The 96,314-nt window shown below is 32.0% G+C and carries 79 protein-coding genes, 3 tRNA genes and 1 riboswitch; of the genes, 68 read left to right on the forward strand and 14 right to left on the reverse strand.

Going from position 1 to position 96,314, the window contains the following annotated elements:
• Positions 1-125 precede the first annotated feature (125 nt).
• On the reverse strand, positions 126-2,630 hold the full coding sequence (locus tag ASC41_RS02545; RefSeq protein ID WP_055435082.1) for a beta strand repeat-containing protein: 2,505 nt from the start codon (positions 2,628-2,630) through the stop codon (positions 126-128).
• A gap of 170 nt (positions 2,631-2,800) precedes the next feature.
• Here ASC41_RS02545 and ASC41_RS02550 point away from each other — a divergent pair.
• Positions 2,801-2,873, forward strand: a tRNA-Gly gene (locus ASC41_RS02550).
• A gap of 156 nt (positions 2,874-3,029) precedes the next feature.
• Here the strand turns inward: ASC41_RS02550 and pepE are convergent.
• The gene (gene pepE, locus ASC41_RS02555; protein WP_055435083.1) at positions 3,030-3,737 is read right to left on the reverse strand and encodes a dipeptidase PepE; all 708 of its coding nucleotides are present in this window, start codon (positions 3,735-3,737) and stop codon (positions 3,030-3,032) included.
• Between the two features lie 141 nt (positions 3,738-3,878).
• On the opposite strand from pepE, the gene ASC41_RS02560 reads away from it, so the two are divergent.
• The 6 genes from ASC41_RS02560 to ASC41_RS02585 all read left to right on the forward strand — a co-directional run bounded on the left by ASC41_RS02560 (position 3,879) and on the right by ASC41_RS02585 (position 12,117).
• Positions 3,879-4,682: a hypothetical protein gene (locus ASC41_RS02560; protein WP_055435084.1), complete on the forward strand. Its 804-nt coding sequence runs from the start codon at positions 3,879-3,881 to the stop codon at positions 4,680-4,682.
• Positions 4,666-5,457, forward strand: coding sequence for a peptidase associated/transthyretin-like domain-containing protein (locus ASC41_RS02565; RefSeq protein WP_055435085.1), 792 nt, complete (start codon positions 4,666-4,668; stop codon positions 5,455-5,457). The genes ASC41_RS02560 and ASC41_RS02565 overlap by 17 nt, the downstream gene beginning before the upstream one ends.
• A 60-nt stretch (positions 5,458-5,517) precedes the next feature.
• The gene (locus tag ASC41_RS02570) at positions 5,518-6,018 is read left to right on the forward strand and encodes a DUF6702 family protein (protein WP_055435086.1); all 501 of its coding nucleotides are present in this window, start codon (positions 5,518-5,520) and stop codon (positions 6,016-6,018) included.
• Positions 6,019-6,082: 64 nt separating this feature from the next.
• Positions 6,083-8,383: a M1 family metallopeptidase gene (locus ASC41_RS02575; protein ID WP_055435087.1), complete on the forward strand. Its 2,301-nt coding sequence runs from the start codon at positions 6,083-6,085 to the stop codon at positions 8,381-8,383.
• Between the two features lie 247 nt (positions 8,384-8,630).
• Positions 8,631-11,036: a sodium-translocating pyrophosphatase gene (locus tag ASC41_RS02580; protein WP_055435088.1), complete on the forward strand. Its 2,406-nt coding sequence runs from the start codon at positions 8,631-8,633 to the stop codon at positions 11,034-11,036.
• A gap of 73 nt (positions 11,037-11,109) precedes the next feature.
• Positions 11,110-12,117, forward strand: a complete 1,008-nt coding sequence (locus ASC41_RS02585) for an App1 family protein (RefSeq protein WP_055435089.1) — start codon at positions 11,110-11,112, stop codon at positions 12,115-12,117.
• Between the two features lie 328 nt (positions 12,118-12,445).
• Here ASC41_RS02585 and ASC41_RS02590 read toward each other — a convergent pair whose 3' ends face one another.
• Both ASC41_RS02590 and ASC41_RS02595 read right to left on the reverse strand, forming a co-directional pair.
• Entirely contained in the window at positions 12,446-13,060 is a 615-nt protein-coding gene (locus ASC41_RS02590) for a deoxynucleoside kinase (protein WP_055435090.1), read from the reverse strand.
• A gap of 1 nt (position 13,061) precedes the next feature.
• Entirely contained in the window at positions 13,062-13,841 is a 780-nt protein-coding gene (locus tag ASC41_RS02595) for a hypothetical protein (RefSeq protein ID WP_055435091.1), read from the reverse strand.
• A gap of 183 nt (positions 13,842-14,024) precedes the next feature.
• Between ASC41_RS02595 and ASC41_RS02600 the strand changes: the two genes are divergently transcribed.
• The 3 genes from ASC41_RS02600 to ASC41_RS02610 all read left to right on the forward strand — a co-directional run bounded on the left by ASC41_RS02600 (position 14,025) and on the right by ASC41_RS02610 (position 18,000).
• Positions 14,025-14,987, forward strand: a complete 963-nt coding sequence (locus ASC41_RS02600) for a GLPGLI family protein (protein WP_055435092.1) — start codon at positions 14,025-14,027, stop codon at positions 14,985-14,987.
• Positions 14,988-15,103: 116 nt separating this feature from the next.
• Positions 15,104-17,815 carry a carboxypeptidase regulatory-like domain-containing protein gene (locus ASC41_RS02605; protein WP_055435093.1) on the forward strand — a complete coding sequence of 904 codons (2,712 nt, stop codon included), beginning with the start codon at positions 15,104-15,106 and terminating at the stop codon, positions 17,813-17,815.
• A 103-nt stretch (positions 17,816-17,918) separates the two neighbouring features.
• Positions 17,919-18,000, forward strand: a tRNA-Tyr gene (locus ASC41_RS02610).
• Between the two features lie 166 nt (positions 18,001-18,166).
• On the opposite strand, the gene metK is transcribed toward ASC41_RS02610, so the two are convergent.
• Complete coding sequence (gene metK / locus ASC41_RS02615; RefSeq protein ID WP_055435094.1) at positions 18,167-19,423, reverse strand: methionine adenosyltransferase; 1,257 nt, start codon at positions 19,421-19,423, stop codon at positions 18,167-18,169.
• 437 nt (positions 19,424-19,860) lie between these two features.
• A riboswitch (SAM riboswitch) is annotated at positions 19,861-19,982 on the forward strand.
• Between the two features lie 118 nt (positions 19,983-20,100).
• On the opposite strand from metK, the gene ASC41_RS02620 reads away from it, so the two are divergent.
• The 24 genes from ASC41_RS02620 to ASC41_RS16765 all read left to right on the forward strand — a co-directional run bounded on the left by ASC41_RS02620 (position 20,101) and on the right by ASC41_RS16765 (position 46,109).
• A complete protein-coding gene (locus tag ASC41_RS02620) occupies positions 20,101-21,393 on the forward strand; it encodes an O-acetylhomoserine aminocarboxypropyltransferase/cysteine synthase family protein (protein ID WP_055435095.1) in 1,293 nt (430 codons plus the stop codon).
• Between the two features lie 28 nt (positions 21,394-21,421).
• Positions 21,422-21,874, forward strand: a complete 453-nt coding sequence (locus ASC41_RS02625; RefSeq protein WP_055435096.1) for an OsmC family protein — start codon at positions 21,422-21,424, stop codon at positions 21,872-21,874.
• Complete coding sequence (gene thrA, locus ASC41_RS02630) at positions 21,874-25,269, forward strand: bifunctional aspartate kinase/homoserine dehydrogenase I (protein WP_055435097.1); 3,396 nt, start codon at positions 21,874-21,876, stop codon at positions 25,267-25,269. The genes ASC41_RS02625 and thrA overlap by 1 nt, the downstream gene beginning before the upstream one ends.
• A gap of 59 nt (positions 25,270-25,328) precedes the next feature.
• Positions 25,329-26,504 carry a trans-sulfuration enzyme family protein gene (locus tag ASC41_RS02635; protein WP_055435098.1) on the forward strand — a complete coding sequence of 392 codons (1,176 nt, stop codon included), beginning with the start codon at positions 25,329-25,331 and terminating at the stop codon, positions 26,502-26,504.
• A 10-nt stretch (positions 26,505-26,514) separates the two neighbouring features.
• The gene (locus tag ASC41_RS02640; RefSeq protein ID WP_055435099.1) at positions 26,515-26,805 is read left to right on the forward strand and encodes a rhodanese-like domain-containing protein; all 291 of its coding nucleotides are present in this window, start codon (positions 26,515-26,517) and stop codon (positions 26,803-26,805) included.
• 84 nt (positions 26,806-26,889) lie between these two features.
• Positions 26,890-27,909 (forward strand): homocysteine S-methyltransferase family protein, encoded by a 1,020-nt coding sequence (locus ASC41_RS02645; RefSeq protein WP_055435100.1) that lies wholly within the window; start codon positions 26,890-26,892, stop codon positions 27,907-27,909.
• Positions 27,910-27,920: 11 nt separating this feature from the next.
• Complete coding sequence (locus ASC41_RS02650; protein ID WP_055435101.1) at positions 27,921-28,202, forward strand: antibiotic biosynthesis monooxygenase family protein; 282 nt, start codon at positions 27,921-27,923, stop codon at positions 28,200-28,202.
• A 134-nt stretch (positions 28,203-28,336) separates the two neighbouring features.
• Positions 28,337-31,036 (forward strand): methionine synthase, encoded by a 2,700-nt coding sequence (gene metH / locus ASC41_RS02655; RefSeq protein ID WP_055435102.1) that lies wholly within the window; start codon positions 28,337-28,339, stop codon positions 31,034-31,036.
• Positions 31,037-31,333: 297 nt separating this feature from the next.
• Positions 31,334-32,290, forward strand: coding sequence for a methylenetetrahydrofolate reductase [NAD(P)H] (gene metF, locus ASC41_RS02660; RefSeq protein WP_055435103.1), 957 nt, complete (start codon positions 31,334-31,336; stop codon positions 32,288-32,290).
• Between the two features lie 26 nt (positions 32,291-32,316).
• A complete protein-coding gene (locus ASC41_RS02665; RefSeq protein ID WP_055435104.1) occupies positions 32,317-32,727 on the forward strand; it encodes an RrF2 family transcriptional regulator in 411 nt (136 codons plus the stop codon).
• A 124-nt stretch (positions 32,728-32,851) separates the two neighbouring features.
• On the forward strand, positions 32,852-33,103 hold the full coding sequence (locus tag ASC41_RS02670; protein WP_055435105.1) for a DUF2061 domain-containing protein: 252 nt from the start codon (positions 32,852-32,854) through the stop codon (positions 33,101-33,103).
• Positions 33,103-33,717 (forward strand): phosphoadenosine phosphosulfate reductase domain-containing protein, encoded by a 615-nt coding sequence (locus ASC41_RS02675; RefSeq protein ID WP_055435106.1) that lies wholly within the window; start codon positions 33,103-33,105, stop codon positions 33,715-33,717. The genes ASC41_RS02670 and ASC41_RS02675 overlap by 1 nt, the downstream gene beginning before the upstream one ends.
• Positions 33,718-33,727: 10 nt before the next feature.
• Entirely contained in the window at positions 33,728-34,630 is a 903-nt protein-coding gene (cysD, locus tag ASC41_RS02680; RefSeq protein ID WP_055435157.1) for a sulfate adenylyltransferase subunit CysD, read from the forward strand.
• Between the two features lie 97 nt (positions 34,631-34,727).
• The gene (locus tag ASC41_RS02685) at positions 34,728-35,975 is read left to right on the forward strand and encodes a sulfate adenylyltransferase subunit 1 (RefSeq protein WP_055435107.1); all 1,248 of its coding nucleotides are present in this window, start codon (positions 34,728-34,730) and stop codon (positions 35,973-35,975) included.
• An 83-nt stretch (positions 35,976-36,058) separates the two neighbouring features.
• Positions 36,059-38,149, forward strand: coding sequence for a HEPN domain-containing protein (locus ASC41_RS02690; RefSeq protein ID WP_055435108.1), 2,091 nt, complete (start codon positions 36,059-36,061; stop codon positions 38,147-38,149).
• A 20-nt stretch (positions 38,150-38,169) separates the two neighbouring features.
• Positions 38,170-38,952 carry a uroporphyrinogen-III C-methyltransferase gene (gene cobA / locus ASC41_RS02695; protein WP_055435109.1) on the forward strand — a complete coding sequence of 261 codons (783 nt, stop codon included), beginning with the start codon at positions 38,170-38,172 and terminating at the stop codon, positions 38,950-38,952.
• Between the two features lie 5 nt (positions 38,953-38,957).
• A complete protein-coding gene (locus ASC41_RS02700) occupies positions 38,958-39,545 on the forward strand; it encodes a precorrin-2 dehydrogenase/sirohydrochlorin ferrochelatase family protein (protein ID WP_055435110.1) in 588 nt (195 codons plus the stop codon).
• Positions 39,542-40,591, forward strand: a complete 1,050-nt coding sequence (locus tag ASC41_RS02705) for an NAD(P)/FAD-dependent oxidoreductase (protein WP_055435111.1) — start codon at positions 39,542-39,544, stop codon at positions 40,589-40,591. Before ASC41_RS02700 ends, ASC41_RS02705 begins: the two co-directional genes overlap by 4 nt.
• A 78-nt stretch (positions 40,592-40,669) precedes the next feature.
• Positions 40,670-41,407, forward strand: coding sequence for a serine O-acetyltransferase EpsC (gene epsC, locus ASC41_RS02710; RefSeq protein ID WP_055435112.1), 738 nt, complete (start codon positions 40,670-40,672; stop codon positions 41,405-41,407).
• Positions 41,408-41,410: 3 nt separating this feature from the next.
• On the forward strand, positions 41,411-42,289 hold the full coding sequence (gene cysM / locus ASC41_RS02715) for a cysteine synthase CysM (RefSeq protein ID WP_055435113.1): 879 nt from the start codon (positions 41,411-41,413) through the stop codon (positions 42,287-42,289).
• A 53-nt stretch (positions 42,290-42,342) separates the two neighbouring features.
• Positions 42,343-43,437, forward strand: a complete 1,095-nt coding sequence (locus ASC41_RS02720) for an acyloxyacyl hydrolase (protein ID WP_055435114.1) — start codon at positions 42,343-42,345, stop codon at positions 43,435-43,437.
• Position 43,438: 1 nt separating this feature from the next.
• Complete coding sequence (locus ASC41_RS02725) at positions 43,439-44,182, forward strand: head GIN domain-containing protein (RefSeq protein WP_055435115.1); 744 nt, start codon at positions 43,439-43,441, stop codon at positions 44,180-44,182.
• 361 nt (positions 44,183-44,543) lie between these two features.
• Positions 44,544-45,668 (forward strand): helix-turn-helix domain-containing protein, encoded by a 1,125-nt coding sequence (locus ASC41_RS02730; protein WP_055435116.1) that lies wholly within the window; start codon positions 44,544-44,546, stop codon positions 45,666-45,668.
• 234 nt (positions 45,669-45,902) lie between these two features.
• A complete protein-coding gene (locus ASC41_RS16765; RefSeq protein WP_152971402.1) occupies positions 45,903-46,109 on the forward strand; it encodes a hypothetical protein in 207 nt (68 codons plus the stop codon).
• Positions 46,110-46,273: 164 nt separating this feature from the next.
• On the opposite strand, the gene gldA is transcribed toward ASC41_RS16765, so the two are convergent.
• Positions 46,274-47,167: a gliding motility-associated ABC transporter ATP-binding subunit GldA gene (gene gldA, locus ASC41_RS02735; protein WP_055435117.1), complete on the reverse strand. Its 894-nt coding sequence runs from the start codon at positions 47,165-47,167 to the stop codon at positions 46,274-46,276.
• Positions 47,168-47,495: 328 nt separating this feature from the next.
• On the opposite strand from gldA, the gene ASC41_RS02740 reads away from it, so the two are divergent.
• The 18 genes from ASC41_RS02740 (at position 47,496) to ASC41_RS02825 (ending at position 67,294) form a co-directional block, all read left to right on the forward strand.
• Positions 47,496-48,323: a prephenate dehydratase gene (locus tag ASC41_RS02740; protein WP_055435118.1), complete on the forward strand. Its 828-nt coding sequence runs from the start codon at positions 47,496-47,498 to the stop codon at positions 48,321-48,323.
• Positions 48,320-49,462, forward strand: coding sequence for a pyridoxal phosphate-dependent aminotransferase (locus ASC41_RS02745; RefSeq protein ID WP_420835920.1), 1,143 nt, complete (start codon positions 48,320-48,322; stop codon positions 49,460-49,462). The genes ASC41_RS02740 and ASC41_RS02745 overlap by 4 nt, the downstream gene beginning before the upstream one ends.
• Positions 49,462-50,313, forward strand: coding sequence for a prephenate dehydrogenase (locus ASC41_RS02750; RefSeq protein ID WP_152971403.1), 852 nt, complete (start codon positions 49,462-49,464; stop codon positions 50,311-50,313). The genes ASC41_RS02745 and ASC41_RS02750 overlap by 1 nt, the downstream gene beginning before the upstream one ends.
• Positions 50,314-50,388: 75 nt before the next feature.
• Positions 50,389-51,474 (forward strand): bifunctional 3-deoxy-7-phosphoheptulonate synthase/chorismate mutase type II, encoded by a 1,086-nt coding sequence (locus tag ASC41_RS02755; protein ID WP_055435121.1) that lies wholly within the window; start codon positions 50,389-50,391, stop codon positions 51,472-51,474.
• Between the two features lie 97 nt (positions 51,475-51,571).
• Positions 51,572-52,924 (forward strand): M48 family metalloprotease, encoded by a 1,353-nt coding sequence (locus ASC41_RS02760; protein ID WP_055435122.1) that lies wholly within the window; start codon positions 51,572-51,574, stop codon positions 52,922-52,924.
• A 5-nt stretch (positions 52,925-52,929) separates the two neighbouring features.
• A complete protein-coding gene (locus ASC41_RS02765; RefSeq protein ID WP_055435123.1) occupies positions 52,930-54,471 on the forward strand; it encodes a DUF6770 family protein in 1,542 nt (513 codons plus the stop codon).
• Positions 54,472-54,634: 163 nt separating this feature from the next.
• A complete protein-coding gene (locus ASC41_RS02770) occupies positions 54,635-55,135 on the forward strand; it encodes a T9SS type A sorting domain-containing protein (protein ID WP_055435124.1) in 501 nt (166 codons plus the stop codon).
• A gap of 44 nt (positions 55,136-55,179) precedes the next feature.
• Complete coding sequence (gene rsgA, locus ASC41_RS02775) at positions 55,180-56,130, forward strand: ribosome small subunit-dependent GTPase A (RefSeq protein WP_055435125.1); 951 nt, start codon at positions 55,180-55,182, stop codon at positions 56,128-56,130.
• A 75-nt stretch (positions 56,131-56,205) separates the two neighbouring features.
• Positions 56,206-56,658, forward strand: a complete 453-nt coding sequence (gene dtd, locus ASC41_RS02780; RefSeq protein WP_055435126.1) for a D-aminoacyl-tRNA deacylase — start codon at positions 56,206-56,208, stop codon at positions 56,656-56,658.
• A gap of 68 nt (positions 56,659-56,726) precedes the next feature.
• On the forward strand, positions 56,727-58,622 hold the full coding sequence (locus tag ASC41_RS02785) for a DUF3857 domain-containing protein (RefSeq protein ID WP_083477124.1): 1,896 nt from the start codon (positions 56,727-56,729) through the stop codon (positions 58,620-58,622).
• 4 nt (positions 58,623-58,626) lie between these two features.
• Positions 58,627-60,666, forward strand: a complete 2,040-nt coding sequence (locus ASC41_RS02790; protein WP_055435127.1) for a DUF3857 domain-containing protein — start codon at positions 58,627-58,629, stop codon at positions 60,664-60,666.
• 6 nt (positions 60,667-60,672) lie between these two features.
• Positions 60,673-61,191 carry a metal-dependent hydrolase gene (locus ASC41_RS02795; protein ID WP_055435128.1) on the forward strand — a complete coding sequence of 173 codons (519 nt, stop codon included), beginning with the start codon at positions 60,673-60,675 and terminating at the stop codon, positions 61,189-61,191.
• A gap of 32 nt (positions 61,192-61,223) precedes the next feature.
• Positions 61,224-61,550, forward strand: a complete 327-nt coding sequence (locus ASC41_RS02800) for a nucleotide pyrophosphohydrolase (RefSeq protein WP_055435129.1) — start codon at positions 61,224-61,226, stop codon at positions 61,548-61,550.
• An 88-nt stretch (positions 61,551-61,638) separates the two neighbouring features.
• The gene (locus ASC41_RS02805) at positions 61,639-62,874 is read left to right on the forward strand and encodes a 3-phosphoshikimate 1-carboxyvinyltransferase (RefSeq protein WP_055435130.1); all 1,236 of its coding nucleotides are present in this window, start codon (positions 61,639-61,641) and stop codon (positions 62,872-62,874) included.
• Between the two features lie 89 nt (positions 62,875-62,963).
• Entirely contained in the window at positions 62,964-64,013 is a 1,050-nt protein-coding gene (queA, locus tag ASC41_RS02810) for a tRNA preQ1(34) S-adenosylmethionine ribosyltransferase-isomerase QueA (RefSeq protein WP_055435159.1), read from the forward strand.
• Positions 64,014-64,242: 229 nt separating this feature from the next.
• Positions 64,243-64,584 (forward strand): ribose-5-phosphate isomerase, encoded by a 342-nt coding sequence (locus ASC41_RS02815; RefSeq protein WP_055435131.1) that lies wholly within the window; start codon positions 64,243-64,245, stop codon positions 64,582-64,584.
• Between the two features lie 177 nt (positions 64,585-64,761).
• Positions 64,762-65,562 carry a helix-turn-helix domain-containing protein gene (locus tag ASC41_RS02820; protein ID WP_055435132.1) on the forward strand — a complete coding sequence of 267 codons (801 nt, stop codon included), beginning with the start codon at positions 64,762-64,764 and terminating at the stop codon, positions 65,560-65,562.
• Between the two features lie 70 nt (positions 65,563-65,632).
• On the forward strand, positions 65,633-67,294 hold the full coding sequence (locus ASC41_RS02825; protein WP_055435133.1) for a serine hydrolase domain-containing protein: 1,662 nt from the start codon (positions 65,633-65,635) through the stop codon (positions 67,292-67,294).
• 252 nt (positions 67,295-67,546) lie between these two features.
• On the opposite strand, the gene groL is transcribed toward ASC41_RS02825, so the two are convergent.
• The 7 genes from groL to miaB form a co-directional block, all read right to left on the reverse strand.
• The gene (gene groL, locus ASC41_RS02830) at positions 67,547-69,178 is read right to left on the reverse strand and encodes a chaperonin GroEL (protein WP_055435134.1); all 1,632 of its coding nucleotides are present in this window, start codon (positions 69,176-69,178) and stop codon (positions 67,547-67,549) included.
• Positions 69,179-69,296: 118 nt separating this feature from the next.
• Complete coding sequence (locus ASC41_RS02835) at positions 69,297-69,575, reverse strand: co-chaperone GroES (RefSeq protein WP_055435135.1); 279 nt, start codon at positions 69,573-69,575, stop codon at positions 69,297-69,299.
• Positions 69,576-69,757: 182 nt separating this feature from the next.
• Entirely contained in the window at positions 69,758-70,108 is a 351-nt protein-coding gene (gene secG, locus ASC41_RS02840) for a preprotein translocase subunit SecG (RefSeq protein ID WP_055435136.1), read from the reverse strand.
• Positions 70,108-71,046, reverse strand: coding sequence for a hypothetical protein (locus ASC41_RS02845; RefSeq protein ID WP_055435137.1), 939 nt, complete (start codon positions 71,044-71,046; stop codon positions 70,108-70,110). The genes secG and ASC41_RS02845 overlap by 1 nt, the downstream gene beginning before the upstream one ends.
• Complete coding sequence (locus ASC41_RS02850; protein ID WP_055435138.1) at positions 71,047-71,553, reverse strand: LptE family protein; 507 nt, start codon at positions 71,551-71,553, stop codon at positions 71,047-71,049. It lies immediately after the preceding gene.
• A 59-nt stretch (positions 71,554-71,612) separates the two neighbouring features.
• Positions 71,613-72,869 carry a sigma 54-interacting transcriptional regulator gene (locus ASC41_RS02855; protein ID WP_055435139.1) on the reverse strand — a complete coding sequence of 419 codons (1,257 nt, stop codon included), beginning with the start codon at positions 72,867-72,869 and terminating at the stop codon, positions 71,613-71,615.
• A gap of 32 nt (positions 72,870-72,901) precedes the next feature.
• Positions 72,902-74,344, reverse strand: a complete 1,443-nt coding sequence (miaB, locus tag ASC41_RS02860; protein WP_055435140.1) for a tRNA (N6-isopentenyl adenosine(37)-C2)-methylthiotransferase MiaB — start codon at positions 74,342-74,344, stop codon at positions 72,902-72,904.
• A 133-nt stretch (positions 74,345-74,477) separates the two neighbouring features.
• Between miaB and ASC41_RS02865 the strand changes: the two genes are divergently transcribed.
• The 8 genes from ASC41_RS02865 to ASC41_RS02900 all read left to right on the forward strand — a co-directional run bounded on the left by ASC41_RS02865 (position 74,478) and on the right by ASC41_RS02900 (position 85,046).
• Positions 74,478-75,251 (forward strand): hypothetical protein, encoded by a 774-nt coding sequence (locus ASC41_RS02865; protein ID WP_055435141.1) that lies wholly within the window; start codon positions 74,478-74,480, stop codon positions 75,249-75,251.
• Between the two features lie 117 nt (positions 75,252-75,368).
• Positions 75,369-77,912, forward strand: a complete 2,544-nt coding sequence (gene topA / locus ASC41_RS02870) for a type I DNA topoisomerase (RefSeq protein ID WP_055435142.1) — start codon at positions 75,369-75,371, stop codon at positions 77,910-77,912.
• 3 nt (positions 77,913-77,915) lie between these two features.
• A complete protein-coding gene (locus ASC41_RS02875) occupies positions 77,916-79,082 on the forward strand; it encodes a formimidoylglutamase (protein WP_055435143.1) in 1,167 nt (388 codons plus the stop codon).
• A 167-nt stretch (positions 79,083-79,249) separates the two neighbouring features.
• The gene (gene porK, locus ASC41_RS02880; RefSeq protein ID WP_055435144.1) at positions 79,250-80,611 is read left to right on the forward strand and encodes a T9SS ring complex lipoprotein PorK/GldK; all 1,362 of its coding nucleotides are present in this window, start codon (positions 79,250-79,252) and stop codon (positions 80,609-80,611) included.
• Between the two features lie 58 nt (positions 80,612-80,669).
• Positions 80,670-81,308: a type IX secretion system motor protein PorL/GldL gene (gene porL / locus ASC41_RS02885; protein ID WP_055435145.1), complete on the forward strand. Its 639-nt coding sequence runs from the start codon at positions 80,670-80,672 to the stop codon at positions 81,306-81,308.
• 47 nt (positions 81,309-81,355) lie between these two features.
• Complete coding sequence (porM, locus tag ASC41_RS02890) at positions 81,356-82,918, forward strand: type IX secretion system motor protein PorM/GldM (protein WP_055435146.1); 1,563 nt, start codon at positions 81,356-81,358, stop codon at positions 82,916-82,918.
• A 42-nt stretch (positions 82,919-82,960) separates the two neighbouring features.
• On the forward strand, positions 82,961-83,860 hold the full coding sequence (porN, locus tag ASC41_RS02895; RefSeq protein ID WP_055435147.1) for a type IX secretion system ring subunit PorN/GldN: 900 nt from the start codon (positions 82,961-82,963) through the stop codon (positions 83,858-83,860).
• Between the two features lie 142 nt (positions 83,861-84,002).
• The gene (locus ASC41_RS02900) at positions 84,003-85,046 is read left to right on the forward strand and encodes an NAD(P)/FAD-dependent oxidoreductase (RefSeq protein ID WP_055435148.1); all 1,044 of its coding nucleotides are present in this window, start codon (positions 84,003-84,005) and stop codon (positions 85,044-85,046) included.
• A gap of 6 nt (positions 85,047-85,052) precedes the next feature.
• On the opposite strand, the gene ASC41_RS02905 is transcribed toward ASC41_RS02900, so the two are convergent.
• A complete protein-coding gene (locus tag ASC41_RS02905; RefSeq protein WP_055435149.1) occupies positions 85,053-85,445 on the reverse strand; it encodes a DUF983 domain-containing protein in 393 nt (130 codons plus the stop codon).
• Between the two features lie 86 nt (positions 85,446-85,531).
• On the opposite strand from ASC41_RS02905, the gene ASC41_RS02910 reads away from it, so the two are divergent.
• From ASC41_RS02910 to ASC41_RS02945, 8 genes are all read left to right on the forward strand, one after another.
• On the forward strand, positions 85,532-87,439 hold the full coding sequence (locus tag ASC41_RS02910; protein ID WP_055435150.1) for an ABC-F family ATP-binding cassette domain-containing protein: 1,908 nt from the start codon (positions 85,532-85,534) through the stop codon (positions 87,437-87,439).
• A 79-nt stretch (positions 87,440-87,518) separates the two neighbouring features.
• On the forward strand, positions 87,519-88,652 hold the full coding sequence (locus ASC41_RS02915; protein WP_055435151.1) for an efflux RND transporter periplasmic adaptor subunit: 1,134 nt from the start codon (positions 87,519-87,521) through the stop codon (positions 88,650-88,652).
• 2 nt (positions 88,653-88,654) lie between these two features.
• On the forward strand, positions 88,655-91,852 hold the full coding sequence (locus ASC41_RS02920) for an efflux RND transporter permease subunit (RefSeq protein WP_055435152.1): 3,198 nt from the start codon (positions 88,655-88,657) through the stop codon (positions 91,850-91,852).
• The gene (locus ASC41_RS02925) at positions 91,842-93,161 is read left to right on the forward strand and encodes a TolC family protein (protein ID WP_055435153.1); all 1,320 of its coding nucleotides are present in this window, start codon (positions 91,842-91,844) and stop codon (positions 93,159-93,161) included. Before ASC41_RS02920 ends, ASC41_RS02925 begins: the two co-directional genes overlap by 11 nt.
• A 154-nt stretch (positions 93,162-93,315) precedes the next feature.
• On the forward strand, positions 93,316-94,134 hold the full coding sequence (locus ASC41_RS02930; protein WP_055435154.1) for a Two component regulator three Y domain protein: 819 nt from the start codon (positions 93,316-93,318) through the stop codon (positions 94,132-94,134).
• A gap of 82 nt (positions 94,135-94,216) precedes the next feature.
• Positions 94,217-94,396: a CPXCG motif-containing cysteine-rich protein gene (locus ASC41_RS02935; protein ID WP_055435155.1), complete on the forward strand. Its 180-nt coding sequence runs from the start codon at positions 94,217-94,219 to the stop codon at positions 94,394-94,396.
• A 122-nt stretch (positions 94,397-94,518) separates the two neighbouring features.
• Positions 94,519-94,591 (forward strand) — tRNA-Met (locus ASC41_RS02940).
• 344 nt (positions 94,592-94,935) lie between these two features.
• A complete protein-coding gene (locus ASC41_RS02945; RefSeq protein ID WP_055435156.1) occupies positions 94,936-96,270 on the forward strand; it encodes a sugar MFS transporter in 1,335 nt (444 codons plus the stop codon).
• Positions 96,271-96,314 lie beyond the last annotated feature (44 nt).

Genomic DNA, 96,314 nt, shown 5'->3' on the forward strand with positions numbered 1-96,314 from the left:
GTTTCTAAAGCATCAATATCATCAGCATTCTCTGTGATTTGAGTTTGAATAGCAGTATCATCAAAAGGAGTTACGCTTAAATTGATATTGTTATCAGCATCCTGTAACTACAGTTACAGAACTGTCTACGAACGAACGCTACTGTTTGTAATTTCGTTAGATGCATCTGTATCTTCATCAGCAGTAATATGATCTGCTATTGCAGTTTCATTGTTTGTAATTGCTGTGTTTTGAGTTGCTTGCTCCGCTTCTAAAGCAGCGATGTCTGTTTCGTTAGTTGTAATATTCGTTGTATTACCAGCTATCGCAGTATTTTGAGTTGTTTGTTCTGTTTCTAAAGCATCAATATCATCAGCATTCTCTGTGATTTGAGTTTGAATAGCAGTATCATCAAAAGGAGTTACGCTTAAATTGATATTGTTATCAGCATCTGTAACTACAGTTACAGAACTGTCTGAAGAAGCTACTGTTTGAATTTCGTTAGATGCATCTGTATCTTCATCAGCAGTAATATGATCTGCTATTGCAGTTTCATTATTTGTTATTGCTGTGTTTTGTGTTGCTTGCTCCGTTTCTAAAGCAGCGATGTCTGTTTCGTTAGTTGTAATATTCGTTGTATTACCAGCTATCGCAGTATTTTGAGTTGTTTGTTCTGTTTCTAAAGCATCAATATCATCAGCATTCTCTGTGATTTGAGTTTGAATAGCAGTATCATCAAAAGGAGTTACGCTTAAATTGATGTTATTGTTCGCGTCTGTAGTTACGTTTACAGAACTGTCTGAAGAAGCTACTGTTTGAATTTCGTTAGATGCATCTGTATCTTCATCAGCAGTAATATGATCTGCTATTGCAGTTTCATTGTTTGTAATTGCTGTGTTTTGAGTTGCTTGCTCCGTTTCTAAAGCAGCGATGTCTGTTTCGTTAGTTGTAATATTCGTTGTATTACCAGCTATCGCAGTATTTTGAGTTGTTTGTTCTGTTTCTAAAGCATCAATATCATCAGCATTCTCTGTGATTTGAGTTTGAATAGCAGTATCATCAAAAGGAGTTACGCTTAAATTGATATTGTTATCAGCATCTGTAACTACAGTTACAGAACTGTCTGAAGAAGCTACTGTTTGAATTTCGTTAGATGCATCTGTATCTTCATCAGCAGTAATATGATCTGCTATTGCAGTTTCATTATTTGTTATTGCTGTGTTTTGTGTTGCTTGCTCCGTTTCTAAAGCATCAATATCATCAGCATTCTCTGTGATTTGAGTTTGAATAGCAGTATCATCAAAAGGAGTTACGCTTAAATTGATGTTATTGTTAGCGTCTGTAGTTACGTTTACAGAACTGTCTGAAGAAGCTACTGTTTGAATTTCGTTAGTTGCGTCTGTATCTTCATCAGCAGTAATATGATCTGCTATTGCAGTTTCATTATTTGTTATTGCTGTGTTTTGTGTTGCTTGCTCCGTTTCTAAAGCAGCGATGTCTGTTGCGTTAGTTGTAATATTCGTTGTATTACCAGCTATCGCAGTATTTTGAGTTGTTTGTTCTGTTTCTAAAGCATCAATATCATCAGCATTTTCTGTGATTTGAGTTTGAATAGCAGTATCATCAAAAGGAGTTACGCTTAAATTGATGTTATTGTTCGCGTCTGTAGTTACGTTTACAGAACTGTCTGAAGAAGCTACTGTTTGAATTTCGTTAGATGCATCTGTATCTTCATCAGCAGTAATATGATCTGCTATTGCAGTTTCATTGTTTGTAATTGCTGTGTTTTGAGTTGCTTGCTCCGTTTCTAAAGCAGCGATGTCTGTTTCGTTAGTTGTAATATTCGTTGTATTACCAGCTATCGCAGTATTTTGAGTTGTTTGTTCTGTTTCTAAAGCATCAATATCATCAGCATTCTCTGTGATTTGAGTTTGAATAGCAGTATCATCAAAAGGAGTTACGCTTAAATTGATATTGTTATCAGCATCTGTAACTACAGTTACAGAACTGTCTGAAGAAGCTACTGTTTGAATTTCGTTAGATGCATCTGTATCTTCATCAGCAGTAATATGATCTGCTATTGCAGTTTCATTGTTTGTAATTGCTGTGTTTTGAGTTACTTGCTCCGTTTCTAAAGCAGCGATGTCTGTTGAGTTAGTAGCAACTTCTACAGATTCATCTAGTGTTGATAAATCGGTAGTTATAGTTCCTCCAGCATCAGTTGTTTCAAGGCTTGTTCCGTTAAGGATTACTGCAGTGTTAAGTTCGTTAGTGTTGTCTGAATCCGAATCGTTTAATGAGATAATAGTGTTGTTACCAGCTTCGTCAACATACGTAAAAGTGCCATCATTGTTTAATGTTATTGATGTTATAGTTTCATTTGCCATTACATCTACACATAGGCTATTCCATGTATTGTTATTGTATTGGAAAAGGCAATCTTCATCTGTGTTATAAGCAATGGCTCCTTCTAGAGGAGTGATGGCGTTCATTTGGGCAGAAGTTATTCTTGTAACAACTAGGGTTTTTGTTGTACTCTCTAATTCTAGGATAGAATTTTGATCTATAGTTTGTGGGTTTTCACCTATTTTAACTTGTGCGAATATACTTGTGCTAAGTAAGAGAGTAAATATCAGTAGGAACTTTTTCATTTATAAAGCTTTTTCCTCAAATATAATTTTGATTAGCTTTATTCTTACTGTAAAAGCCTGACAGTAGACAGGTTATCGATTAAGTGTGAATATATTCGATGAAATGCGTAAAAAAAATCAAGAATTATAATTGTTATTCCTAAATAAATACTATTTTTGCCATCGGAAATGCGAGAGTAGCTCAGTTGGTAGAGCGTCAGCCTTCCAAGCTGAATGTCGCCAGTTCGAACCTGGTCTCTCGCTCAAAAGCTTCATCTAATCGATGAAGCTTTTTTTTGTGCTTTGTTTTTAATGAATAAATAATTTAGTCGTTTTTCTTTTTGATTGAAAAAGGAATGCCTTCTAGAGTGGTTTCGGTAAGATATACTTGTAAAGAAGAAATGTTTGGAGGTTACTTCTTTATTTAAAATTATTTAAAGAAGTATTTGTTTCAATCTCGTAAGGTTCCTTTTCGTATTCGAAAATTCTAGCTTTCAAACTTCCTTTTAAAACAATATCCTTGCCTTTAATTTCTAGATAGCTTCCTTCTCGCAGTCCAATTACTGGTTGTGTGTTAAATTGGTGGAACTCTTTAATACGTGTTTCTCGAGTTTCTCCCATATGTTTACTTCCAATTATCGGGTCTAAGTAATGCGGATTGATATTAAAAGGTACAAAACCTAAGGTTTTAAAGCTTGGTGGATAAACAATTGGCATATCGTTAGTTGTATTCATGGTAAGTCCACAAATATTACTTCCCGCGCTTGTTCCTAAGTAAGGTGTTCCGTTATTAATAGCTTCTTTGATAGCGTTTAGGCATTTGTTTCTATAGAGTTCGCTAACTAAAACAAAAGTATTCCCACCACCAACATAAATACCTTTTGCTTGTTTTATTGCTTCAATTGGATCTTTGAATTCATGAATGCCTTTTACTTTTTTACCTATACTTTTAAAAGGCTTTTTAATTTTTTCAGTATATTCATTATGAGAAATTCCACCAGGTCTAGCGTAAGGAATAAAAAGTATGTCATCCGAGTCTTTAAAATGAATTTTTAATTCATCTAAAAGATAGTCTAATGGTTTTCCTCCAAAAACGGTTGATGTACTGGCAATAATTATACTTCTCATTATAGTTTATTTGTTGTAAATTTATATGACACTAATTTAACGATAAAATATAAAGAGTTCTCTTTTTAACAAAAGTTTAAAACTCTTTTAAAATTTAATTAAGAAATGAAAACCGTTATTTACATAACTAAACCAAGCCATATGAAACCATTATTATTTCTACTATTTTTTTCTTTAGCAACAGTGTCTATGTTCGCTCAAGATATTTCGCGAATTGAAGTTAAAGGTAAAATAATTGTAGATGTAGACGATGTCGAGAACATTACTGTCTATAATACAACTTCAAATAAAGGAACGGTTACAGATTCTATAGGGAATTTTGTAATTAAGGTTGCTTTAAATGATGAGATTCGTGTGTCTTCTGTTCAATTAATTCCTTTTACAACAAAAATAACAGAGCCAGTTATAGATACTAAAGTTTTAAAAATATATTTAAAAGAATATGTAAATACACTTGACGAAGTGGTTTTATTGCCATACGATTTAACAGGTGATCTTGCCACAGATGCCAAAAATGCTAAAGTATCTGATGCTATTGTTTTTGAATTTGGAAGTTTCGAGAATTTTGAAATGCCAGACGATTACCATTCTAAGGTAGATAATATAGCTATAGGAACTCAAAACGATCGTCAGCGATTTCAGGCAGACGGTATGGCAATTATAGGTTTGTTAAGTAATTGGATTTTTAAAAATAAGAATAAGAAAGCTAAGACAGATCCAAGATTGGAAACTCCAGTTTCTAGTGTTTCTTACGCCTTTAGCCCTTCATATTTTATAGAAAATTATAATATTCCAGGAGATAGAGTACAAGGTTTTATTGGTTTTATAGAAGAGTCTCATTTCGATGATACACTTTTAGAGCCTAAAAATGAATTAAAATTAATTGAATACTTATTTGAAAAAAGCAAAGTATTCTTAGCGACTAAAGATGACGGTAAAGAATAATATTTTTTATCTGATATTTTTAATTTCTTGTTTTAGTTTTTCTCAAAACACAATTTTAGTAGGTACTGTTGCAGGAGAAGAAAGTATTGATGGTATTCATGTTATAAATCGTTCTCAAAAAAAATATGCAACTACAAGCGATAAAGGTGAATTTATAATAGATGCAATTGTAAATGATACAGTCGTTTTTACATCGGTACAGTACAAATCTTTAATGCATATTGTAACAGTAGACAATATTACAAACAAAACGCTTAATGTTAACCTAGAGACTCAGGTGAACCAATTACCCGAAGCGTTAATAGGCTTCACGCTAACAGGAGATTTAAATAAAGATGTTTTAAATTCTGATGCGAAAAGATCAATAGATTTCTACGATGTTGGAATACCTGGTTATAAAGGAAAAAGGAAAACCAAAAGCCAGCGGTTATTAGCAGAAGCAGGAGAGTTTAAACCTGTAATGTTATTGGGGATTCTTGGCGGTTCAATCCCTTTAAATCCAATTTTAAATGGAATTTCAGGAAGGACTAAAGAACTTAAAAAGCGTGTTGACATTGAAAATAATACAAAATTAATGAATGCTTTAAAAAACAGATTGTCTGAAGTTTTTTTTAAAGAGAATGAATTAAAAGAAGAACTTAGAGCAGAGTTTTTTTATTTCTGTGCAGAGGATGATGCTTTCGAAAATAGATGTGCTTCTAATGATTTAGAAGCTTTAATTTTTTTGAAAGAAAAGTATGTTGTTTATAAAGAAAACCTTGCTTTAAAAGAATAACTAAAAACTTGGAATACTTTTTGTCTACTTTAAGTAATTTAGCAATCGAAATATATACACATGAAAATTTTTAAATCAATTTTAGTTTTAGCTCTAGTTGTATCATTAGCCTTTACTAGTGCACATAAATATTATGTAAGTATTACTAAAATTGAATACGTAAAAGAGCAGCAATCTGTACAGATTATTACAAGAATTTTTATAGACGATTTCGAGAGACTTCTTAAAGAGAGATTCGACGATAAAATAGTTTTAGATGTAAATACAGATGAAACACAAATAGATAGCTACATTAAAAAATATTTACTTTCTAGAATAAAAATAGATATTAACGGAGAGCAATCTGTTATAAAATTTATTGGTAAAGAATACGATGGAGATGTAGTGCAATGTTATTTAGAAATAGAAAAAGTAGTTAGCATTAAATCTTTTAGTATTAAAAATAGTGTGTTATATGATTTGTTTAGCGATCAAAAAAATATCGTGAGAACACATATAAATGGTAAGGATAAATCTTTTATTTTAATCCCTGAAAACGATAAAGGAATGTTAAACTTCTGAAAAAAGGAATGTTTAAATCTTAAAATTTGTTAAATTCATCCTCTATTCTGAAAATAACAAAAAAATGAACAATTTAAAGTACTTGGTGCTATCTGCACTTTTTGTTACTGTTGGCGTGTTTGCTCAGCAAGATCAAGAAAAAAAAGAGCCTCAACAAGGGCACGTTAATCAAAACAAATTCAAGCAACTTTACGAGGAGTTTTCTACTCCCAACATGTATCGTGCTGCATCTGGAGCTCCTGGTGTTGCTTATTATCAGCAACAGGCAGATTACAAGATGGATCTAGAATTAGACGATGTTAATGCTAAATTATCTGGTTTCGAAACGATTACTTATACTAATAATTCACCAGATGTACTTAAATATCTTTGGGTGCAATTAGATCAAAACATGAGAGCTAAAGATTCTAAAACGCCTTTAATTGAAGGTAGTGGAGTTAGACCTGCAGCTCAAATTTCTTCTTACGCTAACGATTACATGAGTGATGGTTTCGATGGTGGTTTTAATATAGAAGAAGTAAAAGGAACAAATGGTAAGCCTTTACAGCACATGATTAATCGTACAATGATGCGTGTAGATATGCCTAAGCCATTAGCTTCTGGAGAAAAATTTTCATTTTCAATTAAGTGGTGGTATAACATTAATGATCACGTTAATGGAAGAGGTCGTTCTGGGTACGAGTATTTTCCAGAAGACGATAATAGAGCGTATGTAATGGCACAATTCTATCCTAGAATGGCTGTTTATAATGATGTAGAAGGATGGCAAAACTCTCAGTTTTGGGGACGTGACGAATTTGCGTTACCATTCGGAAACTTTGAAGTGAATATAACAGTACCTGCAGATCATATTTTAGATGGTACAGGAAAGTTAACAAATAGAAAAGATGTATTTTCTAAAGATATGATGAAGCGTTACGAGAAAGCGAAGAAATCATACGATGAGCCAGTTGTAGTTGTTACTCAAGATGAAGTAGTTGAAAAACTAAAAACTAAATCTTCAAAAACAAAAACTTGGAAATTATATGCAGAGAACGTTAGAGATTTCGGTTTTGCAACTTCAAGACGTTACATTTGGGACATGATGTCTGTAAAAATTGGAAACAAAGATGTCATGGCTGTTTCTATGTATGGAAAAGAAGGAAACCCGTTATGGGAAGATTGGTCTACTAAGGCAGTTGCAAGTACATTAAAATCTTACTCACGTATGACTTTCGATTATCCTTATCATAAAGCTATTTCAGTACATGCTAAACAGCAAGGTATGGAATATCCAATGATTTGCTGGAATTATGGTCGTCCAGATAAAGATGGAAACTATAGTGATCGTGTTAAATTTGGAATGATGTCTGTAATTATTCATGAGGTTGGACATAACTTCTTCCCAATGATTGTAAACAGTGATGAGCGCCAGTGGACATGGATGGACGAAGGTTTAAATACTTTTGTGCAGTATGTTGCAGAGCAAGATTTTGGAAAATGGTACCCAGGAGCTTTATCTGAAGGGCAATCGGCATATCCTTCACGTCGTGGACCAGCAGCAAATATTACAAGATATATGGGAGGAGATCAAGATTTTATTGCTCCTATCATGACAAAAGGTTTAAATACTTACCAATTTGGAAACAATGCTTACGGTAAGCCAGGAACAGCATTAAATATTCTTCGTGAAACAGTAATGGGACCAGAATTGTTCGATTATGCATTTAGAGAATATGCGCAACGTTGGATGTTTAAACACCCAACACCAGAAGATTTTTTCCGTACTATGGAAGATGCTTCAGCATTCGATTTAGATTGGTACTGGAGAGGATGGTTTTATACAACAGATTATGTTGATATAGGAGTTAAAGATGTAAAAAAATACTATGTAACTACTAAGCCAAATACTGCAGGAGGAAATCTAGCTAAACGTTACGGAATAGATGAAAAAGATTTAGTCTATTTTGTAGAAGATGGAAGTGAAGAGCATACTGAAGGAATGAAAAGCGAAAGCATTTCTGATAATTCTACACCATTAAAAGAATACTTAATGGATAATTTTACTGCTGAAGAACGTGCGAAAATGGAAGAGCCTAAATTTTTCTATAACGTTACTTTCAATAAGCCAGGTGGATTGGTAATGCCAATTATAGTTGAGTATGCTTATGCAGATGGAACTAGTAAAACAGAAACATATCCAGCACAAATTTGGAGACTTAATGATAATGAAGTTAGCAAAGCTATTTCTTCAAGCAAAGAGATTGTTGGTATAACTGTAGATCCTAAATTAGAAACTGCAGATGTAGATACTTCTAATAATTCTTGGCCAAGAGAGGTTAAACAAGGAGAGTTTGATAAGTTTAAAAATAAGACGAAAAACTAAGTTGTAGTTTTAAGTTTAAAAAAGCCTATTCGAAAGAATAGGCTTTTTTTTTGTTTAAATATTTATTTTCAGATAGTTGTATGTTTTTAAGAGTTGATTGCTTCAAATCAGTTGAAAAAAGTGCATTAAAAAATAATTATTATTGAATATATGTATTTTTAGTTAAAAATGTGATTTTAATAAATCTAAGTGCTTTAATTTGAATTCATTACATTAGTGTTAGTAAAAATCAATCAAACTAAAAATTATGGATAAAATGATGATTTATTTGCCGATAGTGTTGGCAATATTAGGCTTAATCTATATGGCAATTAAGCAAAAGTGGGTAATGAAACAAGATGCGGGAGATGGAAAGATGAAAGAAATTTCAGATCACATCTACGAAGGAGCTTTAGCTTTTTTAAATGCAGAATATAGATTGCTTACGGTTTTTGTAATTATAGTAAGTGTATTGTTAGCTATAGTGTCATTTGTTGTACCTACAACACATTGGTTAATAGTTGTTGCATTTATATGTGGTGCAGTATTTTCTGCTTTTGCAGGAAATTTAGGGATGAAAATAGCAACAAAAACCAACGTAAGAACAACGCAGGCAGCAAGAACAAGTTTACCAAAAGCGTTAAATATTTCTTTTGGAGGTGGAACTGTAATGGGACTTGGAGTTGCTGGACTTGCGGTTTTAGGTTTAACGTTATTTTTTATAGCATTCTTTCAATTTTTTATGGGTGGTGTTTGGACAAATACAATGGATATGACTATTGTGCTTGAGACTCTAGCAGGTTTTTCTTTAGGAGCAGAGTCTATTGCTTTATTTGCACGTGTTGGTGGTGGGATATATACAAAGGCTGCAGATGTTGGAGCCGATTTAGTAGGTAAAGTAGAAGCTGGTATTCCTGAAGACGATCCTAGAAATCCGGCAACAATTGCCGATAACGTTGGAGATAATGTCGGAGATGTTGCAGGCATGGGAGCCGATTTATTTGGGTCTTACGTAGCAACGGTATTAGCGGCAATGGTTCTTGGTAATTATGTTATTAAAGATATGGGTGGAAATATTGGTGAAGCCTTTGGAGGAATTGGTCCTATCTTATTACCAATGTCTATTGCTGGTGTGGGAATAATTATTTCCATTATTGGTACTATGTTGGTAAAGATAAATAGTAATGAAGCTAAAGAGTCTCAAGTAATGGGAGCACTTAATAAAGGAAACTGGACGTCTATTATTCTAGTAGCTATTGCTTGTTTTGGTTTATGTAAATGGATGTTACCAGAAACTATGCAAATGAGTTTCTTTGGAGAGGGATTAATTGAGATTTCTTCAATGCGAGTATTTTATGCCACACTTGTAGGTTTAATTGTTGGAGCAGTTATTTCGGGTGTTACAGAATATTATACGGGATTAGGGAAAAAGCCAATATTAAAAATAGTACAACAATCGTCTACAGGAGCAGGAACAAATATTATAGCAGGTTTAGCAACAGGAATGATTTCTACATTCCCATCGGTCTTATTATTTGCTGGTGCAATATGGGCATCTTATGCCTTCGCAGGATTTTATGGAGTTGCGTTAGCAGCTTCTGCAATGATGGCTACAACAGCTATGCAATTAGCTATTGATGCTTTTGGACCGATAGCAGATAATGCAGGCGGTATTGCCGAAATGAGCGAACAAGAACCAATTGTAAGAGAGCGTACAGATATTTTAGATGCAGTTGGCAATACAACTGCGGCAACAGGAAAAGGTTTTGCAATTGCTTCGGCAGCATTAACATCTTTAGCTTTATTTGCTGCCTATGTAACCTTTACAGGAATCGATGGTATTAATATTTTTAAAGCGCCAGTTTTAGCAATGTTATTTGTTGGAGGAATGGTGCCAGTGGTGTTTTCTGCTTTAGCAATGAATGCAGTTGGAAAAGCGGCCATGGAAATGGTAGAAGAAGTAAGAAGACAATTTAAAGAGATTCCGGGAATTATGGAAGGTACAGGAAAGCCAGAATACGATAAGTGTGTTGCTATTTCTACAAAAGCATCTTTAAAAGAAATGATGTTACCAGGTTTATTAACTATTGGTTTTCCGTTAGTAATCGCTTTTGTTCCTATGATTTTTGGAATGAATAATATGGCTATAGCCGAAATGCTTGGTGGTTATATGGCTGGAGTTACAGTATCTGGAGTATTATGGGCAATCTTTCAAAATAATGCTGGTGGTGCTTGGGATAACGCCAAGAAATCTTTTGAAGCAGGAGTAGAGATTAATGGAGTGATGACGTTCAAAGGATCGGAAGCTCATAAAGCAGCCGTAACCGGTGATACTGTTGGAGATCCGTTTAAGGATACATCAGGCCCATCAATGAATATTTTAATTAAGTTAACCTGTTTAATAGGTTTAGTAATTGCTCCAATTTTAGGAGGACATACCGAAGACGGTATGGCAATGAATATTTCTAATGTTGAAATAGTGAATGAGCTTTCTGTAGGAACAGAGACTGATGGTACTTTAATAGAAGGAACGGCAAAATCTATAGTAACATCCACTGTGATTGAAAATGGAAAAATAAAAATAACTAAGAAAACTTTTGAAGGGAGTTTAGATAAGGTTAATACAGAAACAAAAGAGTATGCTGAATCTCTTAAAGCAAAGAATAGAAGCTAGAAAAAAAATATTGAAGCTGTAAATTTAAAGCTGCTAATTTGATTAGCAGTTTTTTTTGTGCTTAATTTGAAGTATGAGTTGGTTGAAAAAAGATCCGTTACAAATTATTGCATTCCAGAGTTATGGAACAGATACGCATTTCTATTTAAGAGGAAGAACCTTGCAAGACGAGTCTATAGATTTAGATCAACAAGGTTTTTTTAGGTTGTTAATTAATAGTTGGAAACGCCTTGAAAGTGACGAAGTAAAACATGTTGGTATTAATATAAAGTTGCCAAATGGAAAAATATTAAAAGCAGAAAGCGATGATCATGGTTATTTTAAGGTTGAAGCAACTTTAAAAGGTTTAAAAGATTTGGTTAATGTTGAAGGTTGGCTAGCCTGCGAAGTTTCATATAACAATACTAATATTAAAAGGAACATACAAAATAATAACAGTTTTCCTGCCGAAATTTTAATACCTTCTATTAAAACAGAATTTGGTGTAGCAAGTGATATTGATGATACTATTTTACATACAGGAGTCGTATCTACATTAAAATGGCGAGTATTGTATAATACTATATTTAAATCTGCAAAAATGCGTTTGCCTTTAGAAGGTACGGCGGAGTTTTATCATTTATTACATCGCGGAAAATCTGGTAAGAATGCAAATCCTATATTTTATGTAAGCCATAGTCCATGGAATTTGTATCGCTATTTAGAGTTGTTTTTAAGACAAAATAATTTTCCTAAAGGACCTATTTTATTGAGGAGTTTTAGTGACATGTTAAAGAAAAAGACTCCCAATAAAAAGCCACAGAAGCAAAAAGAAATTTTAAATTTACTTAAAACATATCCAGATTTGCCTTTTATTTTAATTGGTGATAGTGGTGAGCACGATGTAGATATTTATATTGAAATTGCTGCCCAGTTTCCAGATCGTATTAAAGCTATTTATTTACGTAGCGTAAAGCATAAAAAGAAAATACTACGTGTAAAAGGTTTGCTTGAGAGTTATAAAACAACACCGGCGTTATTGGTAGAGAGTAGTGCGCAGGCTATTGCTCATGCGCGTGAAAATGGATTTATAGAGCGCTAACTCATGGAAAGTACTACTATACTTTTAATTTACTGTGTTATCCAATTGTTCTATTCGTTTTATGGAATAACGAGGGCTTATAACTCGTATAAGCACTCTCCAGATTATACTTCAATTAGTGTTTTTTACAGTAAAATTGCAGGTATTATTCTTTCGGTTATCCTTTTGGTGTTATCCTTTACAGGAGTAATTTGAGTTTTTTTTGTTTTTTCCGAGTGAGACGTTAGCGATAGTAGCGGCATCCTTTTTTGTGTGCGCTTATGCGCAAAAAAGATATAGTGGATAGCGCGACCCTTGTGGTAACGCAAAAAAAAAACTAATTATTGATTTAAAATAAACCGTTTATCTCGGCGTCTATTTTATTGAGTATAAATCCTAGGTCTTCTGGATTGTCAACAAAATCAAGATTATCTACATCTATAATTAATAAGTTTCCTTTATCGTAACCTGTTATCCAAGCTTCATAACGCTCGTTAAGTCTGCTTAAATAATCAATACTAATAGAGTTTTCGTAATCACGTCCTCTTTTATGGATTTGAGAAACCAAATTAGAGATTGAGCTACGTAAATAAATTAATAAATCTGGACCTTGCACAAAGCTTTCCATAAGTTCGAAAAGTGAAGAGTAGTTCTCGAAATCACGATTAGTCATCAATCCCATAGCATGAAGGTTTGGTGCAAAAATATGCGCATCTTCATAAATAGTACGGTCTTGAATAATGTCTTTACCGCTTTCGCGAATTTGCCCTACTTGACGAAAACGACTGTTTAAAAAGTAAACTTGTAAATTAAAACTCCAGCGTTCCATCTGGTTATAGAAATCATCTAAATAAGGATTATCTACAACGTCTTCTAATTGTGCTTCCCAATTATAGTGTTTGGCAAGTAATTTTGTGAGCGTAGTTTTTCCAGCTCCAATGTTTCCGGCAATGGCAACGTGCATATTATTTTAATTTAAGTTGGTAGCGATAAAGCTCTTTATCGGTGTAAATATACACGATTTGATTGGTTACAAAAAACTGACTTATTAACAAATTTGTAATGTTAAGAGGTTTAGTTGTTTCTGTGTTTTTATCAATGTAGAATAGTGTATTGTCTTTTTTTAATATTATATTTTCGTTACTTTCTTTAATGTTTGTGTAACCTGTGTTTTGTGTTTTAGATATTAAGCTTCCAAAATAATTATACTCGTAAATGTAGTTTTTGGTCAATAGCCAACATGAATTATAGTTGCTAGCTATATCTAGTATGTTGCTTTCTGTTGGTAGTGTTTTGGCACGAATGGTTTTTGTTTTATAATCGTACAATTCCAATTGCATTAAATCTTGATTAAAAACCCAAATAGTGTTGTCACTTCCTGTAGAAATATGTGATACATTTTTGTATGGTTTAGTCTGGTTGAAGTCTATTTTATAAATCTCGGCTAAACGATTGTCTAATATTGTAACAGTATTAAATGCTTTGTAAAAAACATTTATTTTAAGAGGATTAAAGTTGCTTGCAGATGTAATTGTGCCTAAATGTACGTTGCTATACTTAAGTAATTTGTCTTCTTGCTTCTTTATTAAGGTGTTATTTAAGGTGTAGAAGGTAGTCCCAAAATTATCTATACCAATAACAGAGTCCGCATTAAAGTTGGTTTTACTTGTAAGTTCTGCCTTAATTTTATCTTGAGCAAAAGCAGAATAGGTAAGTATTAAAAATATATAAAGTAGCTTTTTCATTGAGAATTGAAAAGTACAAAAATTGAACCACTTTTTATAAGAAACCACAACTTAGAAATATTAGTGTTGTGGCAGTTAATTTTTTTAAGAAAGTTTTAACATATCCAGGTTAAACATTTTTTGTTTTTGATCGTCTAACAGTAGTTAACTGTAATTTTACAAAACCAATTAAGAAACAATATTATGAAATTAAAAGCATTACTAATCTGCATTACGTTATTCTCGGCTTCATTTTTGTCTGCGCAAGATGATTTTCAAGGAGTAGCAACTTACATGTCTAAAACAACAATGGATATGGACGGTTTTGGAGGAAAGGATATGAGTCCGGAAAGAAAAAAAATAATAGCAGAAAGAATGAAAGGTATGTTAGAAAAAACATATGTTTTAACATTCAACAAAACAGAGTCTAGTTATAAAGAAGACGAGAAGTTAGATGCTCCTGGTTCTGGAGGAGGCTTTAGAGGTATGATGAGTAGTTTTACTGCTGGTGCACAATACAAAAATATTAAAGATGGACAGTTAATTCAAGATCAAGAGTTTTTTGGAAAGCAGTTTCTTATTAAGGATGATTTAGAGAAGTTAGAGTGGAAAATGACAGGTGAAACCAAGCAAATTGGTAAGTACATGGCAATGAAAGCTGTTGCAACTAAAAAAGTTGATGAAATGGATTTTTCTAAAATGAGAAGAAATCCTCGTGATGATGATAAAAAGAAAGAAGAAAAAGCTGCAAAAGGAGATAGAACTGTTAGTGCTTTTGGAAAAGGAGAAGCTAAAGAAGGAGAGAAGGCAAATGATTCTTCTGTAGTAGCATCGACTGAAGGAAAGTCAACAGATATTATGGATGAAATCGATATTCCAAAAGAAGAAGAAGTTGTTGCTTGGTATACAATGCAAATTCCTGTAAATAATGGTCCTGGAGATTTTTGGGGTTTACCAGGTTTAATTCTTGAAATCAATTCTGGGAGAACAACTATTTTATGTTCTAAAATAGTAATGAATCCTTCAGAAAAGCAAGAGATTAAAAAGCCTTCAAAAGGAAAAGAGGTTACTAAAGCCGAATATAACGACATCGTTAAAAAGAAAATGGAAGAGATGAGAGAAATGTACGGAGGAGGAAATCGCGGTGGTCGTGGTGGAAGACGTTAATCTCTAATAAAAGGATAACCCAACTCAATATATAAAAGCGAACATAAAGTTATTTTTACTAAGATTACAGTAAAAGTAACTAGAGATTGATTGTTTTAAAAACCATAAAAAAATAGATGAAACACTTTTTTACACTGTTACTTTTAATAGTAACAAGCACAACTATTGCCCAAGTTAAATTTGAAGGTATAGTAAAAGATACCGAAGGAGAGCTTTTGGAGTTTGCAAATGTTATAGCTATAAATAAAGAATCTAAAGTATTAGAGTCTTACGCTGTAACCAACGATGCTGGTAAGTATAAGCTTAATTTAGGTAAAAACACCACTTATAAAATACAGGTAAGTTATATTGGTTTTACTACCAAAGAAATGGAAATTACCACAACTGAGGAAGCTATAACAAAAGATTTTAGTTTAGTAGTAGATAATACGCTTGAAGAAGTAGAGTTGGTTTACGAAATGCCAGTTACTATTAAAGGAGATACTATTGTTTATAATGCAGATTCTTTTAAAAATGGTACAGAGCGAAAGCTAGAAGATGTATTGAAAAAACTTCCAGGAGTTGAGATTAATGCAGATGGGCAAATAGAGGTAGAAGGTAAGGTTGTAAATAAGTTAATGATTGAAGGAAAAGATTTCTTCGATGGAGATTCTAAATTAGCAACTAAAAACATTCCAGCAGACGCTATTGATAAAGTTCAGGTTTTAAAGAATTTTTCTAACGTTGGACAGTTAAGTGGTGTGCAAAACAACCAAGATAATGTTGCTATTAATATTAAGCTTAAAGATGGTAAAAAGAACTTTTGGTTTGGTACAGTAACAGCAGGAAGTGGTAATTCTGACGATGAAGGATTATACTTAGCGCAGCCTAAATTGTTTTATTATAGCCCTACTAAAAGTATCAACTTTATTGGAGATTTAAATAATATTGGAGAATTAGCATTCTCACGTAAAGATTTTAGAAATTTTAGTGGAGGTTTTAGTGCTCCAAGTCAGCAAAGTGGGACAAGTATAAATATTGGAGATGGTGGATTAAACTTTTCTAATCTTCAAAATGATAAGGCTAAGGATATAAATACCAAATTTGGAGCAGTAAACTTTAATGTGTCTCCAAATGAGGCTTTAGATATTGGTGGTTTTGCTATTTTTACGAGTAGTAGAATTGAGTTACAAGAAAACCAAAGTGTAGAGTATACAGATGAAGCTTTAGGTATACCAGATGAAACTACAGCAAGTAACACAAGACAAAGTAGTGATGCTGGTTTATTAAAGTTTAAAGCTAAATATAAGCCTAATGGTAATAATCAATTAGATTATGATGTTTTAGCTAAATTAACAAAAGAAGAACAAAACCAGAGTTTCTTTTCATCGGTTATTGGTGATATTGGACAGGTTGAAAACTCTAAGCCTTTTAATTTAACTCAAAGTTTAAAATATTATTACACTTTAGATGAGAAGAATATTTTTGCCTTTGAGGCTTTACATGAAATTTCAGACGAAGATCCTTTCTATAATGCAATATTAGAAGATAAAACAAATTATGGTAATACAGCAGCTGCTCTTGGTTTAGACGAAGATCAATTCAACTATAATATTGGTCAAGATAAAAGAGTAAAATCTAATCAATTGGATGCAAAGCTGGATTATTGGAATGTGTTAACGCCTAAAAGTAATATCAACTTTACATTAGGAACTATTTTAAGTAAGCAAAACTTTAATACTGATATTTTCCAGTTTTTAAATGATGGTTCTCAATTTAATACAACAGCAACTATTAATAATGGGTTAGATACTAACGATACAGAATATAACTTTAGTGATGTTTATTTAGGAGCTCATTATCGTTTTAAAACTGGGATTTTTACTTTTACACCAGGTGTTTCTGCACATGCTTATGGATCTAATAATGATCAATATGGTACTGAAATAAAAGATAACTTTTTTAGATTATTACCAGATTTCAATATGATAATTCAACTTAAAAAGAGTGAAAATATCCAGTTAAACTACCGTATGCAAACCACATTTACAGATGTTACTAATTTGGCACGTGGTTTGGTATTGAATAATTATAACTCATTATACTCTGGAAATCCAGAGTTAGAAAGTGCAACTGCGCATAACCTAAGCTTAAATTACTTTAGCTTTAATATGTTTAATTATACTAATGTTTTTGGAAGAATATCTTATACTAAAAACATAGATGGTATTAGAGGAGCTTCTTCTTTTCAGCCAGGAAGTGTTGTGAATGTAGGGTCATCTATAAATTCAGAATTTGCAGACGAAAGTGTTTCTGCATTTGGTAGGTTTCAGCGTTCTTTCGGGAAGTTAAAAGCTTCTATAAACGGTAATTTTAACTATTCTAAGTTTAACCAGTTAATTAATGATAATGTGTCTACTAACGAGAGTTATACTCAAACTTATAGAGCTGGTTTAAGTTCTAATTTTAGAGATGCTCCTAATTTCGATTTTAGTTACGGGTATACAATTAACGATAACGATCAAGGATCAACAAGATCAAAGTTCTATACACATTCTCCTTCTGTAAGTTTCGATGCTTTACTGCTTAAGAGTTTTACTTTTAAAACAGATTATACGTACAACGATTTTAGAAATGAAGATGTATCTCTTAATACTTACGATTTTTGGAATGCTTCTTTATCTTATAGAAAAGATGAAGACAGTAAGTTTGAATACGAAGTTAAAGCAACAAACTTGTTGGATACTAATTCTCAAAATAATACTAGCACAGGTTCTTTTTCTGTAAGTGCAACAGAATACTTTATACAACCTAGGTTTTTAACTTTTAGAATTATTTATAGTTTATAAATAGTTAACGTGTTAAGATAAAGCGAGTTAATTTTTAACTCGCTTTTTTTTGTAAAAAAAGTTTGTTAAGTAATAAAACTATAATATATTTGCCATCGGTTTTGGGGAGATACTCAAGCGGCCAACGAGGGCAGACTGTAAATCTGCTGACTACGTCTTCATAGGTTCGAATCCTATTCTCCCCACACAAATTAGAAAAGTCTGTACATATGTACAGACTTTTTTTATTCTATAAACTAAGCACAAGCACTCTCTATTCAAAAAAAACTTCTTAGAGTATCTAGTCTTGATTAGTTTAAATAAAAAAAGCTCTCGTTTGAGAAGGCTTTTTTATATTTATGTAGCTGAGATTTAAATATCAAATTCAGCTTTTACTTTGTCAACGTAATCTAACTTTTCCCATGTAAATAATTCTACATCTAAAGTAATGTCATCTCCATTTGGTCTAGAAAATGTTTTAGTAACTGTTTCGTTTATTCTTCCCATATGTCCATAAGCAGCAGTTTCACTGTATATTGGATTACGTAGTTTTAAACGCGATTCTATAGCAGCTGGTCTCATATCGAATACTTTCGAAATTTTCTCAGCAATCTCACCATCCGTCATGTTAAATGGACAAGTACCATAGGTATCAACAAAAATTCCCATAGGCTCCACAACACCAATAGCATAAGAAACTTGAACTAAAATTTCTTCAGCAACACCTGCAGCAACTAAGTTTTTAGCAATGTGTCTTGTTGCATAAGCAGCACTTCTATCTACTTTACTAGGGTCTTTTCCTGAAAAAGCACCACCACCATGAGCACCTTTTCCACCATAAGTATCTACAATAATCTTACGTCCAGTTAATCCTGTGTCACCATGTGGTCCACCAATTACAAACTTTCCTGTTGGGTTAATATGATATTTAATATCATCATTAAATAACGCTTGGATAGCTTCTGGTAATTTTGCTACAACTCTTGGTATTAGTATCTCAACAATATCTTTTCTGATTTTAGCTAGCATAACATCGTCATTGCTATCAAAATCATCATGTTGTGTAGAAACTACTATAGCTTCTATACGTTGCGGTGTGTTATCATCGCTGTATTCTATAGTTACTTGACTTTTAGAATCTGGTCTTATGTAAGTAATGTCTTTGTTTTCACGACGTAACTCAGCCAATTCAATTAAGATTTTATGAGATAAATCTAAAGCCAAAGGCATGTAGTTTTCTGTCTCGCTAGTTGCATAACCAAACATCATTCCTTGATCTCCTGCACCTTGCTCTTCTTTTGTTGCACGATCAACTCCACGATTAATATCGTCACTCTGTTCGTGAATAGCACTAAAAACGCCACAAGAATTACCATCGAACATATATTCGCTCTTAGTATAACCAATCTTGTTTATAGTATCTCTTGCAATTTTTTGCACATCTAAATAAGTATTAGATTTTACTTCTCCTGCAAGTACTACTTGTCCTGTAGTAACAAGCGTTTCGCAAGCAACCTTAGATTCGCTATCGAATGCTAAAAAATTGTCGATTAATGCATCACTAATTTGATCTGCAACTTTATCTGGATGTCCTTCAGATACACTTTCTGATGTAAATAAATACGCCATAACTTTTCTTTAAATTTTATATATACAGGATTTGACGAAAGCGTCGAAGGAAGTTTACACTGCCTTTAGCATTTTTTATAGAGGTTGCAATCAGTCAAATCCGTCCTCGTAATTAATTTCGACAAAAGTATAAAAAATTATATGGATAGAAATTCCTTTTTAAAATTTTATGAAAACTTTATCTTTAAGCATTAATTACTTAGGTTGTTTTTTTTCGATTAAATATGAAATGAACTGAATTTGAAATCATATTGGTTCTATAAAACAGATTTAAGTTATTTTTATGGAATTTTATTTTGTTTAAAACGTGTTTTATAGTTTTATTTTCTAATTTAATAGATTTATGAATATTTATTCGGAAAAATATTCTTTTTAACTTGTTTAATTAGATTTTTTTTCACAATATTTGTGCTCACAAAGTTCAAACACTTACTGAAATGTTATCAAGAAAGGTGGAGAGATAGACTCGCTGAAGCCTTAGCAACCCTTAGACTTACTAAGAAGGTGCTAAATTCTACTTAATTTTCGATTCATTTATCGAACATTGGATAGATAACTAAAATCTAATTACTCATCTGTGATTAGTATTTCTTTTTAACATTTTTCTAATATGTACGCTTCAAATGAAGCTTATTTGACTTTTGAATTAATTTATTTAACTCGAAAAACTTAGAAAAATGAGTACACAAAAATTTGCAACACAAGCATTACACGCAGGACACGACACAAGTAAAACAGGAGGAACAAGAGCGGTTCCTATTTATCAAACATCGTCTTACGTTTTTGACGATTCAGATGACGCCGCAGGACGATTCAATCTCTCTGTGCCAGGTTTTATTTACACCCGATTAAACAACCCAACAAACGATATTTTAGAGCAACGTATCGCAGCACTCGAAGGTGGTATTGCGGCAGTCGCAACAGCATCTGGTACAGCAGCAATTTCTACAACATTGTTAACGTTGTTAAAAGCAGGCGATCATATTGTAGCATCAAGTAGTTTATATGGTGGAACATACAATTTGTTAAGTGTTACATTGCCAAGACATGGTATTACGACAACTTTTGTAGATCCTTCAGATCCAGAAAATTTTAGCAAAGCAGCGCAAGAAAATACAAGAGCTATTTTTGTAGAGTCTCTAGGAAATCCAAAATTAGATGTCTTAGACTTAGAGGCTATTTCTAAAGAGGCCAAAGCAATTAATGTACCTTTAATTGTGGATAATACAGTGGCAACGCCTTATTTATTAAACCCAATTGCGCATGGCGCAAACATTGTAATTCATTCTTTAACCAAATATATTAATGGTAATGGGACATCGCTTGGTGGTATCATTATAGATGCAGGAACATTTGATTGGACTAACGGAAAATTCCCTGAATTTACAGAGCCGTCTGCTGGTTACCATGGTTTAGTGTATAGCGAGGCTATTGGAGCAGCTGCATTTATTGCTAAAGTTAGAATAGAAGGTTTAAGAGATTACGGTGGCGCATTAAGTCCATTTAACGCTTTTCAAATCATTCAAGGATTAGAAACATTAGAATTAAGAATTTTAAAGCATTCTCAAAATGCTTTAGAACTAGCAAAATGGTTACAAGAACAACCAGAAGTAACTTGGGTAAATTATCCAGGATTACAGACTAGTAAATATAATAGTTTAGCTAAAAAGTACTTGCCAAAAGGACAAAGTGGTGTGGTTACTTTTGGGGTTGATGGTGGTTTTGAATCGGCTAAAAAAATAGCAGACACCACAAAATTATTCTCGCTATTGGCCAATATTGGTGATACAAAATCATTAATCATTCATCCTGCAAGTACTACGCATCAACAATTAAGTGATGAGGCGCAACAATTAACAGGAGTGACTAAGGATTTAATTAGACTATCGGTAGGAATCGAAAATATAGAAGATTTAAAAGCCGATTTAAAAGAAGCTTTTGCAGTCGTTAAAAAAACAGTTTTAGCTTAAGACGTTACTTAATTAGAATTCAGAAAAGATGAGTGATTTAAAATTTTCAATAGCAGGAGTAAGCACATCTGCGACACAATTTGTTGGAAAAGCAAGGCAGTTTAAATTAGTAATAGATGAACCCGAAGCTTTAAATGGTTCAGATGAAGGCGCTAACCCAGTAGAATATATTCTTGCAGGATTTGCTGGCTGTGTTAACGTTGTTGGTCATTTAGTGGCGAAAGAACTTGGTTTTAAAATTGATAAATTAAACATAGAAGTATCAGGAGATGTTAACCCAGGTAAGTTTCTAGGGACATCAAATAATGAGCGTGCAGGTTTTAAAAATATCGAATTAAAACTAGTACCAGAAACTACTGCAAGCATTGAAACATTAGTTAAATGGTTAGAAATTGTTGAAGCACGATGTCCAGTTAGAGATAATTTATCTAATAATACACCAGTAAAAATCTCAGTACAAAAAGAATACAATCTTAATTAATGACAGATTTACAATACATAGACAGTATCGATTATGTTACTCAAAGTGGTAAGGCAACTAAAATAAAGTTGTCTTATCAAGTGTTTGGTAAAGCATTACATACAGCTCCAATTGTATTGGTAAATCATGCGCTAACGGGTAATAGTAATGTTGCAGGAGAAGGCGGTTGGTGGTCGGATTTGGTTGGCGATAATAAAGTTATCGACACTAAACAATATACCGTTTTAGCGTTTAATATTCCAGGAAACGGATATGATGGTTTTTTAATTGAAAATTATAAAGATTTTATTGCTAGAGATATAGCAAAACTATTTTTAATAGGATTAGAAAAACTAAACATCAACTCGGTTTACGCTATGGTTGGTGGCTCTCTTGGAGGTGGAATTGCTTGGGAAATGGCTGTTTTAAAACCCAATTTAGCAACGCACTTTATTCCTGTAGCAACAGATTGGAAAGCAACAGATTGGTTAATGGCTAATTGTCAAATACAAGAACAGTTTTTGGTTAATTCTAAAAATCCAGTACATGACGCTCGTATGCATGCTATGTTATGCTATCGTACACCGGAGTCTTTTAAATCAAGGTTTCAACGTTCTAAAAACGAAGATTTAGATCTGTTTAATGTCGAAAGTTGGTTGCTGCATCATGGTAATAAATTGCAAGAGCGTTTTCAGCTGTCGGCTTATAAATTAATGAATCAATTGTTGCGTACTATTGATGTTACTAAAGGTCGTGAGCCAAATACAAATGTGTTAGATGTTATTCAATCTGAAACTACAATTGTTGCAGTAGATTCTGATTTGTTTTTTACTGCTGAAGAAAATAGAGAAACACAAAAACAGTTAGCGTTAACGCATTCAAATGTGACTTACAATGAAATTAATTCCATTCATGGTCATGATGCTTTTTTAATAGAGTTCGAGCAACTCGAAAACATAATTAAAGGCATTTTTAAACCTGCATTAAAAGAAAAGAAAATGAAGATATTAAAATTCGGAGGAAAATCTCTAGCCAATGGTGAAGGTTTAAATCGTGTTATTTCTATCATAGAAAACAAAGTTAAAGCTGAAGAAAATATAGCAGTAGTAGTTTCTGCAAGAGGAAAAGCTACAGATCAACTAGAAAGTATACTTGAAAAAGCGGTAAAAGATGAGGCTTATGCTACAGATTTTGATGCTTTTAAAAACGATCAAAAAGGAACGATTGTAGTAGATTTTGAAACAGAATTTTTAAGATTAGAAAGTTTGTTTGCAGGTGTGCAATTGTTAGGGGATTATAGCCCGAAAATTAAAGATGAAGTTTTAGCGCAAGGCGAATTGATTTCAGCTAAATTAATTACTGGATTATTAGTAGATAAGAATATTAATGCAAAAGTAGCAGATGCTAGAACGTTTATAAAAACAGACGATACCTTTGGTAATGCAAAACCAATAGATGCGCTGTCTAAGAAAAATGTAGTCGCTTATTTCAAACAAAATAATGGCACTACAGTAAATATTGTAACGGGTTTTATAGCGTCTAATAGAGATAACAAAACAACAACTCTAGGGCGTAACGGTAGTAATTACACTGCTGCATTATTGGCTAATTATCTTGATGCCGAAGAGTTGCAAAATTACACGCATGTGAATGGTATTTATACCGCTAATCCCGATTTGGTAGCAGATGCTATAAAAATTGAAAGACTGTCTTTTACAGAAGCTAATGAATTGGCTAATTTTGGGACGACCATTTTACACGCAAAAACTATTATTCCTTTAATAGAAAAAAATATTCCGCTTCGTATTTTAAACACATTCAATCCGGAAGATAAAGGCACAATAATAACGGCTCAAAATAAAGATAAAGGTATCCGTTCGTTATCTGTTTTAGATAATGTGGCTTTAGTAAATATCGAAGGTCGTGGTTTATTAGGTAAAGTAGGTGTAGATGCTAGGATTTTTACTGCTTTAAGTAAAGAGAATATAAGCGTTAGTATTATTTCTCAAGGCTCGTCAGAGCGTGGTATTGGTTTGGTTATTGAAGCTGAACATGCAAATAGAGCCGTTATTGTTTTAGAACAAGAGTTCGAGAATGATTTCTATTCGCAAGACATTAATAAAATTAGTGTTATAGACGATGTGTCTGTCATTTCAATTATTGGTCAAGAGCTAAGCACGTTTCACAAACCGTTTAATAACTTAATTAAAAACCAGATTATTCCTATCCTTTTCAATAATACAATTACTGGCGAAAATGTGAGTATTGTGGTTAAAAAGAAAGAGCTTCATAAAGCAGTAAATGTTATTCATGGAGAGATCTTCGGAATCTCTAAAAAGATAAATCTAGCCATTTTTGGACATGGTTTAGTTGGTGGTGCTTTGGTGAATCAAATTATTGCTTCAGCTAAAGATATCGAAAAACGTAAAGGTATTAAGCTTAATATTTTTGCGATTGCCAATTCCCAAAAGGCATTATTTAGCAAAAACGGCATCGATGAAAATTGGAAAAACACATTAGAAACTAACGGTGAAAATTATAAGATTGAAGATGTCTTTCAGTTTGCAAAAGACAATCATTTAGAAAACTTAATAGCTATAGATAATACGTCAAGTTTAGAATTTGTATCTAATTATATTAAGTTGGTAGAGCAAGGTTTCGATTTAGTTTCGTCTAATAAAATAGCAAATACTATAGATTTAGAATTTTATAACGAATTGCGTAATACTTTAGAGAAACATCAAAAAAGTTATTTATACGAAACTAATGTTGGTGCAGGTTTGCCGCTAATAGATACTATTAAATTATTGCACCTTTCGGGTGAAAATATTGTGCGTATTCGTGGTGTGTTTTCTGGATCGTTAAGTTATTTGTTTAATACATTTTCTTCGGAAGACACCTCGTTTGCAACCGTATTACAGCAAGCTCTAGATAAAGGGTTTACAGAACCAAATCCAAGAGAAGATTTAAGCGGAAACGATGTCGCAAGAAAACTATTAATCTTAGCGAGAGAATTAGATTTACATAATGAAATTGGCGATGTAACTATCGAAAACCTAATTCCAGAACCGCTTAGAGAAATTGAAACGTCTCAGTTTTTAGATAGTTTAGATGAAATGAATACTGTTTTTCAAAAGATAAAAGAAGCACAAAAAGAAGGTCACGTATTAAGATATATTGGCGATTTACACGGTGATTTATCGCAAGAAAACGGAGCGCAATTAGATGTTAAATTAGAGTCTGTACCTAGTCAATCGCCTTTAGGAGCGTTGCAAGGAGCCGATTCTATTTTCGAAATATACACAGAAAGCTATGGCGAAAAACCCATTGTTATTCAAGGCGCAGGAGCAGGAGCTTCAGTAACAGCAAGAGGAGTTTTTGGAGATATTTTAAGACTAACAGAAAAGAATAATTAAATAAATGTCACGCTGAGCGCAGTCGAAGTGCTTTAATAGTTGATTTTAAAAACAAATTAATGGATTCTAATAATTTTGAAACCCAGGCCATAAGAACACAAACAGAGCGTTCTCAGTATTTAGAGCATTCTACACCTTTATACTTAACATCTAGTTATGTGTTTGAAGATGCCGAAGATATGCGAGCCTCTTTTGCAGACGAGAAAGATCGTAATATTTACAGTCGCTATTCAAATCCAAACACATCAGAGTTTATAGATAAAATCTGTAAAATGGAAGGAGCAGAAAGTGGTTATTCTTTTGCTTCAGGTATGTCTGCTATATTTTCAACATTTGCAGCTTTACTAGATGCAGGAGATCATATTATTTCATGTAACAGTGTTTTTGGTTCTACACAAACCATGTTTAAAAATATTTTACCAAAGTGGAATATTTCTACCAGTTATTTTAAAATAAATGAACTTGATAAAATTGAAAGCTTAATTAAACTAAGTACTAAGGTTATTTATGCAGAAAGCCCAACAAATCCAGCAGTAGATATTTTGGATTTAGAAGCTTTAGGTCGCATTGCTAAAAAGCATGATCTTATTTTAATTATCGATAATTGTTTTGCAACACCTTATTTACAACAACCTATACAATTTGGTGCAGATTTGGTAATCCATTCGGCAACAAAGTTAATAGATGGTCAAGGTCGTGTACTAGGTGGTGTTACAGTTGGTAGAGCAGATTTAGTTAAGAAAGTCTATTTGTTTTCAAGAAATACAGGTCCAGCATTGTCACCTTTTAATGCTTGGGTATTGTCTAAAAGTTTAGAGACTTTAGCGGTTAGATTAGATAGACATTGTGAGAACGCATTAAAAATAGCAACATTTTTAGAAGGACATGATAAAGTAAATGTTGTAAAATATCCTTTTTTAAAATCGCATCCACAGTATGAATTGGCTAAAAAGCAAATGAAAGCTGGTGGTAATATTGTTGCTTTTGAAGTTAAAGGTGGTATTGAGGCAGGACGACAGTTTTTAAATAATATTAAGCTATTATCGTTATCTGTAAACCTTGGTGATACTAGAAGTATTGTCACGCATCCAGCATCAACAACACATGCAAAGCTAACCGAAGAAGAAAGATTATTAACGGGTATTACTGGCGGTTTAGTACGTATTTCGGTAGGGTTAGAGCATACTGATGATATTATCAAAGATTTAAATCAAGCGTTAGCGCTATTAAAATAAAACACAGATTATGAGTAATAATTCAGAATTTAAAAACATTCAAGAGTACCTAGATAAAGGTGCTATAATATTAGACGTTAGAACGGAAGGTGAGTATAATGAAGGTCATGTAGATAATTCATTACATATCATTTTAGATGAATTGGAATATGAAATAGACCAACTAAAAGCACTTGATAAGCCAATAATAACATGCTGTAGAAGTGGAGCAAGAAGCGAAAGAGCAAAAGACCTTTTAGAAGACAATGGTATAGATGTTATTAATGGAGGGCCATGGGAAAATGTAGAGTCTTATTTGTAAAATAATAAAATATTTACATCGATTTGTCATTCCTGATTAGGCAGTAATCTAGTATAAAGATTGAAGTAAAAGAAACGAATAAATATGGCAAATATTAGAGAGGAATTAAAAAAACGAATTTTAGTGTTGGATGGTGCTATGGGTACCATGTTACAGGCTTATAAATTTTCTGAGGACGATTTTAGAGGCGAACGTTTTAAAGATTATGCTACGCCATTACAAGGAAATAACGATTTGTTATCCATCACGCAACCAGAAGCTATAAAAACCATTCATGGTAAGTATTTTGAAGCTGGAGCAGATATTATAGAAACCAATACCTTTTCTGGAACTACAATTGCGATGGCAGATTACCAAATGGAAGATTTGGTGTACGAACTAAATTACCAATCGGCTAAAATAGCAAAAGAAGTAGCAGACGAGTTTACGGCAAGAGAACCACATAAACCACGTTTTGTAGCGGGTTCAATTGGGCCTACAAATCGTACAGCAAGTATGTCTCCAGATGTAAACGACCCTGGTTATAGAGCAGTAACTTTCGATGAGTTACGTATTGCTTACAAGCAACAAGTAGAAGCTTTAATAGATGGTGGAGCAGATTTGTTATTGGTAGAAACGGTTTTCGATACCTTAAATGCAAAAGCAGCTTTATTTGCTATTGAAGAAGTTAAAGACGAAAGAAATATAGAGGTTCCTGTTATGCTAAGTGGCACGATTACAGATGCTTCTGGTAGAACATTATCTGGGCAAACAGCCGAAGCTTTTTTAATTTCTGTATCGCATATTCCATTATTATCTGTAGGTTTTAATTGCGCTTTAGGTGCTAATTTATTACAACCGCATTTAGAGGCTATTGCTAGTAAAACAGAGTTTGCTATATCGGCACACCCAAATGCAGGATTGCCAAATGCTTTTGGAGAATACGATGAAACTCCAGAAGAAATGGGAGAGCAAATAGAAGAGTATTTAAAAAGAGATTTAATAAATATTATTGGTGGTTGTTGTGGTACAAGTCCAGAACATATTAGTGTTATTGCAAATATTGCAGCAAAATATAAACCTCGCCAAACGGTCACTTTGAGTGCAGTCGAAGCGTCTCATTAAGATAGGAAGTTATGATTTTAGAAGTCGCAATTTTAAATATAAAAAAAGGATTGTCTCAAGAGTTTGAAAAAACATTTTTGGTTGCTCAAGAGATTATTTCATCAATGAAAGGTTATATCTCTCATCAATTAAAAAAATGCATTGAGGAGGACGATAAATATATATTATTAGTGCATTGGGAGACAATTGAAGATCACGAGATAGGATTTAGACAATCAGAAGAGTATCAGCAATGGAAAGCATTATTGCATCGTTTTTACGAGCCATTTCCAACTGTAGAACATTATGTTTAATAATTTGTTTTTTACAGATTGGAAACAAAATAATAGGTTTTAAAAAATTTGAAACTTATTTCAGGAATAAAACAAAAGTGAAACTTGAAAAAGTTTTATAACAAATGTATAAAGTTAGTATAAGGTATTAATAGATGAGTAAAACTTACATCCATAAAAAAGCAAACGTTAAACAAACAAAGTACATGAAATTGTCTGGTTTAGAGCCTTTGGTTTTAAACGAAAACATGAACTTTATAAATATTGGTGAACGTACAAATGTAGCAGGTTCGCGTAAGTTTTTGCGATTAATAAAAAACGAAGAGTTTGATGAAGCGCTAGATGTTGCACGTCATCAAGTAGATGGAGGCGCACAAATTATCGACATTAATATGGACGATGGTTTAATAGATGGTGTAAAGTCCATGGTTCGTTTTTTAAATTTAATTGCTGCAGAACCAGACATCTGTCGAGTGCCTATTATGATTGACAGTTCTAAATGGGAAATCATAGAAGAAGGTTTAAAAGTTGTACAAGGTAAGTGTGTCGTAAACTCTATTTCTTTAAAAGAAGGCGAAGAAAATTTTATCTGGCAAGCCAAACAGATTAAGCGTTATGGAGCAGCCGTTATTGTTATGGCTTTTGATGAGGTTGGGCAAGCAGATAATTACGACAGGCGAATAGAAATTGCACAACGTTCTTACGATGTTTTAGTAAATAAAGTGGGCTTTCCTTCGGAAGACATCATTTTCGATTTAAATATATTTCCTGTAGCAACAGGAATGGATGAACACCGTAGAAATGCTATTGATTTTATTGAAGCAACACGATGGGTAAGAGAAAACTTAATAAATGCAAGTGTAAGTGGTGGAGTAAGTAATGTCTCTTTTTCTTTTAGAGGAAATGATGGTGTTCGCGAAGCCATGCATTCGGTGTTTTTATATTATGCTATTCAAGCAGGTATGAATATGGGAATTGTAAATCCAGCCTTATTGGAGATTTACGATGATATTCCTAAGGATTTATTAGAACATGTAGAAGATGTTATTTTAGATAGACGCGACGATGCTACCGAACGTTTATTGGATTTTGCAGACACTGTAAAAGGATCTAAAAAAGAAAAAGTAGCTGATTTATCTTGGAGAGAAAATCCATTACAAGATAGAATTACACACGCTTTAGTAAAAGGTATAGATGCTTTTATTATTGAAGATGTAGAGATTGCTAGACAAGAAGCTGCTAAACCTATTGAAGTTATAGAAGGTAACTTAATGGTTGGTATGAATGTGGTTGGAGATTTATTTGGTGCAGGAAAAATGTTTTTACCACAAGTAGTCAAATCTGCTCGTGTCATGAAAAAAGCAGTATCCTACTTAAATCCGTTTATTGAAGCCGAAAAAGGGGAAAAACAAAAAGCTTTAGGTAAGGTGTTAATGGCAACTGTAAAAGGCGATGTGCATGATATTGGTAAAAATATTGTGAGTGTTGTTTTGGGTTGTAATAATTATGAGATTGTAGATTTAGGTGTTATGGTGTCGCCAGAAAAAATAATAGCCGCTGCTATTGAAGAAAATGTAGACATTATAGGTTTGAGTGGTTTAATTACACCGTCGTTAGACGAAATGGTGTATTTGGCTAAAGAAATGGAACGCCAGAATTTTGTTGTTCCGTTGTTAATTGGAGGTGCAACAACCTCTAAAGCGCATACCGCTGTAAAGATTGATACGCAATATAAAAATGCAGTTGTACATGTTAATGATGCCTCTAGGGCAGTAACTGTTGTTAGTGATTTATTGAATCCGAAAACAAGTAATTTATATGTAGCTAAATTGAAGAAGGATTATGACGAGTTTAGAACCAAGTTTTTAAAACGTGGTAAAGAAAAATCATACATCAGCATTGAAAAAGCAAGGGAAGAGAAGTTTAAAATCGATTGGAATACAAGTCATATTGTAAAGCCAAAAACATTAGGTGTTCAAACGTTAGAGCAGGTTAGTTTAAAAGAAATTCTACCATTTATAGATTGGAGTCCGTTTTTTAGAAGTTGGGATTTACATGGAAAGTATCCAAACATTTTAACTGATGAGGTTGTTGGCGAACAAGCCACTATTTTGTTTGAAGACGCTCAAATTATTTTAAAGGAAATTATAAACAAGCAGTTATTAAAACCGAAAGCTATTTTTGGTTTGTTTGAAGCAAATACTATTAATGATGATGATATTTCTATTCAGAAAAAAGGAAAAGAAATAGCTGTTTTTAGAACGCTACGTCAGCAATTAAAAAAACGAGCAGGAAAACCAAGTTTTGCGTTATCAGATTTTATTGCGCCTAAAGAAACTGGAATTACCGATTATATGGGCGCTTTTTGTACTGCTATTTTTGGAGCAGACGAGTTGGCTAAAAAATATAAGGATAAGGAAGATGACTATAATGCCATAATGGTTCAGGCAATTGCAGATAGGTTTGCTGAAGGCTTAGCTGAGTATTTACACAAACAAGTAAGAATAAAACATTGGGCTTATGGTGCAAATGAAGACTTAACAAACGAAGATTTAATTAAGGAGAATTATAAGGGTATTCGTCCAGCACCTGGATACCCAGCGTGTCCAGATCATTTAGAAAAAGAAACCATTTGGGACTTGTTAAAAGTAGAAGAACAGATAGGTGTAACGCTTACCGAAAGTTTAGCCATGTGGCCTGGAGCTGCAGTTTCGGGATATTATTTTGCAAACGAAGAAGCGAAATATTTTGGATTGGGTAAAATTACAGACGATCAAGTAAAAGATTTTGCACTAAGAAAAAATATCACATTAGAAAAAGCAAGAAAATGGTTGCATCCTAATTTAACAGAGTAAATTCTTGAGAAGGTAATAAGCTCGTAATAAAAGAGGAATACAGGTTTGTAAAGCTGAAAAATGGCTGATAAGTGCGTTAGGGATTACGCGTTCATTCTTACTTTGATTAAATAAGAATTCGTGATTGCTTCGCAGTTGAAGGCGTGTGTTTGAGCTCCTCAAAGAGAGCGAGTAGTGAAAGCCCGACGTTTTGCGATCCTGCAAGGTTTTTGAAACCTGGCAGGTATGAGTAAAACGTAACGCCCAAATAGAAATAAATAATAATTTAATAAGACTTCCACTTTTGTGGGAAATACTATGAAAGTAACAGATCACATAAAAAATGCAAACGGAAATACACAGTTTTCTTTTGAAATTTTACCGCCTTTAAAAGGACAAAACATACAGTCGATTTTCGATAATATAGATCCGTTAATGGAATTTAAACCACCTTTTATAGATGTAACTTATCATCGAGAGGAATATGTTTACAAAGATTTAGGTGATGGTTTGTTAAAGAAAAAAGTGGTTAAAAAACGTCCAGGTACGGTTGGTATTTGTGCTGCGCTTCAAAATAAATATAATGTGGATGCTATACCGCATATTTTATGTGGTGGTTTTAGTAAGGAGGATACTGAGAATTTTTTAATCGATTTAGATTTTTTGGGTATAGATAATGTTGTGGCTTTAAGAGGTGATGCTGTAAAAACAGAAACTTATTTTACGCCAGAAAAAGAAGGACATCATTATGCGAGTGAATTGGTATCTCAAATTTCGGAACTTAATAATGCGGTGTATTTAGATGATGAGCTGCAAAACTGTTCGGCAACTAATTTTTGCATTGGTGTTGGTGCTTATCCCGAAAAGCACATGGAAGCACCAAGTCTTGAAAGTGATATTCATTTTCTAAAAAAGAAAATCAATAATGGTGCTGAGTATATTGTAACGCAAATGTTTTTTGATAATAGTAAGTATTTTCAGTTTGTAGATAAATGTAGAAAAGAAGGAATTACAGTACCAATAATTCCAGGTTTAAAACCGATATCGACTAGAAAACAACTTAATATTATTCCGCATCGTTTTCATGTAGATTTGCCCGAAGCTTTAATTAAGGCCATTATAAAGTGTAAAGATAATAAGCAAGTTCGCCAAGTTGGTATCGAGTGGTGCGTGCAACAGTCTAAAGAATTAGAGAAAGCAGGAATTCCATTCTTACATTATTACTCAATGGGAAAAAGCGATAATATAAAAGCTATAGCTCAAGCTGTTTTTTAATAATAAAAAAGAATTACATTTGTTTCGTGTTATCCAAAAAAACAAAATACGGAATTAAGGCATTAGTGCATTTGGCAAAACAGGAAGAAAGTAGTCCTGTGCAAATTGGGACAATATCTTTAGCTGAAAATATTTCTCAAAAATTTTTAGAATCCATTTTACTTTCTTTAAAAAAGACTGGTTTTTTAGGTTCTAAAAAAGGAAAAGGTGGAGGTTATTATTTGCTTAAAGATCCTAAAGATATTCCTATGACAACTGTTATGAGAGTACTAGAAGGGCCAATAGCCATGGTGCCTTGCGTAAGTTTAAATTTTTACGAAAAGTGCGCCGATTGCCCAGATGAAAACACATGTGCTGTAAATAAAATTATGCTAGAAGTGCGTGATAGTACTTTAAAAATATTTAAAAACACAACACTTCACGATTTGTGTCTTTAACAGATTCGTAAAAATAACCATACATTTTTATAATATTATTCTTGATTTTTATACAATAATACTATAGGTTTGCATTTTACCCTACTAAATCTATAGGGTATTAGTTTTTAATAATTAAATGAATATGGGAAATGTAATAAATTCGGAGGTTGGCTTAGAGACAGAAGAGCAAACATCCTCAGAGAATATTAAAAGAAGTTTAGTAAAAACGATTAGTTGGAGAGCGGTAGGTACAATAACAACGGTTGCAATATCTTACATAATTACAGGAACAATGGCTTTGGCTTTTTCAATAGGAGGAATAGAATTAGTATCTAAAATGGTATTATACTTCTTTCATGAACGTGCTTGGGAAAAAATTAAATGGGGAAAATAATGAGCTTAGATTTAGATAAAATAAACAAAGAATTAGAAGATAAAACACCTCAAGAAATTGTAGAATGGGCTATTAGTATTGCCAAATCTCCTGTGGTAACTACTAATTTTAGACCATACGAAGCGGCAATTTTAAAAATAACAAGTGCTGTTAAAAAGGACTTAAAAGTTATTTGGTGCGATACAGGTTATAACACTCCTAATACATATAGGCATGCAGATGAGGTAATAAAAGTATTAGATCTTAATGTAAAATTATATGTGCCAAAACAAACAACAGCACATCGTGATGTGGTTTTAGGAATACCAAGTATTGAAGATCCAAAACATGCAGAATTTACAGAGCAAGTAAAATTAGAACCTTTTAAACGTGCCATGACAGAGCATAAACCAGATGTTTGGTTTACTAATTTACGTAAAGGTCAGACAGCTTTTAGAGATAGTATAAGTATAGTATCTCAAGATAAAAACGGCGTAATAAAAGTGAGTCCGTTTTATAATTGGACAGACGAAGAACTAGACGCTTTTTTAGTAGAAAACAACTTGCCAAACGAGTTTAAGTACTTCGATCCAACTAAACAATTAGAAAATAGAGAGTGTGGATTACATGCTTAAAAAGATAGAAATGAAAGATACATCAAACATAAATCCGTTAGAAAACGAAGCCATATATATAATGCGAGAAGTCGCTGCTCAATTCGAAAAGCCAGTGCTTTTGTTTTCGGGAGGAAAAGACTCCATTACGTTAGTGCGCTTGGCACAAAAAGCATTCTATCCCGCTAAGATTCCGTTTCCATTAATGCATATCGATACAGGTCATAATTTTCCTGAAACCATAGAATTTAGAGACCGTTTAGTAAAAGAATTAGGTTTAGAACTTATTGTTAGAAACGTTCAAGACTCTATAGACGATGGTAAGGTTAAAGAAGAATCTGGAAGATATGCGAGTAGGAATCAACTACAAACTACAACGCTTTTAGATGCTATTGAAGAGTTTAAATTTGATGCTTGTATTGGTGGCGCAAGACGTGACGAAGAAAAAGCAAGAGCAAAAGAACGTATCTTTTCTGTAAGAGATGATTTCGGACAATGGGACGAAAGAAACCAACGACCAGAGTTATTCGATATGTTAAATGGTAATATAGAATTAGGACAAAATGTACGTGTGTTTCCAATTTCTAATTGGACAGAATTAGATGTTTGGTCTTATATTCAAAAAGAAGAAATAGAGATTCCATCTATTTACTTTGCGCATACTAGAGCTACTTTTTTAAGAGATGGATTAATCTGGTCTGCAGACGATGCCGTAGTTTATAGAGATGAAGAGGAAGAAGTTGTAGAAAGAATTGTACGTTTTAGAACCGTTGGAGATATGAGTTGTACAGCAGCAGTATTATCTGAAGCATCAGATATTGTTAGTGTTGTTCAAGAAATTCGAGACTCTTCAATATCAGAAAGAGGCGCTAGAATTGACGATAAGCGTTCGGAAGCAGCAATGGAGAAACGTAAGCAGCAAGGATATTTTTAATCCGTTTTTATTTCCGCGTAGACGGAAATTTAATGAAGCAATTTTAAATTAAGAATTAAAAAAGGAACTCCTTTCTTTTAGGAAGGTTAAGATAAAAATGGAAGTTTTAAAAATAGCAACAGCAGGAAGTGTAGATGATGGAAAGAGTACTTTAATTGGAAGATTACTTTACGATACAAAGTCATTAACATCAGATAAATTAGAAGCCATAGAAAATAAGAGTAAGCAATTAGGTTACGATTATCTTGATTTTTCTTTAGCAACAGATGGTTTAGTTGCAGAACGTGAGCAAGGAATTACAATAGATGTAGCACATATTTACTTTTCTACGGCAAATAAAAGTTACATTATTGCAGATACTCCTGGGCATGTAGAATATACTAGAAACATGGTTACTGGAGCATCAACATCTCAAGTGGCAATTGTATTAATCGATGCTAGAAAAGGTGTGATTGAGCAAACTAATCGTCATTTTTTTATCAATAATTTACTGCGAATTAAAACAGTAATTGTTGCAATAAATAAGATGGATTTGGTTGATTTTTCGGAAGAAAGATATAACGAAATTAAAGCCGATTTTGAAGCTTTAATGAGTAAGCGAGATTACCAAGATCAGAAAATAACATTTATTCCAGTAAGTGCTTTAAAAGGTGATAATGTTGTTAATAAATCTGAAAAAACACCATGGTATAATGGTGAAACATTATTAGAAAATTTAGAAGGTCTCGATAATCAAGATATCTTTAATGCGGGAATACCAAGGTTTCCAGTGCAATATGTTATTCGTCCAAAAACTGACGAGTTTCACGATTTTAGAGGTTACGCAGGTAAAGTTTATGGAGGTGAGTTAAGTGTTGGAGACGACGTTGTAATTTTGCCATCGCAAACAAAGTCTAAAATAAAAGAGATTCATTTTTACGATAAAAAAGTACAAACAGCTTCGCGTCGTTCGTCTGTATTAATCACTTTAGAAGACGATGTAAACATAAGTCGTGGTGACATGATTGTTAGAGCAAACGACTTGCCTGTTGTAGACAAGCAGTTTACAGCTACAATCTCTTGGATGGATTCTCAAAACCTAAAAACAGGTAATAAGTATGTTGTGCAGCATGGCGTTAATAAAGTTATGGCAAAAGTAGAACGTATTCACCATAAAATTAATCCAGATTATTCTGGTGTAGATGATACTGTAGAAACTTTAGCAATAAATGATATCGCAACAGTGTCTTTTAAATTAAACAAACCTATTTTTTACGATGCTTTTAAAGCGCATAGAACTAATGGATCGTTTATAATTATAGATTCAAAATCTAATAATACTGTAGGCGCAGGCTTTATACAGTAAGTAATAACAAACCAACTATTTATCAATTTGAGAAAAGTATTTTAATTTATCCTATTAAATCTATAGGAATTATATAATAAGTAATGCAGAGCTTTAGAACAGAAATAGAAAACCCTATAGTAGAAAAGGATATTGTAGAATTAGCCAATAAGATTGCGCTTTTTAACAACGGAAAAATAGATGAAGAAAAGTTTAGAAGCTTACGTTTAGCACGAGGTGTTTACGGTCAGCGTCAAGAAGGAGTACAAATGATTCGTATAAAATTACCTTACGGAAAAGTATTGGGTAATCAATTGCGCCGTATTGCTGAGGTTTCAGATGAATATTCTAGAAGCAGATTGCACATTACTACACGTCAAGACATTCAAATTCATTATGTCGATTTAAACCGTACACCAGAATTATGGGCCGAGTTAGAGCGTGATGATGTTACTATTAGAGAAGCCTGTGGAAATGCTGTAAGAAACGTAACAGCAAGTGAAACAGCAGGAATAGATGTTAATGAGCCTTTTGATGTCTCTCCATACGCAGATGCTGTTTTTAAATTCTTTTTACGTAACCCAATCTGTCAAGAAATGGGTAGAAAGTTTAAAGTGTCTTTTTCTGGAACAGATGAGGATACAGGATTATCATACATGCACGATTTAGGTTTTATAGCTAAAATTGAAAATGGTGTAAAGGGTTTTAAAATTATGTTAGGTGGTGGTTTAGGTTCACAGCCAAGACATGCAGATGAATTTTATTCATTTTTAGCTTCAGATAAAATTATTCCTTTAATGGAAGGTGTTTTAAGAGTTTTCGATCGTTATGGCGAACGTAAAAGTCGTGCTAAAGCGAGATTGAAATTCTTATTAAAAGACATTGGTTTAGAAGCTTTTAAAGCGTTGGTTGAGGAAGAGCAAAACGCAATCGAATTTAAAACAGTTACTATAGACGAATCAAATTATACGGCTTCAACTCCAGTTTCTATTGTAGCTCCAAAGGTTAAAATAAAAGACGAAGCTGCTTTTAATTTATGGAAAGCAACTAATGTTATTTCCCAAAAACAAGACGGTTATTTTGCAATAGGAATAAAAGTATTACTTGGAGATTTCTATACAGATAAAGCGCGTTTGTTAGCAGATTTGGTAGAGAAATATGCAGCAGGAGAAATCCGTTTATCTCTAAGACAAAATATTTTAATACCATTTGTAAAAGAAGATTTGTTAGCTTTTTTCTACACCGAATTAGAAAAATTAGGCTTTGCAGAAGTAGGTTATAATAAAGCAGTAGATATTACAGCATGTCCAGGAACAGATACTTGTAATCTAGGTATTGCAAGTAGTACAGGAATTGCCGAAGAATTAGAACGTGTTATAAAAGCAGAATACCCACAGTATTTATCTAACGAAGATTTAGTAATTAAAATTAGTGGTTGTATGAATGCTTGCGGACAACACAATATGGCAAATATTGGTTTTCAAGGCATGTCTATTCGTACAAAAGATAAATTGGTTGCACCTGCATTGCAAGTGCTTTTAGGAGGTGGTAATTTAGGAAACGGTAAAGCCTATTTTGCAGATAAAGTAGTAAAAGTACCAAGTAGAAGAGGTCCAGAAGCATTACGTCGTATTCTTAACGACTACGAGACAAATGGAGGTGATTTAGTGTTTTCAGAATACTATAAAGAAAAAGGTGAGAAATATTTTTACAGCTTATTAACCGATTTATCTAATGTTGATAACCTAACGCAAGAAGATTTTATTGATTGGGGAACCGAAGAAGCCTATGTTAAAGCCATTGGTGTTGGAGAATGTGCCGGTGTTGTTATTGATTTAATTGCAACACTTTTTCTTGAAAGTGATGAGAAAATTGAAGAAGCAAAAGAATCTTTTGGCAACAAAGTATATTCTGGTGCAATCTACGAGGCGTATCGCTCGATGGTTAATTCCGCGAAAGCGATCTTAATTTCCGAAGATATAAAAGCAAACACACAAGCAGGTATTATTAATCAGTTTGATGAGTTGTTTATCGACACTAAAAAAATAGACTTAGGCGTTTCGTTTTCAGACTTAGTGTACCAAATAAAAGTATTTCCTCCAACTGAAGAGTTTGCATCTCGTTACATCGAAAATGCAGAGCAGTTTCTAGAAAAAGTAAGAGGTTTTAGAGAGAAAGCAGTAGTTGTAGATTAATAATATTAAATAATGCACGTATGATAAATCCAAAATTAACAGTAGTTGGCGCAGGACCAGGAGATCCAGATTTAATTACATTAAAGGCTATAAAAGCAATACAATCTGCCGATGTTATTTTGTATGATGCCTTAGTAAATGATGCTTTGTTAGGTTATGCTTCCGAGAGTGCAGAGCTTATTTTTGTTGGCAAACGTAAAGGTTGTTATGCTTATCAGCAAAGTCAAATAAATCAGTTAATTATTGAGCGTGCCTTACGCTGTGGTCATGTTGTTAGATTAAAAGGTGGAGATCCGTTTATTTTTGGTCGTGGCGCAGAAGAGTTGGAATATGCTAAAGAATATGCAATCGAGGTTGCTGTAGTTCCAGGTATATCATCGTCTGCAGCAGTACCAGCTTATCAAGGTATTCCTTTAACAAAGCGCAATGCAGCCGAAAGTTTTTGGGTAATTACAGGTACAACAAAATCACATGAAATTTCGAGTGATATGGCATTAGCGGCAAAATCTACAGCTACGGTTGTTATTTTAATGGGCATGGGAAAACTGGCTGAAATTGTAAAGATTTTTTCTTCGGAAGGAAAACAAAATACAGCAGTCGCAGTGATTCAAAATGGGACACGAGAAAACGAGAAAGTTGGTATTGGTACTATTAGCTCTATTGAAGCTATTGTAGAAGAAAAACAATTATCTACTCCAGCAATTATCATTATTGGAGAAGTAGTCAATCAGCGTGTAGATTTAGCATCAATGTATGAGAAATCGAATTTAGCACCTCAATTTTCACAACTAGTTTCAGCTTAAAATTTATGGAAAGGAATAATTTGTATCCCATTTTTTTAAAGGTGAAAAATCTCCAAGTACTTATTGTGGGTGGAGGTAATGTTGCCGAAGAAAAACTAACATTTTTATTAAAATCGAGCCCTGATGCACATGTAACCATGGTTTCTCCAATGTTTAGAGAAGCGACAATTAATATGGCAAATACAGGATGCGTAACAAGAATTAAGGATACTTATAAAGAAAGTTACCTTGAAGGAAAGCATATGGTTGTAGCAACTACAGATATTCCAGAAGTAAATGTGCAAGTTTATAACGATTGTAGAGCACAAAGCAAATTGGTTAATGTTGCCGATAATCCGCCATATTGCGATTTTTATATGGGAGGTATTGTAACCAAAGGCAATGTAAAAGTAGCCATTTCTACAAATGGAAAATCACCAACTACAGCAAAACGTTTACGTCAGTTTTTTGAAGATGTAATACCAGAAAATATAGACGATTTAGTAAAGAATCTTAATGTTTATAGAAAAACTATAAAAGGAGATTTTGAACAAAAAGTTGAAACATTAAATGAATTTACTAAAGGCTTAGTAGAAAAAAATAAAATAGTATGATTAAAACAGATATATTAATAATAGGAGCAGGACCAACAGGTTTATTTACTGTGTTTGAAGCAGGATTGTTAAAATTAAAGTGCCATTTAATTGATGCATTACCACAACCTGGAGGTCAATGTTCCGAATTATATCCAAAAAAGCCTATTTATGATATTCCTGGATTTCCAGAAATATTAGCAGGAGATTTAACAGGTAATCTATTAGAACAAGGCAAGCAGTTTCAACCAGGATTTACTTTAGGTGAACGTGCAGAAACTATAGAGAAACAAGAGGATGGTAGTTTTATTGTAACTACTAATAAAGGAACAAAACATCATGCGCCAATTGTTGCTATTGCAGGCGGTTTAGGTAGTTTTGAGCCTAGAAAACCTAAGTTAGAAGGTATTGAAAAGTACGAAGATAAAGGTGTTAATTACTTTATAAAAGATCCTGAGGTTTACAGAGATAAAAAAGTAGTGATTGCTGGAGGTGGAGATTCTGCTTTAGACTGGTCTATTTTTCTTGCAGATATCGCTTCAGAAGTTACTTTAGTACATAGAAGAAATGAGTTTAGAGGTGCTTTAGATTCTGTAGAGAAAGTACAAGAATTAAAGCTTTTAAATAAAATAAACTTAATCACACCTGCAGAGGTTATTGGCTTAAAAGGCGAAAACCATATTGAAGGTGTTACATTATCTAAAGGAGGTGAGGTAATAGAATTAGAAGCAGATTATTTTATCCCGTTATTTGGATTGTCGCCAAAACTAGGCCCAATAGGAGATTGGGGATTAGAGATCGAAAAAAATGCAATAAAAGTGAATACTGTAGATTACCAAACTAATATAGATGGTATCTTTGCTATTGGTGATGTTAATACATATGAAGGGAAATTAAAATTAATTCTTTGTGGTTTTCATGAAGCAACATTAATGTGTCAATCTGCATATAAAATATTAAATCCAGGCAAGAAATTTGTTTTAAAATATACAACAGTAAGTGGTATAGATGGGTTTGATGGTACAAGAAAAGAATCACCAAAAGCAGTTGTAAAGGCTATTGTATAGAGTGTTATTAAGTAACTTTAGCAATTGCACTAATTATTAATAAATAGCAGTCGCTAAAAGGATTAAATAACAAATAGTATGCAAGAGACATTGCAAATACCATTTAGGTTTAAAGAAAAAGTTGAAGAACTTGCAAAAGAATTATTTTATTGCGCATTAGAATCTTCAGAGAAACAAGAAGAACTCCTTAAAAATATTAAGGAGTCCTTTTTTTATGTGTCTAAAGCTTTAGATTGTGGTGTTTGTAATACAAAATGGGAGCAATTTGTAGTCGAAATTAAGGCTCTAAAACCTAAGTTGCAATTAGATGCAGAAGCAGCATATAATAACGATCCGGCAGCAAAAAGTGTTAGAGAAGTATACCTGGCATATCCTGGTTTTTACGCTATTGCTATGTATCGTATAAGTCATATTTTATGGCAATTAGATATTCCTGTTTTACCTAGAATGATTTCAGAATATGCACATGGAGTAACAGGTACAGATATTCATCCTGGAGCAACCATTGGGCATTCGTTTTTTATAGACCATGCTACTGGAGTTGTTATTGGTGAGACTGCATTAATACATAATCATGTTGTTATTTATCAAGGTGTAACTTTAGGAGGTATTACAGTAGAAAAAGCATTAGCAAACACTAAAAGGCATCCTACAATTAATGATCATGTTACAATATATGCGAATGCTACTGTTTTAGGAGGAGATGTTGTAATCGGTAAAAATAGCATTATTGGTGCAAATGTTTGGATTACAAAATCAATTCCCGAAAACTCAATTGTAACTTATAAGTCAGATATTAAAATAACACAAAGATAAAGTATGAGCATTTTAAAGCAAATAGGAAATACGCCTCTAGTGGAAGCTTCAAATTTAGTTTCTAAACCAAACGTAAAACTTTATCTAAAATTAGAAGGTAATAATCCTGGCGGAAGCGTTAAGGATAGACCAGCTTATAATATGATTGCTGAAGCTGTAAAACGAGGTGACATAGAAAAAGGAGGTCATATAGTTGAAGCCACAAGTGGTAATACTGGTATTGCTTTAGCTTATGTAGCAAGTTTATTTGGTATAAAGATATCTTTAGTTATGCCAGAAAATTCTACCGTAGAACGCATAAAAACAATGCGAGCTTACGGAGCAGAAGTAATATTAACAAGTGCAGAAAGAGGTATTGAAGGCTCAAGAGATGTTGCTTTTAAAATGAGAGATGAAAAAGGATATCTTTTATTAAATCAGTTCGAGAACGACGATAACTGGAAAGCACATTATAAAACTACAGGTCCAGAAATTTGGAGAGATACAAATGGTGAAGTCACTCATTTTGTTTCTGCAATGGGCACAACAGGAACCATAATGGGAACCTCTACTTTTTTAAAAGAACAGAATAAAAACATTCAAATTATTGGAGCACAACCAATGGATGGTTCAAGAATTCCTGGTATTAGAAAATGGTCGCCAGACTATGTTCCAAGTATTTTTAATCCTTCAAAAGTAGATCAAGTAATAGAAGTAAGTCAAGAGCAGGCAACAGCTATGACTAAGCGTTTAGCAAGAGAAGAAGGTGTCTTTGCAGGGATGAGTAGTGGAGGCTCTGTAGCTACCGCACTAAAATTAATAGAGACTATAGACACAGGAATTGTAGTTGCTATTATCTGCGATAGAGGTGATCGTTACTTATCTTCTGCTTTATTTGATTAAGCACTTCAATAAATAATATTTAGTTTACTTTTGCCGTCTAACAAATTTACTTGATGAGGTATATATTATACGCTTATATATTATTTTTTTCTATTAGTATTTCTGCTCAAGCAGACAAAAATCCATTTACAATAGATGCCAATTATTTCTATGGAAATATTGCAGAGCATAATACTGATATTTCCCATTTAATAACCGGACATCCGTCTGGTGTTATATTAAGTTATAACCAAAAAACATTTGGGAAAAAGGCTTGGGAAAGCAGATTTAACTACCCAGATTATGGAGCATCACTTATATATCAAAAATTTAATAATGAGTATATAAATGAAAATATAGGAGTCTATGCACACTATAATTTTTACTTTTTTAATAGAAATGTAATGTTTCGTATTGGGCAAGGTTTAGCTTATAATGATACGCCTTATGATAAGGTTGAGAATTTTAGAAACAATGCCTTTGGTACACATTTACTAAGTTCTACTTACTTAATGTTAAACTATAAAAAAGAAAATATATTAAAAGGCATAGGTCTTCAAGCAGGTTTTTCTTTAATCCATTATTCTAATGCAAATGTAAAAGCACCAAACAGTTCTATTAATAGTATTGCTTTTAATATTGGAGCTAATTATATTTTTGATAACGAAAAACCAACAGAATATATTCCTTCTACAGAAGAGAAATATTTTAAAGAAAAAGTAAAATATAATTTTGCTCTTAGAACAGGTGTGAACGAAAGCGATGTTATAAATACAGGTCAATATGCTTTCTACGTTGTATCTGCTTATGCCGATAAACGTTTGAACAGAAAAAGCGCCATTCAAGTAGGTACAGATGTATTTTTTTCTAACTTTTTAAAGAAGCATATTCAGTATAAAGCTGTTGCTTTTCCAGAAGATAATGTAAGTGGAGATGAAGATTATAAACGTGTTGGAGTCTTTGTTGGTCACGAACTGTTTATTAGTAAAACGTCACTTATAACACAATTGGGTTACTATGTTTATTATCCGTTTGATTTTGAAGGTCGCGTGTATAATAGAGTAGGATTGAAGCGTTATTTTGGAGACAAAATTTATGGAGCTTTAACTTTAAAGTCGCACGGAGCAAAAGCAGAAGCTGTAGAAATAGGAATTGGAATAAGATTATAGAATGAAAAAGATAGCATACATATTTATAGTATTACTTTTTGCAAGTTGCGATAACGATAATGCACCAGACTGCTTTAAAAACTCAGGAGATATAATAGAAAAGGAAATTACTGTAGCACCATTTACAAAAATTACTGCTTTTAAAAATATTGAATTGATTGTAACAGATGCTTTAACTCAAAGTGTTAAAATAGAAACAGGAGAAAACCTAATAGACGAAATAGCAGTAACTGTAGAAAACGGTAGATTGCTAATAAATGACAATAATGGCTGTAACCTTACTAGAGATTACGGTTTAACTAAAGTATATGTTAGTGCTCCTAATTTAACAGAGATAAGGAACAGTAGTCAATTTACAGTGCGTAGTAATGGTGTTTTAAATTATCCAGATTTAAATTTATTGAGCGAAGACGATTCTGGAGATTTTTACAACAACGGTATTTTTAACATTGAAGTAAATGCAATAAATATATTTGTAGTAATCAATAATACAACTACAGCTTATATTTCTGGATCGACAACTAACTTACGCGTTAATCATGCCTCTGGCGATGGTCGTTTTGAAGGACGAAACTTAATTGCCGACAATGTTACTATTTATCATCGTGGATCTAACGATATTATTGTAAATCCGCAACAAAGATTAAAGGCTAGTTTGGTTAGTACAGGAGATGTTATCTCTGTAACTACACCTCCAGTTTTAGATATTCAAGAACAGTTTGATGGTCGCGTAATTTTTGAGTAATTAATAAGTTTTCATTGAGTTAAGTTTTTTATTTTTGTTGTGAAAATGTTATTTAATACGTTTGACTCTTTTTTATATTTTAAGTCTGTCCTTGATGCAAAATATAAAGTGTTTTCTGTTTTTCCATTCTAAACTAATTTAACTTCATTTTTTTAAATAACATCCTAACATATAAAACAGGAACTAAAGCAAGCCCATTTTCATTACTTATGAAACCTTCTCCTAATTACTAGCGTCAATATGCTTAATTAGTAGTAGTTTCATCTTTAATACTTAATGTTTTAACTTGTCTTAAATCGAATAAATAAATTAAGTATAAAAATTATTTTGTTACTTTACCTTTTTAGAAATAACCAACTACATGTTTTTTATCATTGGAATTTTTATAGCTATTTTCCTTTCGCTTCTTTTATTAGTAAAAGCTAAAAAAACACGTGCAGATAAAATTCTTTTTATCTGGCTCATTTTAATTTCTGTACTTCAAATATTTAGATATTTTTATGTTTCTGGATATTTTTTTGAACACCCTAATTGGCTTGGGATAGAGCTAGTATTACCTGTTTTACACGGAGTATTGTTATATCTCTATGTTATAGAAATTACGGGAAACACTATTAAAAAGAAATGTAGTGTGTTTTTACATTTTCTACCTTCTATTATTTTGTTAGTACTAACAATACCTTTTTTTCAATTAACTAACGAACAGAAAATACTTGTTTATCAAAATAATGGAGAAGGTTTTGAATGGTTTGTGTTTATAGAAGGATTAATAGTTGTGATTTCTGGTTTAGCTTATTCTATTTGGTCTTTAATAGTTATAAATAGACACCAAAAAAACATAGAAGATATATTTTCAAATACGGAAAAAAAGAAGTTACAGTGGTTAAAAATCTTATCGATTGGTAATGGTATTATATTTATGTTAGCTCTCTTTTTTGAAACAAATGTCACTTATACAGCAATAGCATTCTTAGTTTTATTTATAGGTTTTTTCGGAATTAATCAATTGAATATTTTTTCCTCTAATAGAGGTGAGATAGAAACATTAAATAAAGAACAACTTGTAGAAAATAAAAAAGTAAATAGTAATGAAATTTCTAAAAAAAGTGTTCCAAAAGAGAAGTATGCTAAGTCAGGTTTAACTAAAGAGAGTGTTTCGGAGATTTATGCGGCTCTCAAAGATGTGATGGCTAAAAAGGCATATTATAAAAATCCAGAACTCACTTTAGTAGAATTAGCCAAAATTTTAAATATACACCCTAATTATTTATCGCAAGTCATTAATGAAATTGAAGGCAAAAATTTTCATAATTATATTAATGGTCTTCGAATAAAAGAGTTCATTAAATTGGCATCCATTGAAGAAAATAAAAAGTATACAAAAATTTCTTTAGCTTATGATTGTGGTTTTAATACAAAGTCAACATTCAACAAGTATTTTAAACTACAAACAGGAAAAACACCAACAGATTTTTTCAATTCTTAACTCGGTTTTTATATATAATTAGCTTTCCTTGTAAATACATACTACATGTATTGTAAGTTTGTTTTTTTATAAAACTCAGTGAAATCAATGGTTCTTTAGTAGCTACTTGTAAGCACGTACATGTTTATTTATTTTACTTAAAGGGAAGACCTTCTGATATTTAAAACCAACACATCTTTGTGAAAAAATATGCGCAATGAAATAATTCATGCGCCAATATAAAATTTTACAAAAATGAAGACAAAGAAGTTTTATTTATCTATTATGGTTTTTACTATGTTTTTGGCATTGAGTTCATGTAGTCTTGGTGACGACGACAATAATATTGTTGAAAGAAATGATGATGATGGAGATGGTGTTGTAAATGTTATTGATGAGTGTGCACATACACCAGAAGGAGTAGAGGTTGATGCTGTTGGATGTCCTATTGAAATAGATTGATACTATGCAGAAGTTTTATTGTGCTGAATCAAGATTTTGTTTTTATTCAGCACAATTTTCATTTCTAATCTTGATATCAAGAGTCAAAATTTATTTTAAAACTGTGTTATTTGCATTTTTTTTTAGTTAGAAACGTGACTATAGTTCTTTAATAATCATTTCTTTTAAGCAGTCAACTCTCTAAACATACTCTCTAAACTCGCATTTTTCTGATTTAGCTGAAGAATCTTCAACTCATTATCATGTGCAAAATCAAAAACATGAGAGCGCATATCTTCCTTTGTAGAAAAGGTGATTTCGTAAATAAAATCATGTGTATTTTTAACGCTTTTGGTATTCGGTAGTTTTAACAAAAAAGCATCTTCAACTCTGTAATCAAACTCCACAATAACTATTTGTTCTTGTCCTTCGCGTAATTCGGTTAGTTTTTTATTAGCAACAATTTCACCTTTATTAATTATTATAACACGATCACACATCGCTTCTACCTCTTGCATAATGTGCGTAGATAGAAAAACAGTTTTCTCCTTCCCAATAGATTTTATAAGGTTTCTTATATCTACTAATTGATTAGGGTCTAAACCAGTTGTAGGTTCATCTAAAATTAAAACATCGGGATTATGTAATAATGCATTTGCTAAGCCAACACGTTGTCTGTAACCTTTAGATAGTGCACTCATTTTTTTATGAGCTTCCGGACCTAAGCCTGTAAGTTCAATAACTTCTTCAATTCTAGATTTACTTACTTTATAAACATCGGCATTAAAAGCTAAATATTCACGAACGTATTGTTCTAAGTATAAAGGATTATGTTCTGGTAAATAACCAACACTTTGCTGTACTTGTTTTGCTTCAGATAAAATTGGATGTCCATTTACGGTTGCCTTACCTTCGGTAGGACTAATAAAAGTGGTCAATATTTTCATCATTGTAGATTTTCCTGCTCCATTTGGACCAAGAAACCCAACTATTTCTGGCTTTTTAATTTCAAAAGACACATTGTTTAATGCTTTCTGTTCACCATAAATTTTCGTTACATTTTCAACCTTTATTGACATCTTATAATCTTTCTTCAAAAATAAACATTCTGTAATTTAAACAAGACTTTGTGCAGAAATCTTTAAATTTTTATATAAAACCTTAAAATTCATGCTTTAGTATTTTGATTTGTTAAATATTTATTTACTTTAGCACTATAATTATAATGACAACAATTCAAAATACATATTACAGCTGGTTCTATTTCTTTTTTAACAAAAAGAACGAGACTGCGTATATGTAATTTTTACAAACATATATTTTCAATTAAGTCTCGATATCTATCGAGACTTTTTTTGTTTAATACTTTAAGTAAAAGCAGGAATATCATTAAATAAAATTAAAATTTTGATTAAAACAGTAGCTATACAAGGAATAAAAGGATCATTTCACCACATCGTGTCGCAAGATTATTTTGGTGCAGATACAGCTGTAAATGAATGCTTGTCTTTCGACGAAACTGTAGATGCTTTACTATCAGGTAAAACAGAAGTAGCTATTATGGCTCTAGAAAACTCTATTGCAGGTTCAATTATACCTAATTATGCTTTGATAGATAATAATAACCTTCATATTGTTGGTGAGTATTATTTAGATATACAGCACAATTTAATGGCATTGCCAAATCAAAGTATTGAGGATATTAAAGAGGTGCATTCACATCCAATGGCATTATTACAATGTAAAGCGTTCTTTAAAAATTATCCACATATAAAATTAGTTGAAGACAAAGATACAGCAGATGTTGCCAAGCGAATACAAGATAAAAACCTTAAAGGTATTGCTGCCGTAGCAAGTAGTTTAGCAGCTTCAATATTCGAATTAAATATTATTGCAGAAAGTATTCAGACTATTAAGCATAACGAAACACGTTTTGTAATTGTTAAGCAAAATAATTCTGAAATTAATACAAATGAAATCAATAAAGCATCAATTAAATTCGAACTCGATCACAAACGTGGAAGCTTAGCCGCAATTCTCAATGTTTTAAGCGATTGCAAGCTAAACTTGACAAAAATACAATCTCTACCTAAAATAGAAACACCTTGGCTTTATGCCTTTTTTGTAGATGTGACTTTTGATGATTATAAGGATTTTGATAAAGCAAAAGCAGTAATAGAGATAATGGCAACACATTTAAAAGTATTAGGCGAATATAAAAACGCAAAGAAATAATGGAAGTAGCAAATAGATTACATAGCGTTGAAGAGTACTACTTTTCTAAGAAATTAAAGGAAGTTAATTCTTTGATTTTACAAGGTAAGCCAATTATTAATTTAGGAATTGGTAGTCCAGATTTACAACCACCAGGAAAAGTAATTTCGGCAATTACAGAAAGTTTTAAAGATGGGAGAGCTCACAAATATCAAAGCTATCAAGGTATACCAGAATTAAGAGAAGCGATAGCCGGTTTTTATAAAACACATTTTCAAGTGGATGTAAATGCTACTACAGAAGTTTTACCATTAATGGGAAGTAAGGAAGGTATTATGCATATTTCTATGGCCTTTTTAAATGAAGGTGATGCGGTATTAATACCTAATCCAGGATACCCAACATATACTTCTGTTACTAAGTTGTTACAAGCAGAGCCTATATTTTACAATTTAGACACAGAAAATAATTGGTGTCCAAATATAGAAGAACTTGAAAAACAAGATTTAAGTAAGGTTAAAATAATGTGGTTAAATTATCCACATATGCCAACTGGAGCAAAAGCAACTAAAGCAGTTTTTGAAAGCTTAATTACTTTTGCTAAAAAGCATGATATTTTATTGGTAAATGATAATCCTTATAGTTTTATTTTAAACAAGGAGCCGTTAAGTATTTTAAGTATAGAGGGCGCTAAAGATGTATGTTTAGAGTTAAATTCTTTAAGTAAAACATTTAATATGGCTGGCTGGAGAGTTGGTATGTTACTTGGTAATAACGAGTTGCTAAATGCGGTTTTAAAAGTGAAAAGTAATATGGATTCTGGTATGTTTTATGGCATACAACAAGGTGCTATTGAAGCTTTAAACTCATCAAAAATGTGGTTTGTAAGTTTAAATAATATTTATGAAAAACGTCGTAAACTAGTTTGGGAATTAGCGACTAAATTAAATTGTTCTTTCGATGAGAATGCAACAGGATTGTTTGTTTGGGCAAAATTGCCAGCGGCTCTTAATTCAGAAGCATTTATAGACAAGTTATTAAAAGAACATAATCTTTTTATAACACCTGGAACCATTTTTGGAAGTCAAGGAGAGGGCTATGTGCGTTTTTCATTATGTGCAACAGTCAAAGAATTAGAAGAAGCTATAACAAGAGTATGATTAATAATATATACATAATAGGTGTTGGTTTAATAGGCGGAAGTTTAGCCTTAGATATAAAAAGCAAACGACCAGATATTACCGTTTACGGTATAGATAGTAGCGAACAGCATTTAAACGAAGCTTTAGAGTTAAATGTTATAGATGCAAAAGCAACGTTAGACGATTTAGATAAGGCAGACTTAGTAATATTGTCTATTCCTGTAGATGCAGCTGTAGAATTAGTGCCTAAAGTTTTAGATAAAGTTTCAGATTTCGGTCTTGTGGTAGACGTAGGTTCTACCAAATTAGATATTTGTAAAGTGGTAGAAACGCATTCAAAAAGGAGAAATTTTTTAGCCATGCATCCTATTGCAGGAACAGAGTTTTCTGGACCAAAAGCAGCTATTTTAGATTTATTTCAGCATAAAACGAATATTATATGCGAAGTAGAAAAAACAGCCTTTAAGCTTCAAGAAAAAGCATTAAACCTGTTTTCTGAAATAGGAATGAGAATGCGTTACATGAACCCAGAAGCGCATGATAAACATATTGCTTACGTGTCGCATTTATCCCACATAAGTGCATTTATGTTGGGTAAAACAGTAATAGAAAAAGAAAAGAACGAACGCGATATTTTCGATATGGCAGGTTCTGGTTTCGAAAGTACGGTACGTTTAGCTAAGAGTTCGCCAGCAATGTGGACACCAATTTTTAAACAGAATAGAGAGAACGTAATAGAAAGTTTAGAAGGTTACATAGCTAACTTAACGCAGTTTAAAAACATGATGAAGAACGACGATTTTGAAGGTGTTTTTAATGAAATGAAAGACACAAATTATATTAAACAAATATTAAACGGATTAAAATAACATCAATTTCTTGTAAGGTTACTGTACTAAACTCGTTTTAGTAGTTAGCCTTATAAGTGCAATAAAAGTAGGATTATGGAAAATAAAAAAGAAATGAGAAACTGGTTAAATGAGATGAATTTAGAGCATCCATTAGTAATCGCTGGACCTTGTAGTGCAGAGACAGAAGAGCAAGTTTTAAAAATAGCTCATGAGCTTAAAGATACAGATGTTAGTTATTTTAGAGCAGGTATTTGGAAACCACGTACACGTCCAGGAATGTTTGAAGGTGTTGGTGCTTTAGGTTTAAATTGGCTTAAAAAAGTAAAAGAAGAAACAGGAATGAAAACCTGTACAGAGGTTGCAAATGCTGCACACGTAAAGTTAGCGATAGAAAATGATGTAGATTTACTTTGGATTGGTGCACGATCTACTGTAAGTCCATTTATTATGCAAGAATTAGCAGATGCTTTAGCTGGAACAGATAAAATTGTTTTAGTTAAAAATCCAGTAAATCCAGATTTAGCCTTATGGTTAGGTGGAATTGAAAGATTATACACTGCTGGTATTAAAAATTTAGGAGCAATACACAGAGGGTTTTCAACATATGAAAAAACTAAATATAGAAACATTCCAGAATGGCAATTGGCTATAGAGTTTCAAAACAGATTTCCAGATTTACCATTAATTAACGATCCATCGCATATTACAGGAAAGCGTGATATGGTTTTCGATGTGTCTCAAACGGCTTTAGATCTTAATTTCGATGGATTAATGATCGAAACACATTTCGATCCAGATAACGCATGGAGTGATGCTGCACAGCAAGTAACACCAAAGGCATTAGTGCAAATGATGGAGGATTTAAAAATTAGAAAACAAACAGATCCTGAAGCAGAGTACAACAAAGAGTTAACTAATTTAAGGGCTCAAATAGATGTTGTAGATAACCAACTTATAGATTTAATGGGTAAGCGTATGCAAGTAGCAGATGGTATAGGTCAATTAAAGAAACAAAAAAATGTTGCTGTTTTACAAAGTAAGCGTTGGAACGAGATTTTAGGTAAAATGGTACTTCAAGGAGACGAAAAAGGTTTAAGTGAAGAGTTTATTTTAAAACTGTTTAAAGCAGTGCATCAAGAGTCTATTAACCACCAAGAGAAAGTTATTAAGAGCAAGTAAAACTTGTTTTACTTAATAAAATACTTATTTTAGTAAAAAAAATCTGATACATTTTTTGTGTCAGATTTTTTTTGCTTAAATCTAAACCAACCAACCAATGAAGAAAAATAGTTTAACTATATTTTTTGTTTTTTATGCGTTAGTATTTGTTGACGCTCAAGATAATGTAAATAACTATATTCCTAGTACATTAGATTCGATAGAGAATTATTTAGGTAGAATTAATAAGGCTCAAATAGGTAAGATAAAAGGTAAGCACGCTTCTAAAATTAGGGAAGTTTATAAAGATAGAGACGAGAAAGTAGTTAAAGCTATTAATGACAGTACTTATTATTTTAATCCTCAAGTTAAAAAAGATTTAGATGTAATTCTTAATACTATCTATTCTGCAAACCCTGAAATAAATACCAAAGACTATAGTTTTTTTATTAATAATTCACCAGTGCCAAATGCTGGTTGTTATGGTGATGGCATGTTCGAAATTAATTTAGGTTTGTTCGATGTTTTAGAATCTGATGATGAATTATCGTCAATAATTTGTCACGAAATTGCACATAAGTTATTAGAGCATTCTATTAATAATGTTTCAAATAACATTACAATTCTTAATTCTAAAGAGACAAAAGCAAAAGTAAAAAAGCTAAAACGAAAAAAGTACGGACAAACTAGAGCTGCACTTTCTATTATAGACGAATTAAGTATTGATATTTTAGACCATTCTCAAGAGGTTGAAGCTCAAGCGGATTCTTTGGGTTATGTTTTGTTTAGTAAAACAAAATACTCAAAGTCTAATGTAACAAGTGCATTGCTGAAGCTGAAAAAAGTTGATGATATGATGATGCATCATAATGTGCATTTAGATAGCGTATTCAATTTTGAAAGCTATCCATTTAAAAGGTATTGGATGAAGAAAACAACTTCAATTTTTGATACTGAAGAAAAAATAAACGAATTTAAACTAGATTCAGATACTATACAAACACATCCGGAAATAGAGTTTAGAATAAATAAATTAATAACGGAGTTTGATATACTTGAGAATGAAAAAGCAACGTCATTAAATCAAATTAAAGGGATTAAAACAGTAGCTAATATGCAAAGCATAAAGTATACTGTAGATTTAAATTTTTTAGACCTAGCAATCTATCAATTAATAGAAAAATATAGCAATAAAAAAATCACTAAAGATTTTTATTACACCACAATGGCGACTGTTTTAGAGAAAATATATCTAGCCTCAAAAAATCATAAATTAGGTAAATATGTGCAACGCTCAAATAATTTTTCAGACGAAAAACAATTAAATAATATTAGGCTTTTTATACACAATTTAGAACTTTCCGAGATTGCTAAAATTGGTCAAGCTTTCTGTAATTCAAACATAGAAAAAATTGATAATACTATCGCTTTTAGTACAATTCAAACTTTTTTTAATTCAATAACTAAATAACCAAAATGAAAAAAACTTTAACATTATTACTATTATGCTTTATAGGTATCGTTAGTAATGCACAACAAAAATCTCTAAACGAAATAACATCTTTTAAGATTAAAAATTCCGGTCCATTAATGGATAAAAATAATGATGTTGATGGCTATTATTTTTATTACCAAGTAGATAAGCTTAAGAAAGGTAAAAGGGAGTATGCTATTAAAATGTTGGATAATAATTTAAATGAAATTGCTACAAAATCTTATATAGATGATAAGAAAACTGTTTTAGCAGATAGTAAATTTAATAATCAAGCATTAATGTTTGCTATGGTTAATTTAAAAGAAAGACAATACAAATTAGTTTCTTTTGATAGACAAGGAGAAAAGAGAAAAGATGTTGTAGTTCCTGTAAATAAAAAGGAAATGAAATGGCTGTCTCATATGGTTAAATCAGGGAATTTTAATTTGTTATTTCCGGTAGATAATAAAGGTTTTTTATTTAATTATATAAGAGATAATAAAAAACTAGGATATGGTTTAAAGTATGTAGCAACAGATGGTGGCAAATCTTGGAATTACAATTCTCCTGAAGGAATTAAAGAAATAATGACAATAAACCCGATTGAGGTTAATGAAGAAGTTGTTGTCGCTCTTCAGGGTTCTAAAAAATCATTATTTAGTCAAACAATAAAGTTAAAAGTTTTAGTAATAGACATTAAGACTGGAAAATTATTATTCGAAAAAGAATATGATCGTGAAAGCAATCCAAGATTTATAACCAATGCATTTTTAACAGATGATAAACAATTAGTGTTATTAGGAGAGTATTTTGAAAAAGGAGATAACGTTTATAAAGATAAAAGCTTAGGTATTTTTGCTCAAGTTAATAGTTTAGATGGTACAGTAGTTTCAGATAGTAAAGTGAGCTGGAAAGACGAGATTGATAAAATGATGCCAGCAGAGGTTGTAAGAGGTAAGAAAAAGAAAAATAAAAGAGGTTATGTTTATTTTCACGATATTATTCGTACCCAAAATGGTTCTTTTTATTGTATTGGAGAAAGATTTAGAAAGACTGCAAGTGCAGGAGGAATTGCAATGGCTGCTTTAGGTGGAGGTGGTTCAGTTACACAACTTACAATTACAGATGCAGTGGTTTTTGAATTTGACAAAAGTTTTGGACTTAAAGATATTAGTGTCTTTGAAAAAGGGAAGTCAAGAGCTCCTAGTTTAATAGATTTTGGAAGTCCACAACTTAATGCACATGCTTTAAAATCTTACGGCGCATTTGATTATGAATTTACCCAAATCGATGCAGATAGAGATCGTTTTTATTCTAGCTTTATCGATTATGAAAGATTAAAAGGTGAGAAAAACAAATCTGCTTTTAAAACAATTATGTATAGTGATGGAAAGTTGTCTGAAGATAAAATTTATTTAAGTGAATCTAAAGGGAAAGTATCATACCGTGTATTACCAGGTAAGCTAGGTCATGTTATGTTGATGGAGTACAACAGAAAAGAAAAGACATTAGATATACATTTAGAAAAATTGAATATTAATTAAATATTCAATTTTTAATAATTTTTATAAAACCAGAGAATTAGTATTCTCTGGTTTTTTGTTTATAATAGAAGGTTTTACTCATTCAAAAGTAGCATTCACTCATTATAAATTTTATAGAAATTGAATTAAGTATAGATTTGATTTAACTTTAAAATTTAAAAAGATGAAACAAACTTTACTATTATTTTTAACAATGAGTTATTCTGTTATTATTTATGGACAAGCCGAAATTCAAACTGTCGAAAAGTCTGTAAATGTTTACACTTTAGAGGAGGTTGAGTTAGAAGCATCAAGAATAAAAACTAAAACGATAACTTCTATTAGGTGTTGTTATAGCGATACTATGATTTCGCGATGTAGTACTTATTGTACAGTAAAAGGAGTGTTGATTGGAGATGCCTTTGCTAAAAGAGAAGTTAATAATCTAAAGCTATATCCAAACCCTTCAACTAATGGGATTTTTCAAATAAATTTTAATAAAAAAAACAGTGAAATTAAAGTAATTGTTAATTCAATTTCTGGACAAGTAATTCAATCTAATGTATTTCATAATGTATTAAATAAAGTGACCGTAGATTTGTCTCAATATCCTTCAGGAATTTATTTAATAAATATAATTGCAGATGGAAAACGTTTAACTGTCAAAAAAGCTATTAGAGGTTGAATTTTTTAATATAAAAACCGTTATTTTGTACTATAAAATAATGAATGACAGGACTAGTATATAAATCGACAGGAAGTTGGTACACAGTTAAGACTGAGTTAGGTGCCACTTACGAATGCAGGATAAAAGGTAAATTTCGTTTACAAGGTATAAAGAGTACCAACCCAATTGCGGTAGGTGACTATGTGGATTTTGAGCTAGATACCAAAAGTGATCAAGAAACAGGTGTAATTAACAAGATTCATGATCGCGAAAATTACGTTGTTAGAAAATCGGTTAACCTATCTAAGCAAACACATATTATTGCTTCAAATATCGATCAGGTTTTTCTTTTAATAACGATAGATAATCCGCCAACATTTACAAGCTTTATAGATCGCTTTTTAGTAACGGCAGAGGCCTATTCTATTAAAACCGTTTTGGTTTTTAATAAAATAGATACTTATACCGAAGAAACTATTCTAGAAGTTAAATGGTTAGAGCATATTTATACAAATATAGGTTACGATTGTATTAGCGTTTCGGCTAAAACAGGAGAGAATATAGATAAAATTAAAGCCCTAATGGAGGGCAAGGTTAGTGTGTTTACAGGACATTCTGGAGTAGGTAAGTCTACTTTAGTAAACACAATAGAACCTAGTTTAGACTTAAAAACAAAGTCTATTTCTACACAACATTCTCAAGGTCAGCACACAACAACATTTGCAGAAATGTTCGATTTAAGTTTCGATGCTAAAATTATAGACACACCAGGAATTAAAGGTTTTGGAGTTGTAGATATGGAAAAGGAAGAAATAAGCGATTATTTTCCTGAGTTTTTTAAACTGAGTCAAGATTGTAAATTTAATAACTGTATGCACATAGAAGAACCTAAATGTGCTGTTAAAGATGCTTTAGAAAGAGATGAGGTTGCAGCTTCTCGCTACAAAAGTTATGTTCAAATAATTGAAGGAGACGATCAGCATTATAGAACCGATATTTGGGATAAAGAATAGGTATTTATTCTTGCAAAGTGTCTAAAAAGTTGTAGCTCTTGAAAATAAAATGACCCGTTTTTTAGAAAAGTAAACATGAAAATAGTAATCCAAAGAGTTAGTAAAGCAAACGTAACTATTCAGGGCAATAAAGTTGCTTCAATAGAAAAAGGTGTTTTAATACTTTTAGGAATCGTTGCAGAAGATACTCAAGAAGATATTACATGGTTAACAAACAAAGTAGCTAATCTTCGCATTTTTGAAGACGAAGAAGGCATAATGAACAAGTCGCTATTAGAAACAAATGGAGAAGCCATTGTTGTAAGCCAATTTACACTACAAGCAAGTACAAAAAAAGGAAACAGACCAAGTTATATAAAAGCAGCACGTCCAGAAGTTGCTATTCCGTTATATAAAGCATTTAATACTACATTACAATCTCTACTTAATAAACCAATACAAACAGGAGAGTTTGGAGCAGACATGCAAGTACAGTTAATAAACGATGGGCCTGTAACTATAATAATAGATTCTAAAAACAAAACGTAAATAGTTGTGATGCATTTTTATAAAGACTTAAATATTACTATATTTCTAATCTAATCTAAACTAAATTAATGCATCATAAAATTCCATTAAGCATAATTATTATGCTTTTTACACTTCTTAGTTTTTCGCAATCAGAAAAAACAACAGCTTTAACATTAAGCGCAGATTTAAAAGAAAATGCTAACGCTGTTATTAGACTTAATTCAATTGAAATTGAAATTAAAGCCTATAACAAGATGGTTGTTAAAGAACACCGAATAGTTACTGTCTTAAACGATAATGGAAGACAAGATATTGGTGCTTCTATTGGTTACGATAAAACAGTAAATATTAAAGATGTTCGAGCTGTAATTTACGATGCTTTTGGAAACGAAATAAAAACGGTAAAAGAAAGAGATTTTAAAGACGTAAGTGCAATCTCTGGAGGAACTTTGTTTTCAGATTACAGAAAAAAATATTTAAGTTACACACCAGCAAGTTATCCTTTTACAGTAGAATACACTAGTGAGTATGTAACATCTACAACCGCATTTATGCCAAGATGGTTTCCTATTGATGGTTATTACGTAAGTACAGAGTATTCAAGCTTTAAGGTTATTAATAATTCTGGAATAGAGCTTAAAAAAAAGAGTTCAAATTTTAAAGGTTTTGCTATTACAGAGTTATCTAATAATCATTATGAAGCAAAAAAAATAAAAGCACTTGTAAAAGAGGATTTTTCTCCAAGTTTTACTTCGTTTGCACCACACTTAAAATTCGCATTACAAGAGTTTGATATGAAAGGTGTAAAAGGAGTTAATACTAGTTGGCAATCTTTTGGTAAATGGGTAGATACAGATTTAAATAAAGGAACAGAAGAATTGCCAGCAGCTGTTATTAGTGAAATTAATAATCTTACTGCAACTGCAACTTCAAATCTTAAAAAAGCCAAGATTGTTTATCAATACATGCAAGATAAAACACGTTATATAAGTGTTCAAGTAGGTATTGGTGGCTGGAAACCAATGTTAGCTAGCGATGTAGATAGATTAAGTTATGGAGATTGTAAAGCACTATCAAATTATACAAAAGCATTATTAAAAGCAGTAGGTGTAGAGTCTTATTACACTTTAATCTATGGGAATAGAAATATTGAAAATATAGATAAAGATTTTTCTTCTCAACAAGGAAATCATGCTATTTTAACAATGCCTGTACAAGATGATTACGTGTTTTTAGAATGCACTAGTCAAACAACACCTTTTGGTTATGTCGCAAATTTTACAGATGATAGAGACGCCTTAATAATAACTCCAGAAGGAGGTGAGATTGTACACACCACAGTTTATAAAACTCAAGACAACACGCAAAAAACAAAAGCAAACATAACTTTAGATGCTCTAGGAAACATTATGGCAACCTTAAATGTTAGTTCCAGAGGGAGTCAATATGGTAAGTATAGATCAGCAGAGTCTAAAGAAGAAAAAGATAAAAAACTCTATTATAAAAATAGATATCATAATATTAATAATCTTAATATTTTATCTATTGAAACTACAAACGATAAAGAGAGTATCGTTTTTAAAGAGCATTTAGAGATAGAGGCTAATAAATATGCATCAAAAGCAGGTGGTAGATTACTATTAAATCCAAACGCTTTTAATAAGAACACATATATACCACCAAGATATAAAAATAGAACCTTACCTTTTGAGGTAGATAGAGGTTTTGTAGACGAAGACGAATATGTGTTTAGCATAGATCAAACGCTATCTTTAGAAGCAATGTTCAAGCCTGTAACAATAAGCAATAAGTTTGGTGAGTATACTGCTAAAATTGAAAAAATAAGTGATAAAGAGTTTAAATACACACGAAAACTAACAATAAAAAAAGGCAAGTACTCTAAAGAAGATTACAAAGCTTTTAGAACATTTTATAGTAATATAACAAAAAACGACAAGTCTAAAATTGCTCTAAAAAAATAAACCAATGAATTTAAAAAACTTAATATTAATAGCTTTTTTAATAGCTTTAAATACAATAACAGCTCAAGAATATAAATTTGGTAAAGTAGGTAAAGAAGAACTTGAAGAAACTGTATATAAAAACGATTCAACAGTAGATGCTGCAATATTATATCGCGAGTATAAAATTTATTATAATTATATTCAAGATGAAGGTTTTAAAAAATTTATTGAAGTTTTTGAACGTGTTAAAATATATAATAAAAGAGGTTTTAATTGGGGAACAAAAATTGAGAAGCTCTATGATGAAAATAGTAAAAGAGAAGAAAAAATATATGGCTTAAAAGCATACACTTATAATCTTGAAAATGGTAAAATTGTAGATGAAAAGCTCAAAAAAAATGGAATTTTTGAAGAGCAGGAGAATAAATATTGGAAACAGTTTAAATTTACTATGCCTAATTTAAAAGCAGGTTCAATTGTTGAATATAAATATACGATTGAGTCTCCAAATATTGATTTAAAAGAACATTATTTTCAATATAAAATTCCTGTTAAGAAACTTGTCTATCAATTAAAAGTTCCAGAATATTTTAGGTTAAATAAAACGTTTAATACTAAAGCAGTCTATATTCCAGAAATCATAGAAAATTCTAGTAGGAGGAAACTAGAAGTGTCATACCATTCTGCGCTAGCTCATGGAGGAAGGAATGTGAAAACAAAATTTTCAAAAGATAACCTTGTTGAAAGGACTTATGATATAACAGAATATATATACGAAGCCGACTTAATTGATATACCTCCATTAAAAACAGAAGCCTATGTGAATAATATAAATAATTATCGAGCTATGGTCAATTGGGAAATCGAGTCAGTAAAAGGATTTGATGGTACGGTAAGAGAATATTCGACAAATTGGGAAAGAGTTGTCAAAGGAATTTATCAACGTGAAAGTTTTGGAGGTCAGTTAGATAAGGTTAAGTATTTTGAAGATGATTTGCAATCTATTGTTAATGATAGTTACAAACCAATTGAGAAAGTAACTTCTGTATATTCCTTTTTGAAATCTAAAGTAAAATGGGATGGGTATTATGGATACACTTCTTATAATGGGTTAAAAAACGCCTATAAAGAGGGTTTTGGTAACGTTGCTGATATTAATTTAATGCTTGTTGCTATGTTGCGCTATGCAGGAATTTCTGCAAACCCAGTACTATTAAGTACAAGAGATAATGGGATCCCTTTATCTCCAACATTAGATGGTTTTAACTATGTAATCTGTCGTGTTAAATTGGATGAAGGTTATTTACTTTTAGATGGAACTAGTAATTATGGTGCTGTAAACATTCTTCCAGAAAGAGCCATAAATTGGCAAGGAAGAGTTATAGACGAAAGAGGTTATTCAGAATGGATTAGTTTAAACCCAGAAACAGTTTCAGATAATATTATCCAAATGAATATTAATATTCAAGACAATTTTTCTATAGATGGAAAATTAAGAAAAAAACTTAATAATTTCTTAGCTCAAGATTTTAGAGAGAAATTTGCTAAGGTAAAACCAGAAAGTATTATAGCAAATCTAGAAAAAGAGAAAGGAGATATTATAATAGAAAATCTAGACATAAAAAATAAAACAGATTTAAGTAAACCTATACTTTTATCGTACGATTTTAAGTTAGATAATGCAGTAGAAGAAATAGGAGGGAAACTTTATTTTTCTCCATTATTATTTTTTGGAGAGAATACTAATGTGTTTATTCAGGATACTCGTACATATCCAATAGATTTAATATATCGTAGAAATACAAAATATAGAGTTAATATTACTTTACCAGAAGGATATGAAATAGAATTCATTCCAGAAAATGCAAAATTTTTACTTAATACAAACGAAGGTGAATTTTCTTATGTTATAAAACCTAACGGAAAAACAATTCAGTTAATTATTAATTCAAATTTAAATAATACATTAATTTTACCTCAAGGATATCCTGAATTTAAAAAGTTTATACAATTGTCTACAGAGAAAAAATCTGAAAAAATTGTACTTAAAAAAATACAATAAAAAAGTATGGCATCATTATTTGGGCATGGTTTAGTTGGTTTTACATTAACTAAAATTGCGAGTTCCAAAATAAGTAAACTATTACTGTTATTAGCCATTGGTTCTGCAATACTTCCAGATTTAGACGTTATTACATTTGGTGAAATTCCTTATTTACATCCTTTTGGACATCGTGGATTTACACATTCTATAGTTTTTGCCATTATTTGGGCAACTATCTTAGCTTTTGTATTTACAAAAACCAAACGCAAGCTGTTTTTTGTTGTCATCTTTTTATCTACCATTTCACATGGTGTTTTAGATGCTTTAACAACAGGAGGTAAAGGCGTTGGTTTTTTTATACCGTTTAATAATGCTCGGTTTTTCTTTCCGTGGCAAGTGATAAAAGTATCACCTATTGGAATCAGCAAATTCTTTTCGAGTAGAGGAGTACAAGTTATTTTAAGTGAATTAAAATATATAGGAATTCCGTGTTTGATAGTTTTATTATTTTTACATTTTAAAAGAAAGACAACAAAAGTTTAATTTAAAAATTACCGCTTTCGCGGAAAGTAACAATGGACATAAAAAACGCACAACAAGAAGTAGATAACTGGATTAAAAACCATGGCGTTCGTTATTTTAACGAGCTTACAAATATGGCACAACTTACAGAGGAAGTAGGTGAGGTTGCTAGAATTATAGCCAGACGTTATGGAGAGCAAAGCGAAAAAGAAAGCGATAAAAATAAAGATTTAGGCGAAGAATTAGCCGATGTTATGTTTGTAGTCTTGTGTTTAGCAAACCAAACAGGAATAGACTTACAAGAGGCTTTCGATAAAAAATTAGATATAAAAACCAAACGCGATCACGATCGTCATCATAATAACGAAAAGCTTAAATAGTTTTTCATTTCCGCGAAGACGGAAATATTAAATAATTGTTTCATCCGTTTTGTCATTCCTGAGAAGACAGGAATCTACTCTTTTAAATATGAATATAAATTTACTGAAATCTTCAATTAAAAAGAAGTCAGCAATACAAATTACAGGTTCAAAAAGTGAATCTAATAGATTGTTATTGTTGCAAGCATTATACCCAGAAATTAATATTGAGAATGTGTCTAATAGTGACGATTCTCAATTAATGACAAAAGCTTTAGCTGCTACCGAGCAAGTAATAGATATACATCATGCAGGAACAGCAATGCGTTTTCTAACTGCTTATTTTGCAACTCAAAATAATAGAGAAACAATAATTACAGGTTCTAAACGTATGAAAGAGCGCCCAATTAAAATATTGGTAGATGCTTTAAATCAATTAGGTGCAGATATTTCATATAAAGAAAACGAAGGCTATCCGCCACTTTTAATAAAAGGAAAACAATTAACTAAAAACAAAGTATCGTTAGATGCTAATGTAAGTAGTCAATACATTTCGGCATTGTTACTTATTGCTTCAAAATTAGAAAACGGATTAGAATTAACCTTAAACGGAAAAATAACATCTGTGCCTTACATTAATATGACCTTGAGTTTGTTAAGTGAGTTAAATATTGAAACTAAGTTTGAAGGCAATGTAATTACCGTAAAACCTTTACAGAAAAAGCTAGAGCCTAAAACTCTAACGGTGGAGTCAGACTGGTCTTCGGCGTCTTATTTTTATAGTATTGTGGCTTTAGCAGAAGTTGGAACTTCAATTGAAATTTCATCTTATAAAAAAGACAGTTTACAAGGCGATTCTGCATTAGCAGAAATATATAAAAGCTTTGGAGTTTCAACGGTTTTTCAAGATAAAGGAGTACTTCTTACAAAGGAAAACGAAGTAAATAAAGAAACAGCAATAGATTTTAACTTGGCAAATTCGCCAGATATTGCACAAACAATTGCGGTTACAGCCTTTGCTTTAGGCTTAGAATCTAATTTAACAGGATTGCACACGCTTAAAATTAAAGAAACCGATAGATTGGAGGCTTTAAAAACGGAAATTGAAAAATTAGGTGGAGCAGTGGATATTACAAACGAAACACTTCATTTAAAAGTGACTAATAAAATTAAAGAAAACGTAGCAATAGCAACCTATAACGATCATAGGATGGCAATGGCTTTTGCGCCTTTAGCTTTAAAAACGCCTCTTGAAATTGAAGATTATATGGTGGTTTCAAAATCGTATCCAACCTTTTGGGACGATTTGAAACAACTAGGATTTGATATTAAAGCAATTAAATAAATAATAAACAGTCATTTACTTGACAACGCCTATCTTGAGATTGTATCTTTGCTACTTTCTAATACTAAAAACATACGATAAACATGAAAATGAAATTATCACACTTTAACTTCGAATTACCAGACGAGTTATTGGCAGAATATCCAGCAGAAAACAGAGACGAGTCTCGTTTAATGGTTCTTAACAGAAAAGAACAAACTATAGAACACAAGCAATTTAAAGATCTTATTGATTATTTTGAAGAAGACGATGTCATGATTCTTAATAACACAAAGGTTTTTCCTGCACGCTTATACGGAAACAAAGAAAAAACTGGAGCAAGAATTGAAGTGTTTTTATTACGTGAATTAAACGAAGAGCAACGCCTTTGGGATGTTTTAGTAGATCCAGCACGTAAAATTAGAATAGGAAATAAATTATACTTTGGTGATGACGAAACTTTAGTTGCCGAAGTAATAGATAACACAACATCAAGAGGTAGAACATTACGTTTTCTTTATGATGGGTCTTATACAGAATTCCGTAAGAAATTAACAGATTTAGGTGAAACACCATTGCCTAAGTATATTAAAAGAGATGTAGAACCTGAAGACGAAGAGCGTTACCAAACTATTTTCGCTAAAAATGAAGGTGCTGTAGCAGCTCCAACAGCAGGAATGCATTTTTCTAAGCACTTATTAAAGCGTTTAGAAATTAAAGGAATCGATTTTGCTGAGGTAACTTTACATGTTGGTTTAGGGACTTTTAACTCTGTTGAGGTAGAAGATTTATCTAAGCATAAAATGGATAGTGAAGAAGTAACTATTGGACCAAAAACAGTAGAACAGATTAATACTGCGCTTAAAAACAGAAGACGTATTTGTGCTGTTGGTACAACTGCAATGCGTGCTGTAGAAAGTGCTGTATCTTCAAACCATACTTTAAACGAAATTGATGGTTGGACAAATAAATTTATTTTCCCTCCTTACGATTTTAGTATAGCAAATGCTATGATTACTAACTTCCATACACCAAAATCGACATTAATGATGATGACTTCTGCATTTGCAGGTCACGATTTTGTTATGCGTGCTTATGATGAAGCTGTAAAAGAAAAATACAAATTCTACAGTTATGGAGACGCGATGTTAATTATCTAATCCAGAACTTATTTCAGAATCTCATGATATTATCAAGAGTTTTATAAATTTTAAAAAAGCCTTATCAATTTTGATAAGGCTTTTTTTTTGTCATTTAGAGTGTAATTTGTCATTTAGAGCAAAGCGAATAATCTTATTCTATTAAAAATGAAGCATCTAAAATAGAATGATACTCTTAAACTTCTTTAGTATTTATTATATTGGTTTAGAATTGTACTTTAAAAAGAAAATGGCATATAGAATTTACGTTATCGAATTATCCAAACGCGTGTTTACTGAGAATGCAAAATTTAGAGCAGCCAATCCACAATTTAATGGTGTTTTAGAGTGTTTGTATGTTGGGATGACTAGTAAGACTCCTAAAGAGCGTTTTACGCAGCATAAAACAGGTTATAGAAATAAGAAAGGACATAAGTTGTCTTCTAATATTGTAGAGAAATACGGTTCTTATTTAAGGCCTAGTTTATACAACCATATCGATCCAATTAAAACTAGGGCAGAAGCGTTAAAAATGGAAGAAGCTTTAGCGTTGGAATTGCGCCGAAAACGGTATGCGGTTTGGTTTAATTAATAGAGTTGATTTCTTCTGTTTAAAACTTTAATATTTGCAGTAATACACTTGTTTAAATTTGGTTTTAGAGTCACTTGACTTTATCATAAAAATAGTCGAACTTCGTTTAACGTATGATATAAAACATTGAAACTATTTTATATCAGCGAAACATTGGCAACAAGCTGAAAAAACAGAATGAATAAACTAAAAACAGGTGAGTTTTACGGAACACATTACCAAAAATCAGCTTTTGAAAATCTAATAATTACCGATACAGAATACACACACAGTAAAGTTGATTGGCATTATCACGAAAATCCATATTTTACTTATTTACTTCAAGGGAAGTTATTTGAATCTAACAAAAAAGAATCCTACTATTTAGAGCCAGGAAACCTACTATTTCATAATTGGCAAGACTCACATTATAATATAAAACCACCTGATTTTACAAGAGGTTTTCACATTGAATTGAATAAGAATTGGTTTTCAAACTTTGATATTCAGATAACAAATTTTGAAGGAAGCATCAATTTAAAGAATCCTATAATAAAGAACTTGATGAACCATATATTTGTTGAAACTAAAATTAACGACCAGTATTCAAATTTAAGTATTGAAAGTGATTTGATTGAAATTTTCAACACAATTAAGGAAAGTAAAGAAAGAAATTTAAGAAAGCCAGATTGGGCAAATAAACTAAAAGAATTGTTGAATGAGGAAAAAATAGATTATTCTCTAAACAGTTTAAGTTCAAAGTTAGAAATACACCCTGTTCATTTGTCCAGAGAATTTAATCGATATTTTGGAACAAGTCTTGGTAATTATATTCGATTGATTAAATTAAATAAAGCGTTTCATTTACTTCTCTCTAAAAAGTTTTCTATGACTGAAATTTGTTATCTATGTGATTTTTATGACCAAAGTCATTTCATCTCAAATTTTAAGAAAATCTATAATGCAACACCAACAAAAATTTTAAAGAATATTTCCTGATGTTAATTATATACAATTTTGGGAAATGGAATAATTTCACCTTTGTAATTCATCAAAAATCAATCAAAAAATGAAAACACAAAGTATTTCACTTCTCTTATTTACATTTCTTACAATTAGTCTTTTCGGTCAAGATATGGCAGAATACACGAGTGGCTGGGAAGGAAAAATAGACGGTTCGAAAGTATTCAACGTAAAGGTGGAAATAGAAAGTTTTGGACTTGAAAAGGCTAGATTAAAAATTTCTAATAGTAAAAGCATTATTGACTATCCGTTTGATTCAAGAAGTACTTCAATATTAAAAGTACCTTTTGCAGAAAATTATTCTTTTGAAGGCGTACTTTCTGAAAATGGTAAAGAAATTAATGGGTTTATCAAATCTGGAATGCTTCTTTATCACATAAAACTTACTCAATCAAAGAATAGTACTTTTATAGGGACTTGGAACTTACTTATGATAGATGAGCTGAAATCACTTAACTTCTATTTGAGTGTTGAAAATGGAGAAGGCGATGATTATCAAGCTTACCCAATTTTTGGAGATAATAGATTTACAGGAACTTGGTGCGACAATTTTCAAAAAGAAAAAGATTTGATTTCGTTTATTGATTTTAAAACAGGATTGCAGTTTAAAGGAAAGCTAGAAAAGAATAAGATTCAATTAAGTATACTTTTAGGAAGCCATTTGCTAACAGAAATAGAACTAAAAAAATCTATAACCGATTGGAAAATTGGTGGTTTCAAAAATGACAACAAAAATTCTATTTTAAAACTTACTGAAATGGAATACCTTATTTCAAAGGATTCATTTCCTAATACACATTCTGTTGTAATTTCAAAAAAAGGGAAAATTGAATATGAAAATTATTTTGATGGTTACAACTCAAATATTCCACACGATATGAAATCTGCTTCAAAAAGTATTTCATCCGCAATAGTTGGAATAGCAAAAGACAAATTGTTATTTAATAGTGTTAAGCAATCTATTTTTGATTTTCTGCCTCAAAAATATCAAACTCCTAAAGACAGTCTAAAAACGAAAATCGATATTCAGAGCCTTTTAACAATGAGTTCTGGTATAGATGCTATAGATTATGGTATCAATGCAAATCTAAAATCTTCTGCAACAGAAAACAATTACCAAAGAACACCTGATTGGATTGAAGCAATTCTAAAAGCTCCAATGATTCATAAGCCAAACACTAATGCTAATTATGGCTCAGCAAACCCAGCTTTGCTAGGTGTTGCTATGGATTCTGTCATTTCAGAACCTTTGGAATTATTTATTGATAAGTTTTTATTTCAGAAATTGAAAATTTCAAATTACATTATTCAAACGGACTTAAGAGATAAGCCATATTTTGGAGGTGGAATGTACCTTACTCCAAAAGATATGTTGAAATTTGGAGAACTCTATCTGAATAAAGGAAAATGGCAATCAAAACGTATTATATCTAAAAAATGGGTTAAAAAATCATTTAAAAACTATCGTAATTTAGAAAATGTAACAGAGAAAAATGGTTATGGATATTTATGGTGGCATAATACTTATCAAATTAATGGAAAAAATATAAAATCTATTGAAGCAAGAGGAAATGGAGGACAATATATTTTTGTAATTCCTTGTTTACAAACAGTTGTTGTTATTACATCTGGGAATTATAGAAATGGAAAAACACAGCAACCTGAAATACTTTTTGAAGAATGTATTTTACCTTACCTTGAAAATTGAAAAAAAGCCAGTTGCTAACACCGTATAAAAATAATTTCGGTTTAGAGCTTAATTAAAGGCAATTACATGTTTGCCTGCACCTGAATTTCCTTCGGAAAATCCTCGCATACAAACCCGAAACTATACATAAACGTTAAACGAAACTAATAAAAAAACGCTCTCAGAATCAAATCTAAGAGCGTTTTTATTTATTTAATATCTCAACCATTTAAAGCATGAGTGAGTAACTTGTGTGTCGAGACTCTCGACCGACTACATCATGCCTGGCATACCACCACCCATTGGCATTCCGCCAGCAGGAGCATCTTCTTTAATATCAATTAAAGCACACTCAGTAGTTAATATCATTCCTGCAACAGAAGCAGCATTTTCTAATGCAATTCTAGTTACTTTTTTAGGATCGATAATACCAGCTTTAAGCATATCTACATACTGTTCAGATTTAGCATCGTAACCAAAGTCTTTTTTACCTTCAGACACTTTGTTTACAACAACACTACCTTCGCCACCTGCATTCTCTACAATTGTTCTTAAAGGCGCTTCAATAGCACGAGCAACAATTTGTATACCTGTAGTTTCGTCTAAGTTTTCTGTAGTAATTTTATCTAAAACGGCTTTTGCTCTAACTAAAGCAACACCACCACCTGCAACAATACCTTCTTCTACAGCTGCTCTTGTAGCATTTAAAGCATCGTCAACACGATCTTTCTTTTCTTTCATTTCTACTTCACTAGCTGCACCAACATAAAGTACTGCAACACCACCTGCTAATTTAGCAAGACGTTCTTGTAGTTTTTCTTTATCGTAATCGCTAGTTGTAGATTCTATTTGAGATTTGATTTGGTTAACACGATTCTTAATTAAATCTTTATCACCAGATCCATTAACAACAGTAGTGTTGTCTTTGTCTATAGTAATACGCTCTGCAGTACCAAGCATTTCAATTGAAGCATTTTCAAGAGTGAATCCTCTTTCTTCAGAAATTACAGTTCCTCCAGTTAAAATTGCAATATCCTCTAACATTGCTTTACGTCTGTCTCCAAAACCTGGTGCTTTTACAGCAGCAATTTTTAAAGAACCACGTAATTTATTTACTACTAAAGTTGCTAATGCTTCACCATCTACATCTTCAGCAATAATTAATAAAGGTTTTCCTGTTTGAGCTACTGGCTCTAAAATTGGTAATAAATCCTTCATTGTAGAAACCTTTTTGTCATATAATAATATGTAAGGATTCTCTAAATCAGCAATCATTTTTTCGCTATCTGTTACAAAGTAAGGCGATAAGTAACCTCTGTCAAATTGCATACCTTCTACAACATCTACATAAGTATCTGTTCCTTTAGATTCTTCAACAGTAATAACACCTTCTTTACCAACTTTACCAAAAGCTTTAGCAATTAAATCACCAATAAGTTCATCGTTATTAGCAGAGATTGAAGCTACTTGCTTAATCATTTCTGAAGAGTTTTTAACCTCTTTAGCTTGCTTTCCTAAATCTTCAACAATTGCTTTTACTGCTTTGTCGATACCACGTTTTAAATCCATTGGATTTGCACCTGCAGCAACATTTTTTAAACCTTCTTTTACAATCGCTTGTGCTAATACAGTTGCAGTTGTAGTTCCATCACCAGCTAAATCGTTAGTTTTAGAAGCTACTTCTTTTACCATTTGAGCGCCCATATTTTCTAATGGATTTTCTAACTCAATTTCTTTTGCAACACTAACACCATCTTTAGTAACAACAGGTGCTCCAAAAGAACGGCTAATAATTACGTTTCTTCCTTTTGGTCCTAGAGTTACTTTTACTGCATTTGCTAATGCATCTACACCACGTTTTAATCCGTCGCGAGCTTCTATATCAAATTTTATATTCTTTGCCATATTATTCTATTTTGTTATTCCTGCAAAAACAGGAATCTATATTAATTGGAATTATTTTTTGTTGAATGGATTCCTGTTTTTCAGGAATGACAACAATTATAAATTAATGAAGATGCCATTAAATAATAGCCATTATATCTTCTTCACGCATCATTAAATAGTTTATGCCTTCTAACTTAATTTCAGAACCAGAATACTTTCCGTAAAGTACAGTATCTCCAACTTTAACAGTAAGTGGCTCGTCTTTTTTTCCGTTTCCAATAGCTACAACAGTACCTTTATGTTGTTTCTCTTGTGCGCTATCTGGAATATATAGTCCAGAAGCAGTTTGCGTTTCAGCAGGAAGTGCTTCAACTAGTACACGATCTGCTAGTGGTTTAATGTTTATTTTGCTCATGTTATTTTTATTTAGTCTGTTTAGAATACAGACGGTTCGTTAATTTTTATATTATATAGCTAAGCTAAAAATGTGCCATTGCAAGGTAACTGACAAACTTACAGATTCTATACTGTAGCTATTAAAAACAAAAAATGCACAGTCATGTTAGTCATATTTTTTATAATATTATATTGGTGATATTAGTTGTCACCTTCAGTTTCTTGAGTTGTATTGTCTACAGCTGGTGCTGGTGCAGGTGTTACAGGTGCTGATATAGCATTTTCATCTAAAGCTTTAGAATCTCCTAATACTCCAGCTCTTGGAATAGATAAGCTAGACACTAAAATTAATGCCACTAAAATAGTAGCTAATGTCCAAGTACTTTTATCTAAAAAGTCTGTTGTTTTCTTTACACCACCTAATTGTTGTGTTCCACCGCCACCAAAAGAAGAAGATAATCCTCCACCTTTAGGATTTTGTACCATTATTACTACTATTAGTAAAAAGGCAACTATAACAATTAGTATTAAAAATATTGTAAACTGTCCCATTATTCCTTATTGTTTTGTTCTTGTAATTCGTTAATTGCTTTAATTTGGTCTGCAAAGAAACCACTTTTTTCTGGATATTTCAAACTTAATATTTTATAAGATTGAATTGCCTTTTTAAAGTTTTTTTGTTCAAGGTAAATTCTTGCTAAAGTCTCTGTCATTAAGGCTTCAGGCTGAATCATTTGCGCTTTAGCAATATTGTGTTTTGATACTGTTGTTTTTTTTGCGACTAATTTTGGACTCTTTTCTATGAATCTCTCGATGAGATCAAACTTTTTTGCCTTAGCTAATGCGCTAGCAGATTTTTTAGGTTTTTTCTCTTCAGGAGTACTTTTTATAGGTTCTTCTTTTCTATCAATAGGAGTAAAGCGCGTTAAAGTTAACCACTCGTTAAAAGAATGTGTTTCTACTTTTTCAAAATCAAGAGGTTTCCCAATGTTTAGAATATCTTCTGGTTTTTTTGAACCTTCAGGTGTTTTTACTTCAGTTTCAACTTCAGTTTTAAAATTAGCAACTTGCTCTTTTTCTATTTTAGGTTGAAATAATTCTGGATCTAAAGTGTTTTTTATCTCTTCAATTTGTTGTTTTAAAATGGAATCAATCGAAACACTTTTTTGAACCGAAATATCTTCAGTAAATACTTCTATGTCTAATAAATTAGCAGTATTTTTTTTTATGTACAACGAAACTTCATTTTGAGTAAACGTTTCCGAAGTAATAAAATCGAATAAAATACTTCTATCTGTTGTGTAGGCTGCTGTAGTTTTTAGTGCTGTATTATATTTAAAACTATCGGCATTTTTTAGACCTTTAATATAAAGTGCTCTTGCAGATTGAAAATAAGGAAAAGCATCAACAACATTTTTTAAATCTTCGGTTTGAGATTTATTAATGTGCTGCGGTGCTTTAAGAATATTTAAAAAATTGGTTTGATTCATTTACCACTTAGCTAAAGATGCGTTAAAAATATCTTGTGTAATACGCTCGAAAATTTCTTCGAAAGCGGTGTCTTTTACACTTCCACTAAGTAAAGATGTTCCTGAATAATCGTAGAAAAATGAAAATGTTTTTTCAAAATCATCGTCCTCAGCTTTTTTATTGTAAAAACGAACACGAACACCAATGGTTAATCTGTTTTGTGCGGCTGTATTATCTGCTGTTGCAGTAGTTGGAGAAATACGATATTCTGTAATTTCACCTTCGTAAACTAAATCGGCATTAGAGTTTACAAGCTCTAAATTAGTTTGGTTTACAATTAAATCTTGTAGTGCAATAGTGAAATCTCTATCGATTCCTGGTTCTACTTGTGCGGCATTATTTTGAAAATAATTAACCTGAAAAGATTTTACATTGTCTTGAATGTTTGTTCCTGTTAAAGAATAAAAGCCACAGCTGAAAACTGAAACGGTTACCAATAGTATTAGAATGTGTTTTATGTATTTCATGTTATTGCTCACGAAGGCGGAGTATCTTATTTAAAATTAGTTATTCTTCTAAAACCTATTTAAAGATCAAATTGTTTAATTTTTCTATAGAGTGTACGTTCGCTAATACCTAATTCTTCAGCAGCTAATTTACGTTTTCCACTGTGTCGCTCTAAAGATTTTTTTATTAATTCTAATTCTTTATCATGTAGCGAGAGTGTTTCTTCTTCCTCTATTTCTTCGGCAAAATGATATTTATCGTCAGTTTCTGCAGCGTAGCTTTTTGGTGTTTCCGATTTTTGTGGAATAGATAATACTTGTAAATCTTCTAAAGTTTCTTCGTCATTATTATCGCCGTAGATTTTTTCAATTAAACCTTGATTGTCTTCTTGAACATCTTTAGCATTTCCTTTTTTCATTAGTTCCATGGTGAGCTTCTTTAAATCGTTTAAATCGGCTTTCATATCAAATAGAACTTTATAGAGAATTTCGCGTTCGCTACTAAAATCGCTTTCAGATTTTGTGGTTTTTATAACCGCAGGTAAATTACTCGCTCCTGTAGGTAGGTAACCTTTTAAAGTATCAGAAGAAATCGCTCTGTTTTGTTCTAGTACAGAAACTTGCTCAGCTACATTACGTAACTGTCTAATGTTTCCATTCCATCTAAATTTTAATAAATCTTGTACAGCGTCGTCTGATAATTTTATGGTTGGCATTTTATACTTCAATGCAAAATCACTAGCGAATTTTCTAAATAACAAATGAATATCTTCTTGGCGCTCGCGTAAGGGAGGAAGGTTAATTTCTACAGTACTTAATCTGTAATATAAATCTTCACGAAACTTTTCTTTTTTAATAGCATCAAACATATTAACGTTTGTTGCTGCAACAATACGCACATTTGTTTTTTGTACTTTACTAGAACCAACTTTTATAAATTCTCCGTTTTCGAGAACACGTAATAAGCGTACTTGTGTGGTTAATGGTAATTCTCCTACTTCATCTAAAAAAATAGTACCGCCGTCTGCAACTTCAAAGTAACCATTTCTAGTTGCTGTTGCTCCTGTAAAAGCACCTTTTTCGTGACCAAAAAGTTCACTGTCTATTGTGCCTTCTGGTATTGCTCCACAGTTTACTGCTATATATTTGTTGTGTTTTCTGTGAGAAAGTTGATGTATTATTTTTGGAATACTTTCTTTACCAACACCACTTTCTCCTGTTACCAAAACAGAAATATCTGTTGGTGAAACTTGGATAGCTTTTTCTATGGCACGGTTTAAGGTTGCACTATTTCCAATAATCCCGAAACGTTGTTTTGTAGCCTGTATTGATTCCATATTATTTTCTACTTAGTCCGAAACTTAATTAATTATTGTCTAGAAAGTTCAACAGCTTCACCTATTAGTGTTGCTTTTGTACAATCTGTTATTTTTACGTTTACAAAATCTCCAATGTTATACTTGTCTTTTGGGAAAACAGCAACAATACTATGTTGACTTCTTCCAGACCATTGGTCTTTAGATTTTTTAGATTCTTTTTCTACTAATACTTCTACAGTTTGCCCTAAAAACTCTCTTGTTCTTAATTCACTATGCTCTAATTGAAGCGCAATAATCTCGCTTAATCTGCGACTTTTTGTAACTTCAGGAACATCGTCTTCAAATTTACGTTCTGCAAGCGTTCCAGGTCTTTCAGAATAAGTATACATATAGCCGAAGTTATATTTTACATATTCTAATAAACTTAAAGTGTCTTGGTGATCTTCTTCGGTTTCTGTTGGGAAACCAGCAATCATATCTTGACTTATTGCACAATCAGGAATAATATTACGAATATTATCTATTAACGTAAAATACTCTTCTCTTGTATGTAAACGATTCATTGCCTTTAAAATACGGTTGCTTCCGCTTTGGACCGGTAAATGAATGTGATTACAAATGTTATCATATTTTGCCATCATTTTTATAACATCTAAACTCATGTCTTGAGGATTAGAAGTCGAAAAGCGAATACGCATATTGGATTGTGCTTCTGCACATATTTGTAATAATTTTGAAAAATCTACAGCAGTTGCTTTTTGCATTTCTGTAGCTTTAATAAAGTCCTTTTTTAATCCGCCTCCATACCAAAGGTAGCTATCTACGTTTTGACCAAGCAAAGTAATTTCTTTGTAACCTTTACTCCATAAATCGTTTACTTCTTCAATAATACTTTGTGGATCTCGACTACGTTCTCTACCACGAGTAAATGGTACCACACAAAAAGTACACATATTATCGCAACCACGGGTTATAGAAACTAAAGCCGTAACACCATTAGTGTTTAAACGTACAGGTGAAATATCGCCATAAGTTTCATCTTTAGATAAAACAACGTTTATAGCATCGTGTCCATCTTCAACTTCAGCTAAAAGATTAGGTAAATCTTTATAGGCATCTGGCCCAACAACAAGATCAACAATTTTTTCTTCTTCTAAAAATTTAGTTTTTAAGCGTTCTGCCATACAACCTAAAACACCAACTTTCATTTTTGGGTTAATACGTTTTACAGCATTATATTTTTGTAATCTTTTTCTAACAGTTTGCTCTGCTTTATCTCTAATAGAACAAGTGTTTACTAAAACTAAATCTGCATCTTCCAGATTGTTAGTAGTATTGTAACCTTGGTTGTCTAATATAGAAGCCACAATCTCACTGTCGCTAAAATTCATTGCACAACCGTAACTTTCTATAAAAAGTTTTTTTGTGTTGGCTTTATTTTGATTTAAAATAAGTGCCTCGCCTTGTTTAGCTTCGTCTATAGTCTTCTCCATAAATATTGATAAAATCAAAATCAATTAGTATGCAAAGATAAGATTATTTAAATGAAGTGACAAAGTGGCAGTTATAAATTATAGTTAAAAAACCTACATTTGAAGCATTAACATTTAGATAAAAAAAAAGTAGATGAATTTCTCTGAAATAGAAAAGAAAATAGAAGCGAATAAAGCTTTAGATTTTAGTGTAATTTTCAACAAGTCGATAGAGTTGTTTAAGAAAAGTTGGATACACGGATTATCTGTGCAATTGATAGCATTTGTAATTATAATACCTTTTATCTTAATATTTTATATTCCATTTGTAGTTGCTTTACTGGGAAGCTCGGAAAACGGACAAATGAATCCTGAGGATTTATCTATGCTTATGGGAGGTTTTTCTGTTGTATATATGGGGTTGTTTTTTGTAGGTGTTTTATTGCTTAGTGTTGTAACAGTTGCAATGCGTGCTGCATTTTTTAAAGACTTAGGAGCAATAGATAGAGGAGAGGAAGTGAATTTTAAATCTTTGTTTTATTTTTTTAAAGCACCTTATTTAACTAATATTTTTCTATTAATGTTAGCGAGTATGGCAATTTCAATAGTAGCAATGTTATTATGTTATTTGCCTTTGTTTTATGTTATGGTTCCAATGTCATTTTTTACGGTAATTTTTGCATTTAATCCACAATTAACGGTTTCAGAAATTATTAAGTTAAGTTTTAAAATAGGACACAAAAAATGGCTAATTACTTTTGGATTAGTAATGATTTCTTCATTATTAGCTTCTATGGTAGGAATGTTAATGTGTGGAATAGGAATTATTGTTACAGCAGCTTTCGCAGACCATCCGCTATACTTTATATATAAAGAAGTTATAGGAGAAGATACTGTTGATTCTGTAGAGAAGATAGGTCTTGAATAAATTGTAAAAAGCCTTGTTTTTCAAGGCTTTTTATTTGGTATATATATAAGGGTGTAGTATTTTAATTAGGTTCATATATTTTTTTTGCTATACCTTTGCACTCATAAAAAATGAAAAATGGCTAAGAATTTAGTAATAGTTGAGTCACCTGCGAAAGCGAAAACAATAGAGAAATTCCTTGGAAAAGACTTCAAAGTAGAATCGAGTTATGGACACATTTCCGATTTGCCTTCCAAAGAATTAGGTGTAGATGTAGATGGTGATTTTGACCCAAAATATGAAGTATCCTCAGATAAAAAAGCAGTTGTAAAAAAACTGAAAGATTTAGCAAAAAAAGCAGAAATGGTTTGGTTGGCTAGTGATGAGGATCGAGAGGGTGAGGCTATTGCTTGGCACTTGGCTGAGTCTTTAGGTTTGGTTAAAGAGAAGACAAAACGTATTGTTTTTCATGAGATTACTAAAGCAGCAATACAAAAAGCAGTAGAAAATCCTAGACAAATAGATTACGATTTAGTAGATGCGCAACAAGCACGTCGTGTATTAGATAGAATTGTAGGTTACGAGTTGTCTCCAGTGTTATGGAGAAAGGTAAAAGGAGGTTTGTCTGCAGGACGTGTTCAATCGGTTTCAGTAAGATTGATTGTAGAGCGTGAAAAAGAAATTAATGAGTTTAAAGCTGAAGCATCTTATAGAATTGATGCCGAGTTTTCAAACGAAGAAGGACAGTCGTTTAAAGCAAAATTGCCAAAATCGATTAAAACAAAAGCAGAAGCTTTAAAATTCTTAGAGCAAAACGCAAATACAACGTTTAAGGTTTCAGATCTTGAGAAGAAACCAGCAAAAAAATCACCTTCTGCACCATTTACAACTTCAACGTTACAACAAGAAGCATCGCGTAAATTGTATTTTTCAGTAAGTAAAACCATGACTATGGCACAGCGTCTATACGAAGCAGGTTTAATTACTTATATGAGAACAGATAGTGTAAACTTATCTAACGAAGCTAAACAAGGAGCAGCAAAAGAAATTATTGATGCTTACGGAAAAGAATACGCAAAAGAACGTAATTATAAAGGAAAGTCTAAAGGAGCGCAAGAAGCTCACGAAGCAATTAGACCTACAAATTTTGCAGTACACACTGCCGGGTTAGATTACGACCAAACAAGATTATACGAGTTAATTTGGAAACGTGCTATAGCATCGCAAATGAGCGAAGCAAAATTAGAACGTACCAATGTAAAAATAAATGCAGCTTCACATAAGCAAACGTTTACTGCAAATGGAGAGGTGATTACTTTCGATGGATTTTTAAAAGTCTATTTAGAAGGTACAGATGATGAGGATTTAGAGCAGCAAGAAGGAATGTTACCAGCAATGAAAATTGGTGAAACATTGCTAAATAATAATATAACTGCTACTGAACGTTACACAAGAGCGCCTTATAGGTTTACAGAAGCATCACTTGTAAAGAAATTAGAAGAGCTTGGTATTGGTAGACCATCTACTTATGCACCAACAATTTCTACTATTCAAAATAGAAATTACGTTGAAAAAGGAACTGTTGAAGGTGTAGAACGTAATTACACACAATTGGTTCTTGAAAGTGGAAATGTAAAAGATAATTTACTTACAGAAAAAGTAGGTTCAGATAAAGGGAAGTTAGTACCAACAGATATTGGTATTATTGTAACTAATTTCTTAGTCAACCATTTTCAAAGTATACTAGATTACAGTTTTACCGCGAATGTGGAAGATCAGTTTGATGATATTGCAGATGGTAAAGCAGATTGGAAAGATGTGATGAAAGCTTTTTATAAAGATTTTCATCCAAGAGTTATCGATGTACAAGAAAATGCAGAAAGAGAATCTGGAGAACGTATTTTAGGTGAAGATCCTAAAACTGGAAAGCGTGTAAGTGTGCGTTTAGGGAAATTTGGACCAATGGTGCAAATGGGAATGAGCGACGATGAAGAAGGACCAACCTATGCAAGTTTAAGTCCAGATCAGCAATTAGGAAGTATCACTTTTGAAGAAGCTATGGATTTATTTCAGCTTCCTAAAAATTTAGGAACTTTCGAAGATCTTGAAGTTGCTGTTAATAATGGTCGTTTTGGACCGTATGTAAAATTTGGAGAAGCTTACGTTTCGTTACCAAAAGGTACAGATCCATTAACAGTAGAATTGGATGATGCCATTGTATTAATAAAAGAGAAGCAAAAAGCAGATGCTCCTATATATACTTATAAGGATTTACCTGTGCAAAAAGGAAAAGGACGTTTTGGACCATTTATAAAGTGGAACAATATGTTTATTAATGTGAATAAAAAATACGATTGGGATAATTTATCTGATGATGATATTGTTGAATTAATTGAAGTTAAAATTCAAAAAGAAATCGACAAGGTTATTCATAATTGGGAAGATGAAGGTATTCGTGTAGAAAAAGCACGTTGGGGAAGGTTTAATATTTTACAAGGAAAGGTTAAAATTGAACTTCCTAAAACAACAGATGCACCAGCCTTGACATTAGAAGATGTAAAAGCTATTCTAGAAAAGAACGCGCCAAAGAAAAAAGCTGCTAAAAAGAAACCTGCTGCAAAGAAAAAAACAGCAGCAAAGAAGAAAACTACAGCTAAGAAAACGACTGCAAAAAAGAAATAATATATGAACTTTAATTTTTTGTCGCCAGTTTCAGATGCCGTTTTAGCACATAACGAGTTGTTATCAATGCAGGCGTTAGGACGAAAATTGAAAATTCATTCTGAGCAGCAAGGAATACCCGATTTAAAAGGTGTTTCAATTGCGATTGTAGGTGTTTTAGAAAATAGAAACGATACTAATTATATAGGTGAAGAATTTCAGCTTAATGAAATAAGGAAGTCTTTTTACGCGTTATTTCCGGGGATTTGGGATACTACTATTGCCGATTTGGGAGATATTAATAGAGGTGAATCTGTAGAAGATACCTATTTCGCTCTAAAAACGACTGTCTCTATTTTAATTCAGAAAAAAATTATTCCTGTTATATTGGGAGGTAGTCAAGATTTAACTTATCCTATTTATCGAGCTTACGATAACTTAATGCCAATGGTAAACATCGTGAATGTAGATTCGCGTTTCGACCTTGGCGATTCTGCTAAACCTATTAAAAATGATAGCTTTATTGGTAAAATAATACTAGATGAACCTTATAATTTATTTAATTATGCTGCTTTAGGCTATCAAACCTATTTTAATTCTCAAGAAGAAATAGATTTAATGGAACGCTTGTATTTTGAAGCGTATCGTCTTGGAGAGGTGTCTAATGATATTACACTCGCGGAACCAGTTATGCGAGATGCAAATGTAGTAAGTATAGATTTAGGAGCTGTAAAGGCTTCTGAGGTGAGTTTAAAACAAAGGTTGTCTCCAAACGGTTTAGATGGAAAAGAAATTTGTGCCATCGCACGCTATGCAGGAATAAGCAATAAAGTGTCTGCATTTGGTATATTCGAGTATAAACCTTCTTATGATGATGAAGTTACAGCAATGTTAATTTCTCAAATGATATGGTATTTTATCGAAGGTGTAAACTGTCGAGTAAAAGATGACGACTTTTTAGATGATAATAATCATCAAAAATTCACTACTTTAGCTGACGCTGAAGAATTGGTGTTTTATAAAAGTACCAAAACTGGAAGATGGTGGGTAGAAATTCCTTTTTTAGCAAATGTTAATAATAAATTAAAAAAGCATACGTTATTACCTTGCACGCACAAAGATTATTTAGATGCATGCAATGGTAAGCTGCCTGATAGGTGGTATAAGGCGTATCAAAAGAATAACGTGTAACTATTGGAAATCATTCAATTTAAATTGTTCACAAATCGTTTAAAAGTAATTTTAACACGATAAGGTGCCTTTTTTTTCCTTTAAAAGTTGTTTTTTAAGAAATATATAAATATGTTTACGCTCTTAAAAATTAGGAGTATATAATTAACCTCGAGTTTATAATGAATATGAAGAAGTTTTTATTAATAACAGTAGTCTTAACGCTTTTAGCCAGTTGTGGTTCTAGTGATAAAGGTCAATTAGTTGGTGTTAAAGGGAAAAAGTGGCATCCAGAGAAGCCTTATGGTATGACTTTGGTTCCCGGTGGAGCCTTTATAATGGGTAAAGCTGGAGATGATTTGGCTGGTATTCAAGATGCACCTTCAAAAACGGTAACAGTTAGAGCCTTTTACATGGATGAAACAGAAATCACAAATAGTGAGTATCGTGAGTTCGTGGAATGGGTAAGAGATTCTACTATAAGAACTAAGTTGGCTATTTTAGCAGACGAAATAGGAGAAGTTCCTGGTAATGGTGGTGTTGGTGAATTTGCATTTAAAGATGCAGATCCAGATAATATGACACCTTACGAGCAATATATGTTAGATAACTATAGCGGTCTTGGAGAAACAGGATTTGAGGGAAGAAAATTAAATCGCGATGTAGAGTTATTTTTCGATACTGCAGAATATCCAGATGAATATTACGTAGAAGTTATGGATACTATGTATTTACCAATAGAGGAGTCTTATAACGGACAACGTACTTGGGATGTAACTAAATTTAAGTTCCAATATTCTTATATGGATATTGAGAAAGCTGCAAAAAACAAAAACTTACGACGTAAAGATGTAATTATAAAAGAGGAAATAGAAATATATCCGGATACCACTGCTTGGATTAGAGATTTTGCTTATTCTTATAACGAGCCAATGCATAATGATTATTTCTGGCATGATGCTTATGGAGATTACCCAGTAGTTGGTGTGTCTTGGAAACAAGCTAAAGCTTTTTGTCAATGGAGAACATTAAAGCACAACTCTTACAGAAAAGAAAAGAAAAGACATTATGTAAATTCTTACCGTTTACCTTCTGAAGCAGAATGGGAATATGCGGCGAGAGGTGGCTTACAAGCAGCAGATTTTCCTTGGGGAGGACCATATACTAAAAACGACAGAGGTTGTTTTATGGCTAACTTTAAACCATTACGTGGAGACTATGCAGCAGATCAAGCATTATATACTGTAGAAGCAGATACCTTCGATCCTAACGATTTTAACTTATATAATATGGCTGGAAACGTATCAGAATGGGTAAACGCATCTTACGATCCAGGTTCTTACGAGCTTATGTCAACAATTAATCCAAGTGTGAACCAAGCTAGTAATCAACGTAAAGTTGTTAGAGGTGGATCATGGAAAGATGTTGCATACTTCTTACAAGTAAGTTCAAGAGATTATGAATATGCAGATTCTGCAAGAAGTTATATTGGCTTTAGAACAGTTCAAGATTACATGGGAACTGAAGTTACTGCTAATGCAAGAAGGTAATTAAACTCTACTAAAAATAATTATAAATTAACAACTAAAAACTAAAAACTTAGAAATTATGGCACAAAAAGGTAAAATCACAGTAACTAATATGGTCTACGGACTTGGAGCAGCATTAGTAATCGTTGGAGCTTTATTCAAAATCCAACACTGGCCTTGGGCTTCTGAAATATTAACAATTGGAATGATTGTAGAAGCACTAGTATTTACATATTCTGCATTCGAAAGACAATCTTCAGATTTAGATTGGTCTCTTGTATACCCAGAATTAGCAGGAGGAATGACTACAACTAAAAAAGCACTTAAAAAAGAAGAGCCTAAAGATGCAGAAGGATTATTATCTAAAAAATTAGACAACTTATTAAAAGATGCTAAAATTGATGGTGAATTAATGGCTAGCTTAGGTAACAGTATCAAAAACTTTGAAGGTGCTGCTAAAGGAATCTCTCCAACAGTAGATGCAATGGCTGCACAAAAGAAGTATGGAGAAGAAATGTCTCTTGCTGCTGCACAAATGGAATCTTTAAATAGTTTATATAAAGTACAAATGGAATCTGCAAGTCGTCAAGCAACGATTAACGAAGAGTCTGTAGAAAATGCAAACAAATTAAAAGAGCAAATGCAATCTTTAGCATCTAACTTATCTTCTTTAAACGGAGTATATGGTGGAATGTTAACTGCAATGAATAAAAACTAATTAGTAATTAGTATAACTAATATTAATAAATTAAAAACTAATTAGACATGGCAGGAGGAAAAGCATCATCAAGGCAAAAAATGATTAACTTGATGTATTTAGTATTTATCGCGATGATGGCGATGAATATGTCAAAAGAAGTATTATCAGCATTTGGATTAATGGAAGCTAAGTTTTCTACTTCAAATAATGATACTTCAGAAAGAAATGCTGCATTATTAGCAGATTTAGAGAAAAAAGGTGAAGAGAAGCCGGAAGAGTTTCAAGTACCTGCTACTAAAGCTAAACAAATAAGTATTGCTTCTCAGAAGTTCTATGATTATTTAGAGACTTTAAAGAACGACTTAATTAAAAAGGGAGAGTATAAAATCGATCCTGAGACTGGTAAGTTACCTTTCGAGGCGATGGATAAGACTGATATCTTAGATGAAATGTGGTTTACAGGAGACCGTTTATCTAAGCCAGGTGAAGCAGTAATGGGTAAAATTGCAGCTTATAAATCGGAAGTTAGCGATATCTTAGGAAAAGATGTTAAAGCAAGTAAAGCTTTAAAAAGTTTTCAAGATTTATTTGATACTTCAAAACTAAAAAACAAGGATGGTAAACAAATCGATTGGTTAGATTACCACTTTAAAGGTTTCCCAGCAATTGCATCTTTTACAAAATTAACTGCAATTCAAAATGATGTTAAAGTAACTGAAGCTAACTTAATGAATTACTATTTAGGTAATGTATTAACAGATGCGGTTTCTCTTAACAAGTATCAAGCAATTATTTTAGCTGATAAGTCTGCATTTTTCGCAGGTGAAAAGTTTCAAGGTAAAGTAGTAATTGGAAAATACGCAAAAGTTGCTCCAACAAAATTAAACGTTCAAGGAAAAGAGATTGATTTATCTAAAGCAATCGATTCTACTGGAGCTGCAACATTAGATTTTAATGTTGGTAATGTAGGTGAGCATGATATTAAAGGTAAATTTACTTTCTTAGAAGACGGTAAGCCTTTAGAAATTGATATTAAAGGAAACTACGTTGTAGTGCCTAGACCAAATTCTGCTACTATTTCTGCAGATAAAATGAATGTAGTTTATCGTGGTGTATCTAACCCAATGACTATTTCTTTTGCTGGTGTTCCAGATAATAAAGTATCTGCTTCAGGTTCTGGTTTATCTAAAGCTGGTAAAGCTGGTAAATATAACATGGTGCCATCTTCTGGTAAAGAAGTAACTATTAATGTAAGTGCAACTTTAGATGATGGATCAAAAGCATCTGATAAAGCAGTATTTAGAATCAAAGATATTCCAAAACCAACAGGTCAAATGGCTGGTAAAGAGTCTGGTAGACTTCCAAGAGCTAATGTTGCTGCTGGTACAGTTAAAGCAGTATTATTAGATTTCGATTTCGATTTACCATTAACAGTTACTGGATTTAAAGTAAAAGTACCAGGACAACCAAGTATTACTGTAAGCGGTAACAAAATGAATGGTCAAGCTAAAGCAGCGATCAATAAAGCAAGAAGAGGTGATGCAATTCAGATTTTTGAAATTAAATCAAGATCTACAGGTCCAAAAATGAAGCCAGCATCTCCAATAGTTATAGAGTTATCTAACTAAAAATAACTTTATAAGTAAATTAATAAAAAAAAGAAGAAACAAATGAATTATAAATCTTTATTAGCAGTCGTATGTGGAGTACTTATCTCTTCTAGCGCATTTGCTCAAGCTAACATTTTAAACGCTAAATCTCCTGAAGAGATAGGTGTGAGAACTGAAGAACAAAAAGCTTTAGACAACGATAAACCATTAGAATATGGTTATGTTGATGATAGAGATATTATGTTCGCTAAAATGACTTGGGAAAAAGTAGTATTAGACGAGCGTGTTAACTTCCCATTATACTATCCTGTGGATACTAATAATATTGGAAGTAACAGACGTTCTCTTTACGATGTTTTAACAAAGGCTATTGCTGAAGGTAAAATAGAAAATGTATACAACGATTCTTATTTTAGTGCTAAGCGTACAGCAAAAGAAATGATAGACATAACTACTAAGATAGATACTCTAGATTACGGTTATGATCAATTTAATGCTGAAGGTCGTGTTGATCCAGAATACATTACCAAAACAGAGATTTCTTCTTATCATGTAAGTGCTTACCTTATTAAAGGATTATGGTATTTCGATAAGCGTCAAGGTGAATTAAAATATCGTTTATTAGGACTTGCACCTGCAGCTCCAGATGTAAACTTTTTAGATTCTGATGATGCAGCGAATAGCGAGCCTAATCCATTATTTTGGGTATTCTTTCCAGATGCTAGAGAAGTATTGCATGAAGCAAAATCTTTCAACGCTAAAAACAGTGCTATACCATTTTCTTTCGATCACATATTAAACGCACGTCGTTTCAATGGTGTAATTACAAGAGAAGAAAATGTATTTGGTGACCGTAAAGTTGAAGATTATGTTGCTGAAAATGCATTAATGCAACTTTTAGAATCTGAAAGGATTAAAGAAAAAATAAGAAACTTCGAATTAGATATGTGGTCATACTAATTAGAAATACTTAATATATTTTAAAACGCTCACTTTTATTAGTGAGCGTTTTTTTTTGTTAAAGACTCTAATCGTTTTTTATCGAAAATTAAATAAAGTTATTTTTCAAAAATAAAAGACAGATTAATTTTACCTTTACATAATGAAAGTAGATTATATAATAGTAGGTTGTGGATTGGCAGGTATTGCTTTTTGTGAGCAGTTATTGGAAAACAATAAAACATTTATAGTATTAGATAATAATTCGCAACAATCGTCTACAGTTGCTGGCGGACTTTATAATCCAGTTACTTTAAAACGGTTTACACCTGTTTGGCAAAGCAAAGAACAATTAGCTTTAGCTCTACCAATGTACACTAAAATTGAAAAAAGATTAAGCGTTATATTAGACTACAAGGTTCCTGTTAGAAAACGTTTCACTTCTTTAGAAGAGCAAAACAATTGGTTTGCAAGATCTGATCGAGAAGGACTTTCAGATTACATGTCTTTAAATATTTATAAAAACACTAATCAGTTTATTAATTCTGAATTTGGATTTGGTGAAGTGTTAGAAACTGGTAGAATAGATACTAAATTATTAATTTCAGAATATAAAAAAGATTTAAAATCTAAACAGTTACTAATTGAAGAAGCTATTGACTATGATTTAATTCAATTTAAAGAAGATGCTTTAGTTTATAAAGACATTTCAGCAAGACAAATTGTTTTTGCAGAAGGTTACGGTATTAAAAATAATCCTTTTTTTAATGCACTACCGTTAGAAGGAAGTAAAGGTGAATTGGTAACTATTAAAGCTCCTAATTTAAAATTAGATTATGTTTTAAAATCTAGTGTGTTTATAATTCCGTTAGGTAATGATATTTATCGTATAGGTTCCACTTACGAGCGTACTGATAAAACTAATAACATTAGTGAAAAAGCAAAAGAAGAACTTTTAAACAAGTTAAAAACGTTAATTACGTGTGAATTTGAAGTTATTGATCAAGTTGCAGGAATTAGACCAACAGTTAAAGATAGAAGACCTTTAGTTGGTAGGCATCCAGAACACAAAAATATGGCTATATTAAACGGTTTAGGAACAAGAGGAGTAATGATTGGACCTTATGTTGCAAAACAACTTTTCAATCATATAGAAAGCAATTCAGCTTTAGATAATGAGATAGACATTACTCGATTTAATGTTTAGTAGATTTTAACTATTTTTCTTTTTAGCTAAAGACTTATCGTAATTCATAAAAATATTAATCCATATATTTCTAGATAGTCTAATAATAACGGGATAGAATACTACTAATGAAACTACAATAGCTATCATTGCGGTATTAAGAGAACTGCTTAAAAATAAATAGCTAATCACAAAGGCAGCTACAGCAAAAGCAATACCAACACCATAACTTACATACATAGAGCCATAAAAAAACGAAGGCTCCATTTTGTATTTAGTACCACAATTACTACAATTATCATGCATGCTAAAAATTTCTGTAAGCGCATACGGGTTTTTGTTTTTGTACATAGATTCTTCATGGCACTTTGGGCAAACACCTGTAAATATTCCGTAGAGTTTAGATCCTTTATTAAACATATAATTTGTGTACTTTTGCAGTTGTTAAACAATAAAACAAAGTTAAGCAATACCGTTTAATTTTGTGTAACATAAGTCACAAATCAATGCTAAATATTCATAATCTATCTATTTCATTTCAAGGAGAATACCTTTTTGAAGACATTACTTTTAAACTAGGGAATGGAGACCGAGTAGGACTTATAGGAAAAAACGGAGCAGGAAAATCTACAATGCTTAAAATCCTTTCTAAGGAAATTGAACCAGATTCAGGTCAAATAGCAGGTGATAAGGATATGAAAATAGGGTTTTTAAAACAAGACATCGATTTTGTTTTAGGAAGAACTGTTTTAGAAGAATCTTACCAAGCATTTGTAGAGATTAAAGCATTAGAGTCTCAAATGGAGATTATAAACACGCAGCTTGCTACTAGAACGGATTACGAAAGCGAAGGTTATAATCAAATAATGATTGATTTAAACGAAGCGCAACACCAATACGAAATTTTAGGAGGCTATAATTATCAAGGTGAAACCGAAAAAATTCTGCAAGGTTTAGGATTTAAACGTGAAGATTTCGATAAGTTAACTGATACTTTCTCTGGTGGATGGAGAATGCGTATAGAATTAGCAAAATTATTACTTCAAAATAACGATGTATTACTTCTCGATGAGCCAACAAACCACTTAGATATAGAATCTATTATTTGGTTAGAGGGCTTTTTAAGAAATTATGCAGGTGCAGTAGCGATTGTATCACACGATAAAATGTTTTTAGATAATGTAACCAATAGAACTATAGAAATTTCTTTAGGTCGTATTTACGATTATCCAAAACCATATACTAAGTATTTAGTTTTACGTGAAGAATTAAGAACACAGCAATTAGCTTCACAAAAGAATCAGCAAAAACAGATTGAGCAGACTGAAAAGCTTATAGAAAAGTTTAGAGCAAAAGCATCTAAAGCAACTATGGCACAATCGCTTATTAAAAAGCTTGATAAAATTGATAGAATAGAGGTAGATGAAGATGATAATAGTGTAATGACACTTAATTTCCCAGTGTCTATTACACCAGGTAAAATAGTAGTAGAGACCAATGCTATTTCTAAAAATTACGGAGAAAAACAAGTTTTATCTAATATCGATTTATTAATTGAACGTAATGCAAAAACAGCTTTTGTTGGACAAAACGGTCAAGGTAAATCTACTTTAGCTAAAATTTTAGTGGGAGATATTAAGCATGATGGTTCTCTTAAATTGGGTCATAATGTACAAATAGGATACTTTGCGCAAAATCAAGCAGAATATTTAGACGGAAGTAAAACCGTTTTAGATACCATGATTGATGCTGCTAACGAAACCAATAGAAGTAAAGTTCGTGATATTTTAGGATCGTTTTTATTCCGTGGGTCGGAAGCAGAGAAATATGTAAGAGTACTTTCTGGTGGTGAACGTAACCGTTTAGCTTTAGCGAAATTAATGTTGCAGCCATTTAATGTACTTATAATGGATGAGCCTACTAACCACTTAGATATTAAGTCTAAAAATGTTTTAAAAGAAGCATTGCAACGTTTTGAAGGAACACTAATTTTAGTATCTCATGATAGAGATTTCCTTCAAGGTTTAACGTCTACGGTTTACGAATTTAAAGATGAAAAACTAAAGAAGTATCTAGGAGACATCGATTATTACCTAGACAAACGTCAAGTTGATAACTTACGTGAAGTAGAAAAACGTACCGTTAAAAAAGAAGCACCCAAAGAAAAAAACAAACAATCTTACGAAGACCAAAAGAAAGAAAAATCGCTTAATAATAAATTAAGTAATACTGAATCTAAAATAAATCAGTTAGAAAAAGAAATCAAAGAAATAGATGTGGAATTAGCTACTAATTACGATGAGACTGTAGCCAAGCCTAATTTCTTTGAAAGCTACCAAGCAAAAAAAGATAAGCTTGAGAAATTGATGGAAAATTGGGAAGAAATCACTTTACAATTAGAGGATTACAGTTAATAGCTTTTTAGGTTTTTTTTAACGTTTATAGATTAAACTATAGTCTAATTTTGTGGTCTTATATATTAAAACCATACCAATGCGCAAAATTATACTATCTATTGTTGGCATATTGCTAATAATAGGCTCTTTTCTATTTGCTGAAAAGTTAATAGCAGATAAAAATAAACCAAAGCCAGTACAGGCCAAAGTTGTAAAAACAGTATTTATAGATACTGTACAAAACAGTACAATTCCAATAGTAATTGCTGCAAATGGTAAGCTTGAAGCTAAGCGTCGTCTAGAACTTTATGCAGAGGTTCAAGGCATTTTTAAAACTGGAAATAAATTATTTAAACCAGGTCAAGAATATAGAGCAGGACAAACGTTAATTAAAATTGACGCTGCAGAATACTACGCAAGTGTACAATCTTCAAAAAGTAACTTGTACAATTCTATAGCGGCAATTATGCCAGATTTACGTTTAGACTTTCCAGATATTTTTGATAAATGGCAAAACTATCTTAATAGTTTTGATTTAAATAAAACAACACCAAAATTACCAGAAATGACTTCCGATAAGGAAAACTACTTCATTACTGGTAGAAGTATAGTCTCTAATTACTACAATGTTAAAACGCAAGAACAGCGTTTAGCTAAATATTATATCTCAGCTCCTTTTTCGGGAATTTTAACCGAAGCCTTAGTAACCGAAGGTACTTTAATTAGAAGCGGACAAAAACTTGGAGAGTATATAGATCCTTCAGTTTACGAAATGGAAGTGGCTATTAGTAAAACCTTTGCCAACCTGCTTAAAGTAGGAGAAGAAGTGGCTTTAAATAATTTGGATAAAACCGAAAACTATAAAGGGAAAGTGTCGCGTATAAACGGAAGTATAGATCCAACCACACAAACAATTACAGCATACATTGAAGTTAAAAACGCAAGCCTAAAAGAAGGTATGTATTTAGAGGCTAATTTAAATGCAAAAGAAGAAGCTGATGCTATAGAAATTGATAGAAATCTATTATTAGAAAGCCAACAAGTGTATGTGGTTAAAGATAGTTTGCTAGATGTAATAGATGTAAAACCTGTATATTTTTCGGATACAAAAGTGGTTTTAAAAAATGTACCTAATGGAACTATTATACTTAAAAAGCCAGTTCCTGGAGCTTATGCAGGAATGCTAGTTAAGCCTTTTGAAGACAAACCAAAAGCTAAAGACCAACAGTAAACATGAGAAAACTTATAGCTTATTTTATTAAGTACCATGTAGCAGTTAATATCTTTATTATTGCTTTCTGTATTTTTGGTTACCTTGGTGTAACGTCATTAAAATCATCATTTTTTCCTTTAGTAGATTCTAAAATAATTAACGTAAGTGTTACTTATCCTGGAGCTTCACCTCAAGAAATTGAGGAAGGTATTGTGCTTCAAATAGAAGATAATTTAAAAGGATTAAAAGGAATAGATCGTGTAACGTCCGTATCTAGAGAAAACAGTGGAACGATTACTGTAGAAATAGAAAAAGACGAGAATATTGACTTCATGTTACTTGAAGTTAAAAACGCTGTAGATCGTGTACCTTCTTTTCCATCAGGAATGGAGCCTTTAGTAGTTGCAAAACAAGAGGCGGTTAGAGAAACCATTTCATTTGCTCTAAGTGGAGAAAATATTCCGCTTGCTACTTTAAAACAAATTGGTAGAGATGTAGAAAACGATTTAAGAGCTATAGATGGTATTTCGCAAATAGATATCTCTGGTTACCCAGCAGAAGAAATTGAAATAGCAGTAAACGAAACAAGTTTACTTGCTTTTAATCTTACATTTAACGAAGTTTCTGAAGCAGTTAGTAGAACAAATATATTAACAACAGGAGGAACTATAAAAACGGATGCTGAGGAGTATCTTATTAGAGCAAATAACCGTTCGTATTATGGCGATGAACTTTCTAATATAATTGTTCGTGCTTCATCCGATGGTAAAGTAATACGTTTAAAAGATGTAGCTATAATTCGTGATCGCTTTTCGGAAACACCAAATGCGACATACTTTAATCAAAAGTTATCAATAAACGTTTCTGTAACAAGTACTAATACCGAAGATTTAATTACTTCGGCAGATAAAGTAAAAGAGTATATAGAAGGTTACAACCAAAAGCATAATAACGTGCGGTTAGATGTGGTTCGTGATTTATCTAAGACATTAAATCAGCGTACAGATCTTTTAACCGAGAATGCGATTGTAGGAATGTTATTGGTATTAATATTCTTATCCTTATTCTTAAATATGCGTTTAGCGTTTTGGGTTGCCTTTGGTTTGCCTATTTCGTTTTTAGGAATGTTTATTTTTGCAGGACAGTTTGATGTTACAATAAACGTTTTATCACTTTTCGGAATGATTATCGTTATTGGAATATTAGTAGATGATGGTATTGTTATTGCCGAAAACATCTATCAGCATTACGAAAAAGGAAAATCTCCTGTAGATGCAGCAATTGATGGTACAATGGAAGTAATTCCTCCAGTAGTTTCTGCAATTATAACTACGCTTTTAGCATTTTCATTATTCTTATTTTTAGATAGTAGAATTGGAGAGTTTTTTGGAGAAGTATCCGTGATTGTTATACTTACTTTAGTTGTTTCGTTAGTAGAAGCATTAATTATACTTCCTGCGCATTTAGCACATTCAAAAGCATTAAGAAAGCCTGTTGTAGAAGAGAATCCTTCGAAAATGAAGCAATTCTTCTCTAAAATGAGAATCATTAATAAGGCTGGAGATAACTTCATGAACTTTTTAAGAGACAAAATATATACACCGGCAATTACCTTTGTTTTAAATTTTAAATTGCTCTCTTTAGGTATTTTTGTGGCTTTATTAATTTTAACTTTTGGAGCCATTGGAGGTGGTGTTATAGGTGTTACAATGTTCCCATCTGTAGCAAGTGATAGAGTTTCTATAGAGTTGGATATGCCTAATGGTACCAACGAGAAAATTACAGATTCTATTATTTCTATGATAGAAGAAAAATCATTTATAGTTAATAAAGAGTTTACAGAGAAGTATTTAAAAGGAACTGATAAGCAATTGTTTGAAAATACTATTCTAACAATAAACAGTAGTTCTAGTGCACGACTGCAAATTAATATGTTACCTGGTGAAGAGCGACCGGATGCTATTAAATCGTCATTAGTAACTAATAGATTAAGAGAATTAGTAGGACCAGTTGTTGGTACAGAGCGTTTAATTTATGGTTCTGGAGGAAACTTTGGAGGAAGTCCAGTTTCGGTATCACTTTTAGGAAATAATATTGAAGAATTAAAAGCCGCTAAAATAGAGTTAAAACAAGTTTTAGAATCTAATGTTTTACTTAAAGATGTTGAGGATAATGATCCAGCAGGAATTAAAGAAATACGAATAGAACTAAAAGAAAGTGCCTATTTACTAGGCTTAAATTTAAGCACTGTAATGGCGCAAGTACGTTCTGGTTTCTTTGGTACACAGGCACAGCGTTTTCAAAGAGGGCAAGATGAAATTAGAGTTTGGGTACGTTACGATAGAAGCAATAGAGGGTCTATTAACGATTTAGACGAAATGCGAATAGTAACTCCAACTGGAGAGCGTGTTACGCTAAAGGATATCGCTTTTTATACTATTGAAAGAGGAGATGTTGCTATAAACCACTTGGAAGGGCAGCGTGAAATTAAAGTGTCTGCAGATTTAAAAGATCCAAATACTAGTACTGCAGATATTTTAGATGATTTAAAAAATATAACAATGGTTGAGTTGAAATCTAAATACCCAACCATCTCTGCATCTTTTGAAGGTCAAAATAGAGAAAAAGATAAGTTAATGAGTTCTTTAGGTAAAGCCGGAATTCCTATTCTTTTTCTTATTTATATAGTAATTGCTTTTACTTTTAGAAGTTATAGTCAACCAATATTATTAATGTTATTAGTACCATTTAGTTTAACAGCAGTTGCTTGGGGACACTGGATGCTAGGTTTTTCGGTTAATATATTATCACTTCTAGGAATCATTGCCTTAATTGGTATTATGGTTAACGATGGATTGGTGCTTATTGGTAAATTTAATTCTAATTTAAAGGAAGGCTTAAAGTTTGATGAAGCCCTTTTAAATGCAGGGAAATCTAGATTTAGAGCCATATTTTTAACGTCTTTAACAACAATAGCAGGTTTAGCGCCTTTACTTTTAGAAAAAAGTAGACAAGCACAGTTTTTAAAACCAATGGCAATTTCTATTTCCTTTGGTATCGCTTATGCAACCATATTAACATTATTAGTTTTACCATTATTCTTGTCTTTTAGTAATAGTATTAAACAAAAAGGAAAATGGTTGTATACAGGAAAAGATGTAACAAAAGAAGAAGTAGAACGTGCTATTAAAGAACAAAATGAAGAGAATGAACATTAAATACAGTTTAGTTTTAGCAATTTTATTTTTCACTTCTTTAGTAAAAGCACAAAGTGTACTTACTCAAGAGGAAGCTGTAAAGCTGACTTTAGAAAATAACTACGATATTAAAATAGCAAATAATGCTGTTGAAGTAGCAGAGAATAATACTAGTATTCTAAATTCAGGTTATTTGCCAACGCTTACAGGTAACGCTGGTGCAACATATAATTTAGATAATAACGAATCTCAATTCTCAGATGGGAGACCAAATACTGTTTTAAATGGTGCGGAAAGCGATAGATATAATGCTTCACTAAGTTTAAATTACACCATTTTCGATGGTCTTGGGAGAGAGTACAATTACAAAAGTCTAAAAGAAGAATATCAATTGTCCGAATTACAAGCTCGCGAAACTATTGAGAATACGGTAATTCAATTATTCTCCGTGTATTATAATGTTTCTCAATCATTAGAAAATGTTTCGGCTTTAGAAGAAACGTTAAAGATTTCTAAGGATAGGTTAGTGAGAGCTGAGTACCAATTCGAGTACGGACAAAATACTAAACTAGGTGTTTTAAATGCTGAAGTTGATATTGTAAATGACAGTATAAATTTAATAAACTCTAAGCAGCAATTAAAAAGTTCTAAACGCGATTTAAATGTTGTTTTAGGAAATGTTTTAGAGGATGATTTTACAGTAGAAACTGAAGTTGATTTTGCGTTACAAATTAAAAAAGATAGTTTATTTGAAAAGGCTAAAACAAGAAATATAGCTTTATTACAAACCGAAAAAAACATAGCTATTAGTCAATTAGCTATTAAGTCTAATAAATCTGCTTACCTACCAACAGTAGGCTTAGTTGGTACTTATGGTTGGAATAAAAACAATAACAATGCAGTCAGTTTTGTTGCAGTTTCTACAAATACAGGACTGTCTGCAGGTTTAAATTTATCTTGGAATATTTTTGATGGAGGTAGTACAATTACTCGTGTTAGAAATGCTAAAATTAATCTAGAAACACAACAGTTACAAAAGGATAATATTTTAATAAGTATTACACGGGAGTTTAATAATGTTTGGGACGATTTTACAAATAAGCTTGAGATTTACAATCTTCAAGAAAACAATATTGTAACGGCTCAAAATAATTTCAACCGTACACAAGAAAAATTTAAAATTGGTCAAGTAAATTCTATCGAATTTAGACAGGCACAACTTAACCTACTTAATGCAGAGTTGAGTAGAAACCAAGCAAAGTTCGCTGCAAAATTAGCAGAATTAAGTCTCTTACAATTAAGTGGAGAGTTATTAAATGTTCAGTTTTAAAGATTTCGTCAAACTGCTCTTTATCGATGAAATGAGTGACTACAGGTGTTTGCAATCATCTCATTATCAGTGTAAATGTAGTTTGTCGAAAAAATTTGTTTTTAATCTTCTTTTAGGTTATTTTTGAGTGTTATTTAGTTTTAAAAACGATATCATGAAAAATATTAATCTAACTTTAATTTGTCTTTTTGCATCACTATTAAGTTTTGCAGGGATTTCAAATACAGAAAAAGAAGCTTTAATCGCTTTGCATACTTCAACAAATGGAGAGCAATGGACTAAAGCATGGGATTTAAGTGCAGATATTAGTACTTGGTATGGCGTAACAATAGAAAACAATAAGGTTGTAGAGCTTAATCTACAGTTAAATAACTTAAACGGAACACTTCCTAATGAATTAGGGGACTTAATAGGATTAAGAAAAATTAACTTCGGTTTTAATAAATTATCAGGAAGCTTACCTTCTTCAATATCTAACTTAAAAGCATTAACATCTTTAAAGTTGTTTTTAAATAAGTTTGACGGTTCTATTCCTTCATTCTTAGGAGATTTAAAGAACTTAGAAGTTTTAGCATTATACAGTAATAGCTTTACAGGAACTATTCCAACAGAGCTTACAACTTTAACTAATTTAAAGGAATTACAGTTAGGTAGTAATTTTCTAACTGGTAATATACCAACAGAGATGGGTCTATTATCTAATCTTGAAAAGTTAAGTTTAATAGATAACAAGTTAGAAGGACATATACCTTTAGAGTTAACAGACTTAAATAACTTAAAAGAATTAATTCTTTCAGAGAATAAATTAACAGGAAGCTTACCATTACAATTTAGCCAATTAACTAAACTAAGTACTTTAATGGTTAGTGATAACAATATGGATATAGAGTATGCTACAGTAGTAGAAGATAGAGCAAGTGTAAAAAACGCTATTGTTACGTTTAATAATACTTATGTGGTAGAGAGAGACTAAGAGATGAAATCTAAAATATTATTTAAAAGAGCCAACTTAATAGTTGGCTCTTTTTTATTTTTACATAAAACCATAATATAATATGTTCGAACATTTTTTTCAATGTCCTTATTGCTGGGAAACAATATCAATGTTGTTAGATAGTAGTGTTACAAAACAGACTTATGTTGAAGATTGTGAGGTTTGTTGTAACCCAATTCAACTTTCTCCAAAGTTTTTTGACTCGGAACTCACTGGTTTTGAAGCCTTAAATATAGAGTAATAATTTTTTTTAAATAAATGCTTGTTTTATCTAAAAAGGATTGTATATTTGCAGTCCGAAACAACTAGGTCGCCATTATGAAGCGAGAGTTTAAAGCTAAGTTAGTCGTTTCGAATTTAAATCGCGGGATAGAGCAGTAGGTAGCTCGTCGGGCTCATAACCCGAAGGTCACTGGTTCGAGTCCAGTTCCCGCTACTAAGAAAAGCTTCACAGAAATGTGAAGCTTTTTTGTTTTCTATAGATAAATATCAGAATAAAATTTGTTGCTTTTTTTAACAAATCCATAGTTCTTCCAGTGTCTTTCTGTTTTCTCGTTTAATTATAATTACTCATAGCACCTTTGTCTATATTGTTTCACGGCATTGAATTTTAAGGCTTTTCTATCATGCTTAAATTCGTTAAATAAAGACTATTTTAAAACTAAGAATAATGTTATTAGTTTTTGTTTCATAATTTGATTGTTTAGTTATTATATTTATAATCAAAATCTTTTAAATATTTAAAAAGAGAATGCTTAATACTAAAGAACTCAACTAATCATGTCTAACACAATAGAAGAAAACACACAACAAGCTAAAAACAGCACATTAATTCCTATCCTTATTATCGCTGGCTTGTTTTTTATATTTGGTTTTGTAACCTGGATTAATGGTGCATTAATTCCTTTTATGAAAACCATTAATGAACTTACAGACGCGCAATCTTATCTTGTTGCATCGGCATCTTATATTTCGTTTGTAGTTATGGCTTTGCCAGCATCTTATATTATTAATAAAATAGGATTTAGAAAAGGAATGTCTTTAGGTCTAATAGTTATGGCAATAGGTGCTTTAATATTTATACCTGCTGCAGGCGCAAGAACATATTGGGTGTTTTTATTAGGTATTTTTATTCAAGGCGCAGGAATGACATTGTTACAAACAGCTTCTAATCCATATATCACAATTTTAGGACCTATAGAAAGTGCAGCAAAACGGATTGCTATTATGGGTATTGCAAATAAAGTGGCAGGAGCTCTTGGATCGGTTATTTTTGGAGCAATTTTATTATCAGGTATAGATGGAATGAAAGATAGATTAAGTACCGTTAATGTAGCTGAAAAAGAAAGTATATTAAATACTATGGCAGATAGTGTTGTAATGCCATACATTATTATGGCTATTGTTTTATTTGTATTGGGTATTTTAATAAGAAAAGCGCCATTACCACATGTAGAAGCAGAGCCAATTGAAGAGTCGGTTGCTGGAGAAAAATCTAAAACTAGTATTTTTCAATTTCCACATTTATGGTTAGGTGTTCTAGCTTTATTTTTATATGTTGGTGTAGAGGTAATAGCAGGAGACACAATTATATCTTATGGTATAGCTTTAGATATTCCTGTTGAAAAGGCAAAATTTTTCACGTTGTTTACTTTAATGGCAATGGTAGCAACTTATGCTTTAGGTGTATTTTTAATTCCTAAATATATAAGTCAAGCGCTTGCTTTAAAAGCGAGTGCAGTTTTGGGTATTGTACTTTCATTCTGCATTATATTTACTAGCGGATTTACATCTGTTCTCTTTGTAGCTGCGTTAGGTATTGCTAATGCCTTAGTTTGGCCAGCAATTTGGCCTTTAGCATTAACAGGATTGGGTAAGTTTACAAAAACGGCATCGGCATTATTAATTATGGCAATTTCTGGAGGAGCAATCCTTCCTCCGCTTTATGGAGCTTTAGTGGATAGTAAAAAGGAAATACTTCTAGCAAATGGTGTTGAAGCATTGCCAGCAATGGCAGAAGCCGCATCTTTTGGTTATTGGATTTTGTTACCTTGTTATGTCATTATTCTATACTATGCTTTTTATGGACATAAAGTAGGTTTAAAAAAGCACTAATTAGATACTCGTTTTAGAACTATATATTTATATAAAAAAAGCCT

Origin of the sequence: Lacinutrix algicola (assembly GCF_001418085.1) — a bacterium.
Taxonomy (GTDB): domain Bacteria; phylum Bacteroidota; class Bacteroidia; order Flavobacteriales; family Flavobacteriaceae; genus Lacinutrix; species Lacinutrix algicola.

Excerpts from the sequence above, each read along its gene's own strand:
- ASC41_RS02925 (WP_055435153.1), top strand. The coding sequence starts at position 91,842 with ATGAACATTAAATACAGTTTAGTTTTAGCAATTTTATTTTTCACTTCT.
- ASC41_RS02805 (WP_055435130.1), top strand. The coding sequence starts at position 61,639 with ATGAATATAAATTTACTGAAATCTTCAATTAAAAAGAAGTCAGCAATA.
- ASC41_RS02645 (WP_055435100.1), top strand. The coding sequence starts at position 26,890 with ATGGCAAATATTAGAGAGGAATTAAAAAAACGAATTTTAGTGTTGGAT.
- ASC41_RS02910 (WP_055435150.1), top strand. The coding sequence starts at position 85,532 with ATGCTAAATATTCATAATCTATCTATTTCATTTCAAGGAGAATACCTT.
- secG (WP_055435136.1), bottom strand. The coding sequence starts at position 70,108 with ATGGGACAGTTTACAATATTTTTAATACTAATTGTTATAGTTGCCTTT.
- porL (WP_055435145.1), top strand. The coding sequence starts at position 80,670 with ATGGCACAAAAAGGTAAAATCACAGTAACTAATATGGTCTACGGACTT.
- epsC (WP_055435112.1), top strand. The coding sequence starts at position 40,670 with ATGCAAGAGACATTGCAAATACCATTTAGGTTTAAAGAAAAAGTTGAA.
- ASC41_RS16765 (WP_152971402.1), top strand. The coding sequence starts at position 45,903 with ATGAAGACAAAGAAGTTTTATTTATCTATTATGGTTTTTACTATGTTT.
- ASC41_RS02915 (WP_055435151.1), top strand. The coding sequence starts at position 87,519 with ATGCGCAAAATTATACTATCTATTGTTGGCATATTGCTAATAATAGGC.
- ASC41_RS02675 (WP_055435106.1), top strand. The coding sequence starts at position 33,103 with ATGAGCTTAGATTTAGATAAAATAAACAAAGAATTAGAAGATAAAACA.
- ASC41_RS02605 (WP_055435093.1), top strand. The coding sequence starts at position 15,104 with ATGAAACACTTTTTTACACTGTTACTTTTAATAGTAACAAGCACAACT.
- ASC41_RS02850 (WP_055435138.1), bottom strand. The coding sequence starts at position 71,553 with ATGAAATACATAAAACACATTCTAATACTATTGGTAACCGTTTCAGTT.
- ASC41_RS02755 (WP_055435121.1), top strand. The coding sequence starts at position 50,389 with ATGGAAAATAAAAAAGAAATGAGAAACTGGTTAAATGAGATGAATTTA.
- ASC41_RS02670 (WP_055435105.1), top strand. The coding sequence starts at position 32,852 with ATGGGAAATGTAATAAATTCGGAGGTTGGCTTAGAGACAGAAGAGCAA.
- ASC41_RS02635 (WP_055435098.1), top strand. The coding sequence starts at position 25,329 with ATGGATTCTAATAATTTTGAAACCCAGGCCATAAGAACACAAACAGAG.
- ASC41_RS02725 (WP_055435115.1), top strand. The coding sequence starts at position 43,439 with ATGAAAAAGATAGCATACATATTTATAGTATTACTTTTTGCAAGTTGC.
- ASC41_RS02705 (WP_055435111.1), top strand. The coding sequence starts at position 39,542 with ATGATTAAAACAGATATATTAATAATAGGAGCAGGACCAACAGGTTTA.
- ASC41_RS02600 (WP_055435092.1), top strand. The coding sequence starts at position 14,025 with ATGAAATTAAAAGCATTACTAATCTGCATTACGTTATTCTCGGCTTCA.
- ASC41_RS02590 (WP_055435090.1), bottom strand. The coding sequence starts at position 13,060 with ATGCACGTTGCCATTGCCGGAAACATTGGAGCTGGAAAAACTACGCTC.
- ASC41_RS02580 (WP_055435088.1), top strand. The coding sequence starts at position 8,631 with ATGGATAAAATGATGATTTATTTGCCGATAGTGTTGGCAATATTAGGC.
- cysM (WP_055435113.1), top strand. The coding sequence starts at position 41,411 with ATGAGCATTTTAAAGCAAATAGGAAATACGCCTCTAGTGGAAGCTTCA.
- ASC41_RS02770 (WP_055435124.1), top strand. The coding sequence starts at position 54,635 with ATGAAACAAACTTTACTATTATTTTTAACAATGAGTTATTCTGTTATT.
- ASC41_RS02790 (WP_055435127.1), top strand. The coding sequence starts at position 58,627 with ATGAATTTAAAAAACTTAATATTAATAGCTTTTTTAATAGCTTTAAAT.
- ASC41_RS02835 (WP_055435135.1), bottom strand. The coding sequence starts at position 69,575 with ATGAGCAAAATAAACATTAAACCACTAGCAGATCGTGTACTAGTTGAA.
- ASC41_RS02575 (WP_055435087.1), top strand. The coding sequence starts at position 6,083 with ATGAACAATTTAAAGTACTTGGTGCTATCTGCACTTTTTGTTACTGTT.
- ASC41_RS02785 (WP_083477124.1), top strand. The coding sequence starts at position 56,727 with ATGCATCATAAAATTCCATTAAGCATAATTATTATGCTTTTTACACTT.
- queA (WP_055435159.1), top strand. The coding sequence starts at position 62,964 with ATGAAATTATCACACTTTAACTTCGAATTACCAGACGAGTTATTGGCA.
- ASC41_RS02545 (WP_055435082.1), bottom strand. The coding sequence starts at position 2,630 with ATGAAAAAGTTCCTACTGATATTTACTCTCTTACTTAGCACAAGTATA.
- ASC41_RS02930 (WP_055435154.1), top strand. The coding sequence starts at position 93,316 with ATGAAAAATATTAATCTAACTTTAATTTGTCTTTTTGCATCACTATTA.
- thrA (WP_055435097.1), top strand. The coding sequence starts at position 21,874 with ATGACAGATTTACAATACATAGACAGTATCGATTATGTTACTCAAAGT.
- ASC41_RS02640 (WP_055435099.1), top strand. The coding sequence starts at position 26,515 with ATGAGTAATAATTCAGAATTTAAAAACATTCAAGAGTACCTAGATAAA.
- ASC41_RS02625 (WP_055435096.1), top strand. The coding sequence starts at position 21,422 with ATGAGTGATTTAAAATTTTCAATAGCAGGAGTAAGCACATCTGCGACA.
- ASC41_RS02595 (WP_055435091.1), bottom strand. The coding sequence starts at position 13,841 with ATGAAAAAGCTACTTTATATATTTTTAATACTTACCTATTCTGCTTTT.
- ASC41_RS02685 (WP_055435107.1), top strand. The coding sequence starts at position 34,728 with ATGGAAGTTTTAAAAATAGCAACAGCAGGAAGTGTAGATGATGGAAAG.
- ASC41_RS02875 (WP_055435143.1), top strand. The coding sequence starts at position 77,916 with ATGAACTTTAATTTTTTGTCGCCAGTTTCAGATGCCGTTTTAGCACAT.
- porM (WP_055435146.1), top strand. The coding sequence starts at position 81,356 with ATGGCAGGAGGAAAAGCATCATCAAGGCAAAAAATGATTAACTTGATG.
- metK (WP_055435094.1), bottom strand. The coding sequence starts at position 19,423 with ATGGCGTATTTATTTACATCAGAAAGTGTATCTGAAGGACATCCAGAT.
- cysD (WP_055435157.1), top strand. The coding sequence starts at position 33,728 with ATGAAAGATACATCAAACATAAATCCGTTAGAAAACGAAGCCATATAT.
- cobA (WP_055435109.1), top strand. The coding sequence starts at position 38,170 with ATGATAAATCCAAAATTAACAGTAGTTGGCGCAGGACCAGGAGATCCA.
- ASC41_RS02900 (WP_055435148.1), top strand. The coding sequence starts at position 84,003 with ATGAAAGTAGATTATATAATAGTAGGTTGTGGATTGGCAGGTATTGCT.
- topA (WP_055435142.1), top strand. The coding sequence starts at position 75,369 with ATGGCTAAGAATTTAGTAATAGTTGAGTCACCTGCGAAAGCGAAAACA.
- ASC41_RS02650 (WP_055435101.1), top strand. The coding sequence starts at position 27,921 with ATGATTTTAGAAGTCGCAATTTTAAATATAAAAAAAGGATTGTCTCAA.
- ASC41_RS02700 (WP_055435110.1), top strand. The coding sequence starts at position 38,958 with ATGGAAAGGAATAATTTGTATCCCATTTTTTTAAAGGTGAAAAATCTC.
- ASC41_RS02560 (WP_055435084.1), top strand. The coding sequence starts at position 3,879 with ATGAAACCATTATTATTTCTACTATTTTTTTCTTTAGCAACAGTGTCT.
- groL (WP_055435134.1), bottom strand. The coding sequence starts at position 69,178 with ATGGCAAAGAATATAAAATTTGATATAGAAGCTCGCGACGGATTAAAA.
- ASC41_RS02570 (WP_055435086.1), top strand. The coding sequence starts at position 5,518 with ATGAAAATTTTTAAATCAATTTTAGTTTTAGCTCTAGTTGTATCATTA.
- ASC41_RS02935 (WP_055435155.1), top strand. The coding sequence starts at position 94,217 with ATGTTCGAACATTTTTTTCAATGTCCTTATTGCTGGGAAACAATATCA.
- porN (WP_055435147.1), top strand. The coding sequence starts at position 82,961 with ATGAATTATAAATCTTTATTAGCAGTCGTATGTGGAGTACTTATCTCT.
- ASC41_RS02845 (WP_055435137.1), bottom strand. The coding sequence starts at position 71,046 with ATGAATCAAACCAATTTTTTAAATATTCTTAAAGCACCGCAGCACATT.
- miaB (WP_055435140.1), bottom strand. The coding sequence starts at position 74,344 with ATGGAGAAGACTATAGACGAAGCTAAACAAGGCGAGGCACTTATTTTA.
- pepE (WP_055435083.1), bottom strand. The coding sequence starts at position 3,737 with ATGAGAAGTATAATTATTGCCAGTACATCAACCGTTTTTGGAGGAAAA.
- ASC41_RS02690 (WP_055435108.1), top strand. The coding sequence starts at position 36,059 with ATGCAGAGCTTTAGAACAGAAATAGAAAACCCTATAGTAGAAAAGGAT.
- ASC41_RS02800 (WP_055435129.1), top strand. The coding sequence starts at position 61,224 with ATGGACATAAAAAACGCACAACAAGAAGTAGATAACTGGATTAAAAAC.
- ASC41_RS02820 (WP_055435132.1), top strand. The coding sequence starts at position 64,762 with ATGAATAAACTAAAAACAGGTGAGTTTTACGGAACACATTACCAAAAA.
- ASC41_RS02795 (WP_055435128.1), top strand. The coding sequence starts at position 60,673 with ATGGCATCATTATTTGGGCATGGTTTAGTTGGTTTTACATTAACTAAA.
- ASC41_RS02585 (WP_055435089.1), top strand. The coding sequence starts at position 11,110 with ATGAGTTGGTTGAAAAAAGATCCGTTACAAATTATTGCATTCCAGAGT.
- dtd (WP_055435126.1), top strand. The coding sequence starts at position 56,206 with ATGAAAATAGTAATCCAAAGAGTTAGTAAAGCAAACGTAACTATTCAG.
- metH (WP_055435102.1), top strand. The coding sequence starts at position 28,337 with ATGAGTAAAACTTACATCCATAAAAAAGCAAACGTTAAACAAACAAAG.
- porK (WP_055435144.1), top strand. The coding sequence starts at position 79,250 with ATGAAGAAGTTTTTATTAATAACAGTAGTCTTAACGCTTTTAGCCAGT.
- gldA (WP_055435117.1), bottom strand. The coding sequence starts at position 47,167 with ATGTCAATAAAGGTTGAAAATGTAACGAAAATTTATGGTGAACAGAAA.
- ASC41_RS02765 (WP_055435123.1), top strand. The coding sequence starts at position 52,930 with ATGAAAAAAACTTTAACATTATTACTATTATGCTTTATAGGTATCGTT.
- metF (WP_055435103.1), top strand. The coding sequence starts at position 31,334 with ATGAAAGTAACAGATCACATAAAAAATGCAAACGGAAATACACAGTTT.
- ASC41_RS02730 (WP_055435116.1), top strand. The coding sequence starts at position 44,544 with ATGTTTTTTATCATTGGAATTTTTATAGCTATTTTCCTTTCGCTTCTT.
- rsgA (WP_055435125.1), top strand. The coding sequence starts at position 55,180 with ATGACAGGACTAGTATATAAATCGACAGGAAGTTGGTACACAGTTAAG.
- ASC41_RS02720 (WP_055435114.1), top strand. The coding sequence starts at position 42,343 with ATGAGGTATATATTATACGCTTATATATTATTTTTTTCTATTAGTATT.
- ASC41_RS02905 (WP_055435149.1), bottom strand. The coding sequence starts at position 85,445 with ATGTTTAATAAAGGATCTAAACTCTACGGAATATTTACAGGTGTTTGC.
- ASC41_RS02920 (WP_055435152.1), top strand. The coding sequence starts at position 88,655 with ATGAGAAAACTTATAGCTTATTTTATTAAGTACCATGTAGCAGTTAAT.
- ASC41_RS02865 (WP_055435141.1), top strand. The coding sequence starts at position 74,478 with ATGAATTTCTCTGAAATAGAAAAGAAAATAGAAGCGAATAAAGCTTTA.
- ASC41_RS02815 (WP_055435131.1), top strand. The coding sequence starts at position 64,243 with ATGGCATATAGAATTTACGTTATCGAATTATCCAAACGCGTGTTTACT.
- ASC41_RS02855 (WP_055435139.1), bottom strand. The coding sequence starts at position 72,869 with ATGGAATCAATACAGGCTACAAAACAACGTTTCGGGATTATTGGAAAT.
- ASC41_RS02620 (WP_055435095.1), top strand. The coding sequence starts at position 20,101 with ATGAGTACACAAAAATTTGCAACACAAGCATTACACGCAGGACACGAC.
- ASC41_RS02825 (WP_055435133.1), top strand. The coding sequence starts at position 65,633 with ATGAAAACACAAAGTATTTCACTTCTCTTATTTACATTTCTTACAATT.
- ASC41_RS02945 (WP_055435156.1), top strand. The coding sequence starts at position 94,936 with ATGTCTAACACAATAGAAGAAAACACACAACAAGCTAAAAACAGCACA.
- ASC41_RS02565 (WP_055435085.1), top strand. The coding sequence starts at position 4,666 with ATGACGGTAAAGAATAATATTTTTTATCTGATATTTTTAATTTCTTGT.
- ASC41_RS02760 (WP_055435122.1), top strand. The coding sequence starts at position 51,572 with ATGAAGAAAAATAGTTTAACTATATTTTTTGTTTTTTATGCGTTAGTA.